We start from the raw sequence: 111352 nt of genomic DNA on the forward strand, positions 1-111352 counted from the left end.
ACGGACACCCCCCGGCGCGGCCCCGCCCCCCACCCGGCGTCAGGCAACACAACGACAACGGCCCACCTGCTCTATCGCAGGTGGGCCGCCGATCCAGGTGGGCGATACTGGGTTCGAACCAGTGACCTCTTCGGTGTGAACGAAGCGCTCTCCCACTGAGCTAATCGCCCGGACGCAGGAAGAACATTACCCCATGTCAGGGGGTGCCTGTGACCAGCGCGAGGCCGGCACCGGCACCCCCGCGCGACTCACTGGTCCTTGATCTTCCACGGCATGACTATGCCGAACTTCCACAGGTAGATACCGACCAGTACGGCCACGATCACCAGCCCGACGGTCGTCAGGATGATGTTCCGGCGCCGCACTTTGGGGTCGAGGGCGCGCTGCGCCGCCTCGGTGACCTTCCGCTTGGTCCAGCGGAGCACCAGCTGGGCCCACACGAACTCGGTCGCCCAGATCGCCATACCGCCGAAGATCACGACCCATCCCGGCCCGGGCAGGGGCAGCATGATGATGCCGGCCACCACGACCGCGAGCCCGATGATGAAAACCCCGACCTGCCAGCTCACGTGCAGCGCCCGGCGCGCTTTGATGAATTCCGGTGCCCGCGAGCCAAGCCCCCGCTCTTGCTCGCTGTGCACCTCGTCCGTCCCCGTCTCGTCCGACGCCACGGCCACCTCGCCCGGCTCGTTACTCCCCGTATTCATACGGCCAAACACTACCCGAGCGAAACCAGTCACCGGAATGGACGCACGACGCGAACGATCTCTCGGCCGGAAGAGTTACGTAAAGGCACGCAAAACACTCAGAGGGGTTTACAACGGCACCGTAGGTGGCATGTCGATTTCGCCGACGTGCGAATCCCCGAGCGCACACTGAGCGAAAGGCCCTGGCGCTTATGAACACCACGGTCAGCTGCGAGCTGCACCTGCGCCTCGTTGTGTCGAGCGAGTCCTCCCTGCCTGTCCCCGCAGGCCTGCGGTACGACACGGCCGACCCCTACGCCGTGCACGCCACCTTCCACACCGGAGCCGAGGAGACCGTCGAGTGGGTGTTCGCCCGCGACCTCCTCGCCGAGGGGCTTCACCGCCCTACCGGCACCGGCGACGTCCGCGTCTGGCCGTCGCGCAGTCACGGCCAGGGCGTCGTGTGCATCGCCCTGAGCTCACCGGAGGGCGAGGCCCTGCTCGAGGCCCCGGCACGGGCCCTGGAGTCCTTCCTGAAGCGGACCGACGCCGCCGTGCCGCCCGGCACGGAGCACCGGCACTTCGACCTCGATCAGGAGCTCTCGCACATCCTGGCGGAAAGCTAGGGCGAGGCCCTCACAAAGCCGCCCGGCGCCGTCGACTCGGGGAGACGGCTCGGGCTTGGACAACCGCATACGGGATACACCGGCGTCGGCACCGCGGATCACGCGGAGCCGGCGCCGGTCCATGTGTGCCGGCGGGGAGATCGGGGAGGCGACGGGGACGGTCGTTGTCACTGTCGGTAAGCGGGAACCATGACGGGCCCGGCGGCGTTCTATTCGAAGCCATGTGCGGGCATGAGGGCCGTCCGGTGGATGCGGAGCCATTACCATCGGCCAGCATCGGCGGGCGCCTGCCCGACCCTCAGGCCAGGGAGCGAATCGTGCTGATCACCCACGACACCCGGTGCGCCCTCGACACCGTGGTCGATCTGGTGAACACCGCACCGGAGGACGACACGGCAGCGGACGGGCTGGCGGACGTGGCGACACTCACGGACTTCGTGGGCAACCACGAGATCAGCGACGTCGGCGTGCTCTCGGACTTCGACCTCTCCGCGGTGCGGAAGATCCGCGGGCGGTTCGCCGCCGTCTTCGCCGCCCCCGACGCCAGGGCCGCCGCCGGAGTGATCAACGAGCTGGTCGCGGCCGCCGGCACCACCCCCCGGCTCACGGACCACGACGGCTACGACTGGCATGTGCACTACTTCGCACCGGGCGCCTCCGTCGCCGACCACCTGGCGGCCGACTGCGGGATGGCGCTGGCGTTCTTCGTGGTCGCCGGCGAGCAGGAGCGGCTGCGGCGGTGCGAGGCGCCCGACTGCCGCCGTGCCTTCGTCGATCTCTCCCGGAACCGCTCCCGCCGCTACTGCGACAGCCGCACCTGCGGCAACCGCCTGCACGTGGCCGCGTACCGGGCGCGCCGCAGGGAGGCGGCGGGCTGACAGCCGCCCCGGGAGGACGCGGGGCTCAGAAGACTCATCGATGCCGACGCGGCCCCGGCGGGTGACGCCGGGTACCGCGGGTACGGCTCACAGCCACAGCAGATCGTGCAACGAGGCCATGAGCAGCAGACACCCGATCACCGCAAGGAAGATCATCAGCGGTGGCTGGGAAAGGGCGAAGAGACAACCACGTGGCTCGTCCTGCGGCGGCGCGGGGTCGCTCTGTCTCGTCGTGTCCAGCATCTCGCGGTGATGATGGCGCAGCCGCCCCGCCAGGCGCGATCAGCGCCCTCGTTCCGTGCGGGAGTGCGCTGATTCCGTGAGGTCCGGTTCAGGTTGTGATCATTTCCGCGCGTCCACAGACCCACTGTGACGATTCAGTCCGGCACGAGGCCGGCCTCATATGCCGTGCTTCTTGAGGATGGCCTCGATGTCGCTGAAGTCGTCCTCTCCCCGGGACGCCGCCGCGGGCCGGGAGGCAGGACGGGAGCCCTGCCCGCCCTGCCCCAGGGAGGGCGCCGATGCCGCCGGGGCCACCGCCTCGGGCTGCGCCGCCGCCCGGGCCGCCCTGCGCTCCTTGCGGGTGCCGCCGCGGCGGCGCTCCACGACGCGGGTGGTCGCGAACAGCGCCCACGCGAGGCCCAGCACCCCGAAGCCCGCCCAGGCGGTCGGGCTGAACGCGGTGTCGGCCAGCCATTCGACGACTCCCGTCATCACCAGGCCGATCGGCACGAGCGAGTACGCCGCGATACGGGCCGCGGCGAGGAAACGCTTGCGATACGCCGTGATGGCCGCAATGCCCAGGCCTGCCGCGGACACGGCGGAGCAGACGGTCTCGGCAATCATCCGGTCCTCCAGGCGTGGCGCGGTCGGGCAGGGGCACTTCGTCCCTTCCATCCTGCACCCGCCGCACCCCGGCGGGCCATGCCTCGCCCCTACATCAGGGAGATCTCCGGGTCGCCTCCTCCGCAGGTGCCGGTGCAGGTGCACGGGCTGGAAGACTGTCGGCATGAGCGACTCCTCCCCTGCCCCGTCCACCGCCCCCGTCCTCGAGATCTGGTGCGACCTCCAGTGCCCGGACTGCCGCACCGCACTGGACGACCTCCAATCGCTGCGCGCCCGCTACGGCGACCGTCTGGAGGTGCGGCTGCGGCACTTCCCCCTGGAGAAGCACAAGCACGCCTTCGCCGCCGCCCAGGCCGCCGAGGAGGCATGGGAGCAGGGCCGGGGATGGCCGTACGCCGAGGCCCTGCTGGGACGGGTGGAGGAGCTGGCCCGTAAGGGGGAACCCTTCCTGGTCGAGGTGGCCAGCGAACTGGGCCTGGACGCCGAGGAGTTCGACACCGCGCTGATCGACGGCCGGCACATCCTGATCGTGGACGCCGACCAGGCCGAGGGCAAGGCGATCGGCGTGACCGGCACCCCGACCTACGTCATCGACGGCCGGCGACTCGACGGCGGCAAGAGCCAGGAGGGGCTGCGCGAGCGGATCGAGGAGATCGCGGACCGACTGCTGGCCGGGCAGGAGCAGGGCTGACCCGGCCCCCGCCCGGCCGTTACACCAGCGGCTTGTACATGGCGTACTGCTGATTCTCGTAGCCGAGGGACGCGTAGAGCCGTTCGGCCGGGGTGTTGCCGGCGAAGACGTTGAGGCCGATGGTCCGTCTGCCCTCGGCGATCGTCTGGGCCTCGGCCAGGAGCATCAGGGTGCGGCCGTGCCCCTTCCCCCGGTGGGCGGACTCGGTCTCGACGTCGAAGACGAACGCGTTGTCCTGGCGCACCCCGAGCCACAGTGTGCCCACCCGTATCCCCTGGTGTTCCAGGACGCTCACGGGCATGCCGGGAGTGGCGAGGCCGCCGGGCAGCAGGGCGGCGTGGTCCCGCTCCGACTTGGCCCAGGCCTCGGCCTCCGGCACACCCCGCTCGATCCAGCTCCGCGCGTAGTCCTCCTTGCCCTTCTCCAGCCACGGGCCGAACTCCGCCTCCGTCATGGGCCGGGCCCGGCTGCCGTGCGGCAGTTCCGGCGGGGTGTCACCGAGCGGCTTCTCCATGACGCGGTTGCGCACGACGTAGCCGAGCGCCGTGGCGAGCCGGAACGCCGGCTCGGCCTCGGCGGGCACTATCGCCTCGATGCGCCGGCACCCCCAGCCGCGCGCCACCTCCTCGGCGGCGAGCGCGGCCACCGTGCCCCGGCCGCGTCTGCGGTCCGGTTCCTCGATGCGCAGCTTCATGATCCGGGCCACCGTGTCCCCGAACACGGGATGCGTGCCGAGGTGTATCGCTCCTACGGGACGGCTGTTCACACACACCTGGAAGCGGCGTGAGCGCGTCCCGTCGGGGTTCTCCTGAAGCGGCTCGGTCGGCCGCAGGGTCGTGGTCATCAGGGGTGTTCTACCCGCAACCAGGCCCCGGTTCAGCCGAATAAGCGGGGGCTGTCAGGGATCGAGGTCGTGCCCGGAGCGCTCGTCGAAGATCCGCATGGCCTTGGCGGTCACCGGGCCGGGCGCGCCCGGCAGCTCACGGTCGTCGACGCGGTGCACGGCCTGCACGTCCCGCAGCGTGGATGTCAGGAAGACCTCGTCGGCTCGTTCCAGCACGTCCAGCGGCAGATCGGTCTCCCGGGCGCCGGTCCATGCGATCGCCAGCGCGCGCGTGATGCCCGCGAGACAGCCCGACGCGACCGGCGGGGTGTGGATCTCGCCGTCGAGGACGACGAAGACGTTGGACCCGGTGCCCTCGCAGAGCTGTCCCGCCGTGTTGCCGAACAGGGCCTCGGACGCGCCCTGTTCGCGGGCACGGGCGAGGGCCACGACGTTCTCGGCATACGAGGTGGTCTTCAGACCGGTGAGCGCGCCGCGCTCGTTGCGGGTCCAGGGGACCGTGATCACGGCGGTGGAGTCGGGGCGCCGGTGGGTCGCGCCGAGGGCGACGACGAGGGTCGGGCCGTGCTCGCCGCGGTCGGAACCGAGCGGGCCGTAGCCGCCGGTGTAGGTGATCCGCAGGCGGCCGAGCGGCGCGGGGTCGGCCCCGAGGACGGCGGCACAGGCGCGGCGCACCTCCTCGTGGTCCGGGTCGGGCAGGCCGAGGCCGCGCGCCGACCGGGTCAGCCGGTCGAGGTGCCGGGTGAGCGCGAACGGTCTGCCGTCCACGGACTTCACCGTCTCGAAGACGCCGTCGCCCACGGTCAGTCCGTGATCGAAGACGGAGACGCGGGCGGACTCGCTGTCCTGCAGCCTGCCGTCGAGCCAGATCTTCACGTCAGGTCCTCTCCCTTCACCTCGTACCCTCCCGACGCTATCGCGAGCAGCCGGGCGGCCTTCAGCTCGGTCTCCCGCCACTCCCCCTCGGGATCCGAGCCCCAGGTGATGCCGGCACCGGTGCCGAAGCGCAACACGCCGTCCTCCCGGTCGATCCAGAACGTACGGATCCCGACGGCCAGCTCTCCGACCTGCCGGTCGGCGTCGACCCACCCGATCCCCCCGCAGTACGGCCCTCTGGGCACCGTCTCCAGCGCCTCGATGATCCGCAGGGCGCTCGACTTGGGCGCGCCGGTGACTGATCCGGGGGGAAAGGCCGCCCCGAGCAGCTCGGCCCAGCCGGCCCCCTCCCCCAGCTCACCGCGGACGGTCGACACGAGATGGACCAGCCCCGGATGCTTCTCGACGGCACACAGATCGGGCACCGTCACACTGCCGGTGGCGCAGACCCGCCCGATGTCGTTGCGGACCAGGTCCACGATCATCACGTTCTCGGCGTAGTCCTTCTCCAGCAGGTCCGCCTCGGTGCGGCCGGTGCCCTTGATGGGTCCGGACTCGACGACCCGCCCGTCACGCCGCAGAAACAGTTCGGGTGACGCGGTGGCGATCTCCACTCCGTGCCCGGGCAGGCGAATCGTTCCCGCATACGGCGCCGGGTTGCCGCGGGCCAGCAGCGCGGCGAGGGCGTCCACGTCGGCGCCCGGCGCGACGGGCGCGGACAGTACCCGGCACAGATTCGCCTGGTAGACCTCGCCGGCCGCGATGTGCTCGCGGATCCGCCGTACGGCCGCCGTGTACGCGGCGTGGTCGAGCGAGGACGTCCAGTCGTCCGCCGCCGGTGCGCGCCATGCGCCGGGTACGGGGGCGGGCACGGGCCGCTCCCGCACCTCCCTGAAGCGGGCGCAGGTCAGACGGCCCTCGAAGTCGGCGCAGACGGCCCAGAAACCGCTGGATTCCAGGGCTTCGGGATCATCGGTGACGTCGAGGAGCCCGGTGGCGACGCGGTCGCCGAAGCGGGTCAGAGGAGGGAGCTCGGACACGCAGTCGAGTCTATGGCGGTGTCCTGGGGGTGACCGGAGGATGTCCCTTCCGGAGGCTCCGCGGCATCCCTGAGCAGGGGAAGCGCAGCACGCTGCACAAACGCGTTTTTGTGCTGGCCCCGGAATCCGCTAGAGTTCAACACGTCGCCGGGCCGCGAGAGCGGGCCGGAAACGACAAGCGGACGTAGCTCAGTTGGTAGAGCGCAACCTTGCCAAGGTTGAGGTCGCCAGTTCGAACCTGGTCGTCCGCTCGCAGGAACAGGGGGCTCCCGGCCCCCTACACTCCTGGTGGAGTGGCCGAGAGGCGAGGCAACGGCCTGCAAAGCCGTCTACACGGGTTCAAATCCCGTCTCCACCTCCAAGGACGATTAGCTCAGCGGGAGAGCGCTTCCCTGACACGGAAGAGGTCACTGGTTCAATCCCAGTATCGTCCACTGGATCTGCTCGAAGATCCGAACCCGCGCGATTAGCTCAGCGGGAGAGCGCTTCCCTGACACGGAAGAGGTCACTGGTTCAATCCCAGTATCGCGCACGCAGTGCCCATGATCCGCCGCAGCGAGTGGTCATGGTCCCGAGGACGATTAGCTCAGCGGGAGAGCGCTTCCCTGACACGGAAGAGGTCACTGGTTCAATCCCAGTATCGTCCACACCACACCGGAGCCCCCGGCCGTTCGCGGCCGGGGGCTCTTGTCGTGCCGTGACGCGCGTGTCGCGACGCGGGTCACGACACCCGTGTCACGACGAGAACAGCATGTGCCCGAAGCCCTTGTTGCGGTGGTGACCGTGGTGGCCGTGGCCGCCGTGATGACCGTGGCCGCCGTGCGGGGCGCCCCAGGCGGGGGCCGGCGGCGCGGGGTAGGCCTGCGGGGCGGGCGGGGGCGGCGGCGCGCCCTGGGACCACTGGGACTCCAGGCGGGTCAGCGACTCCAGCTCGCCGTAGTCGAGAAAGATCCCGCGGCAGCCGCTGCACTGCTCGATCTGGACACCGTTGCGGTTGTACGTGTGCATGGGCGCACGGCACTTTGGACACTGCATGGTGGTTCAACTCCTCGCCGGTCGGTCCTGCTTCGCGTCTCGCCAGGACAGACTCTGTCCCGCCATGGTCGGTTGCACCCTACTTCGCGTGCTCCTGTGCCAACTGCGGCGGGAGGGCAGCCATTCGGTCACAGGCGTCCACGACGGACTGCTCGACCTCGTCCAGAGCGCGGCCGGCCGCGGCCGCCTTGACGACGGCCCGGGCCGCTGTCTGCACGGTGAGGGCGCGGGCGGGGACGTCGAGAGCGGGCCAGGGATCACCGTCGGCGGGTACGGCCGGGCCGCCGGCCTCCCGGTAGGCGGCGAGGAACCGGGCCCATTCCTCGGGCAGGAGCAGTCCGCAGGCGTACCAGGCCGCAGGGCGGGCGAGATCCCAGGCCGGGACGCCGACACCGAGGTCGTCGACGTCTATCAGCAGCCAGGGGCCGTCGGAGGCGGGGTGGCGTATGAGCTGGCCGAGGTGGAGGTCGCCGTGGCAGAGGGTGCGGGTGTCCGGCATCGGGGCCTCGGCACGGGCCCAGGCGGGGAGGGTATCCCAGGCTCGCAGCACGGGGGCGGCGGCAGGGTGCGGGCCGGCGTTCCGGAGCTTGCCGACGGCCCGGGCCGCCTTGGCGGGGCCTCGCATGGTGGGGAGGCCGTCGGGGGCTGGCGTGCGGTGAAGCCGGGCGAGGAGTGTGGCGGCCGCTTCCCAGGGAGCGGCGTCCGGGTCGTCCGGGTCCACGGGAGTTCCGTACGGCCAGCACGTCACGAGTCTGCCGTGCAGGTCGGCCGGGGTGGGAGTGAGCGGAGCCAGGAGGATCTCGGGGTGGCGAGTGGCCACCTCGAGGCGGCTGGTCAGTTCGGTGGGGCCGGACTCCGGGGGGTGGGCCTTCGCGACGATTCCGGCGTGGCGGACGACCGTCGCGTCGTGGCCGTCCGCGAGGGTGGCCGCGCCGCAGGGGCAGGTCGTCGAGCGGGCGTGGGCGGTTGCTCGGGCCTTGGCGGTGAGGTCGGCCAGGAGGGGGGCGGGGGTCACGACGGTGAGGGTACGTGGAGGTGAGGCAGGGCCGTAGGGGATGGTCGGCTTCAGGTGCTCGGCGTTGGTGCCGGTGCCGGGTGGGTCCGCAGCCCGGCGTAGCGGGGTGCCTCCCCCACTCTCGGCTTCGCTCGAGCGGGGGGGACCCCCACCGCCCACTCGTGCCGCCCCTGGCCGCACGCATGCCCGCGGCTGAGAAGGTGGGGCGGCTGGGAAAAGCAATGCCGGCGCAGCTCCCCAGCTGCGCCGGCATTTTTGCCGTCCGCCGCACCCCCGTCCCCACGGGGTTTCATGGGTGGATGTCCCCGCCCGGACCGCTCTTCCGGGCCTGGGGTCGCCGCTCAGCGCCCCAGCATCTCTCCCACGGACGACGCCTGTGTGGCCACTGTCTCCCACCCGTCGAAGACGAGGAGGAGCAGGACCGCCAGGGGAAGGGCCATCAGCGTCGCCACCAGGGGGTGGCGGCGGCCCGTACTGCGCTCCCGCGTGCGGACCAGCGTCCGCGGTGCCGTGTGGGCCATGGTCCCTCTCCTGACCGTTCTCAGTTGTCGTTGGCAGCGGCGGGCGTCTGACCTCGGGGGACGAGTGCTACACCCGCCGCTTGACCTCAAATCTAGGTGTCCGGCCCTCCTCGGGCGTCATGCCCTCGTATCGATTGCCGGGCCTCCCGGAGGATGAGCCGCCACCTGCGATGTACTCCCCTGGGTGGAGACGCCGAGCCGGGTCTCAGGGTCTTCCCCGACGGGACGCCTGGATCACCCCGCTTTGTCCGAGCTCTCCTCCCTCGGAATCGGCTGTTCCACCAGCGCGAGCACCCGGTTCGCCATGAAGCGGGCCGTACGCACGACTGTCCCGCTTCGCGTGACTTCGCTCACTTCCACGACACCTCGACGAACCGCCGTCTCCACCCTGCGGCCCGCCCTGCTCGCTATGACCTCGTACGTGCGCGTCGTGTCCCCCGCGTCCACGACTATCTCCACACGATCACCCTTCACAGGACCAATCCCCCTTCTGCGACGGGCGGTTGGGATCACTCGCCACGCGAAGTCCGCCTCTTCGCGCCCTCCCTGACCACCTTTCAAGTCTCCCACCCACCACTGACAATCCATCACTGTGAGAGGGCGCGGCCTCTGCGCGTGGGCGGCCGTGGAAACGTAAGCTGTGGCTCGTCACAGGACCGGGCAGCGGGGATGAACATGGCGATGATGCGCCTGAGGCGCGAGGACCCGCGCGTCGTCGGCTCGTTCAGGCTTCACAGACGGCTCGGCGCGGGCGGGATGGGCGTGGTCTACCTGGGCTCCGACAAGAAGGGGCAACGGGTCGCGCTCAAGGTCATCCGCCCCGACCTGGCGGAGGATCAGGAGTTCCGCTCGCGCTTCGCGCGTGAGGTCTCGGCGGCGCGGCGGATCCGCGGCGGCTGCACGGCCCGGCTCGTGGCCGCGGACCTGGATGCGGACCGGCCCTGGTTCGCCACACAGTACGTACCGGGCCCCTCCCTGCACGACAAGATCGCCGCCGAGGGACCGCTCGGCGCCGCCGATGTCGCGGCTGTCGGGGCCGCCCTCTCGGAGGGCCTGGTCGCCGTGCACGAGGCCGGGGTGGTGCACCGGGACCTGAAGCCGTCCAACATCCTGCTGTCCCCGAAGGGACCGCGGATCATCGACTTCGGCATCGCCTGGGCCACCGGCGCCTCGACGCTCACCCACGTCGGCACCGCGGTCGGCTCGCCGGGCTTCCTCGCCCCGGAGCAGGTGCGCGGGGCGGCCGTCACTCCTGCCACGGACGTGTTCTCGCTGGGGGCCACGCTCGCGTACTCCTCGATGGGCGACTCACCGTTCGGGCACGGCAGTTCCGAGGTGATGCTGTACCGCGTCGTGCACGAGGAGGCGCAGCTCCACGGCGTGCCCGACGCGCTGGCTCCGCTCGTCCGGGCGTGTCTGGCGAAGGACCCCGAGGAGCGGCCCAGCACGCTCCAACTGTCGCTGCGGCTCAAGGAGATCGCGGCCCGGGAGGCACAGGACCTCGCCGGGGTACGGCCGCCCGCGCCACGCGGCGCCGAGACCGATCGGCCCGTCGACACCTACCCCGAGCGGGCCCGGCGTCCGCAGGGACAGCAGGGCTCGGCGGGGGCCGGCGCGCAGCGGGGCCGGGGCACTCCCCCACCGCGGGGTTCCTCCCAGTCCCGGGACGGGGTTCCGGCCGCGGACGGTTCGGCTTCCCAGGGCGGAGCCGGCGCCCGGGGCGGAGCGCGGCCCGCGGGAAGCGGGAACGGGAACCGGCAGGCGGGTGGCGCCAACCGCGGCAGGACTCCGGCGCGCGGCCGCGGCGCGTCGGCGCGGTCCGGGGCGCGGCCGACGCCCACCGGGCGCAACGGGACCCGGTCGGGCAGCGGCAGCCGCCCCGCCCCGCACAGCGGTACCGGGCGTCCGTCCAGAACGGGGACCGGGCTGCGGCCCGCCAACCCACGGTTGCTGCGTCAGCGGCTGTTCGTGTTCGTCGTGGTCACGCTGCTGGTGGCGATCGGCATCGCCCTGGTGCAGGGCTGTCAGGGCCCCGCGAGGGGACTCGGCGGCGACGGAGGCGGCGTACGGGAGCAGCAGGTCCATCGGTCGCAGCCGGTGGGCGACGTCCCCGCGCGGCCGGACGGTACTACGCGCGGCTGACGCGCCTCGGCGACCTCGCCCGGCTCGGCCTCGGCGTTGTCCCCAGGGCCTGTCGTCTGGCTGGGGTCGCAGGGAATCGGCGGCAGCTTGTCAGCCCCGCTCACCGGCGTGGTCCGAACGACAGGCCCTATGCCTGGGGACGTCCGGTGGCCACGGCGTAGAAGGCGACGGCCGCCGCCGCGCCGACGTTGAGGGAGTCGACGCCGTGGGACATGGGGATGCGGACCCACTCGTCGGCGGCGACCAGGGCCTGGGTGGACAGGCCGTCGCCCTCGGCGCCGAGCATCAGGGCCACGCGGTCCATGGTGTGCGGGGCGGCCTCGTCGAGAGGCCGGGCCTTCTCGTCGGGGGTGAGGGCGATTAGCGTGAAGCCGGCCTCGCGGACCGACTCCAGGCCCTTGGGCCACGTGTCCAGACGGGCGTACGGAACGGAGAAGACCGCGCCCATGGAGACCTTCACGCTGCGGCGGTAGAGGGGGTCGGCGCAGTCCGGGGAGAGCAGGACCGCGTCCATACCGAGGGCCGCCGCCGAGCGGAAGATCGCGCCGATGTTGGTGTGGTCGTTGACCGACTCCATGATGACGACACGGCGGGTGGTCCTCAGGAGGTCGGCCGCCGTGGGCAGGGGCTTGCGCTGCATGGAGGCGAGCGCGCCCCGGTGCACATGGTAGCCGGTGACCTGTTCGGCCAGCTCCGGGCTGACCGCGTAGACCGGGGCCGGGAGCTCGTCGATGACGTCGCGCATGACGTCGACCCACTTGGCCGAGAGCAGCATGGACCGCATCTCGTAGCCCGCTTCCTTGGCCCTTCTGATGACCTTCTCGCCCTCGGCGATGAACAGGCCCTCGGCGGGTTCGCGCTTGCGGCGCAGCTCCACGTCGGTCAGGCCGGTGTAGTCGGAGAGGCGCGGGTCGTCGGGATCCTCGACGGTGATGAGATCGGCCACAGGGTGATACTGCCTTGTCCTGGGTGCGGTGCCAACGGCTCGGTACGGTTTGTGTTACCCGGGGTTACTCGCGGGGCGCGGCGGCCGTGGGGCCGACCTTCACGACCTCGCCGATGACGATGACCGCCGGGGGCTTCACGTCCTCGGTACGGACCGTTTCCCCGACCGTCGCGAGGGTCGCGTCGACCCGGCGCTGGGCGGCCGTCGTGCCCTCCTGGACCAGGGCGACAGGGGTGTCGGCCGGCTTTCCGTGGGCGACGAGCGTCTCGGCGATCTTTCCGATCTTGTCGACGCCCATCAGGATCACCAGCGTGCCGGTCAGCCTGGCCAGGGACGGCCAGTCGACCAGGGAGCGCTCGTCGTCGGGTGCGACATGGCCGCTGACCACGGTGAACTCATGGGCGACGCCGCGGTGGGTGACGGGGATACCGGCCGCGCTCGGGACCGAGATGGAGCTGGAGATGCCGGGGACGACGGTGCAGGGGATGCCGACCTCGGCGAGGGCCTGGAGCTCCTCCATGCCGCGGCCGAACACGTACGGGTCGCCGCCCTTGAGGCGGACGACCGACTTGCCCTGCTTCGCGTGCTCGATCAGCGCGCTGTTGATGGCCTCCTGGGCCATGAAGCGACCGTAGGGGATCTTCGCCGCGTCGATCACCTCGACATGGGGCGGGAGTTCGGCGAGGAGGTCGCGCGGGCCGAGGCGGTCCGCGATGACGACGTCCGCCTCGGCGAGCAGACGGCGGCCGCGGACCGTGATCAGGTCCGGGTCGCCGGGGCCGCCGCCGACCAGGGCGACTCCGGGTGTGCGGGTGCGGTGGTGCGGGGCGACGAGTGTGCCGTCGCGCAGTCCCTCCACGACCGCGTCGCGGATGGCGGCGGTGTGGCGGGGGTCGCGCCCCTTGGCGTCCGTGGTGAGGACGGCGACCGTGACGCCCTCGCTGTGGCCGGTGGCGGGGGTCCAGGCCGTCGCCTCGTCGGCGTCGTCGGAGCGGACGCACCAGACGCGGCGGCGCTCCGCCTCGGCGGACGCCCGGGTGTTCGCCTCCGTGTCACCGGTGGCGATGAGGGCGTACCAGGCGTTCTCGAGGTCGCCTTCCTCATAGCGGCGCCGCTGCCAGGTGATCTCGCCGGCGTCCGCCATGGCTTCGACGGAGGGGGTGGCCGAGGGGGACACCAGGAAGACGTCCGCGCCTGCTGCGATCAGCGCCGGGAGGCGGCGCTGGGCGACCTGGCCGCCGCCGAGAACGACCACGCGGCGGCCGGTGAGGCGGAGGCCTACGGGGTAGGCGGGGTGTTCGGCCATGGGGGTGCGGCTCCTGTTGACGGCGGTGCGGTAGCCCTGACGTGCGGATTTTAATGGGCGGGACTCTGGACGGCTCCGGTGGTCCAGTGGCTGGGCACCGGAGCCGGCCCTCGGCACCTACTTCTCAGTGACTCCCGCCGAGTCGAACGTCGCCACCTCGTGCATCGCCCGGGCCGTGCTCTGCACCAGCGGCAGGGCCAGGAGGGCGCCCGTGCCCTCGCCCAGTCGGAGGTCGAGGTCGACCAGGGGGCGCAGGCCCAGCTTGTTGAGGGCCGCGACATGGCCCGGCTCGGCGCTGCGGTGCCCGGCGATGCAGGCGGCCAGGACCTCGGGGGCGATGGCGCGGGCCACCAGGGCGGCGGCACCGGCGCTGACGCCGTCCAGGATCACCGGCGTACGCAGGGAGGCGCCGCCGAGGAGGAGGCCGACGATGGCGGCGTGTTCGAAACCGCCGATCGCGGCGAGCACGCCGATCGGGTCGGCCGGGTCCGGCTGGTGGAGTTCCAGCGCGCGGCGGACGACCTCGGTCTTGCGGGCGAGGGTCTCGTCGTTGATGCCGGTGCCCCGGCCCGTGACCTCGGCCGGGTCGGCACCCGTGAAGACGGAGATCAGGGCGGCGGACGCGGTGGTGTTGGCGATGCCCATCTCGCCGGTGAGCAGGGCCTTGTTACCGGCGGCGACCAGGTCGCGGGCGGTCTCGATGCCGACCTCGATGGCCTGCTTGGCCTCCTCGCGGGTCATCGCGGGCCCGGTGGTCAGGTCGGACGTACCGGCCCGGACCTTGCGGGGCAGCAGCCCGGGGGTGGCCGGGAGGTCGGCGGCGACACCCACGTCGACGATGCAGACCTCGGCGCCCACCTGGGTGGCGAAGGCGTTGCAGACGGCTCCGCCACCGAGGAAGTTGGCCACCATCTGGGCCGTGACCTCCTGGGGCCAGGGGGTCACCCCCTGCGCGTGCACGCCGTGGTCGCCGGCGAAGATCGCGACGGCCGCGGGCTCCGGGATGGGCGGCGGGCACTGGCGGGACAGGCCGGACAGCTGCGCGGAGATGATCTCCAGCATGCCCAGCGCACCGGCCGGCTTGGTCATACGCTTCTGGCGCTCCCACGCCTCGCCGAGCGCCTTGGCGTCCAGCGGGCGGATCTGCGCGACGGTCTCGGCGAGCAGGTCGTGCGGTTCCTCTCCGGGCAGTGCGCGGCGGCCGTACGTCTCCTCGTGCACGACCCAGGAGAGCGGGCGGCGCTTGGACCAGCCCGCCTGCAACAGCTCGGGCTCGTCAGGGAACTCGTCGACGTAACCGACGCACAGGTAGGCGATGACTTCGAGGTGCTCGGGCAGGCCGAGGGCGCGCACCATCTCGCGCTCGTCGAAGAAGCTGACCCAGCCGACGCCGAGGCCTTCGGCGCGGGCGGCGAGCCAGAGGTTCTCCACGGCCAGGGCCGCCGAGTACGGCGCCATCTGGGGCTGGGTGTGACGGCCGAGGGTGTGGCGGCCGCCACGGGTCGGGTCCGCGGTGACGACGATGTTCACCGGGGTGTCGAGGATGGCCTCGATCTTCAGTTCCTTGAACTGCTTCGCCCGGCCCTTGGGGAGGGACTTGGCGTACGCGTCGCGCTGACGCATTGCCAGTTCGTGCATCGCGCGCCGGGTGTCGGCGGAGCGGATGACGACGAAGTCCCAGGGCTGCGAGTGGCCGACGGAGGGCGCGTGGTGGGCGGCCTCCAGGACACGGAGCAGCACCTCGTGCGGGATCGGGTCGCTGCGGAAGCCGTTGCGGATGTCGCGGCGTTCGCGCATGACCTTCAGTACGGCCTCGCGCTCGGCGGCGTCGTACGCGGGGGCGGCGGGGCCGGTGGACTGTCGTGGTTCTGCCACTGCGGCCCCGCTCTCCTCGTCCTGGCGGGTCTGGTCCGCCAGATCTTCCTGTTCGGCGGCCCGGGTGTCCAGGTCGTCGGCGTTCTGTACGAGTTCGGCGTCGCCGTCGCGGGGTGCGGGGACGGTGGCAAGAGGGGCTGGCGCCTCCGGCTGGGCGGGCTCGGGCTGTGCCGGCTCGGGGGCGGCGGGCGGCTGGGACTGCTGCGGGCCCTGGACGGGCTGCATGACCGGCTCGTCCGTCTGCTCTTCTGCCTGCCCGGCCGGCTTCTCGTCCCTCTCGTCCCTCTCCTCCGCGATCGGCTCGGGGAGTACGACGGTGACGTCCTCGGCCGATGCCGGAGGGACGTCCGTGGTCTCGGGCGTGGGGGTCACCGGCTGCGGGGCGGGCTCGGGAGCGGCCTCCTCGGCCACGGGGGCGGGCTCGGCTGCCTCGGGTGCGTGGAGCGGTGCGAGAGCCTCGGCGGGCGCCTCGGGCACGGGGGTCCCGGGCACGGGGATCTCGGGTACGGGCGTCTCGGTGACCTGGGCATGGACCGGTGCCTCAAGGGGCTGAGGCGGTGCGGCCGCTGTCTCCGGTGCGTCGGCGAGGGCCCCGGCCTCGGGTGCGTCGGCGACCGGTGCCGGGGGCACCGGAGCCGGCGCTTCAGGAGTGGGGGTGGCGTTCTGTGGAGCGATCGGCTCGGCGGCGGGGGCGGCTGCCTCGGTATCAGTCGGCTGAGAGGCGGGCGCGGCCTGCGGTGCGATCGGCTCGGCCACCGGCGCGGGGACCTCGGCGCCGAGGGCGTCCGGCTCCTGCGCGACGGCCTCGGAACCGGCAACCTCCGCGGGCGCCTGCGCAACGGCCTCGGGAGCGACTGCCTCGGGCGCCTCTGCGGGCGCCTCGGGAACACCGGCCGCCTCCACGACACCGGCCTCGGGCCCACTGGCGGCCTCCGGGAACGGAACCGCTTCAGGGGCCGCTTCGGCCTCAGCGACAGGAGCGGAGACCACGTCCTGCTCCGCGGCGGCCACCGGAATCTCTTGGCCCGCGTCGGCGTAGTCCCCGATGGCAGCCGGCTCGGAAGCCTCGGGAGCACCACCGGCAAGCCCCGGCTCACCGTCCTGCCCAGAACCGTCCTGGCCAGAACCGGTCTGCCCGGAACCGTCCACGAACGGCACCTCCCCCGGAACCGGCTCGAGCGCGGAGACGGCCCCCGCCTCGGCCTCAGCCACCTGCGCGGGGACGTCCTGCTCCGGGACGGCCTGCGCGGGCTGCTCGGCGGGGACGGGCTGCTCGGCGGGGACAGCCTGCTCGGGCCCGGCCGCCGGCATCGCCTGGGCCATCGGCGTCGCCTGGGCCGCTGGCGTCGCCAGCTCCGTCTCCGTCGCCACACTGGCCGCGACGGCCGCCGGCACCGGCTGCGCTTCCGGAACAACCGTTTCCGCAGGGGCCGCCCCGGCGCCCACCGGGGCCTGGTGGGTGACCTGCGCGTCCCAGGGCGCCGCCGGGGGCGAGTGCGTCTCCGGGGCGCGCGGGGCGTCGAGGTACTCGGGTCCTGCCGACTGCGGCGCGGGCTGTCGCAGCGGAGCGTCCGCCGGGCCGCGGTCGGCGAGCGAGCGGACCGGGCTGGCGGAGCTGTCGGGCAGCGGCGGGCCGAGGTGCAGCGGGCGGCGCGGGGTGACGGGCGGGATCGGCGGAGGGTCGGGCAGCCGGACGCCGCCGAGGTCGACCGAGCCGCTGTCCCGGCCGGAGATCTCGTGCGGACCCGGCTCGTGCACGGTCTCGGCGACCGGCTCCGGCGCGGGCGGGGCGACCTCGTTGCCCCAGGCGCCCTGGGCACCGGGCAACAGCAGCAGGTCGTCGTCCTCGGCGGTGGTCTCGGGCTCGGAGAGGTAGGTGTACGAACCGTGCGCGGGGGCGCCCGGCTGCTCCACCATGCCTGCGTTCTCCGGCAGTCCCTCGCCCGGGACCTGGCCGGTGTCGGTCATGCGTACCCCTCGCCCATCGATTAGTGCTCCTACGACCAGCTCGCCCGGAACGGCGCACCGACCGCCCGCAGTGAAGAACGAGCGTGCGTCCCCAGCGGCACGAGCGGCCCGCCCCAAAAAGGCGACAAAGCCATTCACTGGCATTGTCGCGGCCGTACCACCCTCGCGGCAGCTTGATCCGCGACGGTTCCGCTGTGGACTGCGCCACGTTGCGCGTCCTCAGGTTCTGCCGTACCACACACACCCCAAAACGGGCGGGTTTTCCGGACATTGACCGACGAAGCGCCGGGCGTCCGCGTGCGGTGCAACGATCGGCCAGCCTACCGCGCGCGGTACGACAACCCGATCACGGGGACGGCGGCGGGATCAGGTGCTGCGCCGCGGCAGCACGCCGCTGAGCAGGAACGCGACGCTCCGTTCCTTCTCCGTCCAGGCCCGGGTGTCGAGTTCGACGGACTGCAGCAAGGCGCACTCGACGCCGTAGCCGTGCTCGGTCAGGTCGCGGCCGATGAGTTCGGCGGCGTCGCGGGTGCCGGCGTGCGTGACGATGCGCTGCGGGCGACGGTCGGCGACCGCCGAGACGACCGCCGCTCCCCCGGCGCCGACGCGGACGACGTCCGGTTCGGGGAGGTTCTCCAGGATGTGCGGGGCGGTGCCGTGCACGATCTGGAGCTGGACACCGAGGCGGCGTGCGGTGGCGTCGGTGCGGGCACAGGCGGCCCGGTCGCTGTCGACGGCGATGACGGCTGCGCCGGCGCGCGCGGCCTCGACGGCGAACGCGCCGCTGCCGCAGCCGATGTCCCACACGAGGTCGCCTACGCGCGGTCCGAGGCGGGCGAGTTGGGAGGCGCGCAGCGGCTGGGTCTCGCCCTCGCCGAGGGGGGCGCCGTAGGTCTCGGGCGGCAGGGACCAGCCACGGGGCCCGGCGGACGGGTCACGGCCGGCGATCCAGCCGCCGGCCTCCCCCGCGGTGCCGGGTCCGGCCGGGCCGCCGAGGACGATGACGACGTTGGGGTCGCGCCAGGCGTGGTCGGCGGCCTTGTCGGAGGTGACGATCGTGACGCGCTCACGTTCGGTGCCGAGTTCCTCGCAGATGACGAAGGAGCGGTGGACCCCTTCGAGGAGCAGCCCCAGTTCGGCCGGGCCGGCGCCGGGTGAGGTGAGGACGGCCACCTTGGTGTGGGCTCGGCATACGTTCACCGCGCGGCGCAGGGTGCGGCGGTGTGCGACGACCACCTGTGCGTCGTCCCAGGGCATTCCGGCGCGGGCGAAGGCGGCGGCGACGGAGGAGACGGCGGGGACGACCTCGACCTCGAGGCCGAACTCGGGGGCGCGCAGGGTCCGTACGACGCCGAAGTAGCCGGGGTCGCCGTCGGCCAGTACGACGGCCGTGCCGCGGTGGCCGGCGATGCGGCGGGCGGCGAGGGCGACGCTGCCGAGGCGGATGCGCTCGGCGCCGGCGGGTACCTCGGGGAGCGCCAGGTGATGGGCGGCACCCGCCACGAGCGTGGCGGCACCCAGGGCGGCGCGTGCCGCGTCGGTCAGCGGCGAACCGTCCCAGCCGATCACCGTGACCCGGTCGGCCATCGTCGTCAGTCTCCAGAGGATCTCGCAGGTCGTCTGCGTGTCGTGTCGCGAGCGGCCCGTGGGCGGGCTTGGTGAGAGTACCCGGTGGAGCCGGCGGAGGGGACGGCGGTGCGGTCGCGCACGGTGGCCGTTCCGGTCAGTTCCAGTCGCCGAAGGACGTGAAACCGCCGGGCAGCCGGCCGCCGACGCCCTCCAGGTCCTCGGGGAGCAGGCTCCAGACGATGAAGTCGGTGCGTACGTCGGTCCACGTGCCGTCCTCGGCACGGCTGCGGGCTATACAGGCGTTGCGCAGCACGCCCTCGCTGATACAGCCGATCTTCTGGGCGACCTGCTGGGAGGCGGTGTTGTCGGCCGCCGTGCGCAGTTCGACGCGTTCGAACTTCTGGTCCGAGAAGAGCCACCGGGCGGTGACGAGGGCGGCCTCCGAGGCGTAGCCCTCGCCCCGGGCCCAGGGGGCGATGATGTACGACAGCTCGGTGGAGCGTACGCGCCAGTTGGTCTTGCCGAGCTGGATGACGCCGACCAGGCGCTGGGTGAGGAACTCGGTGACCGCGAAGTCGAGGCCGCGTCCCTCGGTGCGCTCGGCGGGGGCGTACTCGGTGATCCAGGTGCGGGCGCCGTCCTCCGTGAAGGGCTGCGGGACGGAGGTCCAGGCCGCCACCTGTTCGTCGTTCATCATCGCGGCCAGGGCGGCGACGTCGTCTTCGTCAAGGGGACGCAGCACCAACCGCTCCGTGCTGATGGAGACGTTGGGAAAGGTGCTCGTCATGCGCCGCTCCGTAACCTTCGGTGAACCTTCGGCCTGCTCAACTGCCCAGCATGCAGCATGAAAGCACTGCTCCGCACCACGGGGTCCTCCCCCACCCGGTGAGGGAGGACCCCGTGCGGCGCGGGTGCCGGGCGGGGCTCAGAAGGAGGCGAGCACGGCGCCGTCGTACTTGTCCTGAATGAACTTCTTCACCTCGGGCGAGGTGAGGAGCTTCGCGAGCTTCTTCACCCGCGGGTCCTTCTCCTCGCCCTTCTTCACGGCGAGGAAGTTGCCGTACGGGTTGTCCTTCGGGGACTCCAGGACGAGGGCGTCCTTCGCCGGCTTCAGGTCGGACTCGAGGGCGTAGTTGCCGTTGACGACGGCGGCGTCCACGTCGTCGAGGGAGCGCGGGGTCTGAGCCGCCTCCAGCTCCTTGAACTTGAGGTTCTTCGGGTTCTTGGTGATGTCCGAAGGGGTCGCCTCGTTGCCCACGCCCGCCTTGAGGGTGATGAGCCCGTTGGCGGCGAGGAGCTTGAGGGCGCGGGCCTCGTTGACGGTGTCGTTGGGGATGGCGACCGTCGCACCGCTCTTCAGTGCGTCGGCCTTCTTGACCTTGTGGGAGTAGAGGCCGAGCGGCTCCAGGTGGACCGTGACGACGGGCACGATGTCGGTGCCGTTCTTCTTGTTGAAGTCGTCGAGGTACGGCTGGTTCTGGAAGTAGTTGGCGCCCACGGAGCCGTCCTGCGTCGCCGTGTTCGGCGTGACGTAGTCGGTGAACTCCTTGACCTGCAGGTCGAGGCCCTCCTTCTTCGCCAGGTTGTCCTTGACGTAGGTGAGGATCTCGGCGTGCGGGGTGGGGCTGGCGGCGACGATCAGCGGTCCGTCGGAGCCGGAGTCGCCCGCGCCGCAGGCGCTGAGCCCGAGGGTGAGGGCTCCGGCGGCGAGGACGGCGGTGGTGATCTTGGCGGTGTTACGCACGAAAAGTGCCTTTCCTTATGGCCTTGCGGGTGGTGCGGCCCCTGGAATCAGGGGTGGCGGCGCGAAGCGCCGTCGTTGAGGGGTGGTGGTCGGGCGACGGGTGGGCGAACGGGGAGTCTCAGGAGGCGGCCTTCAGCAGCCGCAGCTTCGGGGCGGGGCCGGAGTGGGCGCCGCGGCGGTGCAGGGAGCGGGCCGCGTAGTCGCCGGCGAACTGGATGACCGAGATGACGACGGCGAGGATCGCGACGGTGATCCACATCAGCTGCGTCTCGAAGCGCTGGTAGCCGTAGCGAATGGCGATGTCGCCGAGGCCGCCGGCGCCGACCGTGCCCGCCATGGCCGAGTAGCCGATCAGGGCGACGATCGTGGTGGTGGTGCTGGAGATCAGCGACGGCAGGGACTCGGGGACGAGCACCTTGCGGACGATGGTCCAAGTGTTGCCGCCCATGGACTGCACTGCCTCGACGAGCCCGTGGTCCACTTCGCGGACGGCCGTCTCGACCAGGCGCGCGAAGAACGGGATGGCGCCGACGGCGAGCGGCACGATGGCCGCCTCGACGCCGATGGTCGTCCCGGTGATGGAGCGGGTGAAGCCCATCAGCGCGACCATCAGGATGATGAACGGCAGGGAGCGGGCGATGTTCACGATCTGCCCGATGACCTTGTTGGCGGCGAGGTTCTGGAGCAGGCCGCCGCGGTCGGTCAGGACCAGCAGGATCCCCAGCGGCAGCCCGCCGACCACGGCGATGACCGTGGACCAGCCGACCATGTAGAGCGTGTCCCAACACGCCTGTTCCAGCAGTGGCTGCATCTCGGACCAGGTCACTTGACACCCTCCTTCACCAGTTCGGACTCGTGGCCCAGGACGTCGATCTGCAGGCCCTGCTCGCGCAGGAACCCGATCGGTACGACGTTGTCCTCGTAGCGTCCGGGCAGCTCGATGCGCATCCGGCCGACCTGGAGGCCGCCGACGGTGTCGATGGCGGCGCCGAGGATCGATATGTCGATGTTGTAGGTGCGGGCGAGCTGCGAGATGACCGGCTGGGTCGCGCTCTCGCCCTGGAAGGTGACGTCGACGACGGTGCGGTCGTCGCCGGAGGCCTCGCCGCCGAGCGGGAACAGCGCGGAGGCCAGTTCGGAGCCGGGGGTCGCGAGCAGTTCGCTGACCGTGCCCGACTCGACGACGCGGCCGTTCTCCATGAGCGCGGCGGAGTCGCAGACCGACTTCACGACGTCCATCTCGTGCGTGATGAGCAGGACGGTCAGGCCGAGCTGCCGGTTCAGATCGCGCAGCAGCGCCAGGATGGACCGGGTCGTCTCCGGGTCGAGGGCGCTGGTGGCCTCGTCGGACAGCAGCACCTTGGGGTCGCCGGCCAGGGCGCGGGCGATGCCGACGCGCTGCTTCTGGCCGCCGGAGAGCTGCGCCGGGTAGGCACCCGCCTTGTCGGCGAGGCCGACCAGGTCGAGCAGCTCCAGCGCCTTGCGGGAGCGCTCCTTGCCGGACTTGCCGAGGATCTCCAGCGGCAGTTCGACGTTGTCCTGGACGGTCCGGGAGGACAGCAGGTTGAAGTGCTGGAAGACCATGCCGATCCGGCTGCGTGCCTCACGCAGTTCCTTTCCGGCTCGCGGGCCGCGGCCGGCCAGGGCGGTGAGGTCCTGTCCGGCGACGGTCACGGTGCCGGAGGTGGGGCGTTCCAGCAGGTTGACGCAGCGGATGAGCGAGGACTTGCCGGCGCCGGACTGGCCGATGACGCCGTACACCTCGCCTTCGCGGACATGCAGGTCGACGCCGTCCAGGGCGGTGACCTCGCGGCCGCGTGAACGGTAGACCTTGGTCAGGTCCGTTGTGGTGATCACGTGGGTTTCCGTCACTGTCGAGTGCGCGGGCGTGGGTGTGCCCGGGCACAGAGGCATTCGTTCAGGGACGCGACACGGTTCTCGCTGAGGCGGGGAACCGGGGAGAACATGCGCGCGGGGCGGCGTGGCGTCTCGCACCGCTCAGGGCGTGCGGACCTGCCGCTGTCTCGCTTCGGGGCGCGAGCTCAGGGGGTGGTGCGGGGGCCCTCTAGAAGGCGCACATTCGACACATACAACGAGCACCGGGCGTCATGGTCGCCTCGGTCGCGGGGATGCGGTCGCTCGTCGTGGTCATGTCGCCAGTAAAACACGCGTACGGTCATGACAGTCACGCCGCTGTCCGGATGCTGGACAGCGGTGGACGGGGGCGGGGACGCGTCAGCCGCGGAGGGAGATTTCCACCCCCTGCTCGGTGACCAGTGCGGACAGGGCCGACAGGTTCTCGACGACCAGGTCGGCGTCGAGCTCGTGGGCCCGGTGGGTTGTGGTCAACGCCACGGTGGTCATGCCGGCGGCGCGGCCGGACGTCAGGCCCGCAGGGGCGTCCTCGAAAACGACGCAGTGGGCCGGGTCGACGCCGAGGGTGCGGGCGGCGAGCAGATAGGGCTCCGGGTCGGGCTTGCCGCGGGTGATGTCGTCGGCGGCGACGAGCGTCTTGGGGAGGATGCCGACGGCGTCGAGCCGCGCCTCGGCCAGCCGCCGGGTGGCGGAGGTGACGACGGCCCAGCGCTCGGCGGGCAGGGAGTCGAGGAACGCGCGGGTGCCGGGCAGGAGGTGCACACCGCCGTTGGGTACGTCCTCCACCTCCAGGTCCTCGATCCGCGCGAGGGCCCCCGGCACGATCTCGGCGGGCAGCAGGTCGGCGGCTATCTCGACGGCCGGCCGGCCGTGCAGTTCGACCCGCGCGAACTCCTCGGCCGTGATCCCGTACTCCGCGGCCCACCGCGTCCAGCAGCGGTCCACCGAGTCGAGGGAGGAGACCAGGGTTCCGTCGTTGTCGAACAGCAGGGCTTGCGCGTGGATCTTCATGGCCCCGACCCTACGGTGCGGGCCAGGGCCGGAAGCATCGGGCCTTTTCGGCCGTAATAAGGTCGCAGCATGCTTGCTGCTCTGACGCTGGTGACCGGCGTCGCCGCGCTGCTGCTCGCCGCCTGGTGCGGCCTCGCGGCCTACCGTGACCAGCCGACGAAGGACTGGCACTTCATCGGGATGGCCGTGGTCACCCTGCTGTCGCTGGTCCAGCTGGTGGTGGGGATCGTGCTGCTGGCGCAGGGCGAGAAGCCGGAGCAGGGCACGACGATCTTCGTGGCGTATCTGCTGGGGGCGTTCGCGTGTGTCCCGGCGGCGGGGTTCATGTCGCTGGCCGAGCGCACCCGGTGGGGCTCGGTGACGGTTGCCGCCGGCGGTGTGGTGCTGGCGGTGCTGGAGGTGCGGCTCTATGACATCTGGGGAGGCTGAGGTGGGCCGGCGGCGGCTGATCAGCGGGCCGGGCACGCTGCTGGTGTGGCTGTACGGCGTGATGGTCGTCGGGGCGGTGTCGCGGTCGGCGTATCAGATCGCGACGGAGTTCGACCGGGCGCCGCTGGCGTACTCGCTGTCGGCGGTGGCCGGTGTCGTGTACGGGTTCATCACGTACTCGTTGGTGCGGGGTGGGGAGACCGCCCGGCGGGTGGCGCTGGTGTGTTGTGTCGCGGAGCTGGTGGGTGTGCTGACGGTGGGGACCTGGACGTTGGTCGAGCCGTCGGCGTTCCCGGACGCGACCGTGTGGTCGGACTTCGGAATGGGGTATCTGTTCATCCCCGTGTTGTTGCCGCTGTCCGCCATCTACTGGCTGCGGCGGTCACGTACGCGGTAGAGAGAGGGCGGCTCGGGGGCGTCGGCGAGTGCGGGTTGTGTGTGGTTGTTCGCGCAGTTCCCCGCGCCCCTGAGAGGGCGGAATCAAGCCGTTGCCGCGTATGCGCCCGCCGGCTTCTCCAGGACGATCATGGGGATGCCGTCCGCGCCCTGGGACGTGCCCACCGTTTCGTAGCCCACCTTGCGGTAGAGGCGGAGGTTGCCCTCGTTGCGGTGGCCGGTGTGGAGGCGGAAGCGCTTGGCGCCGTGCTGGCCGGCGAGGGCCGATTCGGCCGCCCGGAGGAGGCGGGCTCCGATGCCGTGGCCCTGGAGGCGCGGGTGGACGCAGAGCTTGCCGATCGCGGCGGCGCCGTCCTCGGTGACCGAGCCGCGGACCGAGCCGACGACCTCCTCGCCCAGCCGGGCCACGAAGACGCAGTCCCGGGTGACCTCCTCGCGGACCGAGTCGAGGGTTTGGACGAGCGGGTCGATGCGGTAGTTCCCGTACAGCGCCGCCTCCCGCTGGAAGCACAGGTACTGCAGCCTGAAGATCTGCTCCGCGTCCTGCCCGGTCGCCGCAGAGATGGTCACGCTCATGCCCATGTGCGCACGCCTCCCGCTCATCTGATCACCTGTCGTTCCTCACTCCTATCCCCGTCCTCAACGGGCCGCAACCTCCGGCGTCAGCAATCTGCGCAGACATCCCAGGCATCTGGAACGTTCCGGGCCAAGACTCCCCTGTGAGATACCCAACTCCCCTGCGATTTCCCGGTATGTCAGGTCCTGCGGGGAGAGCAGGGCCTCCATCAGCCGGGGGCAGCGGCCCGGGAGGCGGCGTACGGCCTCGCGCAGGGCACGGCCGCGGGCCGCGGCGAGGGCGAGCTGTTCGGGGTCGCGGTCGCCGTCGTCGACCGGTTCGCCGGCGTACGGCCGTTCGAGGCGGCTCGTACGGCGGGTGCGGCGGGCCTCCGAGCGGACGGCGCGGCGGAGCCATCCCTGGGGGTCGAGCGGCGGGTCGTCGGCGTCGAGGCGCTCCAGCAGGCGGAGCCAGACCGCCTGTTCCAGGTCACCGGGCTCGGTTCCCGCGGCATATGCCTCCGCAGAGGCCTCGGCGGTGAGCAGCGGGCTCAGGGCGGTGACCAGGTCGGGTGTCATATGCGGAGCGACGCGGCCGCCCGGGTGGCGGGTTGCCCGGGCGGCCGAAGCTCACTCGACCGGGTGGTGTGAGATCAGCCGTTGACGAAGGCCTCGCGAGCCAGCAGGCCCGTGTCGGGCTGGTCGGTGAAGACGCCGTCGATGCCGGTCGCGAAGTACGCCTCGTACGCGCCGAAGACGTCACCGTAGGCGTCCGCGTCCGTGCCCTTGCGGAAGTTCGCGGGGAGGAAGGGGTTCTCGTTGCGCAGGGTCCACGGGTGCAGGATCAGCCCCACCTTGTGCGCGTCCGCGACGAGCGTCGTCGGCTGCGTGAGGTTGCCCTTGGCGTCGCGCGGGATGACCAGGTCGAGGGTCGGGCCGATGCCCTGCGCGTAGGAGGCGATCTCCCTGAGGCCGGCCGGCTTGACCAGGTCGGCGACGGTGCGCGGGTCGCCGGTCTCGACGAAGTCCCAGGGGCGGGTGTCCGCCGAGGACAGCAGGACGACCAGGGGGTTGTCGACGAGCTTGTTGAGGCGCTCGATGCTGGTCGGCTCGAAGGACTGGATGATGACCGGGGAGGTCCGCCTGTCCTTGCGGTACTTGCGCAGCACCTTGGCGACCCGCTCCTCCAGCGGCAGGCCCTGCTTGCGGAAGTAGGTGGGGTGCTTGAGCTCGGGGTAGATCCAGACCTGCTTGCCGCGCTTGCGGGTCTGCTCGTCCTGCCACCGCAGGACCTCTTCGAAGGTGGGGATCTCCCAGCGGCCGTTGTAGAGGGTGTTGTGCGGGCGGTTGGCCGGGATGCGCTCGATCGCGCGCAGCGTCTTCAGCTCGGCGAGCGTGAAGTCCTCGGTGAACCAGCCGGTGGTGGAGACACCGTCGAGGAGCTTGGTCTTCTTGCGGCCGGCGAACTCGGGGTGGTCGGCGACGTTCGTGGTGCCGCCGATCTCCGGCTCGTGCCGGCAGACCAGGTGCCCGTCCTTCGTCGGCACCAGATCGCCCGCCTCGACGATGTCGGCGCCCAGGTCGAGGGCCAGCTGGTACGAGCCCAGGGTGTGCTCCGGGCGGTAGCCGCTGGCCCCGCGGTGGCCGACGATCGTCGGCTTGGGCAGGCTCTTGAATCCGCCGTGCCCGCCGCCGTGCCGGGAGCCGTCCGCCCGCGCCGTGCCGGTCATGCCGAGGACCGCTCCGCCCGCGGTCAGCATCGCCGCGCCGAGCAGGGCCCGCCGTCCGGTCCCGCTCGTTTCTTCGTTCGACTCCTGCGTTCCCATTGAGCGCCCTCCCTGCCGTCGACTCGTCAGTGCTGGCCGATCGTACGGGCGCGTACATGACGGGTGTGAGACCCCGGGCGGAACAGGCGGGTGACTCCGGATGTCGTAGTGGCTGGTGGGGACGGTGAACTGACGATTCGTCGTATCCCGTTCGATTCGGTGCGGCGGTTCTGGGAACGCGTCCGGTGCGATCCGAGGCGATGTCCGTCACATCATGGCGGCCGGGTTACACACCGTCGACGACACGCCACCGCAGGTAAACACGCGTCAACAGTGCGTAAGGCCCTGGTTAAGTCGCCGTGCCCGATGTGCGCGATCCCGGGGGCCACGAGTATCGTCCTCACCTGCACATACTCATACAGATTCCCTTGACACCGGAGGGTCCGTTGTCCCGCTTCGCGCTCATCAAGGCAGTGCTCGGTCCGGTCATGCGCCTGATGTTCCGCCCACAGGTGGAAGGTGCGGAGCACATTCCCGGCGACGGCCCGGTCATCCTGGCCGGCAACCACCTGACGTTCATCGACTCGATGATCCTGCCGCTGGTCTGCGACCGGCAGGTCTTCTTCATCGGCAAGGACGAGTACGTGACCGGGAAGGGCTTCAAGGGCCGGCTGATGGCCTGGTTCTTCACCGGCGTCGGCATGATCCCGGTCGACCGCGACGGCGGCCGGGGCGGGGTCGCCGCGCTGATGACCGGACGCCGGGTGCTGGAGGAGGGCCAGGTCTTCGGGATCTACCCGGAGGGCACGCGCTCGCCCGACGGCCGGCTGTACCGGGGGCGTACCGGTATCGCCCGGCTCACGCTGATGACGGGGGCGCCGGTGGTGCCGTTCGCGATGATCGGCACCGACCGGCTTCAGCCGGGCGGGGCCGGTCTCCCCCGGCCGGGCAAGGTCACCGTGCGATTCGGTGAGGCGATGGAGTTCTCCCGGTACGAGGGGATGGACCGGGACCGCTACGTGCTGCGGGCCGTGACGGACTCGGTGATGAGCGAGGTCATGCGGCTGTCCGGGCAGGAGTACGTGGACATGTACGCGAGCAAGGCCAAGGAAGCCGCTTAGTTCTCGGGTGCGGGTGGGTGGGGGCTGTTCGCGCAGTTCCCCGCGCCCCCACCGCCGCACGACTACGCGTGGTCCGTCCCGCCGCTCTCCAGCCGCTGCCCCCGCAGCAGGAACCACGCCGCCACCGCCGCCGCCAGCAGGACCGCCGCGCCGACGCCCGCCGCGAGGGCCAGGCCGTCGACGAAGGACGTACGGGCCGCGTCCAGCATCACCGCCGAGGTGTGTGCGGGCATGCTCGCGGCCGCCTCGACGGCGCCGCCGAGTGACTCGTGGGCCGCGGCCGGGGTGCCCGCCGGGCCGGTGAAGTCGCGGTAGACGCCGGTCACGATGGAGCCGAGCACGGCGATGCCGAGGGCCGCGCCGAGTTCGTACGCCGTCTCGGACACCGCGGAGGCGGAGCCCGCCTGCTCCTTGGGCACGCTGGAGAGGATCACGTCGGCGGTCACGGTGAAGGAGAAGCCGGCGCCGACACCGACGACCAGCAGCGCGGTCCCGAGCAGCGGATAGCCGGTGGACTGGTCGATCACCGTGAGCGCGGCCAGCGCCAGGCCGATCGCCGCGAGGCCCCCGGAGACGACGGCCCGTACCGAGAAGCGGCGGGCCGCACGCCCCGCGGCCAGACCGGCCACCACCGCGCCGATCGCGGCGGGCAGCTCGGCGAGGCCCGCCTCGAACGGGCGCCTGCCCTGGACGAGTTGCAGGTACTGGGAGAGGAAGAAGACCAGACCGGACAGGCCGAGGATGGTCAGCAGGTCCGCCAGCACGGCCCCGCTGAAGCCTCGGTGGCGGAACAGCCGCATGTCCAGCAGCGGGGCGGGGAGCGTGAGCTGACGGCGCACGAACCCGTACAGGCCGGCCGCGCCCAGCAGACCTGCGGCCAGGGTGGCCCAGGCGAAGCCGTGGGTGGCCGCCTCCTTGATCGCGTACACGACACCGACCATGCCGACCAGCGACAGCACGACACTGGCCAGGTCCCAGGGCCCGGCGTTCGCGGTCCGCGACTCGGGCAGCAGCTTGATCCCGACGAGGACCAGGACCGCCATCACCGGCAGGTTGATCAGGAAGACCGAGCCCCACCAGAAGTGCTCCAGCAGGAAGCCGCCGACGATCGGGCCCACGGCCGTACCGGCGGAGGCGGTGGCACCCCAGATGCCGACGGCCAGACTGCGTTCGCGCGGGTCGTGGAAGAGGTTGCGGATCAGCGCGAGCGTGGCCGGCATCAGGGTGGCGCCGGCGACGCCCAGCAGGGCCCGCGCGACGATCATCATCTCGGGGGTGGTGGCATAGGCGTTGAACACGGATATCGCGCCGAACGCCGTGGCGCCGATCAGCAGGATCCGCTTGCGGCCGATGCGGTCGCCGAGGCTGCCCATGGAGACGAGCAGACCGGCGATGACGAACGAGTAGACGTCGCCGATCCACAGCAGCTGCGTGCCGGAGGGGTTCAGGTCCTCGCTGATGTAGGGGGTCGCGAGACCGAGCACGGTCGCGTCGACGGCCACCAGCAGCACGGCGAGCACGAGGACGCCGAGTGCGAGCCAGCGGCCCGGGCGCTTCACCGCCTCGGTCGCTTCAGCCGTCTGCAAGGTGCTGGTCATGATTCCTCTCTCCGTAGTGCGCCGCCGAGCAGCAGCTCGACGATCATGTGCTGGAAGTCCTTGGGGGCGCCCTTGCCGCTGTGCACCATCCAGGCGCCGGAGGCCATCAGGCCGTAGAGCGCCTCGGTGAGCCAGGCAGGGGTGAGGTCGATACGGAACTCGCCGCCGAGCTGGCCGCGCCGGAACAGGGCGGAGATCCGGTCGTCGATCAGGGCCCAGCCCGCGTTCTGCTCCTCGCCCTCGAACAGCTGGTTCTCGGTGTAGAGGAAGGCGAGCAGTCCGGCGGCGGGCTCGATGGCCCCGACCAGCCGGCGTACGGCATCGCTCGCAGTGCCCTCGTCGAGCCTGGCCGCGTCCAGTGCGGCCTCGCACTCCGCGATGCCCAGCGACTCCAGCGCGCGGACGAGGGCGTCACGCCCGGCGAAGTGGCGGTGCAGCGTGGCCCGGCTGATCCCGGCGGCCTTGGCGACCTCGTCCATGGTCGCGGTGGCTTTGCGGCTCAGCAGGGCCGCGGCGGTGCGCAGCACGTGATCAGGATCGACAGCCATGAGACGAGCATAGCCCAGATGAGACACTGATGTCTCACGCTGGGCATGCGTGGCTCACGGCTGGCGGTTTACGGAGAGGTGTTACTCAGCGCTCAGCGCTCAGTTCTCAGTTCTCAGTTCTCAGTTCTCAGTGCCAGGGCAGCTGTCCGCGCCGCTCCCAGTACGTCCGCGGTTCCTCGACCAGCCCGGCGAGGCGGGTCAGCTGGTCGTCGTCGAGGTCGACGACGGCGGCGTGCAGGTTCGAGGCGAGCTGATTGGTGGTGGCCGCGCCGGAGAGAACCACACCGGCCCAGGGCTGTCGCAGGATCGCGGCGAGAGCGACGGCGTCGCAGCCCAGGTCCGCTTCCTCGGCGATCTCCTTCAGGACGGCCGGGGCGTGCGGACCCGCGAGCCGGCCGTTGGCCATGCCCTCCTTGACGATCACGGTGAGCCCGGCGTCGTGCGCCTCGGCGAGAGCGGGCGCGGCGGAGGTCTCCAGCGCGTTGTACGTGGACTGGACGGTACGGAAGAGGGGTTCGCCGTCGACCGTGACGGCGAGGGCGGCGCGGATCGCGTCCGCCTGGGCCGGACCGCTGGTGGAGAACCCGATGGTGAGGCCCTGGGCGGCGGCCTCCGCGAGCTTCGCGTGCAGCTCCTTGTCGGTGAGGGCCGGGCTGTCCGGGGTCACCGAGTGGATCTGGTAGAGGTCCATCCGGTCGCCGAGCAGGGCGTCGCTCTCCGCGCGCTGCCGTTCGTAGGTGGGCAGGGTGTGGTCCTTCACCTCGTGCCGGTCGGCGTCGGTGGACCAGTCGGCGGTGTAGGTGTAGCCCCACTTGCTGCCGACGACGATGTCGTCGAAGGCGGGCCTCGCCTTGAGCCAGTCGGCGAGGAACTCCTCCGAGCGGCCGTAGGAGCGGGCCGCGTCGAAGTAGCGGACGCCCTGGGCGTAGGCGGCGTCGAGGAGATCGTGGGTGCGGGTGCGCAGCGTCTCGACGCTGCGGTCTTCTCCGAGGTCTTCGTCTCGGCCGAGGTTGATGTAGCCCGGGCGTCCGACGGCGGCGAGGCCGAGGCCGATGTGGCAGGTGGGGGTGGTTGCTGTGGCCAGGCGGGCGAAGGGCATCGGGGGCTCCGTTCGGTCGGCTCCGGTTCGGCTTCGACCAACGTATCCCGCGATGACCTTCGCCTCGGAGCTGGGATCTTGCGGTGTTTCGGCGGGTGCGGGTTGTGAGTGGCTTGTCGCGCAGTTCCCCGCGCCCCTGAGTGCGTTCCCCTCAGGCCTGCTTCTTGGCCACTGCCCATTCGTGCTGGGCCGACACGTCTGCCTTCACCTCTGCCAATTGGACGCCGACCGCGCTCGGGGCCGTGCCGCCCCTGCCGTTGCGGGAGGCCAGGGCGCCGGGGACGTTGAGGACCGTGCGGACCTCGGGGGTCAGGTGGGCGGAGATCTTGGCGAACTGGTCGTCCGTCAGATCGTCCAGTTCCTTGCCCTCCGCCTCGGCGACCTTCACGCACTCGCCGGCGACCTCGTGGGCGACTCGGAACGGGACACCCTGCTTGACCAGCCACTCGGCGATGTCCGTGGCGAGGGAGAAGCCGGCCGGGGCCAGTTCCGCCATGCGCTCGCGGTGGACCGTGAGGGTGGCCATCATGCCGGTGAAGGCCGGCAGCAGGACCTCCAGCTGGTCGATGGAGTCGAAGACCGGCTCCTTGTCCTCCTGGAGGTCGCGGTTGTACGCGAGGGGGAGGGCCTTGAGCGTGGCCAGCAGGCCCGTCAGGTTGCCGATCAGACGGCCGGACTTGCCGCGGGCCAGCTCCGCGATGTCGGGGTTCTTCTTCTGCGGCATGATCGACGAGCCCGTGGAGAACGCGTCGTGCAGGGTCACGAAGGAGAACTCCTTCGTGTTCCAGATGATGACCTCCTCGGCGATCCGGGAGAGGTTGACCCCGATCATCGCCGTGATGAAGGCGAACTCGGCGACGAAGTCACGGGAGGCCGTGCCGTCGATGGAGTTGCCCGCGGAGCCGTGCTCAAAGCCGAGGTCCTTCGCCACCGCCTCCGGGTCCAGGCCGAGTGAGGAGCCCGCCAGGGCGCCCGAGCCGTAGGGCGACACGGCCGTGCGCGCGTCCCACTGGCGCAGCCGCTCCGCGTCCCGGGAGAGGGACTGGACGTGGGCCAGGACGTGGTGCGCGAACAGGACCGGCTGGGCGTGCTGGAGATGCGTGCGGCCGGGCATCGCCACGTCGGGGTGCGCCTCGGCGAGGCCGATCAGGGCGTCCTGGAGCTCCGCGATCAGGCCGCCGACGACCCGGGCGTGGTCGCGCAGATACATCCGGAAGAGGGTCGCGACCTGGTCGTTGCGGGAGCGGCCCGCGCGCAGCTTGCCGCCGAGGTCGGGGCCGAGCCGCTCCAGCAGGCCGCGCTCCAGCGCGGTGTGCACGTCCTCGTCGGCGATGGTGCCGACGAAGGAGCCGTCGGCGACGTCCGCCTCGAGCCGGTCGAGGCCTTCGAGCATCCTCGTCAGCTCGTCGTCCGTGAGCAGCCCGGCCTTGTGCAGCACGCGCGCGTGCGCACGCGAACCGGCGATGTCGTACGGCGCGAGCCGCCAGTCGAAGTGGACGGACGCGGACAGCTTCGCCAGGGCCTCGGCGGGACCGTCGGCGAAACGGCCGCCCCAGAGCCGGACGTCACCGCTGTTGCTGCTCACTTGCGTTGCTCCTAGAGGGTGTGGATGTGACGCAGACCTTTATATGCCCAGAGCCCGGCTGACAGGGCCTAGGCCAGGTCCCGCCGGGCCGCGATCTTCGACGACAGGCTGTAGATGTCGATGAAGCCCTTGGCCGCGGACTGGTCGAAGGTGTCGCCCGTGTCGTAGGTCGCGAGGTTGAAGTCGTACAGCGACTGCTGGGAACGCCGGCCGGTGACGACCGCGCGGCCGCCGTGCAGGGTCATCCGGACGTCCCCGGTGACGTGCTGGTTCGCCTCGTCGACGAAGCCGTCCAGGGCGCGCTTGAGCGGGGAGAACCACTGGCCGTCGTAGACCAGCTCGCTCCAGCGCTGCTCGACGCCGCGCTTGTAGCGGGCGAGTTCGCGCTCGACGGTGACGCTCTCCAGTTCCTGGTGGGCGGTGATCAGGGCGATCGCGCCCGGAGCCTCGTACACCTCGCGCGACTTGATGCCGACGAGCCGGTCCTCGACCATGTCGATCCGGCCGATGCCCTGGGCGCCGGCGCGCTCGTTGAGCTGCTGGATCGCCTGGAGGACGGTGACGGGCCTGCCGTCGATCGCGACCGGGACACCCTCCTTGAAGGAGATGACCACCTCGTCCGGCTCACGGGTGAGAGCCGGGTTCTCGGTGTACTCGTAGATGTCCTCGATCGGCGCGTTCCAGATGTCCTCGAGGAAACCGGTCTCGATGGCGCGGCCGAAGACGTTCTGGTCGATGGAGTACGGCGACTTCTTGGAGGTCGCGATCGGCAGGCCCTTGGCCTCGCAGAAGGCGATGGCCTTGTCGCGGGTCATGGCGTAGTCACGGACCGGGGCGACGCACTTCAGGTCGGGGGCGAGGGCGACGATGCCGGCCTCGAAGCGGACCTGGTCGTTGCCCTTGCCGGTGCAGCCGTGGGCGACGGTGGTGGCACCGTGCTTCCGGGCGGCGGCCACGAGGTGCTTGACGATCGTCGGGCGGGACAGGGCGGAGACCAGCGGGTAGCGGTCCATGTAGAGGGCGTTGGCCTTGATCGCCGGGAGGCAGTACTCCTCGGCGAACTCGTCCCTGGCGTCCGCCACCTCGGCCTCGACGGCACCGCAGGCGAGCGCGCGCTTGCGGATGACGTCCAGGTCCTCGCCGCCCTGGCCGACGTCGACCGCGACCGCGATGACCTCGGCGCCCGTCTCCTCGGCGATCCAGCCGATGGCGACGGAGGTGTCAAGACCGCCGGAGTAGGCGAGTACGACGCGCTCGGTCACGGGTTCTTCTCCTCCGTACTGCAATCACTGTCCTGCATGAGTATGCAGACCACTGCATGATTCGTCAATCCGGCTCGGGGCGGGCAGCGGTTTCTGGTCAGGCCGAGAAGAATTTGAAGATCCTTTGAACGCGGGAAACCGCTTACTCGTACCTTTCGCCGAACGCAGGCGCCGCGTTTCAGCACACCGAGGACACCCCCGTCCCCCGACCCCTAGTGAGGCATCCGCATGTCCAGGGCTCTTCCGAAGTACAACAAGCGTCGCGTCGCGTTCATCGGCGGCGCCGCCGCGGTGGCACTGTCCGGCACGGTGATCGCCGGCTTCGCCCTCGCCGGGGAGGAGACGCCCGCGAGCGGTGGGACGAACGCCCGGACGCTGGCGGGCCCCGGCACCATCTCGTGCCCGGACGTCACCGGGCAGCTGCCCGCGGTGCCCGCTTCGGCGCAGGCGGAGGTCGACAACAACCTCGCCCAGCTGAACACCCAGATCCAGGAGGCCAACAAGCGCCTGGTGGACACGGTCGGCCAGGGCGGACCCAACTTCGTCCAGAACGCCATCCTCGGCCCGCTGGAGGACAAGCGCACCGCCGCCCTCAACCGCATCGAGACCGCCATCGGCCGCGCCGCCGAGAAGCCCGAAGGCCTCGAGGCCTTCGCCGCCGGCTGCAAGGTCAACGCCGACGGCGGCGCCGGGGCGGGCGAGGCCGCGGGAGGCGAGGCGGGTGCCGGCGAGGAGGCCGGTGCCGAGGCCGGTGCGGGTGCCGAGGCCGGGGCCGAAGCGGGTGCCGAGGCCGGGGCCGGCGCGGAAGCGGGTGCGGGCGCCGAGGCCGGTGCGGGTGCCGGAGAGGACGCGGGTGCGGGTGCGGGTGCGGGCGAGGCGGGGAACGCCGGGGCCGGCGCGATCAGCTGCCCGGACGTCACCGGCGAGCTGCCCGCGATCCCGGCCTCGGCCCAGGCGGAGGTCGACCGCAACCTGGCGCAGCTGGACACCCAGGTCGCGGAGGCCAACAAGCGCCTCGTCGACACGGTCGGCCAGGGCGGACCCAACTTCGTCCAGAACGCCATCCTCGGCCCGCTGGAGGACAAGCGCACCGCCGCCCTCAACCGCATCGAGACCGCCATCGGCCGCGCCGCCGAGAAGCCCGAAGGCCTCGAGGCCTTCGCCGCCTGCCAGCTCAACCAGTGAGGTGACAGACACCGTGGCCGCCCCGAGTGAGCGCCGGCCGGGGCGGCCACGGGCGGGCGTCCGAGCGTGGGATCCGGCAGAGGTGACCGGATCCCGCGACCTCTCGGGCCGTCGCCCATAATTCCTTAGACAGTCGAAAGACCTGCGCCCATAATCGTTTGACATGGGAAAGACTCATGAGCGCATAGAAGGCCGGCTCCGCTCGTTCATCGAGGCGCAGCCGGTCTTCTTCACCGCCACCGCTCCCCTGTCCGCCGACGGCACGGTCAACCTCTCCCCCAAGGGCCTCAAGGGCTCCTTCGTGGTGCTCGACGAGCTCACCGTGGCCTATCTCGACTTCGCCGGTTCCAACGCCGAGACCATCGCCCATCTGCGGGAGAACGGGCGGATCACCCTGATGTGGTGCGCCTTCCAGGGACCGCCGAACATCGTCCGCGTGCACGGGCGGGGCGAGCCGGTCTTCCGTGACGACCCGCGCTTCCGGGAACTCCTCGCCCGCTTCCCGGACATCGACCCGGCACAGCACGGCCCGCGCGCGATCATCGTCGTGACGGCCGAACTCGTCCGCGACACCTGCGGCTACGCGGTGCCCTTCATGGCGTACGAGGCGGAGCGCGACCTGCACGGCAAGCGTTTCGCGCGCGAGGACGACGCCTCGCTCGACGCCTACTTCACCAAGAAGGAGCACATCGCGACCAGCCTGGACGGACTACCCGGGCTGCCGTTGCCGCTGCCTCCCTCTACGGTCTGAGACATGCGCCCAGGTGCCGTCGCCCTCACCGTCTCCTCCCTCCTGGTGCTCGGCGCCGGGCAGCCCGTCCGGGCGGCGCCCCTGCCGGACCGGATGGCGAACACCGGCGGCGGCACCCAGCTGATCACCGCGGTGGCCCCGAAGCGGGCCTCCACCACGGGCACGCTCACCTGGTGGGACCTCAGGGGCGGGCGGTGGGTGAGGACCGGCTCCGCGCCCGCGCACTTCGGAGCGAACGGACTCGTCGAGGGCACCGCCCGCAAGCAGGGCACGGACACGACACCCACGGGCCTGTACGGAATGCCGTACGCCTTCGGCATCAAGGCGGCGCCGCGCGGGACGGCGTACGCCTACCGCCGGGTGCACCGGGACTCCTGGTGGTGCCAGGACAACGACTCCCGCTCCTACAACCGCTGGACCGAGCCCCGCGCGGCCGACTGCCGGGCCGGGGAGTCCGAGCAGCTGATCACCTACCGGGCGCAGTACGCGCACGCGCTCGTCATCGACTTCAACTACGAGCGTCCCGTCCGGGGGCGTGGCGCGGGCATCTTCCTGCACGTCAACGGGCGGGGAGCGACCGCCGGCTGTGTCTCCGTGCCGAAGGACGCGATGCGGCGGATCCTCACCTGGGCCGACCCGGCGAAGCGTCCCCACATCGCCGTCGGGACGAAGAGCGGGACCACCGCCGTCACCCGCTACTGAGGCGGGGACAGCGCGGGGGCACGCGCCCTCGGGGCGGGGCCGCCACGCGGGCACGCATGCCTGTTACCGCTGGTCACTCCCGTCCGCACATGACTCGGCACGCGGCTGAACACTCCCGCGTCCCGGCACGTATCTGTGGGCCAAGGGTCAAGTCCCCACGGAGGAACCGTGACCACCACGCTCGCAGGCGGCCGTGCCGCCCGTCGTCAGACGATGCGCCGCATCCGCCCGCGCCGCTCCCCGGCCGTCCCGCTGCTGATCGCCCTGTGGGCGGGAGCGGCGGCCGTGCTGTGGCTGTGGTGGGACAACACTCCGTCCCTCGCGGACCAGTCGAGCAAGATCCTGGCCGCCGGCCGGATCACCGGCCTGCTCGCCGGCTACCTCATGGCGCTGGTGGTGCTCCAGATGGCCCGGGTGCCCGCGCTGGAGCGCCGGGTGGGCACCGACCGGGTCGCGCGCTGGCACGCCATGACCGGCCGCTACACGCTCTGCCTGGTCCTCGCCCATGTCTTCCTCACCATGTGGGGCTACGCCCTGCAGGCGGGCAAGGGACTCGGTGACATCGTCCAGCAGACGACCGACTCCATCAACCAACTGCCTGACATGGGCAAGGCCGCCATCGGCACGGGCCTGCTGTTCGTCATCGGGATCCTCTCGATCGGCGGGGTCCGCCGACTGATCGGGTACGACACCTGGTACCACGTGCACCTGCTCACCTACGCGTCGGTGTACATGACGTTCTGGCACCAGATCACGACCGGCAACGAGTTCGCCGTCGAGCCGGCCGCGAAGACCTTCTGGTACGGGCTGTACGGCGTGGTGACCGCGCTGGTCGTCTGGTACCGGATCATCACCCCGGTCCGGCTGAACCTGCGCCACCGCATGCGCGTCGCGGCGGTCATCGAGGAGACTCCGGGCATCGTGTCGGTGCTGATCAGCGGACGCAAGCTGCACCGGATGGGAGCGGAGGCCGGGCACTTCTTCCGCTGGCGCTTCAAGGCGCCGGGCATGCGCTTCAGTTCGCATCCCTACTCCCTGTCGGCGGCGCCCCGCCCGGACATGCTGCGGATCACCGTCAAGGCGATCGGCGACCACACCTCCCGGCTGCGTGATCTCGAGCCCGGCACCAAGGTGTGGGCCGAGGGCCCGTACGGCGCGATGACCGCGCAGCGCCGCAGCCGCGGCAAGGTGCTGCTGGTCGCGGGGGGTGTCGGCATCACCCCGATGCGGGCCCTGTTCGAGACGCTGCCGGGTGCCTCCGGCGACATCACGCTCCTCTACCGGGCCAACACCACCCAGGACCTGGCCCTGTGGGGCGAGCTGGCCAAGATCGCCGACGAGCGCGGCGCGCGGCTGATGTACGCCGTCAACAGCCCCGACGGGGAGCGCCCCGACATCTCCGCGGAGTCCCTCCAGCGGAAGATCCCCGACATCGACGACCACGACGTCTTCATGTGCGGGCCGCCCGGCTTCGCGCAGTCGGTCTACGAAGCACTGCGCGGCGCGGGAGTCCCCGCCCGCCGTATCCATCACGAGTCGTTCGAGATGTGAGCGACGGGACATCAACGGCCCTTCAGGAGTTTGGGAAACGATGAGGAAGAGTCACCCCGTCCGGCGTGCCGTGCTCGCCGGCGCAGCCACCGTCTCCGGGATCGTGCTGCTGCTGTCCATGAAGCCGGCCTCCGACCCGGGTTCCGCCCAGGCTGCCGGGCAGGCTCCTCCGGCGGCGGCCGGGCAGGCACCGCAGGGCGGCGTGAACGGCGCCGTCACCGGTGACGCGCAGCAGACGGAGTACGGCCCGGTCCAGGTCCGTCTGACCATGAGCGGCGGAAAGATCACTCAGGCCGAGGCGGTCCAGGCCCCCAAGGGCGGACGCAGCGACCAGATCACCGCCAGCTCGGTGCCCCGCCTCAACCAGGCGGCCGTCGCCGCGCAGAGCGCGCAGATCGACGCCGTCTCCGGAGCCACCTACACCAGCGCCGGCTACAAGAAGTCCCTCCAGTCGGCCCTGGACAAGGCCAAGGCCGCGGGCGGCGCCGCACAGGGCTCGGGCAACGCCCAGGCCCTCACGGGCGATGCCGTGCAGACGCAGTACGGCCCGGTCCAGGTGCGGGTCACCGTGGCGGGCGGGAAGATCACCAAGGCCGAGGCCCTCCAGACGCCCAAGGGCGGACGCAGCGACCAGATCACCGCCAGCTCGGTACCCCGCCTCAACCAGGCGGCCGTCGCGGCCGGGAACGCGCAGATCGACGCGGTCTCGGGTGCCACGTACACGAGCGCCGGCTACAAGAAGTCGCTTCAGTCCGCGCTGGACAAGGCTCCGGCAGGGGGAGGCGGCGGCGCCGCGCAGGACTCCGGGCAGGGCGCCGGGGCAGGCTCCGGGGCGGGTGCCGGGGCGGGCGGTGCCCAGGCCAAGACGGTCACGGGCACGGCAGCGCAGACGCAGTACGGTCCCGTCCAGGTCCGTATCACCGTCGCGGGTGGGAAGATCACCAAGGCCGAGGCCGTCCAGGCCCCCAAGGGCGGACGCAGCGACCAGATCACCTCCTCCTCCGTGCCCCGCCTCAACCAGGCCGCCGTGGCGGCCGGGAACGCGCAGATCGACGCCGTCTCCGGAGCCACCTACACCAGCGCGGGCTACAAGCAGTCCCTCCAGTCGGCGCTGGACCAGGCCGGTGGCTGACACGGTGGCCGACCCCGCACAGGCTCCCGCCGCGGCACGTCATGTGGAAGAGACGATGGGGACCGTCTTCTCCCTCGACGTCCGCGGCGGGGAACCGGCCGCCGTGCGCGCAGCCCTGGACGAGGCCGTCGCCGGACTGCACCGCGTCGACGAGGTGTTCAGCACCTACCGCGAGGACAGCCAGATCGCCCGGCTGCAACGCGGTGAGCTGACCGTCGCGGAGTGCGATCCCGAGGTCGCCGAGGTCCTGGAGCTGGCGGCCGAGGCGGAGCGGCTGAGCGACGGCTGGTTCAGCACGTCGTACCAGGGCCGTCTCGACCCGACCGGCATCGTCAAGGGCTGGGCGGTCGAGCGGGCCGCCCGGCGGCTGTCGGCGGTGCCGGGGGTGTGCGGGGTGAGCGTCAACGGCGGCGGCGATGTGCAGCTGCTCGGGGCGCCGGGGGCGCAGCGGCCGTGGCGCGTGGGTGTGTCGGATCCGTTGCGGCCGGGGGGTCTCGCGGCCGTCATCTCGGCGGCGGGGGTGGACGAGTTGTCCGTGGCCACGTCCGGTACGGCGGAGCGGGGCGCGCATATTCTCGACCCGCGTACGGGGCATTCGGCCGTGACCGACCTCGTCGCCGTGACGGTGGTCGGGCCGCGGCTGACCTGGGCGGACTGCTGGGCCACGGCGGCGTTCGCGATGGGGTCGCGGGAGGGCTTGGCGTGGCTGGAGTCCCTGCCGGGTGTCGAGGCGCTGTTGATCACGGCTGGTGATGAGGTGCGCTGCACCGGGGGTTTGGCTGGGCGGCTGGGGTGAGTGGGGGCCGGGGGCAGGGCGTTGCGCAGCCCGGCGGAGCGGGGTGCCGCTGCGCCCACCCGTGCCGCCCCCAGCGGCACGCATGCCCGCAGCTAAGGCGGCACGCATGCCCGCAGCTAGAAGCGGCACTCATGCCCGCAGCGGGGCCAACCTAGGGGCGCGGGGAACTGCGCGACCGGCCACGACGGCGCCACGGACGAACGACAACCCTCAGTGCCCGTTCTGCGCCAGCCTCAGCAAATGCTCCGCCAGCGCCTGCCCCCCGTCCGGCTCCCGACTGATCAGCATCAGCGTGTCGTCACCGGCGATCGTCCCCAGGATGTCGTGCAGCTCCGCCTGGTCGATCGCCGACGCCAGGAACTGCGCGGCCCCCGGCGGCGTACGCAACACCACGAGATTCGCCGAAGCCTCCGCGGAGATGAGCAGTTCCTGCGACAACCGCCGCATCCGCTCCTCCTTCGCCGACCCGCCCAGCGGCGCCCGGGGCGTACGGAAGCCCCCCTCGCTGGGCACCGCGTAGATCAGGTCGCCGTCGGTGTTGCGGATCTTCACCGCGTTCAGCTCGTCCAGGTCCCGGCTGAGCGTCGCCTGCGTGACGCTCAGCCCGTCGTCGGCGAGCAGCTTCGCCAGCTGGCTCTGCGACCGCACCGGCTGCCGGTTGAGGATGTCCACGATCCGGCGGTGGCGTGCGGTGCGGGTCTGCGGCACGGCGGGCCCGTTCGCCCCCTGCTCGTGGTCCTGCGCCTGGCTCATCGTCGTCTCATTCTCCGGATCGTCCGTCCCCGCTCACTGCCTGGAGGATGCCGGGCAGCGCCCCGAGGAAGGCGTCCACCTCGTCGTCGCCGAGGTTCAGCGGCGGCATCAGCCTGACGACGTCCGGGGCGGGCACGTTCACCAGGAATCCGGCCTCCTGAGCCGCCTGGCGCACCTGGGGCGCGAGAGGCTCGGTGAGCACGATACCCAGGAGTAGGCCCGAGCCCCGGACAAAATCGATCAACTCGTGGCCGAGGCCTTCGATCCCGTCCCGCAATGCCGCGCTCTGCCGCTTGACGTTCTCCAGCAGCCCCTCGTTCTCGATGGTGTCGAGGACGGCGAGCCCGGCCGCGCAGGCGACGGGGTTCCCGCCGAACGTCGTGCCGTGGTGCCCGGGCTGGAGCAGCTCCGCGGCCCGCCCGAAGGCGACGGTCGCGCCCAGCGGCAGCCCGCCGCCGAGCTGCTTGGCGAGGGTGACGATGTCGGGCAGGACACCCTCGTGGGCCTGGTACTCGAACCAGTGCCCGGTCCGGCCGACGCCGGTCTGCACCTCGTCGAGGACGAGGAGCGCCCCGGTCGAGGCGGTGATGGCACGGGCGGCCTTGAGGTAGCCGGCGGGCGGGACGACGACGCCGAGTTCGCCCTGGATCGGCTCGATGATGACGAGCGCGGTCTCCTCGGTCACCGCGGCGGCCAGTGCCTGCGCGTCGCCGAAGGGGACGTGGGTGACGTCGCCGGGCAGCGGCAGGAACGGCTCCCGCTTGCCGGGCTGGCCGGTCATCGCCAGGGCGCCCATGGTCCGCCCGTGGAAGGCGCCCTCGGTGGCCACCACATGGGTCCGCCCGGTCAGCCGGCCGATCTTGAAGGCGGCCTCGTTGGCCTCGGCGCCGGAGTTGCAGAAGAAGACCCTGCCGTCCCGGCCGAAGAGCCTGAGCAGCCGCTCGGCGAGGGCGACGGTGGGCTCTGCCATGAAGAAGTTGGAGACGTGGCCGAGGGAGCCGATCTGCCGGCTCACGGCCTCGACGATCGCCGGGTGGGCGTGGCCGAGGGCATTGGTCGCGATGCCGCCGACGAAGTCGAGGTAGGAGTTGCCGTCGGCATCCCGGACCCGGCTTCCCTCGCCGCTCACCAGGGGCAGCAGCGGGGTGCCGTAGTTGTTCATGAGGGCGCCCTGCCACCGCGTGGTCAGTTCCTCATTGCTCATGACTCCCCCTGTTCGCCCGGTCCCCCGGGCTTCTCGTCGGGCACGACCATCGTGCCGATGCCCTCATCGGTGAAGATCTCCAGCAGGATCGAGTGCTGGACCCGGCCGTCGATGACGCGGGCGGTGGTCACGCCGCCCCGTACGGCGTGCAGACAGCCCTCCATCTTGGGCACCATGCCGGAGGACAGGTCCGGCAGGAGGCGCTCCAGTTCGGAGGCGGTGAGGCGGCTGATCACCTCGTCGCTGTTCGGCCAGTCCTCGTAGAGTCCCTCGACGTCCGTGAGGACCATGAGGGTTTCGGCGCCCAGAGCAGCAGCGAGTGCCGCAGCCGCCGTATCAGCATTGACGTTGTAGACATGCCCGTCGTCCTGTGAGCGGGCGATCGAGGAGACGACCGGGATCCGGCCGTCGGCGAGCAGGGCCTCGATGGCGCCCGTGTCGATCGCGGTGATCTCGCCGACCCGGCCGATGTCGACGAGTTCGCCGTCGATCTCGGGCTGGTGCTTGGTGGCGGAGATGGTGTGGGCGTCCTCGCCGGTGAGGCCGACGGCCAGCGGGCCGTGCTGGTTGAGCAGCCCGACCAGCTCGCGCTGGACCTGACCGGCCAGCACCATGCGGACGACGTCCATGGCGTCCTCGGTGGTCACCCTGAGGCCGGCCTTGAACTCGCTGACGATGCCGTGCTGGTCGAGGGCCGCGCTGATCTGCGGGCCGCCGCCGTGCACGACGACCGGCTTGAGGCCGGCGTGGTGCAGGAACACCACGTCCTGGGCGAAGGCGGCCTTCAGGTCCTCGTCGACCATGGCGTTGCCGCCGAACTTGATGACGACGGTCTTGCCGTTGTGCCGGACCAGCCAGGGCAGCGCCTCGATGAGGATCTGCGCCTTGGGCAGGGCGGTGTGCTTACGCGTGACGCTCATGAGGAGTAGGCGCTGTTCTCGTGGACGTAGTCGGCCGTGAGGTCGTTGGTCCAGATGGTGGCGGTCTCGGTCCCGGCGGCCAGGTCGGCGACGATGTGGACCTCGCGGTAGCGCATGTCGACCTTGTCGCGGTCCTCGCCGACGCCGCCGTTCTTGCACACCCAGACGCCGTTGATGGCGACGTTCAGCTGGTCCGGCTCGAAGGCGGCGGAGGTCGTGCCGATCGCGGAGAGCACGCGGCCCCAGTTGGGGTCCTCGCCGTGGATGGCGCACTTGAGGAGGTTGTTGCGGGCGATGGAGCGGCCCACCTCGACGGCGTCGTCCTCGGTCGCGGCGTTGACCACCTCGACCTTGATGTCCTTGCTGGCGCCCTCGGCGTCCCGGATGAGCTGCTGGCCGAGGTCGTCGCAGACCTGCCGTACGGCCTCGGCGAACTCCTCGTACCCGGGGGTGACTTCGGCGGCGCCGGAGGCGAGCAGCAGCACGGTGTCGTTGGTGGACATGCAGCCGTCGGAGTCGACCCGGTCGAAGGTCGTCCGGGTGGCCGCACGCAGGGCCTTGTCCAGGACGTCGTTCTCCAGGTCCGCGTCGGTGGTGAGGACGACGAGCATGGTGGCGAGGCCGGGGGCGAGCATGCCCGCGCCCTTGGCCATGCCGCCGACGGTCCAGCCGTCCTTGGTGACGACGGACGTCTTGTGGACGGTGTCGGTGGTCTTGATGGCGATCGCGGCCTTCTCACCGCCGTGCTCGGAGAGCTGGGCGGCGGCCGTCTCGACGCCCGGGAGCAGCTTGTCCATCGGCAGGAGGAGGCCGATGAGGCCGGTCGAGCAGACGGCGACCTCGACGGCGCCCCGGCCGAGCACCTCGGCCACCTTCTCGGCGGTGGCGTGCGCGTCCTGGAAGCCCTTGGGGCCCGTACAGGCGTTGGCGCCGCCGGAGTTGAGGACGACGGCGGACACCTGGCCGCTCTTCAGCACCTGCTCGGACCACAGGACCGGCGCGGCCTTCACACGGTTGGCGGTGAAGACGCCGGCGGCGGCGCGGCGGGGACCGGTGTTGACCACGAGGGCCAGGTCGGGGTTGCCGTTCTCCTTGATCCCGGCGGCGATCCCGGCCGCCGTGAATCCCTGTGCTGCCGTCACACTCACGGCGCGACTCCGATCGTCGTCAGTCCCGTGGTCTCGTCGAGACCGAGGGCGATGTTCATGCTCTGGACGGCACCGCCCGCGGTGCCCTTGGTCAGATTGTCGATGGCGCTGATCACGATGATCCGTCCGGCGGCCGCGTCGTACGCGACCTGCACCTGAACGGCGTTCGAACCGTAGACGGACGCCGTGGCGGGCCACTGCCCCTCGGGGAGCAGGTGCACGAAGGGCTCGTCGGCGTAGGCCTTCTCGTAGGCGGCGCGCACGGACTCGGCCGTGACGCCGTCCTTCGCGGCGGCGCTGCACGTGGCGAGGATGCCGCGCGGCATCGGCGCCAGGGTGGGCGTGAACGACACGGAGACCGGCTCGCCGGCGGCCGCGCTGAGGTTCTGGGTGATCTCGGGCGTGTGCCGGTGCCCGCCGCCGACGCCGTACGGGGTCATCGACCCCATGACCTCGCTGCCCAGCAGGTGGGGCTTGGGCGCCTTGCCCGCGCCGGAGGTGCCGGAGGCGGCGACGATCACGGCCTCGTTCCCGGCGAGTCCGGCGGCGTACGCCGGGAAGAGGGCCAGGGAGACGGCGGTCGGGTAGCAACCGGGCACCGCGATGCGCTTGGACCCCGTAAGCCGAGCGCGGGCACCCGGCAGTTCGGGAAGGCCGTAGGGCCAGGTTCCGGCGTGCGGCGAGCCGTAGAACTTCTCCCAGGCGGCGGCGTCCGTGAGCCGGAAGTCCGCGCCCATGTCGACCACCAGCACGTCCGGGCCGAGCCGCTCGGCGACGGCGGCGGACTGCCCGTGCGGCAGCGCGAGGAAGACGACGTCGTGACCGGCGAGGACCTCGGGGGTGGTCTCCTGGAGTACTCGCCCGGCCAGGGGCAGCAGGTGCGGCTGGAGCGCACCGAGCTTCTGACCCGCGTTGGAGTTGCCGGTGAGGGCGCCGATCTCTACCTCGGGGTGGGCCAGCAGCAGACGCAGCAGTTCCCCGCCCGCGTATCCACTCGCTCCGGCCACTGCCGCACGTACCGCCATGGAACCTCCTCCTTAGAGAGCATGACTATACGTTGCGCTGCACGTTTATGCAATCCCGGCTTTGTCCCGTGCATGACCGCGGCCACGGGGAGATCATGGCAGGCGAGCAAAGGTGCGGGCAGGGTTCGGTGGCTGGAACGAAGCGTATGGGGCCGTACCCGGCGTGGGTATGTTGTGAAGGCCCCCGCGACACGCGTGACACCCGCCGACCATGGGTGGCAAGGCGCCGGGGGGCAACCACGGGGGATGCCCGCGGTGTCCACGGGGATGGCTCGCATGGCCCTGCGCATTCACTTCACCGACGACGACCTCACCCGCATCAGGTTCGCCCAGGCGCCCGACCCGATGTGGGAAGCCCTGCAGAGCATGCACATGCTCCAGACCCGGGACGGCTGGGCGGTCTTCGGCCGCTGGCGGACCCGGGTCCGCCCGGCCCTCGGCGCACCGGAACGCCAGCTGCTGCGCCTGGCCCCGCCGGTCGGCTACTCGCCGGACTTCCTCACGCCCGCCGCCGGCGAGGCAGGTCTGGAGCCGGGGATCGACGCCCTGCTGTCCACACCCCGCGCGCGATTACGCCACGATCTGCTCGAGCTCTCGGCCGACGGGCGCAGGCTTCCGCCGTGGGGCCGGGCCCTGGCGGACGGCGACGGGGCGGCCGTCCACCATCTGGGGCGGACCCTGCGGACCTACGTCAGGGCGAGTCTGGCGCCCTACTGGGATCATGTCCGCGCCCGCTTCGAGGCCGAACGCGCGCTGCGCACCCGGAACGCGGGCGCCGGCCCCGGGAGCCTGCTCGGCGCGCTGCACCCCGAACTCCACTGGCGGCCCCCGGTGCTGACGGTGGGCGGACTGCGCGTGGAGCGGGACGTGCATCTGCGCGGGCGCGGACTGCTGGTGCTGCCGTCCTATTTCTGCTGGCGCTTTCCGACCGTGCTGAAGGATGCCGCGCTGCCTCCGGTCGTCGTCTATCCCATGACGCACCAGGGCGCCCTGAACCCGGCCGACCCCGCGGCGGCTGACACCCGGGCACCGTCGCGGTCGCTGGTCGCGCTCCTGGGGCGGACCCGGGCGGAGATCCTCCGGCACGCCTCGGAGAACGGCGCCACGACCACGGAGCTGGCCCACGGCACCGGTGTCTCCGCCGCCACCGCCAGCTACCACGCCTCCGTACTGCGGGACGCGGGCCTGCTCAGCACCCACCGGCTGGGCAACGCGGTCCTGCACACCACCACCCCGCTCGGGGCCGCCCTGCTCGAAGGGCGCCACGGCTCGGCCGTTTGACGCCCGCCGGGACGAGGGCCTTTCGAAGGCGCTCTAAAGGCGGTGCGCCGGGTCCGCCCCGCTGCCCAGACTCTGCCTCAGCGATGCCGACCGCCGGGCGGACAAAGGGGATGCTGCCATGGAGAAACCGGAACCGCGCTGGGTGCTCGCCTTCGACGGGTCGTGCGCGACCTGCCGCAAGATCTCCAGCGCCGTCTCCCACGCCTGCGACGGCAAGCTCGAGGTGCTGCCACTGGACGACACCCGGGTGAGGGACTGGCGCGAGCGGGCCTACGGCCCGGACGCCCCCTGGGCGCCGACCCTGCTGCGTGCGGGCACCGGCCGGGTGCGGGCCTGGACCGGAGCGGCGATGACGCCGCCGCTCCTGCGGCGGCTCGGCCCGCGCTCCACGCTGCGTGTTCTGCGCGCCCTGGGCGACCTGCGCCGGGCGGACGCCCAGCACACCGCCGACCGTCCGGTCACGGGGCGGACCCTGCGGCGGGCTCAGTTCCTGCGGGCCGGGGCCGGTCTGGTGGTGGCGGCCGGTGTGATCATGCGCGGCAGCACTCCCGCCTTCGCCGAGAACGAGCACGAGGCGGCCCGTCGCTGGGTGCTCGCCCACCGCGGCGCACTGCCCACCACCTACGACGACGTGGTGGCGCAGCCGCTCAGCCACCGGCGCGCGATCCACGAGGCGCTGCCGCCGAAGGCCCGCAGCGGACTGTGGGCCGAGCATCTGCGGCGCTTCGGCGCCGACCGCCCGGAGCTGAGCCCGGCGCAGCGGCGGATCCTGGACCGGGCCCTGGCCGTCGCTTCCGACCCTGCGACCTTCGAGGGCGAGCCGCCCGCCGAGGTCGCGGAGCTCGGCCGGGCGGCCCGCGAGGCCTTCGGCCCGGACGGGGCGCGGGCGATGCTGGCGGTGCTGGGCCCGGCGTCGGAGGCGGCGGTGCCCGCGCCCAACTGCGAGTGCAACCGGATCGACGTGTACTGCGGCTGGGACGGCAAGTGCATCGACAACGGCTGCCGCCACACGAGCGCGGGCTGCGGAAGTCTCTACATCTATCCGTGCAACGGACTCTGCTTCAACTGACCACGGCGACCGCGTCGCCGTGCGGCGGCGCGGAGGACGGGAGTGTTCTCCATGCGTGATTCCGGGGTGCGCTGGATGCTGGCCTTCGACAGCTCGTGCGGGGCCTGTCGCACCATCTCGTCGATCGTGTACGAGGCGTGCGACGGCAAGCTGGAAGTGGTGCCGCTGGGGCGTCAGGACGTACGAGACCTGCGCGAGCGGGCGCTGGGCCCGGACGCGCCCTGGGTGCCCACGCTGCTGGCCGTGCGCGGGGGCGAGGGTGCCGGACCGGACGCCCGGGTGCGGGCCTGGACGGGTGCCGCGCTCGCCGTGCCGCTGGCCCGGCGGCTGGGACCGCGTTCCTCGGTGCAGGTGCTGCGCGCCCTGGGCCAGGCGCGGGCCGAGAGCGCGACGGGCCGGGGCAGGCTGGGGCGCGCCGAGTTCCTGCGCCTGGGCGGAGGCCTCGCGGTCGCCGCGGCCGTCCTGGTGAAGGGCACGACCCCGGCCTTCGCGCGGGACAAGGACGAGGCGGCCGCCCAGGAGTGGGTACGGGCACACGCCGACCGGCTGCCGACCCGCTACGACGACGTGGCCGCCCTGCCGGTCACCCACCGGCGGGCGGTGTTCCAGTCGCTGCCCGCCGAGGCACGCAGCGCGCTCTGGGTCGAGCACATCGACCGGTGGCGGTCCGCCCACCCCGGCCTGACGCCCGCTCAGGCCAGGGTGGTGGACCGGGCCCGGGCCGCGGCGGCGGACGTGTCGACGTTCCGGTTCGAGCGGGGCCGCCGGGGCACCGAGGAGATGCTCCGGATCGACGCCGACGCCCGTGCCGCCTTCGAGCCGGCCGCGTCGAACGCGCTGCTGGCCACCCTGGGACCGGTCGAGGCCGCCGCCCTGCCGGACTGCGAGTGCAACATCTACAGCGACAAGTGCTGGAGCAGCTCCTGCATCTCGGTGCAGAACTCGTGTGTGCGCTCCGACAGCGGATGCGGAACGCTGTGGACGTGGTCCTGCAACGGGCTCTGCTACGCATGACGGCCGGGGGGGGGGGGGGGGGGGGGGGGGCGCGCCGCCCCCCCCCCGCCCGCGCCGGGGGGGGGGGGGGGGGGCGGGCGGCGGGCGACCGCCGGGGGCGCGGAGGGCGGGGACCACGCGCCNNNNGGGGGGCGGGGGGGGGGGGGGGGGGGGGGGGGGGGGGGGCCCGGGGGGGGGGCGCGGGGGGGGGGGGGGGGGGGGCGCGGGCGGGGGGCCCCCCCCCCCCCCGCCGGCGGGTGCTACCTCTGCTTGATCCTCAGGAACGTGACGGAGTCCGCCGGGAAGGTGTACGTGAACTTCCCGGAGACGCCCCTGAAGGTGGACGTCACCGGCGTCACCGGCGTGTCCGTCTCGGTGTTCACCGCGTCCGGCTCGGCGGCCAGCGTGGTGACACGGGCGGTGGAGGCGACCTTGGCGCCGCCCAGGTCGACAACCGTGCGGGCCTCGGTGGACTGGGCGTTGACGACCTTGACGATCAGGTCACCGGTCTTGGCGTCCTTGGTCACGACCTGGCGGAAGGGCTCGGCCGGCTTGTCGTCCTTGAAGCTGCCCCATTCCTTGCCGTCCAGGAACAGGGTGACCTGGCGGCCGCGCACCTTGATGTCGATGTCGTAGGCACGTCCGGTCTCGATCGAGCCCGCCTTCGTCATCAGCGTGCCCTTGCCGCCGTCCACGGCCTGCTCGATCGCGCCCTGGGTGTTGTTCCAGCCGCCCAGGTTCCACCAGTAGTAGTTGCCGGTGTCCTTGACGCCGAAGGCGACGAGGAAGCCCTCCTTGCCGGACTTCTTGGTGGCCTTCACATGCAGGTCGTAGTCCTTCCAGGCCGGGTCGCCCGCCGTGACCATGGTGTTCTCGGTCGCGGCGTCGGTCTGGACGTACTGCCCGTCCTGGATGCTCCAGCTGCCGCGGCCGCTGGTCTTCCACTTCGAGGCGTCACCCGAGAAGTCGTCGCTCAGCAGGGTCGAGCCGTCCGCGGAGGTGACCTTCACGTCGTCGTACGCGGCGCTGGTCGCCCAGGTGGACAAGCCGACGGCACCCGTGATCGGGCCGCTGACGTTCGGCGTGGTGGTGGCCTTCGACGGGACGACCCGGTCGCCGACGTTGGTCATGAACAGCTTCTGGACCTCGTAGTTGGCCGAGTTCCAGGAGGCCCGGTTGTTGAACCAGATCATGTCGGGCCGCCACTGGACGTAGTCCTCGTTGGCGAGCAGCGGGGCGTACGAGGCGAGCTTGACGATGTCCGCGTTGCGCTCCAGGCCGGTCATGAACGCGGCTTCGGAGAGGCCGTTCTTCCAGGCGTTGCCCTGGGAGGCGTACTCGCCGAGGAAGACCTTGGGGCCCTTGCGGTCGTAGGAGTCGTAGCGGTCGTTGTTCTGCAGGAACCAGTTCGGGCTGTTGTAGTAGTGCTCGTCGACCATGTCGACCTTGCCGTCGCGGTTGAGCTGCCAGGCGGTGTCGAAGGTCGTGCCGGCGTCGTCCGGACCCGAGTTGGAGATGACGGTGATGTCCGGGTACTTCGCCTTGATGGCGGCCCGGAACTGCTCGAAGCGGGCGAAGAACTCCTTGGGGAGGTTCTCCTCGTTGCCGACCCCGATGTGGGTCAGGTGGAACGGCTTGGGGTGGCCCATCTTCGCGCGCACCTTGCCCCACGTGGAGGTCGCCGGTCCGTTGGCGAACTCGATGAGGTCCAGGGTGTCCTGGATGTGCCGCTTGAGCAGGGCGTCGTCGTCGGTCGCCTTGTTCTGGCCGCAGCCCGTGACCAGCGCGGGGACGACGGGCAGCGGCATGGCGCCGATGTCCTCGGAGAGCCGGAAGTACTCGTAGTAGCCGAGGCCGTAGCTCTGGTTGTAGCCCCAGAAGTTGGCGTTGGTGGCGCGCTCCTCGACCGGGCCGATGGTGTCCTTCCACTGGTAGCTGCGCTTGCGCTGCCAGTTCGAGGCCTCGCTGTAGTCCTCCATGGAGCCGGTGTTGACCAGGCAGCCGCCGGGGAAGCGCACGAAGCCCGGCTTGAGGGCGGCGATCTTCTCGGCGAGGTCCTTGCGCAGACCGTTCGGCTGGTTCTTGTACGTCTCGCGCGGGAACAGCGACACCTCGTCGAGCGCCGCGGCGTTCGTCGAGGCGACGGCGAGGCGGCCCCGGTTGCTGGTGCGGGTCGCGGTGAACGTGGCCTTGTACTTGGCCCAGCCGCCCTTCACGGCGACCTGGCGTGCGGTGGCCAGCGTGCCCGCGGTGTCCTTGAGCGAGACCGTGAGCGTGGTGCCGCTCTCGGCACGAGCCCACACGGAGAAGTCGTACCGTTTGCCCTTGTCGACCCGGATACCGGTGTTGTAGCCGGCGTTCGTGACGGACGAGCCGGCGCCGAGGGAGACGTAGTTGCGGTTGCGCTCGTTGAGCCTGCCGGAGTCGTTCACGACCTGGGCGGTGCCGCCGACCGCCCAGGAGGTCAGGGGCGTGTAGGAACCGTTGTCGGCGGTGGAGTACTCGAAGGATCGGTTCTGCACGAGCTCGGCGTACAGACCGCCGTCGGCGGCCCGGTTGATGTCCTCGAAGAAGACGCCGTACATCGTGTCGTCGATCGCCGCGCCCTTGGCGGACGGGTCGACGGTGATCGCGTAGTCGGTGACGTCCTCGGCGTGCGCGGGGGCCGGTACGAGGGCTGCTGCCGTCAGGAGGGCGGTGGTCGTGAGACCGAGTCTCCATCGGGTGCGGGCGGTGCGTGGCATGGATACTCCGCGGCTCTCTGGTAGAGGAGTGTTCGAAATATCAGACATTGATCAGCACTTCGAACGGCAAGATAGGGAGGGGGATCAAGCGCGTCAATGGGTCGCGCAGCAACGGCTGGGACGGAGAGCGGGGCGGAATGGGCGAGTTCTGGCCAGTGCCGGACGTACTGGCGTACCTGGCCGGACGCTGGGGCGTGACGCGGTCGGTGCGGGATCTCGCGGGCGGCGAGCAGGGGGAGTTCTCCGGAACCACCGATTTCCGGACGGAAGAGGGCGGCAGCCTGCTGCACCACGAGTCCGGCACCTTCGTCTGGCAGGGCACCGCCCGGCCCGCCGAGCGGACGCTGCGGTTCCTGCCGGGCCCGGGCGGCACCGCGGACGTGCGGTTCGCGGACGGCCGGCCGTTCCACGACCTGGACCTGACGTCCGGGCGGCATGTCGCCGACCACCCCTGCTCGGCGGACCTCTACCGCGGCGAGTTCACGGTCCGGGACGCGGACCACTGGCGGACGGTGTGGCGCGTCCGTGGCCCGGCCAAGGACCTGGTGCTGCGCACCGACTACGCGCGCGAAGTCTGAAGCGGGCTCCCCCGCTACGTACGCGAGGGCTGAGCGGACACCCCGTCGAAGCGCAGGTTCCAGCGCCCGCCCCGGCCTGTCACGGAGGTCGTCGACAGCGGGCGGACGTCGATGTTCCAGTACGTCGAGGGCGGCGCCTTCAGGGCGTAGACCAGGGCGGCGCGGATCACGGACGGCTCGGCCACCGCCACGACACGGCAGCCGTCGTCGACGGGCCGGGTGTCGAGCCAGCCGCCGACCCGGGTGATGAAGTCCATCAGGGACTCACCGCCGTGCGGTGTGGCACGCGGGTCGGCGAGCCAGGCGTCCACGGCCTCCGGCTCCCGGGCCATCGCCTCGCCCAGGGTCAGCCCGCGCCAGCGGCCCATGTCGCAGTCCCGCAGGGCGAGCTGCACGAGCGGCGCGTACCCGAGCCCCTCCCCCGTCGCACGGCTGCGCGGGGTCGGCGAGCAGTAGCGCAGCTCGGCCGCGGCGAGCGGCAGCAGCTCCTGGGCGGCATGCTCCACCTCACCCCAGCCGGCCTGGTCCAGCGGCCGGTCGTCCGCGAATCGTTCGGCGAGCAGCGGGGAGCTGCGGGCGGCGGCGACGAACGTGACCCGAAGTGGCATGCGGCGATCGTGGGCGCCGCAAGTGCGCAGGTCAAGAGGTGTTACCTGGGAGTTACCCACGGTGTGTCGGCCTTTACCGGCCGAAGATGAGCGCCATCCAGTGTTCGGGGTGCTCCAACTCCGCGAAGCCGAGCCGCTCGTAGACACCGTGCGCGTCGTGCGTGGCGAGCAGGACGCGCCGCACACCGTACGACCGCAGTTCGTCCCGTACGGCCGCCAGGAACGCGGTGCCGATCCCCTTGCCGCGCACCGACCGGTCCACGTACACGTCGCAGAGCCACGCGAAAGTCGCCCGGTCCGTGATGACCCGGGCATACGCCACCTGCTCCCCCGAAACCGTCTCGAACACGCCGAAGTTGAGTGATCCCTCGATCGCCCGGTCCTGTTTCTCGCGGGTACGGCCCAGCGCCCAGTACGCGTCGGTGGACAGCCAGCGGTGGACGCGCTCGGGGTCGATACGAGCGGGGTCGGCGGAAATCTCGTAGCCCTCGGGCAGGGGCGGCGTCTCGGTCATGACGGGATGCTCGCAGGCACCCGCCCACGCGTCGAACGCTTATCCCAGCACCTCGTCGCAGGCCGTACGCAGCCGCCGTACGCCCTCCGCGATCTCCCCGGTCCCCGCGACCGCCGCGAAGCTCAGCCTGATGTGCGCGGCAGGCGGCTCGGCGCTGAAGTAGGGGCGGCCGGAGGTGATCGCGACACCCGCGCGCAGGGCGGCACTGGTCAGGGCTGACTCCGCCACGCCGTCCGGCAGCCGCGGCCACAGGTGGTAGCCGCCGGAGGGGACGTGCGGCAGCGCGAACTCCGGCAGACGCAGCTTGAGCGCGGTGGTCATCGCGTCCCTGCGCACCTTCAACTCGGCGGATACGGACCGCAGATGACGCGGCCAGGCGGGCGAGCCGACGAGTTCCAGCGCGGCCTCCTGAAGGGGCCGGGGCACGAAGAAGGTGTCGACGACCTGGATGGCGCGCAGCCGCTCCAGGACCGGCCCGCGCGCTGCCAGAGCGCTCACCCGGAAGCTCGGCGAGGTCGCCTTGGTCAGCGAGCAGACGTGGACGACGACGCCGTCGGGGTCGTCGGCGGCCAGCGGGCGCGGCAGTGGCCCGGCGTCCTCGTGGACCAGCCGCCGTACGAAGTCGTCCTCGACGACGAACGCGCCCGCCTCGCGCGCGATGCGCAGCACCTCGGCGCGGCGCTCGGGCGCGAGCACCGCGCCGGTGGGGTTCTGGAAGAGCGGCTGGCAGACGAAGGCCGGGGCACCGGTGGCCCGGAATGCGTCGGCGAGCAGCGCCGGTTTCACTCCGCCGGCGTCCACCGGGACGGGCACCGGGCGCAGGCCCGCGGCACGGGCGATGGCGAGCATGCCGGGGTAGGTCGGCGACTCGACCAGGACGGGGGCGCCGGGCGGGGCGAGGGCGCGCAGGGCGGTGGTGAGCGCGGACTGTCCGCCCGCGGTGACCAGCACCTCGGCGGCGGTGAAGGACCCGCCGATGCCACGCGCGAACCACTCGCGCAGCTCCGGCAGCCCCTCCATGGGCGGGCGCCCCCAGGCTCCGGGACGCCGCCCGGCACGCGACAGGGCGGCGGCCATCGCCCGCTCCGGCTGCAGCGACGGGTGCAGATAGCCACCGTTGAACTCGATCACACCCGGTGGCGGGGTGGCCAGCGTCGCCAGTACCCCGGAGGCGTCCACCGAGCGCGGCACGAGGTCGGCGGCGCCGTCCGCGCTGAGCGCGACCTCCTGCCAGGAGGTGTCCCCGGCGGGTGCCGGTGCCGTCCGGGCCTGTGCGCGGAACGCGCCCGCGCCGGGCCGGGTGATCACCAGCCCCTCGGCGGCGAGCTGCGCCAGTGCCCGGGACACGGTCACGGGGCTCACCCGGAACCGCTCGACGAGGGCCCGACTCGACGGAAGCTTTCCACCCACCGAGTAGCGGTCGAGCTCCCTTCGGAGCTGTTCCGCCAGTTCAGCGACACTGCTACGCTCTTGCATGAGAGCACAGAGTAGCGCTACTACCGCACCTCGGATAGCAGTCGCCACGGATTCGGACCGCCCCGGCCTCGGCACCCTCCAGGCCGCCCTCGGCGTCATCGCCTTCTCCCTCACGTTCCCCGCGACCGCCTGGGGCCTTGAGGGCTTCGGGCCCTGGTCGCTGGTCGCCGTCCGGAGTGTCCTGGCCGCGGTGATCGCCGGTGGCTGTCTGCTCGCCCTGCGTGTGCCCCTGCCCGACCGGCGGCACTGGCCGGGCCTCGCGGTCGTCGGGGGCGGGGTGGTGCTCGGCTTCCCGCTGCTGACCACACTGGCGCTGCAGACCTCGACCACCGCGCACGCCGCCGTCGTGGTGGGCCTGCTCCCCCTCACCACGGCCCTCTGCTCCGCCCTGCGCGTCGGCACCCGGCCCTCGCGCACCTTCTGGACGGCGGCTCTCGTGGGCGCGGCGGCGGTGCTGGCCTTCACGGTGCAGCAGAGCGGCGGCGCCCTGAGCACGGCCGACCTGTACCTCTTCGCGGCGCTGCTGGTGTGCGCGGCCGGCTACACCGAGGGCGGCCGGCTGGCCCGGGTCATGCCGGGCTGGCAGGTCATCGGCTGGGCGCTGGTGCTGTGCCTGCCGCTGACCGTGCCCGTCGCGGCGCTCGCACTGGCGCAGGAACCCGTGCGGCTGACCGCGCACAGCGTCACGGGGCTGCTGTGGGTCGCGGTGGGCTCGCAGTTCGTCGGCCTGGTCGTCTGGTACCGGGGCATGGCGGCCATCGGCATCCCGAAGGCCAGCCAGTTGCAGCTCGCCCAGCCGCTGCTCACACTGGTGTGGTCGGTGCTGCTGCTGGGCGAGCACCTGCCGGTGGCCGCCCCGCTGACGGCAGCGGCGGTGCTGGTCTGCATCGCCGTCACACAGCGGTCGCGCGGCTGAGCCGGGCGCGCCCAGCCCCCTGCCAAGTAACGTCCCCCGCCGTAGACTCGAGGCCACGGACCGCTGCTCCGCACCTCGTTCGAGGAGGCCCCAGATGCGCGCAACCGTGGGCGACCAGCTTGTCCAGCACGGCAGGGTGGTCGGTCAGCACGACAAGGTCGGCGAGATCGTCGAAGTGCTCGGCCAGGAGGGCAACCCCCCGTACCGCGTCCGGTTCGAGGACGGGCACGAGGGAGTGTGCTCACCGGGGCCCGACACCGAGATCCGGCACCGGGAGACCACCACCGGGCCGTGACGCGGCCCGGGGCGGCCCCTACCCGTAGTCGTCGAACCACTCGTGCCGGCGACTACTCGTAGTGGTCGGAGACCACCTTCGCCATCGCCCCGATCCGGTCGGTCGCCACGTCCTTGGCGGCGAAGAAGACGTGCCCGCGCACCTGTGCGTAGTCCTCCGCCAGCGCCAGGTGCCGGGACAGCTCGGCCGGGTTCTGCCAGGCGGCGGGCTGTGCGGGGTCACCGGCCTTGTACAGCGCCTCCCCCACGTAGAGCTGCGTCGAGGTGCCGCGCGCGACCTCCGCCCACCAGGGCACCAGCTTCGCGTAGTCGGCGGCGGCGAAGCCGATGTTCCAGTACAGCTGCGGGACGATGTAGTCGATCCAGCTCTCGCGCACCCACTTGCGGGTGTCCGCGTACAGGTCGTCGTACGTCTGCACGCCGGCCCGGGTGTCCGAGCCGCGCTTGTCCGTGGCGGCGTTGCGCCAGACGCCGAAGGGGCTGATGCCGAAGCGGGCGCCGGGCCTGACCTTCTTGATGCGGGCCGCCGTCTCCCGCACCAGCTTGTCGATGTTGTCCCGCCGCCAGGCGGCCCGGCTCGGGAAGCCGCCACCGTGCTTCTCGTAGGCCGCGTCGTCGTCGAAGCGCTGGCCCGCCACCGGGTACGGGTAGAAGTAGTCGTCGAAGTGGACGCCGTCCACGGCGTACTTCCGCACCGCGTCGAGCATCGCGTCCTGTACGAAGGCACGGACCTCGGGCAGCCCCGGGTTGTAGTAGAGCTTCCCGCCGTACGTCACCACCCAGTCCGGGTTCCGGCGCGCCGGGTGGGAGGCGGCGAGCCGAGACGGGTCGGCGTGCGTCGCGACCCGGTACGGGTTGAACCAGGCGTGCAGCTGCAGTCCGCGGGCGTGGGCCTCCTTGACGGCCGTGCCCAGCGGGTCCCAGCCCGGGTCCTTGCCCTGGGTACCGGTGAGGTACTGCGACCACGGCTCGTACGGTGACGGCCACAGGGCGTCCGCCGTCGGCCTGACCTGGAAGAACACTGTGTTGAGCCGCCTGCGGACGGCTGTGTCGAGGTGCCCCCGCAGCTCGGCGCGCTGCTTCGACGCGCTCAGCCCCGTCTTGGACGGCCAGTCGCGGTTGGCCACGGTCGCCAGCCATACGCCCCGCATCGCGGAGGCCGCCCTGTCACCTCCCTTGCCGTCCCACTCGACGTCCCCTTTGGGTGCGGCCGACGCCGGAGGCACCATCGTGAAAGCCGACAGCGCCGCCACCGCGAACGCCCTGCGTGACACTCGTCCCATCCGCATGCCCCAAAATGCCGCGGATCCGCCCGGTCGCGGATCGCTCCGGGCCCAGAATGCCCGACTCTGGGCCGACCCCCGCGATCGATCATCGATACTTGGGAGTAACGTGCTCGAACGGAGCAGGCACCGGACCACGGAGCACCTGCCCGGACGTGGATCAGCAGCGAAAGGGACGATGTGACGGACATCCCAGCGGGAGACATTGCACGCGTCGGAGTCGTGGGCTGCGGTCAGATGGGCGCGGGGATCGCCGAGGTGTGCGCCCGGGTCGGTCTGGACGTCATGGTCGCCGAGACCACCGGCGAGGCCCTGGAGATCGGCCGGACCCGGCTGTTCAACTCCCTGGCCAAGGCCGCGGAGCGCGGCAAGATCACCGAGGAGGAGCACGAGGCGGCGCAGGCCCGGCTGAGCTTCACCACGGACCTCGGCGAGTTCGCCGACCGTGACCTGGTGATCGAGGCCGTCGTCGAGAACGAGCACGTCAAGACCGAGATCTTCCAGGTCCTCGACCAGGTCGTGACCCGGCCGGACGCCATCCTGGCCTCCAACACCTCCTCCATCCCGCTGGTGAAGCTGGCGGTGGCGACCTCGCGCCCCGACCGGGTCATCGGCATCCACTTCTTCAACCCGGCCCCGGTGCAGAAGCTCGTCGAGCTGATCCCGGCGCTCACCACGTCCGAGGACACCATCGGCCGGGCCGAGCAGTTCACCGAGAAGCTCCTGGGCAAGCACGCGATCCGCGCCCAGGACCGCTCCGGCTTCGTGGTCAACGCGCTGCTGATCCCGTACCTGCTCTCCGCGATCCGCATGTTCGAGACGGGCATCGCGAGCCGCGAGGACATCGACAACGGCATGGAGATGGGCTGCGCCCACCCGATGGGCCCGCTGAAGCTCTCCGACCTCATCGGCCTGGACACGGTCGCGTCGGTGGCCCAGTCGATGTACGAGGAGTACAAGGAGCCCCTGTACGCCGCTCCCCCGCTGCTCCAGCGCATGGTGGACGCGGGCCGCCTGGGCCGCAAGACGGGCTCGGGCTTCTACACGTACGACTGACCGGCCGGCCGCTGTCATACGCCCCGGGTACCCCCGAGGCCGATTACGGACCGTCAGATTTCGGCCATCCTGTGGGCCCGGCACCAGCATTGGTGCCGGGCCCACAGCATTCACACACCGTGTGCGCGCCGGGCACGCATATGCCCCTCGCACACGCTCCCCAGGCGCCCACCAGGCGAGTTGACTCCACATGCGCATACCAGGGATGTGAAACGACTACGGAAAGGAGCGGACTCGTGGCCGCCGATCCCGAGCATCCCGCCGTATCTGGAGAACTCGCAGAGTTACGACGCCGCCTCGACGTGGCCTACGCCCGCGTCGAGGGCGGGCTGGCTCTGCTAAGCCACCGCACCGAGGAGACCGCCAAGGAGATCGACGAGCTCAACACCCGGATCCACACGCTCGAACACACGCGCTGGCCGCTGCCCGCGGTCGCCGCCCTCACCGCCGTGGGTGCCCTCGTCCTGGCGATCTGGCAGGCGCTGGGACGCTAGCCCCTGCCCGACCTAGGGCAACGCGTCCTGTCCGAGCCTGAGATGGTGCAGCAGAAGTAACGCGGCCGCCATGTTGGCGGCCGGGACCTCGCCGCGGGCGACCATGTCGGGGACGAGCTTGAGGGGAACCCATTCCCGGCGGTCCGACTCGAAGTCGTCCACGGGGTGCCCGACGTATTCGCCCTCGTCGGCCCAGTACACATGGTGCCGGGCGTCGGTGAGCCCGTTGGACGGCTCCACGCTCATGAGGTGGTGCAGGGGTCCCGGCCGCCAGCCGGTCTCCTCCTCCAGTTCCCTGGCGGCCGCGCGGGCGATGTCCTCGCCGTCCTCGACGACACCCGCCGCGAGTTCCCACCCCCAGCTGTCCGTGATGAAACGGTGCCGCCACAGCAGCAGCACCTCGTTGGCCTCGTTCACCACCGTGGCCACCGCGACAGGCCGCAGCCGTATGAGGAAGTGGTCGAGGTGCCGGCCGTCCGGTAGTTCGACATCCGCGAGATTGACGCTGAACCAGCGGTTTGAGTACACAGTTTGTTCGTTGTGTTTCGTCCACTGCACGGTTCTGCCACCTTCCGTCGAGTAAGTGGCAATATCGCAGCAGGGACGTACTGACAGCAGGCGCACAGGAAGTCGCTCGGGATGACGCGGACGCCGCTGCCCCGGTTCTACAACGGTACGCGCAGCGCCCCGTCGATGAGTTCGGCGGCCTCGGCCGTGCCCGCGCCACCGCTGCGCACCAGATGCTCGCGCACCGCGCGCAGCCGGTCCCGCAGCCGCTGGGACTCCATGCCACGGGCCTGCTCGGCCATCTGCACCGCGATGACCACCGCCTTGTCGGCGTTGCCCTGCCGCAGTTCGATGGTGCTCAGCATGGCCAGCCGGTGCACCCGGCCGCGGTCGTGCGCCGGGTTGTCGACGGCGGCCGCGGCATGCTCCCCGGCGGCCGCGATCTCCCCGAGACTGAGCAGCGCCTCCGCCACCTGGACGTTGACGAGCCCCGGCTGGACATAGCCGGTCTCGTCGGGCTCGTAACCGCGCCGGATGCGCTCGGCGGACTGCTCGGCCCGCCGGATGCAGGACAGGGCGCTGGTGCCGTCGCCGAGATGCGCGTACGCCTTGGCCTGCATCGCGTACAGGTCGGAGGCGAGCGCCGGGGTGATCTGCTTGCCCGCGGCCCGCAGCGCGGCCTCCGCGAAGGCGACGGACTGCCGGTACTCCCGCATGAACAGCGACTGGTTGACGAGCAGGGCGATCACATACGCCCCGAGTCCCCGGTCCCCACTGGCCTTCGCGAGCCGCAGCGCCTGGTGGAAGTAGCGCTGGGCGAGGCCGTGGGCGTCGGAGTCGTAGGCACAGATCCCGGCGACGGCCACCAACCCGCCCGTCGCCCGGTGGAGTTGCCGGCCGGTCTCGTCGGTGTAGCTGCCGCGCAGCAGCGGGGCGGCCTCGGCGTTGAGGAAACCGACGATGCGGGCCCGCGTCGCGATGCCCCCGGCCTTGCGGTACATCTGCTCGTAGTGGGCCCGGGCCGACCGCAGCATCTCCAGGTCGCCCGCGGTGACCCGGTGTCTGCCGCCACGGGAGACGTCCACGTCCTCCGGCGGGTTCTCCCACTCCCACACGGGCATGACGGCGGGCGTACCGGTGAGCGCGGGCGCGCCCAGGATGTGCGGGCGCTGCTGCTGGTCGGAGCGCCACAGGGCGGTGGCCCGCTCGACGAACCCGGACAGGGAACCGGTGTGCGGGGCGGCCGGCTCGCCGGGCAGGCCGAGGCCGATGTCGTCGAGGGTGACGTGCCGTTGGAGCCGGGCGGCGAGCACCTCGCAGATCAGGTCGGGCACCTGGCCCCTGGGGCGCTGCCCCTTCAGCCACCGGGCGACGGCGGTGTGTTCGTACCTCAGGGACAGGCTCCGTGCCCGTCCCGCCTGATTGACGTGTGCGGCCAGCCCCGCGTGCGAGATCCCGGCTTCGTCCAGGATCGCGTCGAGCAGAGTGTTGGGCTGCATGTGGGCCCCCCGGTGGCTCGGTGCGGCCAGATTAGTGGTTCCGCCTTCACACGGGGTGTGAACGGAGTGCTCGAATCCGCGCTGTGTGCGCGCTGTCGCGCAGAGTCGCCGACCGGTTGACTGAAATGCCTCGAAAGAGGCCGGCCGGGCCGCCGGCTCCCCCTCGTACAGTGCGGCGGCCCGCTTCCGCCGTCCGCCCAGCCGCCTGCCCGACACTCCGTGGCGGGGCGGACGGCATCGCCGGCCGGTCAAAGGCTCGTTGTCGGCAGCGGGTGCGCGGTGCCCGGTCGCGCAGTTCCCCGCGCCCCTGAGGGAATGCACCCGTCGTTCCTCAGGAGCAACAGGGCGATGTCGTCGGCCGGGGTGCCGTTGGTGTGATCGACCAGCGCGCTCTGGACATCGCGGAGAATCGCCTGCGGTGCGAGCGCCGCCTCCCGTACGACGCTCGCCAGCACTGCCGACAGGGGGAAGAACCGGCCACGAGCATCCCTCGCGTCCTGGACTCCGTCCGTGTAGAGGAACAGCGCGTCGCCGGGCGGGAGATGCCCCAGACCGACGGTCGACAGCACGTCCGGCAAGGGAAACACTCCCAGAGGCGGGTACGGGTCGGCCGGGGCGAGCAGTTCGACTCGGGTGCCGTTCAGCCGGTACGGCCACGGGTGACCGCAGTTCAGGGCGACCATCTCGCCGTCGGCGCGGATCTCCACCAGCAGCAGGGTCACGAACTCCTCGGCGACGCTCGCCGGATGCTCCTGGCGCAGCTGCCGGTCCAGGGCGCGCTCCAGCCGGCGCAGCACCCCGCCGAGGTCCGCCTCGTCGTACGCGGCCTCGCGGAAGCAGCCGAGCACGGCGGCGACGGTCCCGAACGCGCCGATCCCGTGCCCACGCACATCACCCATCACGGCCCGTACGCCCTGCTCGGTGGCGACGACCTCGTACAGGTCACCACCGATCGCGGCTCCCGGCTCGGCCGACATCTGAACGGCGCCGACGTCCAGCCCGCCGATACGCGACGGCAGCGGCCGCAGCACCGCGTTCTGCGCGGCGGTGGCGACCCGGCGCAACTGCCGCAGCTCACGCACCAGCGTCCGCCGCACATGAAGGATCACCCCGGTACCGACCGCGAAGAGGACTGCACCGGGCAGACCGAGGCTGCGCACCCGACCCCTGAACCGGATCATGCCGATGGCCCCCCAATTAGGCCCTGACACACAGAATCGGACCGGCCCAAGAAGGCCGGTCCGATTCTGTCGACAGCGCGCCGGAAAAGGCAGGATCATCCACCTTTACCACTCAATCGAGTGAGGCAACCCGGCCTTCGTCATGGGGGCGCGGGGAACTGCGCGACAAGCCACGACGAGCCCGCAGCCGGCAGCAACGCGCAGCCCCCACGGCGCTAGCTCCGCAATTCAGCCCCTACACGCTCACCCGCGAGCGCGACCGCCGCGTCCCGAGCGGCCGAGGCCTCGTCCACGGTCAGGGTCCGGTCACCGGCGCGGAACCGCAACGCGTACGCCAGCGACTTCCGCCCCTCACCCAACTGCTCGACGTTCTCGTACACATCGAACAGCCGGATCGACTCCAGCAGCTCCCCGGCCCCGGCGCGCAGGGCCTGCTCGACCTCCGCCGCCGGAACCACCGCGTCGACGACCAGGGCGACATCCTGCGTGGCCACCGGGAAAGCGGAGATCCGCGGCGCCGTCAGCGTGGCGTCGCCGGCCTTCTCCACCGCGTCCAGGTCGATCTCCATCGCGCAGGTGCGCGCGGGCAGCCCCAGCGCCTTGACGACGCGCGGGTGCAACTCCCCCGCGTGCCCGACGACCCGCTCGGCCCCGTCCACGGTGATCGCCAGCTCGGCGCACCGGCCCGGGTGCCACGGCCCGTACTGCCCCTTGCGGATGATCAGCTCGGCGCCCGCCTCACGGGCGACGCTCCGCGCCGACTCCACCGCGTCGGCCCAGTCGGCCGGGCGGCCCTTGCCCCACCAGCCGGACTGCTCGCGGGCACCGGCGAGGACGACGGCGGCGTGCCGCGGCTGCTCGGGCAGCGCGGCGTTCAGCTCGGCGATCTCCTCGTCGGTCGGGCGGCGGTCGATGGTCAGCACGGCGGCGGCCGGCTGCTCCTCGCGCGGCTGGAAGACCAGGCCCGTCTCGAACAGTGCGAGATCGTGCGAGCCCCGGCCGTCGTTGCGCCGCAGCGCACCCAGCAGGCCCGGCAGCAGCGAGGTGCGCAGCGCGGGCTCCTCGTCGCTCAGCGGGTTGCTGAGCCTCACGACACGGCGGGCCGGGTCGTCGGACTCCAGGCCGAGCTGGTCGAAGACCTGCTCGCTGACGAACGGGTAGTTCGGCGCCTCGACGTACCCGGCACCGGCCAGGGCCCGGCCGACGCGGCGGTGCAGCCGCTGCCGGTGGGTCAGGCCACGGCCGGCCGGCGGCCTGGGCAGCGTGGAGGGCAGGTTCTCGTAGCCCTCCAGCCGGATGACCTCTTCGGCCAGGTCGTTCGGGTCGGTGAGGTCGGGCCGCCAGGACGGCACGGTGACGATCAGCTCGTCCTGGCCGTACACGTCACAGCCGACCTGCTGGAGGCGGCGGACGACGGTCTCGCGGCCGTACACGACGCCCGCGACCTTGTCCGGGTGGTCGGCCGGGAGGGTGATGGTGTGCGGTGCGGTCGGGGCGAGGACCTCGGTGACACCGGCCTCGGCGGTGCCGCCCGCGAGCAGGACCAGCAGGTCGACGGTGCGCTGCGCGGCAGCGGCCGCGGCCTGCGGGTCGACGCCGCGCTCGAAGCGCCGGGACGCCTCGGAGGACAGCTTGTGCCGGCGGGCCGTACGCGCGATCGACACCGCGTCGAAGTGCGCGGCCTCGATGACGACGTCGGCCGTGGCGTTCTCCACGTCGTCGTGGTCGGCGATCTCCGTGTTGGCGCCGCCCATGACGCCGGCGAGCCCGATCGGGCCGCGGTCGTCGGTGATCACCAGGTCCTCGGCGCCCAGCGTGCGCTCGACGCCGTCGAGGGTGGTGAGCTTCTCGCCCTGCTCGGCCCGGCGCACGCCGATGGTGCCCTGGACCAGTCCGCGGTCGTAGGCGTGCAGCGGCTGGCCGAGCTCCATCATCACGTAGTTGGTGACGTCGACGGCGAGCGAGATCGGGCGCATGCCGACCTTCTGCAGCCGGCGCCGCAGCCAGATCGGGGAACGGGCCTCCGCGCTCAGACCGGCCACCGTGCGGGCCGTGAAGCGGTCGCAGCCGATGGGGTCGGAGATCCGCACCGGGTAGCCGTACGCGTTCGGGCCGGGCACGTCGAGCAGGGCCGGGTCGCGCAACGGCAGGCCGTAGGCGATGGCGGTCTCGCGGGCGACGCCGCGGATGGACAGGCAGTCGCCGCGGTTGGCGGTGACGGCGATGTCCAGGACCTCGTCGACCAGCTCCAGCAGCTCGACGGCGTCCTTGCCGACCTCGGTCTCCGGGGGCAGCACGATGATGCCCTTGGTGCCGTCGTCGCCCATGTTCAGCTCGTCGCTGGAGCAGATCATGCCGCGCGACATCTTGCCGTAGGTCTTGCGCTCGGCGATCTGGAAGTCACCGGGCAGGACGGCACCGGGCAGCGCGACGACGACCTTGTCGCCGACGGCGAAGTTGCGGGCGCCGCAGACGATCTCCTGGAGCTCGCCCGTGCCGTTGGCCTGGCCGACGTCGACGGTGCAGAAGCGGATCGGCTTCTTGAACTCCGTCAGCTCCTCGATGGTCGCCACCCGGCCCACGGCCAGGGGACCCTTGAGGTCGGCGCCGAGCTGCTCGACGGTCTCGACCTCCAGACCGGCCGAAATCAGCTTGGCCTGCACGTCACGACCGGTCTCCGTCTCCGGCAGGTCGACGTACTCCCGCAGCCAAGAAAGCGGGACCCGCATCAGATCTCCATCCCGAACGGCCGGGTGAACCGGACGTCACCCTCGACCATGTCTCGCATGTCTTCGACGTTGTGGCGGAACATCAGCATCCGTTCGATGCCGAACCCGAAGGCGAAGCCGCTGTACTTCTCCGGGTCGACACCGCAGGCCCGCAGCACGCGCGGGTTGACCATGCCGCAGCCGCCCAGCTCGATCCAGCCCTCGGACGAGCAGGTACGGCAGGGGCGGTCGGGATTGCCGACGGAGGCGCCGCGGCAGACGTAGCAGACCATGTCCATCTCGGCGGACGGCTCGGTGAAGGGGAAGAAGTTCGGCCGCAGCCGGGTCTTCATGCCCTCGCCGAACAGCGACTGGACCATGTGGTCCAGGGTGCCCTTGAGGTCGGCCATGGTGAGGCCCTCGTCGACCGCGAGCAGTTCGACCTGGCGGAAGACGGGCGTGTGCGTGGCGTCCAGCTCGTCGGTGCGGTAGACGACACCCGGGCAGATCACGTAGACCGGCAGCTCACGGTCGAGCAGCGAGCGGATCTGCACGGGCGAGGTGTGGGTGCGCAGCACGACGCCGGACTCGGTGCCGCCCTGCGGGCCCTTGACGAAGAAGGTGTCCTGCTCGCCGCGGGCCGGGTGGTCCGGGCCGATGTTGAGGGCGTCGAAGTTGAACCACTCGGCCTCGACCTCGGGCCCCTCGGCGACCTCGTAGCCCATGGCCACGAAGATGTCCTCGATGCGCTCCGACAGCGTGGTGAGCGGGTGCCGGGCGCCGGACGGGACTCGGTCGTGGGGCAGCGTGACGTCCACGGCCTCCTCGACGAGCACGCGGGTGTCCCGCTCGGCCTCGAGCTCGGCCTGGCGGGCGGCGAGGCCCTTGTTCACGGCGCCGCGGGCCTGGCCGACGCGCTTGCCGGCCTCCGCCTTGGCGTGCGGGGGCAGGGCGCCGATCTCGCGGTTGGCGAGGGCCAGCGGGGAGGTGCCGCCGGTGTGGGCGACCTTGGCCTCCTGGAGCGCGTCGAGGGAGTCCGCGGCGGCGAAGGCGGCGAGCGCCTCGTCCCGCATGCGCTCGATCTCTTCCGGTTTCAAGGTCTCGACCTCGACAGGGTCGTACGACTTATTCGGTGCCGACATCTCTTCCCGTGCTTCCGATTGGCTGGCTGAAGGTCCCCGTCACCGACTCGGACGGCTGTCTGAAGGGACACAAAGGTGCCAATGGCCGAGTCTAACGGGGTGGAGGTAGACGAATGCGCCCGCGGGGCTCAGGCGAGATAGGCCGGAGCGCTCACGGGCAAAGTAAATCGGAACTCGGCGCCGGCGCCGGGCGCGCGGCCGACCGTGATGGTGCCGCCGTGGGCCTCGACGATGCCCTTGACGATGTAGAGCCCGAGGCCGGTGCCACCGCGCTTGCTGCCCCGCCAGAAGCGGGTGAAGACGCGGTTCATGGACTCCTCCGGGATACCGGGCCCCTCGTCGCTCACCGTGACCGACGTACCGGTGTCCTCGCCCTCTCGGGGGGACGCCGTGGCCGTGACGTCGATCGTGACAGTTCCCTCGCCGTGGCGCACGGCATTTTCCAGGAGATTGCTGAGCACCTGGTCGATCTTGTCGGGGTCGGCCCACAGGTCGGGCAGCGGCTGCTGGACGCGCAGCAGGAACCGGTCGGCCTCCTGCCCGGCGGCGACGTAGGCCTGGATGTGCCGTCCGACGGCCGCGCCGATGTCGACGGGCTGCCTGCGCACCTCCAGCCGGCCGGAGTCGATCCGCGAGATGTCGAGCAGCTCGGCGATGAGCCGGGTGACCCGGTCGGCGTCGGCGTCGACGGTCTCCAGCATCAGCCGTTTCTGGTCGTCGGTGAAGCGTTCCCACTTGGCGAGCAGCGTGGCGGTGAAGCCCTTGACCGAGGTGAGCGGGGAGCGCAGTTCATGGGCGACGGTGGCGATCAGCTCGGCGTGGCTGCGCTCGGTGCGGCGCCGGGCCTCGGTGTCGCGCAGGGTGACGACGAGGCGCCGGACGGGCCCGGTGGGCCGGCCGCGGACGTAGCGCGCGGAGACCAGCACTTCACGGCCGCCGGGGAGCAGGAGGTTGCGCTCGGGCTGTCCGACACGGATGGCGAGGCCGCCGTACGGGTCGGTCAGCTGCCACCAGCGGCGCCCCTCCAGGTCCTCTAACGGCAGGGCCTTCTCCAGCCGCTGCCCGAGGGCGTCCCGCGCGCTGACGGCGGTGATGCGCTGGGCGGCGGCGTTGAAGCAGATGACGCGGCCCTGCTCGTCGGCGACGACGAGTCCGTCGGGCAGCTGGTCGGGGTCGATGCCGAGGCCGGCGAGATCACCGGGCGGCCGGAACGCGGCGGGCGGGTGCCCGGCGTCCTGGGCTCCCGGTGCGCTGCTCGTGCCGACGCTCATCCCCGTTCCCCACCTCTCAGGTTCCATGGGGGTCCCCCCTGCTCGAGCGCAGCCGACAGCTTGGGGGAGGGTCCCTGAGCTGGTCACCCTACTAGTTCCCGGTGACGGAACGGCACCCTCCGGCGGCGCGCTGTGCACGCGCGGACGCATAGAGACATACGGCGGCGGCGGTGGCGAGGTTCAGGCTCTCGGCCTTCCCGTGGATCGGGACGCGCACGACGGCGTCGGTGAGGGCGCGGGTCTCCTCCGGGAGGCCCCAGGCCTCGTTCCCGAAGACCCAGGCGGTCGGCCCGCCCATGGTGCCCTTGTCGAGCTCGTCGTCGAGGTCGCGGTCGCCCGCCCCGTCGGCGGCGAGGACCCGGACACCGGCGGCCCGCAGCCTGTCGACCGCCTGCTCCACGGGGACGCCGACGGCGACGGGCAGGTGGAACAGGGAACCGACGGAGGCGCGGACGGCCTTGGGGTTGTACACGTCGACGGAGGCGTCGGTCAGGACGACGGCCTCGGCACCGGCGGCGTCGGCGCAGCGCAGCACGGTCCCGGCGTTGCCGGGGTCGCGGACGTTGGCGAGCAGGGCGACGAGCCGGGGTCGCGCCTCGAGGACCTCCGCGAAGGACGTGTCCAGGAACCGGCAGACGCCGACGAGTCCCTGCGGGGTGACGGTGGTGGAGATGTCGGCGATGACCTGCTCGGAGGCGAGGTGCACCCGGGCGCCGGCGTCCCGTACGGCCCCCACGATGTCGGCGTACCGCTCGGCGGCCTCCGGCGTCGCGAACAGTTCCACGAGCGTGGCCGTGTCCCCGGCCCGGTGCCCGGCAGCCTCGCGCACAGCCTGCGGCCCCTCCGCGAGGAACAGCCGCTCCTTCCCCCGGAAGTTCCGCTTGGCCAGCCGCCGCGCGGCCAGGACGCGGGGCGAGCGGAGGGAGATGAGCTCGGGCGTGGCGGGGGGCATCCTGTTCACTTTCTCGTAGCTGCACAGCAGGACCCGCAGGCCGTTCGGCCTGCGGGTCCTTGAATCACGTCGGCTTGCGGCCGGCGCGGCGTCACGCAGCCTTGGGCGCGTTGACGTCGCTCGGCAGCGCCTTCTGAGCGACCTCGACGAGCGCGGCGAACGCACCGGCGTCGTTGACGGCCAGCTCGGCCAGGATCTTGCGGTCGACCTCGACGTTCGCGGCCTTCAGACCCTGGATGAAGCGGTTGTACGTGATGCCGTTGGCGCGGGCAGCGGCGTTGATGCGCTGGATCCACAGCTGACGGAAGTCACCCTTGCGCTTCTTGCGGTCGTTGTAGTTGTAGACCAGCGAGTGGGTGACCTGCTCCTTGGCCTTGCGGTACAGGCGCGAACGCTGACCGCGGTAGCCGGAAGCCTGCTCGAGGATCGCCCGGCGCTTCTTGTGGGCGTTCACTGCCCGCTTGACGCGTGCCACTTTTTAACTCCTTGTAGCGGGGCCGCGGTTGTACTCACACGGCCCGATTGGGTCCCGGTCCTGACGTACGGCGCTCACGCGCCGAGGCGTCACTTGCCGAGAAGCTTCTTGATCTTCTTGGCGTCGCCCGGGGCCATCTCGGCGTTGCCGGTGAGGCGACGCGTCACACGGGACGACTTGTGCTCGAGCAGGTGGCGCTTGCCGGCACGCTCACGGAGCACCTTGCCGGAGCCGGTGACCTTGAAGCGCTTGCTGGACCCGCTGTGCGACTTGTTCTTCGGCATAGCGCCGTACTCTCCTCGTCGGTGGCGCTCCGGTGCCCGGTCGTGAAACCGGGCACGGTGGAGCGTCGTCTTGTTTCGGTTGCTTCCTCGGGACTCGCGTCCCCAGGGGTCACGCCTCGGCGGGCTCCTCGGCCGGCGCCTCGACGTCCGCGTCGGCTTCCGCGGCGTTCTGCGAGCGGCCGGGGTTGGCCTTCGCGTCCGCCTTGCGGGCCTCCTGCGCCTGGCGAGCCTCGGCCATCGCCTCGGTCTTCTTCTTGTGCGGACCGAGGACCATGATCATGTTTCGGCCGTCCTGCTTCGGGTTCGACTCCACGAATCCGAGGTCCTGGACGTCCTCCGCGAGACGCTGCAGCAGTCGGTAGCCCAGCTCGGGCCGGGACTGCTCGCGACCACGGAACATGATCGTGATCTTGACCTTGTCGCCCTGCTTGAGGAACCGGACGACGTGACCCTTCTTGGTGTCATAGTCGTGCGGGTCGATCTTCGGCCGGAGCTTCATCTCCTTGATGACCGTGTGCGCCTGGTTCTTGCGCGCCTCACGGGCCTTCATGGCCGACTCGTACTTGAACTTCCCGTAGTCCATGAGCTTGCACACGGGCGGACGGGCATTCGCCGCGACCTCGACCAGGTCCAGGTCGTACTCCTGCGCAAGCTCCAGTGCCTTGGCCAGGGGGACGATGCCCACCTGCTCGCCACTGGGACCGACAAGTCGCACCTCGGGAACGCGAATCCGGTCGTTGATGCGGGGCTCGGCGCTGATGGATCCTCCTCGGTAGCACCACGCGACGGTCTGGCGGACGGCCGCGTAACGTCTCTATTCGATAGACCTAACCGCGCCGAAGCAGAAAAAATGCCCCGGACGATCCCAGGCGGGGCTCCTCGAACTACCGGAGCACCGCCGCGGTGACCGCGGGGCGCGCTTTCGGACGGATCGCCGCCACTGGGACGGGATCGTCTGACCGGTGACCCGCCGCCCTGGGGGCGGTCAGGTGGGAGTTCGAAAGCCTCCACTTGTGGGTCGGGCTCGCGGGCCGTGAGGCATACGGGTCCGACCGGTCGTTACACGAGGTTACCAGCAATGGCCAGGAACGGCTAATTGGGACGCCGTGGGGCCTGGTGCGGCACGGGCCCGTCCTGCGCCTATCGTGTGGGGCATGAGTGAGACCCCTCCTGAGTCCCCCGACTTCGACGCCATGGCCCGCGACATCGCCGAGGTCCCGGCGGTCGAGGTGATCGTGACGGTCGCCGTCAACCTGATGAGCGCCGCCGCGGTGAAGCTCGGCCTGACCGAGGAGGGCGACAAGCACAAGGACCTGGACGAGGCCCGCAAGCTGGTGCACGCGCTGGCCGGTCTGCTGGACGCCTCCGCGACCGAGATCAGCTCCTTCCACGCGTCGCCGCTGCGCGACGGTCTGAAGTCGCTGCAGCTGGCGTTCCGCGAGGCGTCGCTGAGCCCGGACGAGCCGGGCCAGGGGCCGGGCGAGAAGTACACGGGCCCCGTCTACGGCTAGTTCATCCGCGTACGTACAAGGGCTCGCCCGGTGGCGTCGCCCCGGCCGGCAGGACTGCCAGGTCGAGGCCGCGCACCAGGCGGGCCCTCAGTGTCTCGTCGGCGGCGATGCGGCGTGCGACCGCGTGGACGCCGGCGTCGTGCGGCACGGCCGGCTCGAAGACCAGGGCGAGGGTGCCGTCGGCCCGGCCGGGGCCGAGGTAGGCACGCACCACCGCGCGCACGTCGGCGACCACGGCGCGCACCGCGGCCACGACCGCCGGGTCGGCGAGCGGGTCCGTGGTGGTCCGGCCCTCGGCGAGCGACAGCAGGGCGGATCCCGTCAGCTCGAAGGGCACGGGCCCTGCCATGTCCAGTACGACCGTGTCGGCCTTCTCGTGCGCGGCGGCCTGGAGGGCCTGGTGCAGGGGTACGGCGACGGGGCGGGCCGCCGGGTCCCAGCGGGCGAGGGAGTCCGTGGACGTGAAGGCGGGCAGGGCGGTGCGGTTTCCGGCCTTCAGGGTCGGTACGGCCATGTCGCTGGTCTTCTCGTGGCGCAGTCCCCGCTCGTCCTCCTCGACCTCGCCGAGCACGGCCACGACGGGGACGAGCAGCCGGGCGCCCTTGAGGGCGTCGAGGACCGGGCCCACCGCGCCGCGGTCCTCGGACCAGGCGGCGAGTGCCGCGCTCAGCCGGGGGTCGGCGGAGCCGTCGTCGTCGGAGAAGCCGGAGTCGGGGATGTTCTTGTTCGCCACGGTCACCGACCCTATCGGCCGGGTGCCGCCGCTTCGGCAGCGGTTCTGACGGCGGGCCGCTAGAAGTCGTCGCGGTGCGTGCGGCGGCCGCGCCACAGGACCACGGCCGCCACCAGCAGGACGCCGCCGGCGCTGCCCGCGAGCGGTGCGGCCCAGTCCGCGGTGTCGTCGCCGGAGGCCGCGTCGTCCGGGCCGCTGCCGAAGTACTTCTCGCCGTGCGACGCCGAGCGCAGGCCCTCCGGCTCGAGCCCGTCGGCGGCCTTGATGGCGGCGGCCGGGTCGATGAAGCCGAAGCCCCGGGAGTCGTCGCGGCCCCCGACGGGCGCGTTGCGGGCGGTGTCCTCGAGGAGCGACTTGATCTGGGCCGGGGTCAGGTCCGGGTGGGCGGCCTTGACCAGGGCGGCGGCGCCGGAGACGAAGGCGGCGGCGGCACTGGTGCCCCAGCCCTCGTAGTACTTGTGGTCGGGGTCGGCGATGACGACGTCGACGCCGGGGGCACTGACGGTGGCGTACCAGCGGCGGGTGGAGAAGGATGCGCGGGTTCCGGAGCGGTCGACGGCGGTGGCCGCGATGACCCCCGGATAGGCGGCCGGGTAGGAGATGTGGTCGCCCTTCTCACCGCCGTTGCCCGAGGAGGCGACGACGACCACGCCCTTCTTCAGGGCGTACTGGATGGCCGAGTCCTCGGTGGGTTCGGGGTGCGCGGAGGCCGAGTCGTCGCCGAGGGAGAGGTTGATGACGTCGGCGCCGTGGTCGGCGGCCCAGCGGATGCCCTCGGCGAGGGCGTTGCCGCGGGTGCTGCGGGCCTTGGCGCGGGAGGGGTCGCCGTCCTCCAGGATCACGCGGACGGGGAGGATCTTCGCCTCGGGGGCGATGCCGAGGACGCCGTCGGCGTTGCCCGGGCCGTGTCCGTGGCCGGCGATGATGCCGGCCATGGCGGTGCCGTGCCGGGCCCAGGCGCGTTCGCCCGGCTCGGCTCCGAAGCCGACCAGGTCCTTGCCGGTGAGGACGTTGCCGACCAGGTCGGGGTGGTCGGCCTCGACGCCGGTGTCCAGGACGGCGACGGTGACGCCGTCGCCCTTGGTGGTCTGCCAGGCCTCCTGGGTGTGCATGGCCTCCAGGGCCCACTGCTGGGCGCGGATGCTGTCGGCGTGGGCGGCGGGAGCGGGGAGCAGGACGAGGCCGGCGGCGAGCAGGACGCCGAGAGCTCCGGCCCGCCGGGGCACGACAGCCCGCCGGGGCACGAAGGCCCGCCGGGGCACGAAGGCCCGCCGGGGCACGAAGGCTCGCCGGAGCACGGGGGCTCGCCCGGCCGGGCGGCTTGCGGCTGTCACGACGGCTGCTCCGTGGCCGAGCGGACGTTCTTGCGGAGGCCGCGTTCGACGCGGTCGGCGAGGCCCTGGGCCTCGTTGCCGAGGCCGGCCTGGGCCGGGGCGGTGGTGGCGTTCGGCTCCATGGCGTCCTCGGCGGGCTGCGGGTCGTCGACGGTGCGGCCGTCGGCCCAGCCGGAGACGGCGTAGACGACGACCGGGGCCTCGGTGAGCACGGAGACGGTCCAGGAGGCGCGCTGCCCTGTGCCGAAGTGGGCGGCGGGGGTGTCCTTCGCGGCATACGGCAGGGGCATCAGGTCGTTGCGGCGGTCCAGGCGCTCCTTGCGGAAACGGTTCGCGAGGGAGGTCATGCCCCGAGCGTCGGCGGTGGTGAAGAGCAGGCCGACGGTGGTCACATAGCTCTGGGTGGCGTCGGTGTAGGTGGCGCGCAGGAGCCGTTCGCAGCCGACGGGGGCGAGGGCCTTGCGCAGCAGGGGGTCGAAGGCGTCCTTGCAGCCGCTGTCCGGGGCGACCGCGATCCGGGTCCAGGTGCGGTCGGCTCCGCCGGGGCCCGCGCCCCGGCCCTGCACGGTGGGCGGGAACAGCTGGTCGACGGGGACGCTGTGCCAGAGGCTTCCGGCCGTGGCGAAGGTGCCGCGCGAGCCCTCCTCGCCGGAGTCCCCCACCAGCCAGCTGCCGGTGACCGCGCCCGAGATGAGTCCCAGCCCGAGCACGAGGCAGGCGGCGGCCGCGGCGGCCTGCGACGCGCCGCGCCGGCCGAGCGGGCGGGGCCGTGCGTCACCGTCGTAGCCCTCGGGCTCTCCGAACGACACGACGGGCCGCGCGCCGGTGAGGGTCCCGCCGGGAGTCAGGGGGGCGCTCCAGGAGAAGGCCGGGTCGGGGGAGACGGCGGGGGCGGTGTCCGGGGGCGGAGGGGCCGGGGTGGCGGGGCGAGGCCGCTGGGTGGGCGCGGGCGGCACTCGCGTCCCGGTGCCGGCACCGGTTCCGGAGCCGCCACCGGCTCCCGCGAGCAGGCCCGCACCGGCCTGCGGCGCACGGGCGGGGCGCGGCGGGGTGCCGGGGCGTACGGGACCGGGACGGCCGGTGGTCTCGGCGGTCCCGGAGACCGGCCGGCCGGAGGTCTCGGCGGTCTCGGAGGCCGGCCGGCCGGACAGCTCGGCGGGTGTCGGGTCCGCGGGGATCGGCCGCAGGCGCCGGGTCGTCTCCGCCGCGTTCTCGGCGGGTGCGCCGGTACGGCGTGGCATGGGGAGCGGCCCGGGACGGACGGAGGAGCCCGGAAGGTGACGCGGCCGCGGAGGGGTGTCAGGCGGTGTGGACGGCCTGTTCGACGCGGGCCGGGTCTCGGGGCGGACGCCGGGCGGCGTGTCCGGGAAGCGGGCGGAGGCGAGCGGCGGGGGCGGTGCCGCGGGCTCAGTGCGCTCGGTGCGCTCGGGCGCGGCGGCGCCGAGGCTCGGGAAGCGAGGGCGCCCGTTCGCAGCGCCGCGGGTGCCGGAGGACACCGGACCGGCCGAGGCGCCGCCCCGAGCCGCTGTTCCGGACCCGGTGCCGTCCCCTTCCGACGGGCCACCCGCGCCGGAACGCCCACGGGACGAGCCCCGGTCCTCGGCGGCAGATCCGGCCGAGCCCGCCTCGCGCGCCGAGGAGGGACCCTGCGCATCTGTGGTCAGGCCACCGGCGCCGAAGAACCCACGCCGGTCCGACACACCACGCGCCCCGGCGACGGAAGACCCGGGCTGGTCGGTGTCCCGCCCCGAGGACGGCCGCAGCGGCCCCACCGCCGAGCCACCGGCACCGGAGCGCCCGCGCCCGTCCGTGTCCGCCGGAACCGACGCACGCGGCCCCGAAACACCGTCCCCGTCGGCCGGACCACGCCTCCAGGCGGCAGCGGACCCGGTCCGTTCGATGTCCCGCTCGGGAGATGCCGGCAAGCCTCCGGCGCCGGCGTCGCCCGACGACACACGCTCGCTGGCAGACCCGATCTGGTCGGTGTTCCGTGCCGGGGACGGGGGCGGTGAACCCGCCGTCGAGCCCTCGTGCCACGTCGTACTGGACCGGCCGGTGTCAGCGGACTCCCGACTGTCCGCACCCTGCGGGGTGTCGTCGTCGGACGGATCGGCTGGCGTGTTCTCCGGGGGGTGCGGGGGACACGGTGGGCTGCTGGGGCGTGGGGGGAAGGGGGCACGCCGCGCTTCCGTGCTCATGCACCCCCCGTTTCCTCGTGCCCGGGCCGCTGCGTTCCGCGCGGGCCGGTGGCGCCCTGCCCGAGGCCCGGCACGGAATCGTCCCGGGCACACATACCCGTACGGACGGAGCGTCATCCCGGCGCGGATCCCCGGCCGGCTCGTTCCGCCGTACGTGCGCGTCACTCTACGGCTTGTCGCCGCACGAACGGGAACCAGTCCACGACCCCGGGGCATCTGCCCGGAACGTCCCCCTACCCTGCGGTAATCCAGTCTGGCAGGCTGCGTTCATGACTGCGCGCGCCGCCGACCGGGCCCGTTACGACCGGGCCACAGCCCATCTCGACGCCCCTCTAGCGATCGTGGACCTGGAGGCCTTCGACGCCAACGCCGCCGATCTGGTCCGTCGCGCCGGGGGCAAGCCCGTCCGGGTCGCCAGCAAGTCCGTGCGGTGCCGGGCGCTGCTGGAACGCGTCCTGGCCCGGGACGGCTTCGCCGGGATCATGTCCTTCACGCTCGCCGAGTCGCTGTGGCTGGCCCGGTCGGGGTTCGAGGACGTCCTGCTCGCCTACCCGTCGGCCGACCGCGCCGCGTTCGCCGAGCTCGCCGGTGACCCCAAGCTCGCGGCCGCCGTCACCGTCATGGTCGACGACGTGGCCCAGCTCGATCTGATCGACGCCTCGCGGGGCGGCGGTCGTGAAGTGGTGCGCGTCTGCCTGGAGTTGGACACGTCCCTGAGGCTGCTCGGCGGGCGTGTGCGCGTCGGGGCCCGGCGCTCGCCGCTGCACTCCCCCGCGCAGGTCGCGGACGTGGCCCGGTCGGTGGCCCGGCGGCCCGGTTTCGAGGTCGTGGGGATCATGGCGTACGAGGGACATGTCGCCGGAGTCGGGGACGCGGTGGCGGGGCGTCCGCTGCGGTCCCGTGCCGTGCGGCTGATGCAGGCCGCCGCCAAGCGTGAACTCGCCGAGCGGCGTGCGGAGGTGGTGCGCGCGGTGCGGGCCGTCGTGCCGGGTCTGGAGTTCGTCAACGGCGGTGGCACCGGTTCGGTGCAGCACACGGCGGCCGAGGACTCGGTGACCGAGATCGCCGCCGGGTCGGGGCTGTACCAGCCACGGCTGTTCGACAACTACACGTCGTTCAGCGGCCGCCCGGCCGCCCTCTTCGCCCAGCCCGTCGTACGGCGGCCGGGGGTGGGCGTGGTGACCGTGCTCGGTGGCGGATACCCGGCTTCCGGGGCCGCCGGGGCCGACCGCTCGCCCGTGCCGTATCTGCCCGAGGGGCTGCGCTACGACCCTCAGGAGGGGGCCGGTGAGGTGCAGACGCCGCTGCTCGGCTCGCCCGCCGACGATCTGCTGATCGGTGACAAGGTCTGGTTCCGGCACGCGAAGGCCGGTGAGCTGTGCGAGCGGTTCGAGGCGCTGCGGCTGATCGAGGGCGACGCGGTGACGGCGACCGTGCCGACCTACCGCGGCGAGGGTCACACGTTCCTGTAACAGCGTCAGTCCGAGGGGCCGATGCTGCTGCCGACGCCGCCGCCCGTGTCCGCGTCGCCGACCGGGCGGATGCCCTTGGTGACGCGGTCCATGTCGGCGAGGGGTGGTCCGTCCTCGCCGGAGTCGAAGACGTAGCGGACGAGGACGGGTGACTCGGTGCCGACGCTGGAGGGGAAGACGAGCGACTGGACGTAGCCGCCCGGCCCCTTGGCGGTGTGCACCCGCCAGCGCACGAGGTACCCGGCGCGGCCCGCCACCGCGACCGGCCCCGACTTGACGACCTCGTGGGATTCCATGCCCCCGTGGGGCTTGCGGCCGATCCGGTCGCGGTCGTAGGCCTCTTCGGCCGCCTCGGAGATGTCCGCCTTGGCGAGGGCCTCGGGGGACTTCTCGTCGTTCGCGGTGACCGTGCGGGAGAAGACGAGGCCATGGCGGCAGACGGTGCCGTCGCCGGGGCAGTCGTAGGTGCCGTCCGTCGTCATGACGACGTCGCGCTCGGCGACGTGCTGCGGGCGGACCCAGCCGTCGAGCAGCGGGAAGGTGACGCCGTTGAGCTGGTCCTCGACGACGGCGGGGTCGTCGGCGGACGGCTCGGAGGCGGACGCCGCGGGAGTCGGCTCGGAGGCTTCCGAGGCCTCCGGCGTGCTGGGGCCGGAGGGCGTCGGAATCGTCCTCGTCTCCGCGCCGCTGTCGTCGCCGCTGGTGAGCACCACGGCTCCGGTGACGATCGCCGCGACCAGGACCGCCCCGGCGGCGACGAGGGCGATCACCTTCGCGCGCCCGGTGCCGCCGCCCGGGGGCGGGGGCACCGGGCCCGCCGTGGCCCCGGGCGCGCGGCGGTGCTCGGTCCAGGCCGTGCCGTCCCACCAGCGTTCCAGATGGGGGCCGTGCGGGTCGGGATACCAGCCGGGCGGAGGCGTCATGCTCATCCCGGCACTCTAGAGCCAGGGGCCTACAGGGGGGTGACGTACGCCCCCGCGATCCCGCCGTCGACCAGGAAGTCGGTGGCGTTCACGAAGGAGGAGTCGTCGCTGGCCAGGAAGGCGACGGCGGCGGCGATCTCCTCGGCCTCGGCGAACCGGCCGACCGGGACGTGCACCAGGCGGCGCGCGGCGCGCTCCGGGTCCTTGGCGAACAGTTCCTGGAGGAGGGGGGTGTTGACCGGGCCCGGGCAGAGGGCGTTCACGCGGATGCCCTCGCGGGCGAACTGCACGCCCAGTTCACGGGACATGGCGAGGACGCCGCCCTTGGAAGCCGTGTACGAGATCTGGCTGGTGGCTGCGCCCATCCTGGCCACGAAGGACGCCGTGTTGATGATCGAGCCCCGGCCCTGGCGTCGCATGTAGGGGATGGCGGCCTTGCAGCAGAGGTAGACGGAGGTGAGGTTGACCTCCTGGACGCGCTTCCAGGCCTCCAGGCCGGTCTCCAGGATGGAGTCGTCGTCGGGCGGCGAGATGCCGGCGTTGTTGAAGGCGATGTCGACACTGCCGTAGGTGTCGTGGGCGGCCTTGAAGAGGGCCTCGACCTGCTCGGGGTCGGTGACGTCGACCTTGACGAAGGTGCCGCCGGTCTCTTCGGCGGCGGCCTTGCCGCGTACCTCGTCGACGTCGCCGCAGACGACGTGCGCGCCCTCGGAGGCGAGACGGCGCGCGGCGGCGAGGCCGATGCCGCTGCCGGCTCCGGTGACGACGGCGGTACGGCCGACCAGACGGCGGCAGATGGTGTCCTGGGCAGTCACTGTGCGGGGCCCTCCGTGCTGATGAAGACGTTCTTGGTTTCGGTGAAGGCGGCCAGGGCCTCGGGGCCGAGCTCGCGGCCGACGCCCGACTGCTTGTAGCCGCCGAACGGGGTCCAGTAGCGGACGCTGGCATGGGAGTTGACGGACAGGTTGCCGGCGCGCACGGCCTGGGATACGCGCAGGGCACGGCCGACGTCCCGGGTCCAGATGGAGCCGGAGAGGCCGTAGGGGGTGTCGTTGGCCAGGCGGATGGCGTCCGCCTCGTCGGTGAACGGCAGCAGGACGGCGACGGGGCCGAAGATCTCCTCGCGGGCCGCCGCCGAGTCGGGGCTCTCGCCGGTGAGGACGGTCGGCGGGAACCAGAAGCCGGGCCCCCCGGGTGCGCTGCCGCGCAGGGCCTGGGCGTCGTCGGGCACGTAACCCCGGACACGGTCGAGCTGCTGCCGGGAGATCAAGGGGCCCATCTGTGTCTTCTCGTCGGCCGGGTCGCCCACCACCACGGCGGCCAGGGCGTCGGCGAGCAGCTGGCGGACCTCGTCGTAGACCGGCTCCTGGACCAGGACGCGGGTGCGGGCGCAGCAGTCCTGGCCGGAGTTGTCCAGGAAGGAGAAGGGGTCGACGGCGGTCTTGAGGTCGGCGTCGGCGAAGACGATGTTGGGGCTCTTGCCACCGAGTTCGAGGGTGACCGGCTTGACCTGCTCGGCGCCGAGCGCGGCGACGCGCGTCCCGGTGCGGGTGGAGCCGGTGAAGACGACCTTGGCGACACCGGGGTGACGTACCAGTGCTTCGCCCGCGACGGCGCCGTGCCCCGGCAGGACCTGGAAGAGGTGCTCCGGGAGCCCGGCCTCCAGGGCGAGTTCGGCGAGGCGCAGGGCGGTGAGGGGCGTGGTCTCGGCGGGCTTGAGGATGACCGCGTTGCCTGCCGCGAGGGCGGGGGCGGTGCCCCAGGCGGCGATCGGCATGGGGAAGTTCCAGGGCGCGATCACACCGACGACGCCGAGCGGTTCGAGGATCGTGACGTTCAGGCCGCCGGGCACCGGGATCTGCCGGCCGGTGAGCCGCTCCACTCCCCCGGCCGCGTAGTCCAGCAGGTCACGGACGTTGCCGGCCTCCCAGCGGGCGTTGCCGATGAGGTGGCCGGCCTCGCGGACCTCAAGGCGGGCCAGTTCCTCCAGGTGTTCGTCGACGATGGCCGCGAAGCGGCGCAGCAGCCGGGCGCGGTCGCCGGGGGCGAGGGCGGCCCAGACCGTCTGGGCCCGGGTGGCCAGGGTGACCGCCGCGTCGACGTCGGCCGGGCCGGCCGCAGCGATGGCGGCGACGACCTCCTCGGTCGCGGGGTTCAGTACTTCCAGGAGGGGCTCGGAAGACATGAGGGGCCTCACATACGTTCGAAGGAGCGGCGCAGCTCCCAGTCGGTCACCGCGGCGTCGAAGGCGTCAAGTTCGACCCGGGCCATATTGCGGTAGTGCGCGACGACCTCGTCCCCGAAGGCGGCCTTGGCAATGGGGCTGTTCTCCCAGAGCTCGGCGGCCTCGCGCAGGGTGGTGGGGACGTGGGCGAAGTCGGCGGTGTAGGCGTTGCCGGGGCAGGGCTCGGGCAGCTCCAGCTTCTGCTCGATGCCGTGCAGCCCGGCCGCCACGAGTCCGGCGACGGCGAGGTAGGGGTTGACGTCGCCGCCGGGCAGCCGGTTCTCGAAGCGCAGGGAGCGGCCGTGGCCGACCACGCGCAGCGCGCAGGTGCGGTTGTCGTGGCCCCAGGCGACGGCGGTCGGGGCGAAGGAGCCGGGCTGGAACCGCTTGTAGGAGTTGATGTGGGGGGCGTAGAGCAGGGAGAAGTCGCGCAGGGCGGCGAGCTGCCCGGCGAGGAAGTGGCGCATGAGGTCCGACATGCCGCCCTCGCCGTCACCGGCCATGGCGTTGCCGCCGTGCGCGTCCGCGAGCGAGAGGTGGATGTGGCAGGAGTTGCCCTCGCGCCCGTTGTACTTGGCCATGAAGGTGATCGACATGCCCTCCTGGGCGGCGATCTCCTTGGCGCCGGTCTTGTAGACGGAGTGCTGGTCGCAGGTGACCAGGGCCTCGTCGTAGCGGAAGGCGATCTCGTGCTGGCCGGGGTTGCACTCGCCCTTGGCGGACTCGACGGTGAGGCCGGCCGCCGCCATCTCGTTGCGGATCCGGCGCAGCAGGGGCTCGATGCGGCCGGTGCCGAGGACCGAGTAGTCGATGTTGTACTGGTTGGCCGGGGTCAGGTCTCTGTAGCCGGCGTCCCAGGCCTGTTCGTAGGTGTCCTTGAAGACGATGAACTCCAGCTCGGTGCCGACCTGGGCGGTGTAGCCGAGTTCGGCCAGGCGCTCCAGCTGGCGGCGCAGTATCTGGCGGGGCGCGGCGACGACCGGGGAGCCGTCGCTCCAGGCGAGGTCGGCGTGGAGCATGGCCGTGCCCTCGTTCCAGGGGACGCGGCGCAGCGTGCTCAGGTCCGGGTGCATCGCGAAGTCGCCGTAGCCGCGGTCCCAGGAGGACATCGCGTATCCGTCGACGGTGTTCATCTCGGTGTCGACGGCGAGCAGGTAGTTGCAGCCCTCGGTGCCGTGCTGGAGCACCTCGTCGAGGAAGAAGCGGGCGGCGAACCGCTTGCCCTGGAGCCGCCCTTGCATGTCGGGGAAGGCCAGGACGACAGTGTCGATCTCACCGCCCGCGACGAGGGCGTGCAGCTCCTCGACGCTCAGCGGGGCTGTGCGGTCTGCCACGGGAAGGCCTCCTAGGCTCCTTGGATCCGCTGCCTGGATCCGCCGGGAGCCATAAGGTATTGCGGAGAACCATTGCTTGGGAAGGGGGTACGGCCACATGCCGGAGGAAGCTGGGGGCGAGGTGCGGGACGGACTGACGCCGGTGCTGCGGCCGGTGCGCGCGGGCAACGGCTTCGAGGAGGCGCTGGAGCAGATCCTTCAGGTCGTACGGCTGGGTCTGGTGGCCGGGGGCGAGCGGCTGCCGGCCGAGCGGGAGCTGGCGGAGCGGCTGGGGATCAGCCGGGTGACGCTGCGCGAGGTGCTGAAGGTGCTCCAGGACCAGGGCCTCGTGGAGTCACGGCGCGGCCGGTACGGCGGGACGTTCGTACGGTCCCGCACGGACGCCGGCGGCGAGGACGAACTGCGGCGCCGGGTCGCCGAGGTCGACATAGAGGACGTCCTGCGCTTCCGGGAGGTGCTGGAGGTGGGAGCCGCGGGGCTGTGCGCGGCACACGGACTGGACGAGAAGCAGGCCGGACAGCTCCGCGAGGCCCTGGCCCGCACGCACGACGCCCCGCTCGCCGAGTACCGCCGTCTGGACACGCTGCTGCACCTCACGCTCGCCGAGCTGTCCGGCTCCCCCACGCTCACGGCCCAGTACGCGGCCGTGCGCGCGAGCGTCAACGACCTGCTCGACTGCATCCCGCTCCTGGTGCGCAACCTGGAGCACTCCCAGCGGCAGCACACCGCCCTGGTGGAGGCCGTGATCGAGGGCGACGCGGATCAGGCGCGGGAGATCATGCGCGAGCACTGCGGGGGGACGGCGGCACTGCTGCGCGGGTTCCTGGGCTGAGCCGGGCCGTGTTCCGGGCCGGTGAGGATTTACGGGCGATTGACGCACGGGTCTTGCCTTCCCTCGGTCGGCACCGCAAAGGTATGGCCTCATTCCATTGAGTCGAAGCCCGCTCGACGCCCTGACCGCCGCCCCGTGGGGAGTCTGCCCATGTCCCAGGAACCCGCCACCCCTCCCGCCGCCCCGGAGGGCGACGACTATCTGGAGCGCAGAGCGCTCCGCCGCGGCAGTGCCGGCTGGGTGCTGCTGACCGGCCTCGGCGTCGCCTACGTCGTCTCCGGCGACTACTCGGGCTGGAACTTCGGCCTGGCCGAGGGCGGCTTCGGGGGTCTGGCGATCGCCATGGTGCTCATGGGCGCGATGTACGCCTGCATGGTGTTCGCCCTCGCCGAGCTGTCCTCGATCCTGCCGACGGCGGGCGGCGGCTACGGCTTCGCCCGGCGGGCGCTGGGCCCCTGGGGCGGCTTCCTGACGGGTACGGCGATCCTCATCGAGTACGTCCTCGCGCCCGCGGCGATCGTCATCTTCATCGGGGACTACGTCGAGTCGCTCGGCCTGTTCGGCCTGGAGTCCGGCTGGCCGATGTACCTGGTCTGCTTCGCGATCTTCCTCGGCATCCATCTGTGGGGCGTGGGCGAGGCGCTGCGGTTCAGCTTCGTCGTCACCGGCATCGCGGTCGCCGCCCTGATCGTGTTCGCGCTGGCGGCACTGCCGGACTTCTCCTTCGCGGCGCTGGACGACATCCCGGTCGACGCCTCGGCGGCGGGCTCGAACTCCTGGCTGCCGTTCGGTCTGCTCGGGATCTGGGCGGCGTTCCCGTTCGGCATGTGGTTCTTCCTCGGCGTCGAAGGCGTGCCGCTGGCGGCGGAGGAGACCAAGGACCCCGCCCGTACCCTGCCGAAGGCAATCCGCTGGTCGATGGGCATCCTGGTGGTGCTGGCGGTGATCACGTTCTTCGCGGCGGCCGGAGCACGCGGTTCCGCCGCGATCCAGGAGGCGGGCAACCCGCTGGTGGAGGCGCTGCAGCCGGGCGGCGAGGCGACGACACTGAGCCGGATCGTGAACTACGCGGGTCTCGCCGGCCTGGTGGCCTCGTTCTTCTCCCTGATCTACGCGGGCTCGCGCCAGCTCTTCGCCCTGTCCCGGGCGGGATACCTGCCCCGCTTCCTGTCCCTCACCAGCCGCCGCAAGGCGCCCTACCTGGGCCTGCTGGTGCCCGGCACGATCGGCTTCCTGCTGGCGGCGCTATCGGGCAACGGCGCCCGCATGCTGAACATCGCCGTCTTCGGCGCGACCATCTCCTACGCCCTGATGTCCCTGTCGCACATCGTGCTGCGCCGCCGCGAGCCGGAGCTGCCGCGGCCGTACCGGACGCCGGGCGGGGTGCTGACCTCCTCGGTCGCCCTGGTGCTGGCCTGTGCCGCGCTGGTGGCCACGTTCCTGGTGGATGTGACGGCCGCTGTCATCGCCCTCGTGGTGTACGTCGTGGCCATCGGGTACTTCGGCCTGTACAGCCGCAAGCGGCTGGTGGCGAAGGCGCCGGAGGAGGAGTTCGCGGCACTGGCGGCGGCCGAGGCAGAGTTGTCACGGGACTGAGGTGGAGCGAGGCGTCGACTGTGAGGGAGTTTCCGTGTCCAGGCCGTTGATCGGGGTCAGCACGTATCTGGAGTCCGGTGCGCGCTGGGGTGTGTGGGAGCTGGACGCGGCGTTGCTGCCGGCCGGCTACCCGCGGCTGGTGCGTCAGGCGGGCGGCCTGGCCGCGATGGTTCCGCCGGACGACCCGCTGCACGCGGCCGATGTGGTGGCCCGGCTGGACGGGGTGGTCATCGCGGGCGGGCCGGATGTCGAGCCGGTCCGCTACGGCGCGGAGCGCGAGCCGCGGACCGGGCCGCCGGCGCGGGAGCGGGACGCGTGGGAGCTGGCCCTGATCGACGCGGCGCTGGCGGCGGAGGTGCCGTTGCTGGGCATCTGCCGGGGTATGCAGCTGCTGAACGTCGCGCTCGGCGGGACGCTGGTGCAGCACATCGACGGGCACGCGGAGCAGGTGGGCGTCTTCGGCGGCCACACCGTCAAGCCGGTGCCGGGGAGTCTGTACGGCGGTGTCGTGCCGGAGGAGACGTTCGTACCGACGTATCACCACCAGGCCGTGGACCGGCTGGGTGAGGGCCTGGTCCCGTCGGCGTACGCGGCGGACGGGACGATCGAGGCGCTGGAACTGCCGAGCCACCCGGGGTGGGTGCTGGGGGTGCAGTGGCACCCGGAGATGGGGGATGACGTGCGGGTGATGCGGGCGTTGGTGGAGGCGGCGTCAGCGAGCTGACCCAGTGCGCGCCCGACCCCAGGGGGCTCCGCCCCCTGGACCCCCGGCCTCTGCCCACCCACCACCCGAATCGCTCGGACAAGAAGCCGGGCTCGCCCCCTCCCCAGCCCATCAGGCGCCCACGAACGAGCCCACTCAGCCCCACCCAGCCCGTCCGCCGTTTGAAGACGACACCGCTCAGCCCCACCCCGTCCGTCCGCCGTTTGAAGACGACACCGCTCAGCCCCACCCCGTCCGTCCGGCGCTTGAAGACGACACCGCTCAGCCCCACCCCGTCCGTCCGGCGCTTGAGGACGAGGCCGTTCAGGCCGAACGGGGGTTCAGGGGGCGGAGCCCCCTGGGGATGGGACGGGTAAGGGCGGCGGGGGCGAGAAACCTACCCCCGCGTCAGCGACAGCAGGTCCCGCGCCGGGCCGGTAGGCCGATGCCCGGTCGGCCACACCGCCCTCAGCTCCCGCGCCAGCGCCACCCCCTCCACCGGCACACTCACCAGCCGCCGCATCGCCAGCTCCTCCCCCACCGCCAGTTCGCTCAGCACCGACGGCCCCGCCCCACTCACCGCCGCCGCCTTGACCGCCGTCGTCGAGGACAACTCGATCAGCGGCCGGGCCAGCCCCCCGAGCGCCGCGTCCAGCACCTGCCGCGTCCCGGACCCCTTCTCCCGCAGGATCAGCGGCGTAGACGCCAACTCCCCCGCCGCCAGCGGCCGTCGACGGCGTGCCCAGGGATGCCCCGGTGCCGTGACCACTATCAGCCGGTCATGGGCGATGACCACCGAGTCCAGCCCCGTCGGAACCGACAGCCCCTCCACGAACCCCAGATCCGCCTCGTCCGACAGCAGCCGTTCCGCCACCACCGTCGAGTTGCCGGCGTGCAGCGACACCGCGGTGTCGGGCCGCTGGGCGCGCAGCGCGAGCAGCCAGCCAGGCAGCAGATACTCGGCGATCGTCATGCTCGCCGCCACCCGCAACCGCGAGTCACGGCGGTCGCGCAGCGCCTGCGCCCCCACGTCGAACGCCTCCGCCGCCTCGACGATCCGCCGCGCCCAGTCCGTCACCAGCGCACCGGCGTCCGTCAGCCGTGACCCGCGGGGCGAGCGGTCGACCAGCGCCACACCGAGCTGCCGCTCCATCGAGCGGATCCGGCTGCTCGCCGCGGGCTGGGTGATGCCGAGTTCCCGCGCGGCCCCGCCGAGGCTGCCGAGCCGCGCCACCGCCAACAGCAGCTCCAGCGCGCCGAGATCCGGCACCCGGTGCGCCAGAGAACCGGCGATCGACGGACCGTCCTGCTCATCCGTGTTGCTCATAAACCCAGCTTATGTCGCCATAGAGGCATACTCCCTGGTGGTACGGCCCCGGGGGCACGACCGTGGGGTCATGGTCACCGCAGCCCAGCCCCTCGCGTACCCACTGTCGGTCCGTCATCTCGGGCCCAACTGGTACGCCACCGTCATGGGCACCTCCGTCGTGGCCACCGCCGGAGCCGCCCTGCCCTCGCACCTCCCCGGGCTGCGCCCCGTGCTCGCCGGTGTCTGGGTCCTCGCGTCCGTCCTGCTCCTGACCCTGCTCGGGGCCCGGGCCCTGCACTGGGCCCACCACCGGGACCAGGCCCGCGCCCATCTCCTCGACCCGGCGACGGCCCCCTTCTACGGCTGTCTCGCCATGGCCCTGCTCGCCGTGGGCGGCGGTGCCCTCACCGTGGGCCGGGACGTGATCGGCGTCCGGGCGGCCGTCGCGCTCGACGCCGTGCTGTTCGGTGCCGGTACGGCTCTCGGGCTTGCCGCCGCCGTCGCCGTGCCGTATCTGATGGCCGTACGGCACCGGGTCGAGCCGGGCCAGGCAACCCCCGTCTGGCTGCTGCCGCTGGTCGCGCCCATGGTGTCGGCCGCCGTCGGGCCGCTGCTGGTTCCCCATCTGCCTCCCGGGCAGGCCCGGGAGACGCTGCTGCTGGGCTGCTTCGCGCTGTTCGGGCTCAGTCTGCTCGCGACGCTCGTGATGCTGCCGCTGGTCTTCGGGCGGCTGCTCACCGGCGGGCCGCTGCCTCTCGCCCTCACCCCCACGCTGTTCCTGGTGCTGGGGCCGCTCGGGCAGTCGACGACCGCCGTCGGCGCGTTCGCGGACAGCGCCCCCGGAGTCGTGCCGGCGCCGTACAGCCAGGGCTTCGGTGTGTTCGCCGTGCTCTACGGCGTGCCCGTGATGGGGTTCGCGCTGCTGTGGTTCTGCCTGGCCACGGTCCATGTGCTGCGCGCCCGGCGGCAGGGGATGCGGTTCGCGATGACGTGGTGGTCGTTCACCTTCCCGGTCGGCACCTGTGTCACGGGCGCCGAGGCCCTGGGCCGGCACACCGGGCTCCTGGCCTACGAAGGGCCGGCGGTCGTGCTGTACGCGGTGCTGGTCGTCGCGTGGGGCACCGCCGCCGCGGGCACCGTACGCGGGCTGCTCAGGGGCGAGCTGCTCGCAGAGCCCGGTCCAGCACCCGTGGCGCCTCGGCCAGCGACGGTCCGTACCAGGTGAGATGCCGTCCGCTGACGAGCGCGCAGGGCAGGCCGGGAAAGGCCTCGGGGCCGTCGTCGGCGGTGAAGCGGTAGGGCTCGTCCGGGAGGATCACCACGTCCGGCGCCGCCGCGCGCAACTCCTCCAGCGGGATGCGGGGGTAGCGCTCGGGGTGCGCCGCGTGCACGTGGTCGACGCCGAGGCGGGCCAGCACGTCGCCGGCGAAGGTGTCACGGCCCAGGACCATCCACGGGCGGCGCCAGATCGGCACGACCGCCGTCAGGCGCGTCTCCGGCCGCGGCAGGGACGACCAGGTCTCCTCCGCCTCGTCCAGCCAGCGCGGGCGCGCCGCCACCCCGCAGGCGTCCAGGACCCGGGTCAGCTCCCGGAAGGCCCCCGGCACGTCGCGGATCTCCGTGACGAGGACCTCGGCGCCCGCCGCGCGCAGGGCCGCGAGGTCGGGCTCGCGGTTCTCCTCCTCGTTGGCGATCACCAGGTCGGGGGCGAGGGAGACGATCCGGTCGGGCTTCGGGTTCTTCGTGCCACCGACGCGTACGACGTCCAGGCCCGGCGGGTGGGTGCACCAGTCGGTGGCGCCGACCAGGGCGCCGGGCGCGGACCGCGCGACGGCCTCGGTCAGCGAGGGGACCAGCGAGACGACCCTCATCGAAGCGCTCACCGGCGTGGCCGGTCCCGGACCGCCTCGATGTGCTCCGCCACGGCGACGACGATCACGCGGGTGTCCGACTCCGTGGCCCGCCAGCGGTGCCGTACGCCGCCGGTGAGGTACAGCGTGTCGCCGCGACCGAGCCGGTAGGCGCGGCCCTCGGCCTCGATCTCCACCGCGCCGTCGGCGACGTACATCAACTGGTCGTTGCGGTACTGGAATTCACGGCCCGCGTCATGGTCGCCGAGGAACTCGGAGGCGTGCATCTGGTGGTGGCCGCGCACCAGCGAACGGGTCCGGGGCCGGGGCAGCGGTTCGATGTCCTCGGCGCGGACGACGTCCACGCTGCACGCCGGGTCGGCCGCGGCGAGGAGCTCCACCGCGGTGGTGCGCAGGGCGTCGGCGACCTTCTCCAGGGAGCTTCGGCTGGGGCGCGCCCGGTCGTTCTCGATCTGGCTCAGGAACGGGACCGACAGGCCGCTGCGCTCGGCCACGGCGGCGAGGGTGAGGTCCAGCGCGCGGCGCCTGCGGCGCACGGCCGCGCCCACCCGAAGGGACTGTTCTTTGTGGTCGCCCATCGCTCCGGCTCCCTCCTTCGCCCGTCGATCCGGTCCCCGTGCGCCGTTGTCCCGGCGCACTGCTTCTGTTGAGTTGTCTGCACCCTACGCATGTTCGGCAAACCGTTTCATGCGCCCGTCACATCGCCGTCATACAGGGCGATGCGCGACCTGTCACTTCGCGCCAGGGGATCCGCCACCCCCGAGGGCGGCGTGCGGATTCCTCCTACGGGAGGAACAGGGAGTCAGGAGGGGCTCGGGGGGTGACGTCGCGCTCTGTGGTTGTCCGGATCCCGCTCGTGGACACGTGTGCGGGGCGGGACGCGTCGTGTTCGCGTCCCGCCCCGCATCCGGCCTCACCGCGGCGTCACTGCGGCGTCATGCGCTCCGCCATGTCGGGGTGCTCCTTCAGCCACGCGGCGACGGCCTCTTCCTCATGGCCCTGACCGCGGTTCTTGATCTCGCTCTCCAGGGTGCCGAGCTCGTCCTCGGTCATCTTGAAGTTCTTGATCCACTTCGTGAGCTGCGGGTACTCCTCGGGGAACTTCTCGTTGGAGATGGTGCGGATCGTGTTGCCCTCGCCGAAGGCCTTCTTCGGGTCCTTCAGCTTGGTCAGCTCGTAGTCGCTGTACGCCCAGTGCGGCGACCAGAGCGTGACGGCGATCGGCTCCTTCTTGGCGTACGCGCGCTTCAGCTCCGCCAGCATCGCGGGCGTGGAGCCGTCGACGACCTCGTACTCCTTGTCCAGGCCGTAGGCGGGCAGGACCTTGTTCTTCGCCAGGTCCATCTCGCCGGTGCCCGGCTCGATGCCGATGATCTTCCCGTTGAAGGTGCCGGACTTGCCCTTGAGGTCCTCCAGGGAGTCGACGCCCTTCACATAGGACGGTACGGCGATCTCCAGGGAGGTCGGTTCGTACCAGGTGCCAAGGTCCTTGAGCCGGTCCTTGTTCTTGTCCCAGTAGTTCTTCTGGGCGTAGGGCAGCCAGGCGTCGAAGTTGAGGTCGAGGTCGCCCGAGGCCAGGCCCGTGTAGACCGGGCCGACGTCCATCTGCTTCAGGTTCAGCTGGTAGCCGCGCCGCTCCAGGACGTTCTTCCACAGGTAGGTGACGGCGATGTCCTCGTCCCAGGGGAACCACGCCACGTCCAGGGGCTGCTTGGCCTCGGCCGGTGTGCTGCCGCCGGCGTTCTCCACCGGGGCCATCTTGTCGGCGAAGCCGGGGTTCTGCTTCAGCCAGGCGCGCACGGCCTCCTGCTGGTTGCCCTTGCCCGCCTTGTTGATCTCGGCTTCGAGGCTGGTGAGCTGCTTCTCGTTCATCGTGAAGTTCTTCAGCCACTTGGCGACCGTCGGGTCGTCGTCCGCGAAGCCCTTGCGGGACAGGGTGTGCACGCCGTCGCCCTCACCCCAGGCGCCCTTGGGGTCCTTGAGCTTCTTGAGGTCGTAGTCGTTGTACGCCCAGTGCGGCGACCAGAGCGTCGTGACGATCGGCTTCTTCTGGGCGTAGGCGCGCTTCAGCTCGGCCAGCATCGCGGGCGTGGAGCTGTCGACGACCTCGTACTCCTTGTCCAGGCCGTACTCCTTGAGGACCTTGCTCTTGAGCAGGGCCATCTCGCCGGCGCTGGACTCGATGCCGGTGATCTTGCCGCCGAACTCGGAGGCCTTGCCCTTGAGGTCCGCCAGGGAGTCGATGCCCTTCATGTAGGCGGGCACGGTGAGCTCCAGCGACGTCTTGTCGTACCAGGAGCCGAGGTCGTCGAGCTGCTTGCCGTACTTCTTCCAGTACTGGGCGTGCGTGGTGGGCAGCCAGGAGTCGGTCTGGAAGTCGATGTCGCCCTGGGCGAGGGAGGTGTACAGCGGGCCCGCGTCGAACTGCTTGGCCTCGACCTCGTAGCCGCGCTGCTCCAGGACCTCCTTCCACAGGAAGGTGGAGGCGACGCCCTCGTCCCAGGGGATGTAGCCGATGCTGATCTTCTTGCCCTGGCCCACGTCCTTGCCGCCCGCCACGGCGGTGGAGTCGGCGCCCTTGCCGAAGACACCCATACCACCGGCGGCGAGCGCGAGGACGACGACGCCGATCACGGCGACGACCGGGCGGGGCCGGTAGGACCAGATCCTCAGACCCTGGGCGGCACGCAGCTTGGCGGCGGCGCGGCGGCCGAGCGGGGAGACCTGGGTGCCCAGGGCGCTGGTCATGCGGTCCAGGTAGATCGCGAGGATCACGATGGCCACGCCGGCCTCGGAGCCCAGGCCCACGTTGAGCTGACCGATGGCCTCGTTGACGTCGCCGCCGAGGCCGCCGGTGCCGACCATGCCGGCGATCGCGGCCATGGACAGTCCGAGCATGATGACCTGGTTGACGCCGGCCATGACGGTGGGCAGGGCGAGCGGGAGCTGGACGCGCAGCAGGGTGTTGCGGGGCGTGGTGCCGAACGCGTCGGCGGCCTCGACCAGTTCCTTGTCGACCTGCCGGATGCCCAGCTCGGTCATGCGTACGCCCGGTGCGAGCGCGAAGATCAGCGTGGCGACGATGCCCGCGGGAGCGCCGGTGCCGAAGAACAGGATCGCCGGGATGAGGTAGATCATCGCGGGCAGCGTCTGCATGAAGTCCAGAACGGGCCGGACCAGACCGCTGACGCGGTCCGAGCGGGCCGCCCAGATGCCGACGGGTATGGAGATCACGAGCGCGATGACGGTCGCCACGAGGACGAGCGCCAGGGTGATCATCGCGTTCTCCCACAGTTCGAGGGAGTCGATGAACGCGAATCCGGCGAACGTGAGCACACCGGCGAGCGTGCCGCGCAGCCAGAAGGCGATCACGGCGAAGATGCCCGCGAGGAGCAGTGGTTCGGGGGCCTGGAGGACGGCGTTGATGCCGTCGTAGAGGCCGAGGAAGACGGTCTTGCAGAAGTCGAACAGCCACGCCATGTGGGTGGTGAGCCAGTCGACCGCGTCGTTGACCCAGCTGCCGAGCTCGATCCTAGGCACGGGCGGTCACCTTCTCTCCGCCCTTGTCCCGCGGGGAGTCGCAGGGCCCCGGGGTGGCGTCCTGCTCGTCGCCGAGGAACCCGATCAGGCGCTGCCGGGGGACGACGCCGATCTGCTTGTTGTCCTCGTCCACGACCGAGACGGGGTGGGAGAGCCGGGCGCTGATCGCGCACAGCTCGGTGAAGGGGGTGTCGGCCGTGGCGGTCCGGCAGTGGCAGCCGGGGTCGTCGGCGGTGACCGAGGGGTCCATGAGCTCGCCCGCGGTCAGGACGCGGGAGCGGTCGACGTCCTGGGTGAAGGAGGCGACGTAGTCGTTCTCCGGCCGTAGCAGGATGTCCTGGGCGGTGCCGATCTGGACGATCTCGCCGTCGCGCATGACGGCGATGCGGTCGCCCAGGCGCATGGCCTCGTTCAGGTCGTGGGTGATGAAGACGATCGTCTTCTTGAGCTTCTGCTGGAGCTCCAGCAGCTGGTCCTGCATGTCGCGGCGGATCAGCGGGTCCAGGGCGCTGAAGGACTCGTCCATCAGCAGCAGGTCGGCGTCGGTGGCGAGCGCGCGGGCGAGTCCGACGCGCTGCTGCATGCCGCCGGACAGCTCGTCGGGCCAGGACTTCTCCCAGCCGGCCAGGCCGCACAGGGCGAGCGCCTCGTCGGCGCGGCGTACGCGCTCGGCGCGGGGCACGCCCTGCACTTCCAGACCGTAGGCGGCGTTCTCGCGCACGCTGCGGTGCGGGAAGAGCGCGAAGTGCTGGAACACCATGCTGATCTTCCGGGAGCGGACCTTGCGCAGCTCCCGGTCGCCGAGCGTGGTCAGGTCCTGGCCGTCGAAGCGGACGTGCCCGGCGGTCGGCTCGAGCAGGCCGTTCAGCATGCGCAGCAGGGTGGACTTGCCGGATCCGGACAGACCCATGACGACGAAGATCTGGCCGGGCTCCACGGTGAAGGACGCGTCGATCACGGCGGCGGTCGTGCCCTCGGCGCGCAGTTCCTCCCGGTCGGCTCCGTCACGGAGCCGCTCGACCGCTCGGTCCGGTCTTCTGCCGAACACTTTGTACAGGCTCTCTGCCTGAAGCCTCGCTGACACGTGCACCTCAATCTCGACGGCAATAGAACAGAGCGAGGACAGGGCCGCAAACAGTTGAAATGCGCAACCAGCCTCGCTCTGGGCGCGCGCCTTCCCTCGATCAGGAAAAGCAATCGCGAAAGTGGGAGGCTTCACACAAGACGCACCCACCGCAACGCGTTGCGCAGTGGCGAGTCGCTGTCAGTGGCGTACGGCATGATGCGTGGCGTGACCGGACGACTGATGCTCCTCGACACCGCCTCCCTGTACTTCCGCGCCTACTTCGGCGTCCCGGACTCGGTCCGGGCCCCGGACGGCACACCGGTGAACGCCGTGCGCGGGCTGCTCGACTTCATCGACCGCCTGGTCAAGGACCACCGGCCCGACCAGCTGGTGGCCTGCATGGACGCCGACTGGCGCCCGCACTGGCGGGTGGAGCTGATCCCCTCGTACAAGGCGCACCGCGTCGCCGAGGAGCGCGCGGCCGGGCCGGACGAGGAGGAAGTGCCCGACACGCTGTCGCCGCAGGTGCCGGTCATCGAGGCGGTGCTGGACGCGGTGGGCATCGCGCGCGTGGGCGTCGCGGGGTACGAGGCGGACGACGTGATCGGCACGTTCACCGCGCGGGCCGAGGGCCCGGTCGACATCGTCACGGGCGACCGGGACCTGTACCAGCTGGTGGACGACGCGCGCGGGGTGCGCGTGCTGTACCCGCTGAAGGGCGTGGGCACGCTGCAGCTCACCGATGAGACATGGCTCCGTGGGAAGTATGGGGTGGACGGGAGCGGGTACGCGGATCTGGCCCTGCTGCGCGGTGACCCCAGCGACGGCCTGCCGGGCGTGCCGGGCGTCGGAGAGAAGACGGCCGCCAAGCTGCTGGCCGAGTACGGGGACCTGGCCGGGATCATGGCGGCGGTCGAGGACCGGCGGTCGAAGCTCACGCCGACGCAGCGCAGGCGGCTGGACGAGTCGCGCCCCTATCTCGCGGTCGCGCCGAAGGTGGTCCGGGTCGCGGACGACGCACCTCTGCCCGATGTCACCACGGCGCTGCCCCGCTCCCCGCACGACCCGGTGGAGCTTCAAGCGCTGGCGACCCGCTGGGGACTGGGCGGCTCATTGGAGCGTCTGCTGACCACACTGGCGGTGTGAGGAGGCGGGCCCACGGCCTTCCGGAGGCCGGAGATGTTCATGAAACTCTTACTCGAGAGGTGTTAAGTGGGGGCGAGGTGCTAACTTAGGTAACCCTAACTATGCGAGACAGGGAGGTCCTCATGGCAGAGCGACCCGGACGCCAGCCGCGTAAGCCGCACTCCGCTCAGGTCGTCCGCACCGAGCGGCTGACTCCGCACATGCAGCGTGTGGTGCTCGGCGGCGAGGGCCTCGCCGACTTCGCGGCGGGCACGTGCACCGACCACTATGTGAAGCTGCTGTTCCCGCCGGAGGGCGTGAGCTACCCGGAACCCTTCGACGTGCAGCGCATCCGCGACGAGTTCCCCCGGGAACAGTGGCCGGTGACCCGGACGTACACGGTGCGCCAGTGGGACGCCGAGCACCGCGAGCTGACCCTGGACTTCGTCATCCACGGCGACGAGGGTCTGGCCGGCCCGTGGGCGATGCGCGTCCAGCCGGGCGAGACCGTGCGGTTCATGGGCCCCGGCGGGGCGTACGCGCCCGACACCGACGCCGACTGGCATCTGCTCATCGGTGACGAGAGCGCGCTGCCGGCGATCGCCTGCGCCCTGGAGGCCCTGCCGCGCGGCGCCAAGGCCTACGCCTTCGTGGAGATCTCCGGCCCAGAGGAAGAGCAGAAGATCGACTCGGACGTGGACGTCGTCTGGCTGCACCGCGGCGACCGGCCCCTCGGCGAGGCGCTGGTCGAGGCGGTACGGAGCCTGGAGTTCCCCGAGGGCCGGGTGCACGCCTTCGTCCACGGCGAAGCGCACTTCGTCAAGGAGCTGCGCCAGCTGCTCCGGGTCGAGCGCGACATCGCGCGCGAGGATCTGTCGATCTCCGGCTACTGGCGGCGCGGCCACAACGAGGACGGCTGGCAGGCCTCGAAGCGGGACTGGAACGCGCGCATCGAGGCCGAGCAGGAGAACACCCCCGCCGCCTGAGCGACGCGAGCGCGACGCCTGCGGCGACGCCCCTTCAGTCACCCCGCACGCGCGCGTGCAGATGGGTGTCGTGCCAACCGTCCGGCTGCAGGATGGCGCTGCGCTTGGTGCCCTCGAGGAGGAAGCCGGTCCTGGTGGCGACGCGGCAGGACGCCTCGTTGCGCACGGCGTGCAGCAGTTCCAGGCGGTGGAAGCCGGTCTCGTCGAGGGCCCAGCGGGTCAGCGCGGTCGTGGCACGCGCGGCGATGCCACGACCCCGTACAGCCGGGACGGTCCAGTAGGCCACCTCCGCCACACCGTCGTCGAGCCGTATCTCGCGCAGCGCGACCCGCCCCAGCAGGGAGGCGGAGTCCGCGTCGATGACGGCCCACTGCGCCTCCCGCTCCTCCTCCCACGCCCGGTGCCAGTCACCGATCCAGCCGGTGACCTCCTCCTCGGAGTCGGCGGCCCGGGCGTGCCACTGGTGCATCACGGGATCCTGGAAGACCTCGTACACAGCGGGCGCGTCCGAGACCCGCCAGGGGCGCAGGAGGAGTCCGTCGCCGGTGGCGAAGGTGGGCTGCGGGCGGCGGGCGAGAGTCCCGGCGGTCAGGACCGGGCTGGTGAGGAAGGGCATGCCCCGCATCCTGGCAGGACGCGAGGGGCGGCCCCAGTGATTTTCCGCCCGGCGCACCGGGCCTCGTACGCTGGGCCGCGATGAGACGCAAGCCCCGTATCCCGCCCTCTCCCCTGCCGCAGCGCCACGGCGTGGATCCGGTACGGGTACGGCTGCCCGTCGCGGGGTCGTGGGCCACGGTGCGCGAGCACCTGGTGGAGCGCCTCAGCGGCGCGGGTGCCGGTGTCGTAGACGGAATGTTCGACGCGGGGCGGATCGTCGGGGCGGACGGACGGGCCGTGGCGGCGGACGCGCCGTACGTACCGGGGATGTTCGTGTGGTTCCACCGGGAGCTGCCCGAGGAGGTGCAGGTGCCCTTCCCGCTGGAGGTCGTGCACCGGGACGAGCGCATCGTCGTCGTCGACAAACCCCACTTCCTCGCCACCACCCCGCGCGGCGGCCATGTCACCGAGACCGCGCTGGCCAGGCTGCGCCGGGAGCTGGATATCCCCGCGCTCGGCGCCGCACACCGCCTGGACCGGCTCACCGCGGGGCTCGTGCTGTTCACCGTGCGCCCCGAGGAACGCGGCGCGTACCAGACCCTGTTCAGTGAACGCCGGGTCCACAAGGAGTACGAGGCCGTCGCACCGTACGACCCCGCCCTCGCCCTGCCCCGGACCGTACGCAGCCGGATCGTGAAGGAGCGTGGGGTGCTCCAGGCCCGGGAGGTGGCGGGCGAGCCGAACGCCGTGAGCCGAGTCGAACTCGTCGGGCATCGCCCGGAGGGAGCCGGCGGCCCGGAGGGAGCCGGCGAACTCGCCCGGTACCGGCTGGTGCCCGGCACCGGGCAGACACACCAGCTGCGGGTGCACATGACCGCGCTGGGAGTGCCGATCCTCGGTGACCCGCTCTACCCGGAGGTGACCGACCCCGTACCGGCCGGTGACTTCCGGCGCCCGCTCCAACTGCTGGCACGGGCCCTGGAGTTCACCGATCCGGTCACGGGTGAGGAGCACCGGTTCCGCAGCGGCCGGGCGCTTTCGGCGTGGGCGTCGTACGACCGGTGGGCCGCCGGGACGTACGACGGCCCGTCAGCCGGTCAGTAGCCGCGCCACCAGCTCAGGAAGCGCTGCCAGGCGCCCTTGCGGCGGGCCGGTTCCTGAGCGGTCGGCCGCACCTGCGGGTGCACAGGGGCCGGCTGGGGCTGTGCCGGGGCCGGCTGCGGCTGAGCGGCGGCCGGTGCGGCCTGCGGCTGCGGGCTGCCGATCTGCCAGTCGGAGCGCTGCGCGGGGACCTGCTTGTGGTTCGGCGGCTCCGTCACGTCCTGCGGCGGCTTGGGCGAGAACTGCACCGGCATCTCCACCAGGTGCCGGGAGGCGATGGACGCCGTCCAGCGCAGCTCCTCCTCGTCGCAGTCGAGTTCGACGTCGGGCAGCCGCATCAGCAGCGCGTCGACGCCGACATCGGCGATGGAGCGGCCGACGTCCTGGCCGGGGCACTCGTGCGGGCCGCCGCCGAACGCGAGGTGCGAGCGGTTGCCCTGCATGCTGGCGGACAGGTCGGGCCGTACCCGCGGGTCGACGTTGGCCGGGGCCGGGGCGAAGAGCAGTCCGTCGCCCCGGCGGATGCGCTGACCGCCCAGCTCGGTCTCCTGCTTGGCGAAGTAGGCGAAGACCGTACTGAACGGCGGCTCGTTCCACAGGGACTGCTCCACCGCCTCCGGCACCGTCATCTGGCCGCCGTTGAGCTGGGCCCGGAAGCGCGGGTCGATCAGCACCGTGAGCAGCACGTTGGACAGCAGGTTGGTGGTGGCCTCGTAGGCGGCGAAGAGCACCAGGCGCAGGTGCTCCCTGACCTCGTCGTCGGTCAGCCGGGCCGGGTGGGTGATCAGGTAGCTGGCGAAGTCCTCCTCCGGCTGGGCGCGGCGCCGTGCGGTGAGCCGGCTCAGGGCGTCCATGACGTAGGAGTGGCTGGCGATCGCGGTCTCGGTGCCCTTGAGCGCGTCGCGGGCGGCCTCGACGAGACGGTCGTTGTACTCGTCGGCCATACCGAGGATCTCGCACATCACGGCCATCGGCAGGTGCTCGGCGAACTGGCCGACGAGGTCGGCCTCGCCCTGCTCGCAGAAGCGGTTGACGATGGCCTGCGTGCTGCGGTTGATGTAGCGGCGCAGGCTGCGGAAGTCGATGGTCGAGATGGCGCCCATGACCGCGCCGCGCAGCCGTTTGTGCTCGTCGCCCTCGGCGTGCGAGGCGATGGGCTGCCAGGCGATGTGCGGCATCAGCGGGTGGTCGGGCTTGACCAGGCCGTCCTTGAGCGGGGTCCAGATGCGGCTGTCCCGGCAGAACTGCGAGGGCGAGCGCACCATGTGCAGGTTCTCGGCATGTCCGAGGACGACCCAGATCGGTACGTCGTCGTGGAGCAGCACGGGCGCCACGGGGCCGTGGTCCTTCCGCAGCTGCTCGTAGAGCGCTCCCAGATCCTCCGACTCGTGCAGCCGGTGCAGTCCACCGGGGCCGAGGCCGTGTGCGGGGCAGCCGGGGGGTGGGTCGAGCCGGGGGGCATCCGTACCGGTCGGGGCGTGGGATTCAGGCGTCACAGTGGTCGCTCCGAAACTGAAGTGAATCCAGGTGTCTGGTGGGGGAATGTGGGGGTGGAGTGGGGCGGGTACGGGATCAGGCCCGCGAGCCCGTCATGGCCAGCGAGTGCAGGAAGCGCATGAGCGTCATCAGGACGTCACGGCTGGAGGCCCGGCGGCGTACGTCGCACTCCATGATCGGGATGTCCGGGGCGAGGTCGAGGGCCGTGCGGAGCTCCTCGATGGCGTAACGCGGTGCGTCCGGGAAGGAGTTGACCGCCACCACGAACGGCACACCGCGCTCCTCCAGGCGCCCCATGACGTCGAAGCTGACCTCCAGCCGACGGGTGTCGACCAGCACCACCGCGCCGAGCGCGCCCTCGAACAGGCCGTTCCACAGAAACCAGAAGCGCTGCTGGCCGGGTGTGCCGAAGAGGTACAGCACGAGCTGGTCGGTGATGCTGATGCGGCCGAAGTCCATGGCGACCGTGGTGGCCGTCTTGGACGCGGAGCCGAAGTTGTCGTCGACACCGATGCCGGCCTGCGTCATGGTCTCCTCGGTGGTCAGCGGTGTGATCTCGCTGACCGAGCCGACCATGGTCGTCTTGCCGACGCCGAACCCACCCACGATCACGATCTTGGCCGCGGACTGTGCCGTGTGGGGCAGCTGGTCCTCGGCCCGGGGGCCCGGGATGGTGTCAGAGCCTTTGAAGTCCATTCATCACCGCTTCGAGAAGGGAACGGTCGGTGCGTGACTGGCGGACGATCGGGGCGCGCGCCTGCACCAGTTCCGCCGTCAGCAGCTCGGTGAGCAGCACGCCCATCGCGCTGAACGGCAGGTGGAGGTAGGCCGAGAGCTCGGCCACGGACAGGGGGGCGGCGCAGAGCCGGAGCAGCGCCGCCTGCTCGGGGGAGGCGGAAGGCGGCGGGTCTTCGGCACGCGCCACGATTAACGTGACCAGGTCGAGCTCGGCCCGTTCACCGTCAGGGCCGGCCACCACGTACATCCGCTCCGGGTTTCTGACCTTGCCCTCGCCCTCCTCGGGCGGGGGCGATTCCGGGGTGGGGTCGCGCCGCTGGCGTTGCGGAGGCGTCATACGATCTGCCCGTTGCGCCGGGGCGGAGTGGTCAGATGGCCGCCGATCCGGACGATGAGGTCACGCATCATCGCGCTCATCCGGCCGGGTTCGCACCGCACGTCGGAGAGCACCGCGAGGAAGGCATTGGCGCCGGCGTTCATCAGATAGAAGTAGCCGCGGTCGATCTCGATCATGACGAGCTTCATCTCGCCGTCGCCCACGGTGAGTTCCTGGCAGATGCTGCCCGCGAGGGACTGCAGGCCCGCGCAGGCCGCGGCGACCCGGTCGGCCGCGTCGGGCTCACCGCCGTAGCGGGCGATGCGCAGACCGTCGGCCGAGAGCACCACGATCATCTCGATGCCCGGCACGCCGTTGGCGAGCTCCTTGAGCATCCAGTCGAAGTTGCCTCGCTGCTGGATCACTTGAGGTCCCCCTCGTCATCGGCCTCGGTGCGGGCCGGGTCGTTGATCAGGTGCAGATACTTGGTCGGGTTCCGCAGGAAGTCCGTGGGGTGCGTGCCGGGTTCGATGCCCTGCTTGAGTCCCTCCCAGAAGGCCTCGAGACCCTTGCCGGGGGCGTCCGGCGCCGACATGTCGCGCAGCGGCTTGGACTCGGGCTCGGCTGTCGCCGCCCAGGGGTTGTACTCGCCCCGCTCCTCGGCCTCCCGGTCGGCCTTCTCGTTGGCGGCCTGCTGGGCGAGTCGCTCGGAGAGCGGCATCTTCACCCGGCTGCGGCGCTGCGGCAGACCGTTCGCCGTCCACTCGGTGACCTCGGGGACGTCGTCGTCCTCCATGGAGACCGTCTCGGGGATGCGCGGGCTGGTGGGGCGGCGCCTCTTGGGCGCGCGCTTGGGGCCCTCGGGAATGCCGACCGTCATGGGGGCGCCGGTGGCACCGATGCCGTGGGCGAGTCCGACGCCGGGCTCGTGGGTGACCATCTCGCTCGGCACGATGAGGATGGCGCGGACGCCGCCGTAGGCGGAGGCACGCAGCGACACCTGCATGTTGTACGCCGTGCAGAGGCGGCCGACGACGGCCAGGCCCAGACGCGGGTGCTCACCGATGTCCTGGAGGTCGACGCCTGCCTTGGCGGCCTCCAGCATGCCCTCGATCCGGGCCCGCGCCTCCTCGTTGAGGTTGACACCGCCGTCCTCGATCTCGATGCAGACGCCGGTCTGCACCTCGGTGGCGGTGACATGCACCTTGGTCTGCGGCGGCGAGTAGCGCGTGGCGTTGTCGAGGAGTTCGGCGGCGGCATGGATGACCGGCTCGACGTAGATGCCCTTGACGCTGATCTTGGCGATGGAGGACAGCTGGATGCGCCGGTACTCCAGGATGCGGGACATGGCGCCGCGCAGCGTGCTGTACAGGGACACCGGCTCGGGCCACTGCCGTCCCGGGCGGCCGCCGCCGAGGACGGAGACGGAGTCGGCGAGGCGGCCGATCAGGGCGTTGCCGTGGTCGATGCGCAGCAGGTCGTCGAAGACCTCGGGGTTGCGGCCGTGGTCCTCCTCCATCTCCCGGAGTTCCTCGGCCTGCTGGTGGGCGATCGCCTGGACGCGGCGGGCGACCGTGACGAAGGAGCGAGCGGCGGCGTCACGCATGGTCACTTCGTTGTCGACGATCCTGAGCACCGTCAGGAGCGTCTCGACCTCCGGCTCGGGCAGGTCGCGGTATGCGGGGTTGGCGAGGCCGAGCTTGCGAATCACCTCCCTGGGGGATTCTCCGGTGCGCAGCAGGTCGAGGGCGGCGGGGACGACCTCCCTCGAGAAGCGGACCAACTCGTGCTCGTGGCCGGCGATCCGCTGTTCCAGATACGCGCTGTGACGAGCGTGCTCGGCACGCTGGTTGCGCAGGGCACGGCCGCGGCGGACCGCCTCGGCCGCCGTCGCGATCACCAGCGCGGTGGCGATACCGCCGCACCAGCCGACGGCGAGCCGGGCCGACTCCGTCACCAGGGCGACGGCGGCTCCGGACGCCGCGGCCATCGCTATGGCCGGCAGCAACAGCACGCGCGCGTAGGGAAGTTCACGGCGAACGGGAGGGGATTGAACACTCACCATGTAGGCCTTCTGACAGGAGTCGGCTGGGGTTCCACACATTGGGGAACAAGCGCACGAATTCATCTCAAGCCGGTGCGCTGCGGGCGAGCTTAGTCCGACCGGATCATCGCTGTGTCATATTCAGCATCCACCGGAAACCGGACGCGAAGGGATAGTACGCTCGGTCGTTTACACGCTGCGACACCGTTCGAATGCACAACGTAACGACGAACGGACATGCGAAAGCCCGCTCACCGTGACGGGTGAACGGGCCTCAGAACAACCCTGTTTCAGGGGCGCGGGGAACTGCGCGAGCAACCACACACAACCGGCACCCGCGCAGCGACGATCACCCCACCGACGAGTAGGCGACAACTCCCCGCAGCAACAGATCAACAGCCTTACGCGCGTTCTTCACCACGGAAGACCCCTGCGGCGCCGCCGCCGCGATCTGCCCCAGCACGTCGATGACCTGCTTGCACCACCGCACGAAGTCCCCCGCCGGCATCTCCGCCTCGCGCAGCACCTCGTCGAGCCCCGACCCGGAGGCCCACATGTACGCGGCCCAGGCGAACCCCAGGTCCGGCTCACGCTGTCCGACACCCTCGGTCTGGGTGATCCGGAACTCCTCCTCCAGCGCGTCCAGCCGCCCCCAGATCCGCACCATCTCGCCCAGCGCGGCCTTGGCCTTCCCCGACGGCAGCTTCGGCGCCATCGCGTCGTCCGCCGCGCGCGCCTCGTACACCAACGCCGAGACACAGCCCGCCAGTTCGGCCGGGCCGAGCCCCTCCCAGACGCCCTCGCGCAGGCACTCGCTGGCGAGCAGGTCCAGCTCGCCGTAGAGCCGCGCGAGCCGCTTGCCGTGCTCGGTGACCTCGTCGGCGCGCAGATAGTCGAGCTCGGTCAGCAGCGCGACGATGCGGTCGAAAGTCCGTGCGATCGTGTTCGTACGGCCCTCGATCCGCCGCTCCAGCTGTGAGGTGTCCCGCAGCAGCCGGTGGTAGCGCTCGGCCCAACGGGCGTGGTCCTCACGGTCGTCGCACCCGTGGCAGGGATGTGCGCGCAGCTCGGTCCGCAGCCGGGCGATCTCGCGGTCGTCGGCCGCCTGGGAGCGCCGCTTGCGGTGCCGGTCTGCCGGGATGTGCCCGGCCTTGGTGCGCAGCGCGGACGCGAGGTCCCGACGGGACTGCGGGGAGCGCGGGTTGAAGGACTTCGGGATCCGCATCCGCTCCAACGGCTCGACCGGCACCGGGAAGTCCATGGACGCCAGCCGCTTCACCTGCCGCTCGGCGGTCAGCACCAGCGGGCGCGGCCCGTCGTGGTGCTCGAAACCCCGGTGGCCGTTCGAACGGCCCGCGGGCAGGCCCGGGTCCAGCACCAGCGCCAGCCCCGCGTACTTGCCGGTGGGCACGTGGATGACGTCTCCGGGCTTGAGCTTCTCCAGCGCGACGGCGGCCTCGGCGCGCCGCTGTGCCGCGCCCTGCCGGGCCAGGTCGTTCTCACGGTCCTTCAGCTCGCGGCGCAGCCTCGCGTACTCCTCGAAGTCCCCGAGGTGGCAGGTCATGGAGGCCTTGTAGCCCTCGAGGCCCTCCTCGTTGCGCTGTACCTGGCGGGAGATACCGACGACCGACTTGTCCGCCTGGAACTGCGCGAAGGACGTCTCCAGCAGCTCGCGCGAACGGTGCCGGCCGAACTGCTCGACCAGGTTGACCGCCATGTTGTACGACGGCCTGAAGCTGGAGCGCAGCGGATACGTGCGGGTGCCGGCCAGGCCCGCCAGGTGCTCGGGGCTGGAGCCGCGCTGCCAGAGCACCACGGCGTGGCCCTCGACATCGATGCCGCGCCGCCCCGCACGCCCCGTCAACTGCGTGTACTCGCCCGGGGTGATGTCCGCGTGCTGCTCGCCGTTCCACTTGACGAGCTTCTCCAGCACCACCGAGCGGGCGGGCATGTTGATGCCCAGGGCGAGGGTCTCGGTCGCGAAGACGGCCTTGACCAGGCCGCGTACGAACAGTTCCTCGACGACCTCCTTGAAGGTCGGCAGCATGCCCGCGTGGTGGGCGGCGATGCCGCGCTCCAGGCCCTCCAGCCACTCGTAGTAGCCGAGGACGTGCAGGTCCTCGGTCGGGATGGACGCCGTGCGCTCCTCGACCAGCGCGCGTACCCGCTGGCGCGCCTCGTCGTCGTTGAGCCGGAGGCCCGCGTACAGGCACTGCTGGACGGCGGCCTCGCAGGCGGCGCGGCTGAAGATGAAGGTGATGGCGGGCAGCAGCCCCTCGGCGTCGAGCCGTTCGATGACCTCGGGCCGGCTCGGTGTCCACACCCGGGAGCGCTGTCTGCGGTCGCGCTCGCGGTCGGCCTCGCGCATGGACCGCCCGCGCCGGCGGTCCTGGTACGACGGCCGGCTCGCCTCCATGCGCGCCATGCGCGTGAGGTCGGGGTTGACGGCCTTCTTGTGGCCCTCGCCCTCCTCGAACAGGTCGTACATCCGCCGCCCGGCGAGCACGTGCTGGAACAGCGGCACGGGCCGGTGCTCGGAGACGATCACCTCGGTGTCACCGCGGACGGTGTCGAGCCAGTCGCCGAACTCCTCGGCGTTCGACACGGTCGCCGACAGCGACACGAGCGTGACCGACTCGGGAAGGTGGATGATCACTTCTTCCCACACGGCGCCCCGGAACCGGTCGGAGAGGTAGTGCACCTCGTCCATGACCACGTGGCCGAGGCCCAGGAGGGTCTGCGAACCGGCGTACAGCATGTTCCGCAGCACCTCGGTGGTCATCACGACCACCGGGGCGTCGGAGTTGACGCTGTTGTCGCCGGTGAGCAGGCCCACCTTGTCCGTGCCGTAGCGGCGGCACAGGTCGGCGTACTTCTGGTTCGACAGCGCCTTGATGGGTGTCGTGTAGAAGCACTTCTTGCCCTGCTGGAGAGCGAGGTGGACGGCGAACTCGCCCACGATCGTCTTGCCCGAGCCGGTGGGTGCGGCGACCAGGACGCCCTTCCCCGCCTCGAGCGCCTGGCAGGCCTCGATCTGGAAGGGATCGAGGCCGAAGTCGTACATCTCGCGGAAGGAGGCGAGCGCGGTGGCCTGCTCGACAGCACGCTTGCGGGCTGCCGCGTACCGCTCGGCCGGTGAGAGGTCCTCTGTCATCGTGCTTTCGAGCGTACCGGGCCGCACTGACAACAGGACGATCATTATCCGGATCCGTTCCTGTGAAACCGGGGATCGGCGCAGTTCAGGGGCAGCGCGGCTCAGGGGCCGACGACGCGCACGCCCCCGCGCACGCAGCGCGCGCTCAGCGGCAGCGGGCCGAGCGGTTCCCCGTCCGCGTACCCGGTGATCCCGTCGGCGGCGATCTCGACCCGGGCCGCCCGCAGCACGGTCACGGCCGGATGCTCGGCGTGGGTCCCCCGGTACACCCTCGGGAACACCCGCAGCAACGTCGTACGGCTGCAGTCCCCGACCACCGTGATGTCGAACAGCCCGTCGGTGAGGTCGGCGCCGGGGCAGATCCGCATACCGCCGCCGTAGGACGAGCCGTTGCCGACGGCCACCAGGGTCGCCTCGACCTCACGGACCTCGCCGTCGTCGAGCCGGATCCGGTACGGGACGGGCCGGAACGCGGCGAGTTCGGTGATCATCGCCAGGTCGTACTTGAAGCGGCCGACGGGCCACCGCATGCGGTTGCCGCGGTCGTTGACGCGGGAGTCGAAGCCGGAGGCGAGGACCGTGCCGAACCAGCGGTCCCCCACCTGACCGAGGTCGACGTCGTGGATGCGGCCGCACTTGAGGGCGTCGGCGATCATGCGGCCCGCGGCGGCCGGCTCGCGCACGGGCAGGCCGAGGGCACGGGCGAAGTCGTTGCCGGTGCCGACGGCGACCAGACCGAGCGGAACGCCGGTGCCCGCGACCACCTGCAGCGCCAGGTTGGCCATGCCGTCACCGCCGACGGCTATCAGCGCTCCGGTACCGCCCTCGACGGCGGCACGGGCACGGGTGAGGGCGTCCGCGGCATCCTCCCCGAGCACCGTACGCACCGAGAAACCGGCCACCCGCAAAGCGGAAGCGGCCGGCTGCGCCGCGCGGGCGCCCCGGCCGCGGCCCGCGGTGGGGTTGACGAAGAGGGTGATCTCGCTGGTCACGCGACCGACCCTATGAGCTGCCCGGCGATCTTCAGGTCACGTCGTCATAACCGTTGACCCGGTCCGAGCGGTCCGAACTCGCCTGCTCGGGCAGCGCGGCCCGGCCGGTGGTCACGGGTTCGATCTCGCCGATGTCGTCGGGCGTGAGGTCCAGCTCGGAGGCCTCGTCGTCGTCGGGGCCCAGGGCCTCGCGACGGCTGCGACGGCGGTCGTTGAGCAGGGAGAAGCCGACGGCCGCGAAGTACAGGATCCAGATCGGCCCGGCGAGCATCAGCATGGTCAGCGGGTCGGTGCTGGGAGTGGCGATGGCCGCGAAGACCGTGATGCCCATGATCATGCCGCGCCACCAGCCGAGCATGCGCTTGCCGGTGAGTGCTCCGGTGAGATTGAGCATGACCAGCAGCAGGGGCAGCTCGAACGAGAGGCCGAAGACGAGCACCATCCGCATGACCAGGTCGAGCAGGTCGTCCAGCGGAAGGAGGTTGGACGTACCGCCCGGGGTGAACTCGAGGAGCACCTTCGCCGTGGTGGGAAGCACCGTGTAGGCGAAGTAGGCGCCGATGATGAACAGCGGGGCACCCGTGGCCACGAAGGCGTACGCGTACTTCCTCTCGTGCCGGTGCAGGCCCGGCGCGACGAAGGCCCACAGCTGGTAGAGCCAGACCGGCGAGGCCAGTACGACACCGGCCATCAGGGACACCTTCAGCGCCAGCGTGAAGGGGGTGATCAGACCGTTGATGGTGATCTGCGCACACGGCTTGGAGGACGCCCGCGACGCGGCCAGTTCCTCGAAGGTCTTGTCACAGCCGACCGAGTCGAGGATCGGCTTGGTGATCAAGTTGATGATGTCGTTGTAGAAGAAGGCGGCGGCGACCGTGATGACGACGATCGCCAGCATCGCCTTGGCGAGCCGGTTGCGGAGCTCGCGAAGGTGCTCCGCGAGGGGCATCCGCCCCTCGGGATCCTTCTCCTGCTTGCGGGCAGACTTCAGCAACCCACGTTCCCATCTCGTGCGGCGGGCCGGAGGTCACCGGCCCGGCTTCAGCGCTTGGTCGTGTCCGTGGGCTCGTTGACCGGACGCGAGCTGGTCACATCACCGGGAGAAGCCTGGATGGTGCGCTGCGAGGGCTGCTCGTCGTTGTTGGGCGGGCCGGCCGGGGTCGTGGACGACTTGCTCTCGTCCTTCATCGCCTTGGCCTCGCTCTTGAGGATGCGGGCGGACTTGCCGAGCGACCGAGCCATGTCCGGAAGCTTCTTCGCGCCGAACAGCAGGATGATGACGACGAGGATGAGAATGATCTCGGGGGCTCCGAGCCTTCCGAACATAAGTCTTTACCTTCTCACCGAGGCGGCTGGGGTGCGGTGCTGTCCGACCGGTCGGACATATGTCCGAACGATCGTGTTGACAGCGATCGTAACGCTCAGGGGTAAACGCGGGGCAATCCCTCTGCATCTCCTGTGCGTACTCCCGTCCGCGGCCAGTGCCTCGTTAACCGGGCCGCGACCAGCAGAGTACCTGTCCGAACCGCGGAGATGACAGGGCGAAGTGCCCCAAAGCGCGACTCACAGCCGCCTGCCGAACGACTCACAGGGCGTCCACGGACCGGGCCGCGCTCCCCGCGGCCCGCTCCAGGTCCTCGGCGGCCCGGTTGATACGGCGCGCGGAGTCCGTGACCTGCCTGCCCAGGCGCTGTGCCTCCACGAAGACCCGGACGGCGAGCACCCCGAGCACGGCGAGACCCACGAACCCCACGGCAACCGCGAACATCGGCCAGAACATGCCGTCGAGCCTAGACCCTCCAGGAGGGGCGGACGCCCAGACCCTCAGTGGGTCGGAGCGAGCCGCAGGGTCCGCACGCCACCGCCGGTGAGCAGCTCCACGATCCGCTCCCCCGCGGGCTTGCGGACGGACGCGCCGCACTCCGGGCAGGTGAAGGAGTAGAAGGTGGTGCGGCTGGTGGCGCCGATGGCGAGGCGCAGGGCCCCGGCGGTGAGTTCGAAGCGCTCCCGGCAGTCCGGGCAGCCCGCCCTGAAGACCACCGGGGACACGCTCGTCATCCCGGCGAACGCGGACTCCACCGTCATACCGCGCGCACCGGGCGTCGCCGACTCGCTCACAGGCCTGGCTCCTCATTCTGGGGTCGTTCCCCTGCCGGGGCGGCAGGACCGGATACGGCCGGTCTCGCGGCCCGGTCCGCCCCTGCTCGAGGCGAAGCCGCCCGGTCCGGGGGTGTGCCCGTTCCCGGCCGGGCCGAGGCGGCGCCGACGTGGCACACCGGGAGCCCGTGTCCGAGCGCCCGGCGGTACCGCAGGCCGCGACGGCTCACGCGCGTCCGCCGTCCGGCCCGTCCGGTGCCGTGGGCGCCGCGGACACCGGCTGCGGCCCGGGCGCCTCGGCGGAGTCGGAGTCCGCCGCGCCTCCCGCCTCGACCGCCTCGATCCCGTCGTAGGCGGCCAGTGCCTCGCGCGCAGCCTGCCGGGCGCTGGCGGCCAGCTCCGGCGGCGACACGATCCGGCCCTCCCGCCCGAGCCGCAGCGCCAGGCGCCTCAGCGACGCGGGGTCGGGGGTCCGCAGAGTGATCCGCAGCCCGCCGTCCGCGAGCTCCTCCGCACTGTCGTGCGGGTAGTACTCGGCGACCCAGCGGCCGCCGGGTCCGACCTCGACCACGACCTCCGGGTCCTCGGCCGCGGGCTGCACCAGGGCCTCCGACAGGTCCCGCAGCTCGATCTCCGGCGGCGCCGAGGGCTCGTCCAGGATCTTGATCTCGGCGACCCGGTCGAGCCGGAACGTGCGGCGCGCCTCGGAGCGCCGGCACCAGGCCTCGACATAGGTGTGCCCGACGCTGACCAGGCGGATGGGGTCGATCTCCCGCTCGGTGACCTCGTCGCGCGCGGGCGAGTAGTAGCGGATCCACAGGCGGCGGCGCTCCGCGATCGCGCGGTCGACGTCCGCGAAGACGCCGCCCTCGGACTCGAAGGTCACCGACAGGCGTGAGCTGGCGCCCGCCGTCTCGCCGGCCGCGGTCTCCACCTTGGCCGTCGCCCGCAGCAGCGCCTGGCGGTCGCTCTCCCGCAGTCCGGGCAGCGTGGCCACGGCCCGGGCGGCGACGAGCAGGGCGGTGGCCTCGTCGGCGGCGAGCCTGAGCGGCTCGGCGGCTTCTGCTGCCAGGGCGGCTGGGTTGTGCCACCAGATGCGCTCGCCGTCGGTGTCGATGTCGAGCAGATCGCCGCCGCGGAAGCTGGTGCCGCACATGGGCAGCACGTCGAGGTCGGAGACCAGCTCGTCCTCGGTGATGCCGAAGGCGCGCGCGACGTCCTCGACCCGGGCGCCGGGGCGCTCCTTGAGGTACGTCACCAGCGAGAGCATCCGCCGGGTCTGGTCGATGGCGTTCACGGGCCTGACCGGTTTACCTGCCACTGTCTCGTCCGCTCCCCCTCAGCCCTTGGCCACGGCCCGCAGCCGGTCCACCACGTCTGCCCGCAGCTCGGCGGGCTCCAGGACGACCACGTCCGGCCCGAACTCCACCAGCCAGGCGTCCAGCCCGTGACCGTACGGAATCTCCAACTCGTCCCAGCCGTCGCCGAGTTCCCGTACGGCGGTGGCCTTCGCCCTAAGGGGGTACCCCGCGCCGGAGCGCAGCCGGATCCGGGCGGAGCGGTCGGCGATCTCCCCCGCCCAGCCCGCGACGGTCTCACGGACGGTGACGACATCCGGCACGTCAGCGGTGTACCGGCCGCCGCGCGAGCGGACCTTGCCGGTGATCCGGGAGAGCCGGAAGACCCGCTCGGCGCCCCGGTCTCGGTCCCAGCCCGCGAGGTACCAGTGGCCCCGCCAGCACTCGAGCGCCCATGGCTCCACGTGCCGCTGCTCGGGGTGGGCGGCGGTGGCCTTGCGGTAGTCGAAGACGACAGGGCGGCGGTCACGGCAGGCGAGCATCAGCGGCTCGAACGCCGCCTCGTGCACGGGGATCCGCGGCTCCAGAGCGCCGTGCGGCCCGTAGGGGTCGACGTCCTCGGGGAGGCCCGCCGCGCGCAGCTTCTGCAGGGCACCGCTCGCCGCGCCGGCGAGCCGGGCCTGCTGCCACACCTTGGCGGCGACCCCGAGGGCCGCGGCCTCCTCGGCGTCCAGGGTGATGGGCGGGAGGCGGTTGCTGTCACGCCGGGCAAGATAGCCGATCTCGCCCTCGAGACTCTCGACGGTCTCGATGACGAGTCCGAGTTCGCGCAGGTCGTCCTTGTCGCGCTCGAACATGCGGTTGAAGGAGTCGTCGGAGCCGGTGGCGCCGTTCCCCGGTCCGAAGGCCTCGACGTACGCCTCGATGGAGTCGCGCAGCTCACGCTTGCTGAGCGGCCGGCGTGTCCCGAGCAGACACAGCGCCAGATTCATCAGCCGCTCGGCCTTGGCAATGGCCATCGACGCCCTTCGCCTCCCTATGGTGCTTACGAGCGATGACCGTACCGCCACACGGTGGTACGGCAAAAGCCGAGGGCCCATGCCCGAACAGGCATGGGCCCCACGTGATCGAGTCTGTCCGATCCTTGCTCAGACCCCGAGCAGGTCGACCACGAAGATCAGCGTCTCGCCCGGCTTGATCAGCGGGGACGGGCTCTGGTTGCCGTAGGCGAGGTGCGCGGGGATGGTCAGCTGGCGTCGGCCGCCGACCTTCATGCCCTGGACGCCCTGGTCCCAGCCCTGGATGACCCGGCCGCCGCCCAGCGGGAAGCGGAACGGGGCGCCGCGGTTCCAGCTGGCGTCGAACTCCTCACCCGTGCTGAAGGAGACGCCCACGTAGTGCACGGTGACGGTCTGGCCGGCCTGCGCGACCGGGCCGTCGCCCTCCCAGATGTCCTTGATCTCGAGGTCCGCCGGGGGCTCGCCGCCCGGGAAGTCGATCTCGGGCTTGTCGATGCTCACGTCTCTGGCTCCTGCTTGTCTGCGAAATGGCGAACACGCACAGTCTTACATCCCCCGCACGTCAGAGCTTCGCGAGGATGTCCACCGAAAAGACCAGCGTGGAGTCCTTCTTGATGCCGCTGCCCTGCGGCGGGTTGTCGCCGTAGCCCAGCTTCGGCGGGATGACGATGAGGACCCGGCTGCCGACCTTCTTGCCGGTCAGACCCTGTGCCCAGCCCTTGACGACCTGCTGGAGCGAGAACGACACCAGCTGCTTGTTGGCGTACGAGGAGTCGAACTCCTTGCCGCCGTCCCACAGCACGCCCTTGTACTGCACGAGGACGCTGTCGTCGGCGGCGACCTTGTCGCCGTCGCCCTCCAGGACGTACTCCGCGACGAGCTTCGTCGGGGCGGTCGCCTTGGGCACCTCGATGGAGGGCGCCTTGCCGTCGGTGTTGGTGCCGACCTTGGGCAGGTCCGCGTCGTCCTGGGCGACCTTCTCGCCGTCGGCAGAGCTCTTGGAGTTGAACGTGTCCAGCACGTCGACGACGAAGACCAGCGTGTCGGTGCCCTTGATGCCCGCCTGCGGGTTGCCCTGCGAGCCGTAGCCCCAGGTGGGCGGGACGGCCATCTCGACACGGCTGCCGGCCTTCTTGCCGGCCAGCGCGTACCGCCAGCCGTCGATGATCTGGCCCTGGGCGAGCTGGATGGCCAGGCGGGTCTTGCGGTCGTAGGAGTTGTCGAAGACCTTGGCGGTGCTCCAGACCTGGCCCAGGTAGTTCGCGACGACGAAGTCGTTCTCCGCGACGGTCTTGCCGCTGCCCGTGATCAGCGTCTTCACCGCGAGCTGCTTCGACGGCTCTCCGCTGCCCTTGGCGATCGTCGGCTTCTCGTCGAACTTCGTGCCCGCGGTGACCGCCGGCAGCGGGCCGTCCACGATCTTCGGCGGCGGCGCCGAGGACGGGGCCGATGCCGAGGGTGAGGGCGAAGGGCTGTCGCTGGCCTTGCTCGAATCCGACTTGTCGTCGCCGCATGCGGCGAGTGTGGCCAGTCCTGCGGGTACAGAGATGAGAAGTGAGCGTCGGCGCACTGTGGGGGCCTCGTAATCGATCGATCTCGTTGATGGCGTGCGCGCAACTCTACGGCGTGAGCAGGGCGCCGTACTTGTAACGTACGGCGCCCGTGTGGCGTTCCGGCTATTTCCCCGCCGGCGCAATTCCTCACATTCCGGCGATCAGCTTCTCCACCCGGTCGTCCACCGAACGGAACGGGTCCTTGCACAAGACGGTGCGCTGAGCCTGGTCGTTGAGCTTGAGGTGAACCCAGTCGACCGTGAAGTCACGGCGCTGTTCCTGGGCGCGCCGGATGAAGTCGCCGCGCAGCCGGGCCCGAGTGGTCTGCGGGGGAACCGACTTGCCCTCGAAGATCTTCAAGTCGTTGCAGATCCGTGCCGCCTGACCCTTCTTCTCGAGCAGGTAGTACAGGCCACGACGGCGGTGGATGTCGTGGTAGGCGAGGTCTATCTGCGCGACCCGCGGGTGCGACATGGTCATGTTGTTCTTGGCCCGGTACCGCTCGATGAGCTTGTACTTCATGACCCAGTCGATCTCGGTGCCGATACGGTCGAGGTCCTCGGCCTCGATCGCGTCCAGCGTGCGGCCCCACAACTCCAGGACCTGCTCGACGGTGCCGGTGCGGATGCCGCGGCGCTCGCAGAAGTCCACGGCCTTCTCGTAGTACTCGCGCTGCACCTCCAGGGCGGAGGCCTCGCGGCCACTGGCCAGGCGCACCTTGCGCCGGCCGGTGATGTCGTGGCTGACCTCGCGGATGGCCCGGATCGGGTTCTCCAGGGTCAGGTCGCGCATCACGGTGCCCGCCTCGATCATGCGCAGCACCAGGTCGGTGGCGCCGACCTTGAGCAGCATGGTCGTCTCGGACATGTTGGAGTCGCCCACGATGACGTGCAGGCGGCGGTAGCGCTCGGCGTCCGCGTGCGGCTCGTCGCGCGTGTTGATGATCGGCCGGGAGCGGGTCGTCGCCGAGGAGACGCCCTCCCAGATGTGCTCGGCCCGCTGGCTGACGCAGTAGACGGCCCCGCGCGGCGTCTGCAGCACCTTGCCTGCACCGCACAACAGCTGCCTCGTCACCAGAAACGGAATGAGAATGTCCGCGAGCCGGGAGAACTCCCCGTGCCGGGCGACCAGATAGTTCTCGTGGCAGCCGTAGGAGTTGCCCGCCGAATCGGTGTTGTTCTTGAAGAGGTAGACGTCGCCCGCGATTCCCTCCTCGTGCAGGCGTCGTTCGGCGTCCACCAGGAGTCCCTCGAGAATGCGCTCGCCCGCTTTGTCGTGGGTGACCAGTTCGGTCACGTTGTCACATTCCGGTGTGGCGTATTCCGGATGTGAGCCCACGTCGAGATAGAGGCGGGCGCCGTTTCGCAGAAAGACATTGCTGCTGCGGCCCCATGACACGACACGGCGGAAGAGGTACCGCGCCACCTCGTCAGGAGACAGGCGGCGCTGTCCCCTGAACGTGCACGTGACGCCGTACTCGTTCTCCAGCCCGAAAATGCGGCGGTCCATGAGGGAACATTACGCCCGATCCCCTGAACTGAAACGGGGTTCGGGGGCACGGTTTGGATCATTTTCCGAACCGGACACAACAACCGCTCCCCCGCCGGGAGCTGCGAGTACCCGCCCTGTGGCGGCCAAAACCAGCAGGGACACGCCACCCGCGGCACCCGGCACGGCGAAGCCCCACAGGGCCCCGCCCGCCTCCACGACGGGCCCCGCCGCGCCCGCTCCGACCGAGTGGCCCACGGTGAACGTCGTCACCAGCCAGGAGAACGCCTCGGTGACCGTGCCGCGCGGGGCATGACGGTCGACCAGGACGAACGCGCAGGCGATGGCGGGCGCCA

General features: G+C 71.5%; 107 protein-coding genes and 6 tRNA genes (1 of these 113 only partly in view). 35 read left to right on the forward strand and 78 right to left on the reverse strand.

Annotation, left to right across the window (positions count from 1 at the left end):
- Positions 1-98: 98 nt before the first annotated feature.
- Positions 99-170: transfer RNA gene (locus ACIBK5_RS19100), tRNA-Val, on the reverse strand.
- Between the two features lie 78 nt (positions 171-248).
- The gene (locus ACIBK5_RS19105; protein WP_399021036.1) at positions 249-707 is read right to left on the reverse strand and encodes a TIGR02611 family protein; all 459 of its coding nucleotides are present in this window, start codon (positions 705-707) and stop codon (positions 249-251) included.
- A 191-nt stretch (positions 708-898) separates the two neighbouring features.
- Between ACIBK5_RS19105 and ACIBK5_RS19110 the strand changes: the two genes are divergently transcribed.
- Together ACIBK5_RS19110 and ACIBK5_RS19115 are read left to right on the forward strand one after the other, a co-directional pair.
- Entirely contained in the window at positions 899-1312 is a 414-nt protein-coding gene (locus tag ACIBK5_RS19110; RefSeq protein WP_004002642.1) for an SsgA family sporulation/cell division regulator, read from the forward strand.
- A 317-nt stretch (positions 1313-1629) separates the two neighbouring features.
- Entirely contained in the window at positions 1630-2190 is a 561-nt protein-coding gene (locus ACIBK5_RS19115; protein WP_399021037.1) for a CGNR zinc finger domain-containing protein, read from the forward strand.
- An 87-nt stretch (positions 2191-2277) separates the two neighbouring features.
- Here the strand turns inward: ACIBK5_RS19115 and ACIBK5_RS19120 are convergent, their stop codons facing one another.
- Complete coding sequence (locus ACIBK5_RS19120; protein WP_382497674.1) at positions 2278-2433, reverse strand: hypothetical protein; 156 nt, start codon at positions 2431-2433, stop codon at positions 2278-2280.
- A 156-nt stretch (positions 2434-2589) separates the two neighbouring features.
- Complete coding sequence (locus ACIBK5_RS19125; RefSeq protein ID WP_399021038.1) at positions 2590-3036, reverse strand: hypothetical protein; 447 nt, start codon at positions 3034-3036, stop codon at positions 2590-2592.
- A gap of 163 nt (positions 3037-3199) precedes the next feature.
- Here ACIBK5_RS19125 and ACIBK5_RS19130 point away from each other — a divergent pair, with 163 nt between their 5' ends.
- Complete coding sequence (locus ACIBK5_RS19130) at positions 3200-3727, forward strand: DsbA family protein (protein WP_399021039.1); 528 nt, start codon at positions 3200-3202, stop codon at positions 3725-3727.
- Between the two features lie 19 nt (positions 3728-3746).
- On the opposite strand, the gene ACIBK5_RS19135 is transcribed toward ACIBK5_RS19130, so the two are convergent.
- From ACIBK5_RS19135 to ACIBK5_RS19145, 3 genes are read right to left on the reverse strand one after another with little or no spacing between them, the layout of a single operon-like run.
- Positions 3747-4571, reverse strand: coding sequence for a GNAT family N-acetyltransferase (locus tag ACIBK5_RS19135; RefSeq protein WP_399021040.1), 825 nt, complete (start codon positions 4569-4571; stop codon positions 3747-3749).
- Between the two features lie 54 nt (positions 4572-4625).
- Positions 4626-5447, reverse strand: a complete 822-nt coding sequence (locus ACIBK5_RS19140) for an aminotransferase class IV (protein WP_399021041.1) — start codon at positions 5445-5447, stop codon at positions 4626-4628.
- Positions 5444-6487, reverse strand: coding sequence for a chorismate-binding protein (locus ACIBK5_RS19145; protein ID WP_399021042.1), 1044 nt, complete (start codon positions 6485-6487; stop codon positions 5444-5446). Before ACIBK5_RS19145 ends, ACIBK5_RS19140 begins: the two co-directional genes overlap by 4 nt.
- 178 nt (positions 6488-6665) lie before the next feature.
- Between ACIBK5_RS19145 and ACIBK5_RS19150 the strand changes: the two genes are divergently transcribed.
- The 5 genes from ACIBK5_RS19150 to ACIBK5_RS19170 all read left to right on the forward strand — a co-directional run bounded on the left by ACIBK5_RS19150 (position 6666) and on the right by ACIBK5_RS19170 (position 7134).
- Positions 6666-6738, forward strand: a tRNA-Gly gene (locus tag ACIBK5_RS19150).
- Between the two features lie 36 nt (positions 6739-6774).
- Positions 6775-6848 (forward strand) — tRNA-Cys (locus ACIBK5_RS19155).
- 1 nt (position 6849) lies between these two features.
- Positions 6850-6921, forward strand: a tRNA-Val gene (locus tag ACIBK5_RS19160).
- A 26-nt stretch (positions 6922-6947) separates the two neighbouring features.
- A tRNA-Val gene (locus tag ACIBK5_RS19165) sits at positions 6948-7019 on the forward strand.
- Positions 7020-7062: 43 nt separating this feature from the next.
- A tRNA-Val gene (locus ACIBK5_RS19170) sits at positions 7063-7134 on the forward strand.
- Between the two features lie 88 nt (positions 7135-7222).
- On the opposite strand, the gene ACIBK5_RS19175 is transcribed toward ACIBK5_RS19170, so the two are convergent.
- From ACIBK5_RS19175 to ACIBK5_RS19190, 4 genes are all read right to left on the reverse strand, one after another.
- The gene (locus ACIBK5_RS19175) at positions 7223-7522 is read right to left on the reverse strand and encodes a zf-TFIIB domain-containing protein (protein WP_193480248.1); all 300 of its coding nucleotides are present in this window, start codon (positions 7520-7522) and stop codon (positions 7223-7225) included.
- A 79-nt stretch (positions 7523-7601) separates the two neighbouring features.
- Positions 7602-8537 carry a phosphotransferase family protein gene (locus tag ACIBK5_RS19180; RefSeq protein WP_399021043.1) on the reverse strand — a complete coding sequence of 312 codons (936 nt, stop codon included), beginning with the start codon at positions 8535-8537 and terminating at the stop codon, positions 7602-7604.
- Between the two features lie 341 nt (positions 8538-8878).
- Positions 8879-9058, reverse strand: a complete 180-nt coding sequence (locus tag ACIBK5_RS19185) for a hypothetical protein (RefSeq protein WP_382837771.1) — start codon at positions 9056-9058, stop codon at positions 8879-8881.
- 234 nt (positions 9059-9292) lie between these two features.
- Positions 9293-9532, reverse strand: a complete 240-nt coding sequence (locus ACIBK5_RS19190; protein WP_399021044.1) for a hypothetical protein — start codon at positions 9530-9532, stop codon at positions 9293-9295.
- A gap of 195 nt (positions 9533-9727) precedes the next feature.
- Here ACIBK5_RS19190 and ACIBK5_RS19195 point away from each other — a divergent pair, with 195 nt between their 5' ends.
- A complete protein-coding gene (locus ACIBK5_RS19195; RefSeq protein ID WP_399021045.1) occupies positions 9728-11200 on the forward strand; it encodes a protein kinase in 1473 nt (490 codons plus the stop codon).
- Between the two features lie 127 nt (positions 11201-11327).
- On the opposite strand, the gene ACIBK5_RS19200 is transcribed toward ACIBK5_RS19195, so the two are convergent.
- The 9 genes from ACIBK5_RS19200 to ACIBK5_RS19240 all read right to left on the reverse strand — a co-directional run bounded on the left by ACIBK5_RS19200 (position 11328) and on the right by ACIBK5_RS19240 (position 23494).
- A complete protein-coding gene (locus tag ACIBK5_RS19200; RefSeq protein ID WP_399021046.1) occupies positions 11328-12146 on the reverse strand; it encodes a TrmH family RNA methyltransferase in 819 nt (272 codons plus the stop codon).
- A gap of 64 nt (positions 12147-12210) precedes the next feature.
- Positions 12211-13452, reverse strand: a complete 1242-nt coding sequence (cobA, locus tag ACIBK5_RS19205) for a uroporphyrinogen-III C-methyltransferase (RefSeq protein ID WP_399021047.1) — start codon at positions 13450-13452, stop codon at positions 12211-12213.
- A 117-nt stretch (positions 13453-13569) separates the two neighbouring features.
- Positions 13570-17295, reverse strand: a complete 3726-nt coding sequence (gene cobT / locus ACIBK5_RS19210; protein WP_399021048.1) for a nicotinate-nucleotide--dimethylbenzimidazole phosphoribosyltransferase — start codon at positions 17293-17295, stop codon at positions 13570-13572.
- A 366-nt stretch (positions 17296-17661) separates the two neighbouring features.
- Positions 17662-18882, reverse strand: coding sequence for a precorrin-6y C5,15-methyltransferase (decarboxylating) subunit CbiE (gene cbiE, locus ACIBK5_RS19215; RefSeq protein WP_399021049.1), 1221 nt, complete (start codon positions 18880-18882; stop codon positions 17662-17664).
- Positions 18883-19018: 136 nt separating this feature from the next.
- Entirely contained in the window at positions 19019-19651 is a 633-nt protein-coding gene (locus ACIBK5_RS19220; protein ID WP_399021050.1) for a GNAT family N-acetyltransferase, read from the reverse strand.
- 138 nt (positions 19652-19789) lie between these two features.
- Entirely contained in the window at positions 19790-20608 is an 819-nt protein-coding gene (locus ACIBK5_RS19225; RefSeq protein ID WP_399021051.1) for a MetQ/NlpA family ABC transporter substrate-binding protein, read from the reverse strand.
- 118 nt (positions 20609-20726) lie between these two features.
- Positions 20727-21434 carry a methionine ABC transporter permease gene (locus ACIBK5_RS19230; RefSeq protein WP_382497702.1) on the reverse strand — a complete coding sequence of 236 codons (708 nt, stop codon included), beginning with the start codon at positions 21432-21434 and terminating at the stop codon, positions 20727-20729.
- A complete protein-coding gene (locus tag ACIBK5_RS19235; protein ID WP_399021052.1) occupies positions 21431-22465 on the reverse strand; it encodes a methionine ABC transporter ATP-binding protein in 1035 nt (344 codons plus the stop codon). The genes ACIBK5_RS19230 and ACIBK5_RS19235 overlap by 4 nt, the downstream gene beginning before the upstream one ends.
- Positions 22466-22843: 378 nt before the next feature.
- Positions 22844-23494 (reverse strand): HAD family hydrolase, encoded by a 651-nt coding sequence (locus ACIBK5_RS19240; protein WP_399021053.1) that lies wholly within the window; start codon positions 23492-23494, stop codon positions 22844-22846.
- A gap of 69 nt (positions 23495-23563) precedes the next feature.
- On the opposite strand from ACIBK5_RS19240, the gene ACIBK5_RS19245 reads away from it, so the two are divergent.
- Together ACIBK5_RS19245 and ACIBK5_RS19250 are read left to right on the forward strand one after the other, a co-directional pair.
- Entirely contained in the window at positions 23564-23923 is a 360-nt protein-coding gene (locus tag ACIBK5_RS19245; protein ID WP_215122567.1) for a hypothetical protein, read from the forward strand.
- A complete protein-coding gene (locus tag ACIBK5_RS19250; protein ID WP_399021054.1) occupies positions 23904-24320 on the forward strand; it encodes a hypothetical protein in 417 nt (138 codons plus the stop codon). Before ACIBK5_RS19245 ends, ACIBK5_RS19250 begins: the two co-directional genes overlap by 20 nt.
- 83 nt (positions 24321-24403) lie before the next feature.
- Here the strand turns inward: ACIBK5_RS19250 and ACIBK5_RS19255 are convergent, their stop codons facing one another.
- From ACIBK5_RS19255 to ACIBK5_RS19265, 3 genes are all read right to left on the reverse strand, one after another.
- Complete coding sequence (locus ACIBK5_RS19255) at positions 24404-24901, reverse strand: GNAT family N-acetyltransferase (protein ID WP_399021286.1); 498 nt, start codon at positions 24899-24901, stop codon at positions 24404-24406.
- A 57-nt stretch (positions 24902-24958) separates the two neighbouring features.
- On the reverse strand, positions 24959-25453 hold the full coding sequence (locus tag ACIBK5_RS19260) for an RNA polymerase sigma factor (protein ID WP_399021055.1): 495 nt from the start codon (positions 25451-25453) through the stop codon (positions 24959-24961).
- A gap of 74 nt (positions 25454-25527) precedes the next feature.
- Positions 25528-26700, reverse strand: a complete 1173-nt coding sequence (locus tag ACIBK5_RS19265; RefSeq protein ID WP_399021056.1) for a glycerophosphodiester phosphodiesterase — start codon at positions 26698-26700, stop codon at positions 25528-25530.
- Between the two features lie 386 nt (positions 26701-27086).
- Here ACIBK5_RS19265 and ACIBK5_RS19270 point away from each other — a divergent pair, with 386 nt between their 5' ends.
- Positions 27087-27761 carry a 1-acyl-sn-glycerol-3-phosphate acyltransferase gene (locus tag ACIBK5_RS19270; protein ID WP_189726505.1) on the forward strand — a complete coding sequence of 225 codons (675 nt, stop codon included), beginning with the start codon at positions 27087-27089 and terminating at the stop codon, positions 27759-27761.
- Positions 27762-27823: 62 nt separating this feature from the next.
- On the opposite strand, the gene ACIBK5_RS19275 is transcribed toward ACIBK5_RS19270, so the two are convergent.
- The 5 genes from ACIBK5_RS19275 to ACIBK5_RS19295 form a co-directional block, all read right to left on the reverse strand.
- A complete protein-coding gene (locus tag ACIBK5_RS19275; protein WP_399021057.1) occupies positions 27824-29359 on the reverse strand; it encodes an MFS transporter in 1536 nt (511 codons plus the stop codon).
- Entirely contained in the window at positions 29356-29907 is a 552-nt protein-coding gene (locus ACIBK5_RS19280) for a TetR/AcrR family transcriptional regulator (protein ID WP_399021058.1), read from the reverse strand. Before ACIBK5_RS19280 ends, ACIBK5_RS19275 begins: the two co-directional genes overlap by 4 nt.
- Positions 29908-30034: 127 nt before the next feature.
- A complete protein-coding gene (locus ACIBK5_RS19285) occupies positions 30035-31006 on the reverse strand; it encodes an aldo/keto reductase (protein WP_399021059.1) in 972 nt (323 codons plus the stop codon).
- A 151-nt stretch (positions 31007-31157) separates the two neighbouring features.
- Positions 31158-32591, reverse strand: coding sequence for an argininosuccinate lyase (gene argH / locus ACIBK5_RS19290; RefSeq protein WP_399021060.1), 1434 nt, complete (start codon positions 32589-32591; stop codon positions 31158-31160).
- 68 nt (positions 32592-32659) lie between these two features.
- Positions 32660-33853 carry an argininosuccinate synthase gene (locus tag ACIBK5_RS19295; protein ID WP_399021061.1) on the reverse strand — a complete coding sequence of 398 codons (1194 nt, stop codon included), beginning with the start codon at positions 33851-33853 and terminating at the stop codon, positions 32660-32662.
- Between the two features lie 228 nt (positions 33854-34081).
- Here ACIBK5_RS19295 and ACIBK5_RS19300 point away from each other — a divergent pair, with 228 nt between their 5' ends.
- The 6 genes from ACIBK5_RS19300 (at position 34082) to ACIBK5_RS19325 (ending at position 39970) form a co-directional block, all read left to right on the forward strand.
- Complete coding sequence (locus ACIBK5_RS19300) at positions 34082-35038, forward strand: hypothetical protein (RefSeq protein ID WP_399021062.1); 957 nt, start codon at positions 34082-34084, stop codon at positions 35036-35038.
- Between the two features lie 163 nt (positions 35039-35201).
- Positions 35202-35789, forward strand: coding sequence for a pyridoxamine 5'-phosphate oxidase family protein (locus ACIBK5_RS19305; RefSeq protein WP_399021063.1), 588 nt, complete (start codon positions 35202-35204; stop codon positions 35787-35789).
- Positions 35790-35792: 3 nt separating this feature from the next.
- Positions 35793-36491, forward strand: a complete 699-nt coding sequence (locus ACIBK5_RS19310; protein WP_399021064.1) for a L,D-transpeptidase — start codon at positions 35793-35795, stop codon at positions 36489-36491.
- Between the two features lie 168 nt (positions 36492-36659).
- On the forward strand, positions 36660-38042 hold the full coding sequence (locus ACIBK5_RS19315) for a ferric reductase-like transmembrane domain-containing protein (protein WP_399021065.1): 1383 nt from the start codon (positions 36660-36662) through the stop codon (positions 38040-38042).
- A 40-nt stretch (positions 38043-38082) separates the two neighbouring features.
- Positions 38083-39174 carry an FMN-binding protein gene (locus ACIBK5_RS19320; RefSeq protein WP_399021066.1) on the forward strand — a complete coding sequence of 364 codons (1092 nt, stop codon included), beginning with the start codon at positions 38083-38085 and terminating at the stop codon, positions 39172-39174.
- 55 nt (positions 39175-39229) lie between these two features.
- On the forward strand, positions 39230-39970 hold the full coding sequence (locus tag ACIBK5_RS19325; RefSeq protein ID WP_399021287.1) for an FAD:protein FMN transferase: 741 nt from the start codon (positions 39230-39232) through the stop codon (positions 39968-39970).
- A gap of 210 nt (positions 39971-40180) precedes the next feature.
- Here ACIBK5_RS19325 and ACIBK5_RS19330 read toward each other — a convergent pair whose 3' ends face one another.
- From ACIBK5_RS19330 to argC, 5 genes are read right to left on the reverse strand one after another with little or no spacing between them, the layout of a single operon-like run.
- A complete protein-coding gene (locus tag ACIBK5_RS19330; protein WP_399021067.1) occupies positions 40181-40723 on the reverse strand; it encodes an arginine repressor in 543 nt (180 codons plus the stop codon).
- A 7-nt stretch (positions 40724-40730) separates the two neighbouring features.
- The gene (locus tag ACIBK5_RS19335; RefSeq protein ID WP_399021068.1) at positions 40731-41927 is read right to left on the reverse strand and encodes an acetylornithine transaminase; all 1197 of its coding nucleotides are present in this window, start codon (positions 41925-41927) and stop codon (positions 40731-40733) included.
- Complete coding sequence (argB, locus tag ACIBK5_RS19340; protein WP_382497742.1) at positions 41924-42847, reverse strand: acetylglutamate kinase; 924 nt, start codon at positions 42845-42847, stop codon at positions 41924-41926. Before argB ends, ACIBK5_RS19335 begins: the two co-directional genes overlap by 4 nt.
- The gene (gene argJ, locus ACIBK5_RS19345; RefSeq protein WP_399021069.1) at positions 42844-43995 is read right to left on the reverse strand and encodes a bifunctional glutamate N-acetyltransferase/amino-acid acetyltransferase ArgJ; all 1152 of its coding nucleotides are present in this window, start codon (positions 43993-43995) and stop codon (positions 42844-42846) included. Before argJ ends, argB begins: the two co-directional genes overlap by 4 nt.
- Entirely contained in the window at positions 43992-45020 is a 1029-nt protein-coding gene (gene argC / locus ACIBK5_RS19350) for an N-acetyl-gamma-glutamyl-phosphate reductase (RefSeq protein WP_399021070.1), read from the reverse strand. The genes argJ and argC overlap by 4 nt, the downstream gene beginning before the upstream one ends.
- 276 nt (positions 45021-45296) lie before the next feature.
- Between argC and ACIBK5_RS19355 the strand changes: the two genes are divergently transcribed.
- The 3 genes from ACIBK5_RS19355 to ACIBK5_RS19365 all read left to right on the forward strand — a co-directional run bounded on the left by ACIBK5_RS19355 (position 45297) and on the right by ACIBK5_RS19365 (position 48384).
- Positions 45297-46301: a helix-turn-helix domain-containing protein gene (locus ACIBK5_RS19355; protein WP_399021071.1), complete on the forward strand. Its 1005-nt coding sequence runs from the start codon at positions 45297-45299 to the stop codon at positions 46299-46301.
- Positions 46302-46419: 118 nt separating this feature from the next.
- Positions 46420-47370, forward strand: a complete 951-nt coding sequence (locus tag ACIBK5_RS19360) for a bacteriocin fulvocin C-related protein (RefSeq protein WP_399021072.1) — start codon at positions 46420-46422, stop codon at positions 47368-47370.
- Positions 47371-47421: 51 nt separating this feature from the next.
- A complete protein-coding gene (locus ACIBK5_RS19365; RefSeq protein WP_399021073.1) occupies positions 47422-48384 on the forward strand; it encodes a bacteriocin fulvocin C-related protein in 963 nt (320 codons plus the stop codon).
- Positions 48385-48623: 239 nt separating this feature from the next.
- Here the strand turns inward: ACIBK5_RS19365 and ACIBK5_RS19370 are convergent, their stop codons facing one another.
- Positions 48624-51107, reverse strand: coding sequence for an alpha-L-arabinofuranosidase C-terminal domain-containing protein (locus tag ACIBK5_RS19370; protein ID WP_399021074.1), 2484 nt, complete (start codon positions 51105-51107; stop codon positions 48624-48626).
- A gap of 137 nt (positions 51108-51244) precedes the next feature.
- Between ACIBK5_RS19370 and ACIBK5_RS19375 the strand changes: the two genes are divergently transcribed.
- Positions 51245-51685, forward strand: coding sequence for a DUF6314 family protein (locus ACIBK5_RS19375; protein WP_399021075.1), 441 nt, complete (start codon positions 51245-51247; stop codon positions 51683-51685).
- Between the two features lie 14 nt (positions 51686-51699).
- On the opposite strand, the gene ACIBK5_RS19380 is transcribed toward ACIBK5_RS19375, so the two are convergent.
- From ACIBK5_RS19380 to ACIBK5_RS19390, 3 genes are all read right to left on the reverse strand, one after another.
- A complete protein-coding gene (locus ACIBK5_RS19380; RefSeq protein WP_399021076.1) occupies positions 51700-52293 on the reverse strand; it encodes a histidine phosphatase family protein in 594 nt (197 codons plus the stop codon).
- A 73-nt stretch (positions 52294-52366) separates the two neighbouring features.
- A complete protein-coding gene (locus tag ACIBK5_RS19385) occupies positions 52367-52807 on the reverse strand; it encodes a GNAT family N-acetyltransferase (RefSeq protein ID WP_399021077.1) in 441 nt (146 codons plus the stop codon).
- A gap of 39 nt (positions 52808-52846) precedes the next feature.
- Complete coding sequence (locus ACIBK5_RS19390; protein WP_399021078.1) at positions 52847-54283, reverse strand: PLP-dependent aminotransferase family protein; 1437 nt, start codon at positions 54281-54283, stop codon at positions 52847-52849.
- On the opposite strand from ACIBK5_RS19390, the gene ACIBK5_RS19395 reads away from it, so the two are divergent.
- Both ACIBK5_RS19395 and ACIBK5_RS19400 read left to right on the forward strand, forming a co-directional pair.
- Complete coding sequence (locus ACIBK5_RS19395; RefSeq protein WP_399021079.1) at positions 54282-55199, forward strand: DMT family transporter; 918 nt, start codon at positions 54282-54284, stop codon at positions 55197-55199. The genes ACIBK5_RS19390 and ACIBK5_RS19395 overlap by 2 nt on opposite strands.
- Positions 55200-55293: 94 nt before the next feature.
- Positions 55294-55494: a DUF1918 domain-containing protein gene (locus ACIBK5_RS19400; protein WP_010045242.1), complete on the forward strand. Its 201-nt coding sequence runs from the start codon at positions 55294-55296 to the stop codon at positions 55492-55494.
- A 52-nt stretch (positions 55495-55546) separates the two neighbouring features.
- On the opposite strand, the gene ACIBK5_RS19405 is transcribed toward ACIBK5_RS19400, so the two are convergent.
- On the reverse strand, positions 55547-56776 hold the full coding sequence (locus ACIBK5_RS19405; protein ID WP_399021080.1) for a glycoside hydrolase family 10 protein: 1230 nt from the start codon (positions 56774-56776) through the stop codon (positions 55547-55549).
- Between the two features lie 180 nt (positions 56777-56956).
- On the opposite strand from ACIBK5_RS19405, the gene ACIBK5_RS19410 reads away from it, so the two are divergent.
- Both ACIBK5_RS19410 and ACIBK5_RS19415 read left to right on the forward strand, forming a co-directional pair.
- A complete protein-coding gene (locus ACIBK5_RS19410; protein ID WP_184597343.1) occupies positions 56957-57832 on the forward strand; it encodes a 3-hydroxybutyryl-CoA dehydrogenase in 876 nt (291 codons plus the stop codon).
- A gap of 236 nt (positions 57833-58068) precedes the next feature.
- Positions 58069-58326 (forward strand): hypothetical protein, encoded by a 258-nt coding sequence (locus tag ACIBK5_RS19415; protein WP_399021081.1) that lies wholly within the window; start codon positions 58069-58071, stop codon positions 58324-58326.
- Positions 58327-58338: 12 nt separating this feature from the next.
- Here the strand turns inward: ACIBK5_RS19415 and ACIBK5_RS19420 are convergent, their stop codons facing one another.
- The 10 genes from ACIBK5_RS19420 to infC form a co-directional block, all read right to left on the reverse strand.
- Positions 58339-58884, reverse strand: coding sequence for an NUDIX hydrolase (locus ACIBK5_RS19420; protein ID WP_189726532.1), 546 nt, complete (start codon positions 58882-58884; stop codon positions 58339-58341).
- A 107-nt stretch (positions 58885-58991) separates the two neighbouring features.
- Positions 58992-60332: a transcriptional regulator gene (locus ACIBK5_RS19425; RefSeq protein ID WP_399021082.1), complete on the reverse strand. Its 1341-nt coding sequence runs from the start codon at positions 60330-60332 to the stop codon at positions 58992-58994.
- Between the two features lie 248 nt (positions 60333-60580).
- Entirely contained in the window at positions 60581-61513 is a 933-nt protein-coding gene (locus ACIBK5_RS19430; RefSeq protein ID WP_399021083.1) for a PP2C family protein-serine/threonine phosphatase, read from the reverse strand.
- Positions 61514-61728: 215 nt separating this feature from the next.
- Complete coding sequence (gene pheT / locus ACIBK5_RS19435) at positions 61729-64242, reverse strand: phenylalanine--tRNA ligase subunit beta (protein WP_399021084.1); 2514 nt, start codon at positions 64240-64242, stop codon at positions 61729-61731.
- Positions 64242-65363, reverse strand: a complete 1122-nt coding sequence (pheS, locus tag ACIBK5_RS19440; RefSeq protein WP_399021085.1) for a phenylalanine--tRNA ligase subunit alpha — start codon at positions 65361-65363, stop codon at positions 64242-64244. The genes pheT and pheS overlap by 1 nt, the downstream gene beginning before the upstream one ends.
- 128 nt (positions 65364-65491) lie before the next feature.
- The gene (locus ACIBK5_RS19445) at positions 65492-66634 is read right to left on the reverse strand and encodes an ATP-binding protein (RefSeq protein WP_399021086.1); all 1143 of its coding nucleotides are present in this window, start codon (positions 66632-66634) and stop codon (positions 65492-65494) included.
- Positions 66635-66725: 91 nt separating this feature from the next.
- The gene (locus tag ACIBK5_RS19450) at positions 66726-67586 is read right to left on the reverse strand and encodes a TrmH family RNA methyltransferase (RefSeq protein WP_399021087.1); all 861 of its coding nucleotides are present in this window, start codon (positions 67584-67586) and stop codon (positions 66726-66728) included.
- A 91-nt stretch (positions 67587-67677) separates the two neighbouring features.
- Complete coding sequence (rplT, locus tag ACIBK5_RS19455; protein ID WP_004002577.1) at positions 67678-68061, reverse strand: 50S ribosomal protein L20; 384 nt, start codon at positions 68059-68061, stop codon at positions 67678-67680.
- A gap of 89 nt (positions 68062-68150) precedes the next feature.
- Positions 68151-68345 carry a 50S ribosomal protein L35 gene (gene rpmI / locus ACIBK5_RS19460; protein ID WP_003989075.1) on the reverse strand — a complete coding sequence of 65 codons (195 nt, stop codon included), beginning with the start codon at positions 68343-68345 and terminating at the stop codon, positions 68151-68153.
- Between the two features lie 109 nt (positions 68346-68454).
- Positions 68455-69105 (reverse strand): translation initiation factor IF-3, encoded by a 651-nt coding sequence (gene infC / locus ACIBK5_RS19465; RefSeq protein ID WP_399021288.1) that lies wholly within the window; start codon positions 69103-69105, stop codon positions 68455-68457.
- Positions 69106-69499: 394 nt separating this feature from the next.
- Between infC and ACIBK5_RS19470 the strand changes: the two genes are divergently transcribed.
- A complete protein-coding gene (locus ACIBK5_RS19470) occupies positions 69500-69856 on the forward strand; it encodes a DUF1844 domain-containing protein (RefSeq protein ID WP_215122530.1) in 357 nt (118 codons plus the stop codon).
- Between the two features lies 1 nt (position 69857).
- Here the strand turns inward: ACIBK5_RS19470 and ACIBK5_RS19475 are convergent, their stop codons facing one another.
- The 3 genes from ACIBK5_RS19475 to ACIBK5_RS19485 all read right to left on the reverse strand — a co-directional run bounded on the left by ACIBK5_RS19475 (position 69858) and on the right by ACIBK5_RS19485 (position 73164).
- Complete coding sequence (locus ACIBK5_RS19475; RefSeq protein WP_399021088.1) at positions 69858-70589, reverse strand: SseB family protein; 732 nt, start codon at positions 70587-70589, stop codon at positions 69858-69860.
- 59 nt (positions 70590-70648) lie between these two features.
- A complete protein-coding gene (gene mycP / locus ACIBK5_RS19480; protein WP_399021289.1) occupies positions 70649-71833 on the reverse strand; it encodes a type VII secretion-associated serine protease mycosin in 1185 nt (394 codons plus the stop codon).
- Positions 71834-71919: 86 nt separating this feature from the next.
- Positions 71920-73164, reverse strand: coding sequence for a hypothetical protein (locus ACIBK5_RS19485; RefSeq protein ID WP_399021089.1), 1245 nt, complete (start codon positions 73162-73164; stop codon positions 71920-71922).
- A 1226-nt stretch (positions 73165-74390) separates the two neighbouring features.
- Here ACIBK5_RS19485 and ACIBK5_RS19490 point away from each other — a divergent pair.
- Positions 74391-75593, forward strand: a complete 1203-nt coding sequence (locus ACIBK5_RS19490) for an amino acid deaminase/aldolase (RefSeq protein ID WP_399021090.1) — start codon at positions 74391-74393, stop codon at positions 75591-75593.
- 5 nt (positions 75594-75598) lie between these two features.
- Here the strand turns inward: ACIBK5_RS19490 and ACIBK5_RS19495 are convergent, their stop codons facing one another.
- The 4 genes from ACIBK5_RS19495 to ACIBK5_RS19510 are packed head-to-tail and all read right to left on the reverse strand — an operon-like array spanning position 75599 to position 80074.
- Entirely contained in the window at positions 75599-76516 is a 918-nt protein-coding gene (locus ACIBK5_RS19495; protein WP_399021290.1) for a DUF2510 domain-containing protein, read from the reverse strand.
- A 29-nt stretch (positions 76517-76545) separates the two neighbouring features.
- Positions 76546-77331, reverse strand: coding sequence for a 3-oxoacyl-ACP reductase (locus tag ACIBK5_RS19500; protein ID WP_399021091.1), 786 nt, complete (start codon positions 77329-77331; stop codon positions 76546-76548).
- Positions 77328-78701 (reverse strand): aldehyde dehydrogenase family protein, encoded by a 1374-nt coding sequence (locus tag ACIBK5_RS19505; protein ID WP_399021092.1) that lies wholly within the window; start codon positions 78699-78701, stop codon positions 77328-77330. Before ACIBK5_RS19505 ends, ACIBK5_RS19500 begins: the two co-directional genes overlap by 4 nt.
- An 8-nt stretch (positions 78702-78709) precedes the next feature.
- Complete coding sequence (locus ACIBK5_RS19510) at positions 78710-80074, reverse strand: glutamine synthetase family protein (RefSeq protein WP_399021093.1); 1365 nt, start codon at positions 80072-80074, stop codon at positions 78710-78712.
- Between the two features lie 97 nt (positions 80075-80171).
- Here ACIBK5_RS19510 and ACIBK5_RS19515 point away from each other — a divergent pair, with 97 nt between their 5' ends.
- The 3 genes from ACIBK5_RS19515 (at position 80172) to ACIBK5_RS19525 (ending at position 83226) form a co-directional block, all read left to right on the forward strand.
- Complete coding sequence (locus ACIBK5_RS19515; RefSeq protein ID WP_399021094.1) at positions 80172-80906, forward strand: FadR/GntR family transcriptional regulator; 735 nt, start codon at positions 80172-80174, stop codon at positions 80904-80906.
- Positions 80907-81056: 150 nt separating this feature from the next.
- A complete protein-coding gene (gene eat / locus ACIBK5_RS19520; RefSeq protein WP_399021095.1) occupies positions 81057-82502 on the forward strand; it encodes an ethanolamine permease in 1446 nt (481 codons plus the stop codon).
- A gap of 46 nt (positions 82503-82548) precedes the next feature.
- Positions 82549-83226: a gamma-glutamyl-gamma-aminobutyrate hydrolase family protein gene (locus ACIBK5_RS19525; RefSeq protein WP_399021291.1), complete on the forward strand. Its 678-nt coding sequence runs from the start codon at positions 82549-82551 to the stop codon at positions 83224-83226.
- A gap of 376 nt (positions 83227-83602) precedes the next feature.
- On the opposite strand, the gene ACIBK5_RS19530 is transcribed toward ACIBK5_RS19525, so the two are convergent.
- Entirely contained in the window at positions 83603-84532 is a 930-nt protein-coding gene (locus tag ACIBK5_RS19530; protein ID WP_399021097.1) for a LysR family transcriptional regulator, read from the reverse strand.
- Between the two features lie 70 nt (positions 84533-84602).
- Here ACIBK5_RS19530 and ACIBK5_RS19535 point away from each other — a divergent pair, with 70 nt between their 5' ends.
- The gene (locus tag ACIBK5_RS19535) at positions 84603-85739 is read left to right on the forward strand and encodes a TDT family transporter (protein ID WP_399021098.1); all 1137 of its coding nucleotides are present in this window, start codon (positions 84603-84605) and stop codon (positions 85737-85739) included.
- On the opposite strand, the gene ACIBK5_RS19540 is transcribed toward ACIBK5_RS19535, so the two are convergent.
- The 4 genes from ACIBK5_RS19540 to ACIBK5_RS19555 form a co-directional block, all read right to left on the reverse strand.
- On the reverse strand, positions 85666-86385 hold the full coding sequence (locus ACIBK5_RS19540; RefSeq protein WP_399021099.1) for a helical backbone metal receptor: 720 nt from the start codon (positions 86383-86385) through the stop codon (positions 85666-85668). The two genes, ACIBK5_RS19535 and ACIBK5_RS19540, sit on opposite strands and share 74 nt — an antisense overlap.
- 8 nt (positions 86386-86393) lie before the next feature.
- The gene (locus ACIBK5_RS19545; RefSeq protein WP_399021100.1) at positions 86394-86963 is read right to left on the reverse strand and encodes a helix-turn-helix domain-containing protein; all 570 of its coding nucleotides are present in this window, start codon (positions 86961-86963) and stop codon (positions 86394-86396) included.
- A gap of 346 nt (positions 86964-87309) precedes the next feature.
- The gene (locus tag ACIBK5_RS19550; RefSeq protein ID WP_399021101.1) at positions 87310-89925 is read right to left on the reverse strand and encodes an ABC transporter permease/substrate binding protein; all 2616 of its coding nucleotides are present in this window, start codon (positions 89923-89925) and stop codon (positions 87310-87312) included.
- Positions 89918-91009: a glycine betaine/L-proline ABC transporter ATP-binding protein gene (locus tag ACIBK5_RS19555; RefSeq protein WP_399021102.1), complete on the reverse strand. Its 1092-nt coding sequence runs from the start codon at positions 91007-91009 to the stop codon at positions 89918-89920. Before ACIBK5_RS19555 ends, ACIBK5_RS19550 begins: the two co-directional genes overlap by 8 nt.
- Before the next feature lie 198 nt (positions 91010-91207).
- On the opposite strand from ACIBK5_RS19555, the gene ACIBK5_RS19560 reads away from it, so the two are divergent.
- Positions 91208-92137, forward strand: coding sequence for a 5'-3' exonuclease H3TH domain-containing protein (locus ACIBK5_RS19560; protein WP_399021292.1), 930 nt, complete (start codon positions 91208-91210; stop codon positions 92135-92137).
- 122 nt (positions 92138-92259) lie between these two features.
- Complete coding sequence (locus ACIBK5_RS19565; RefSeq protein ID WP_399021103.1) at positions 92260-93102, forward strand: siderophore-interacting protein; 843 nt, start codon at positions 92260-92262, stop codon at positions 93100-93102.
- Between the two features lie 34 nt (positions 93103-93136).
- Here the strand turns inward: ACIBK5_RS19565 and ACIBK5_RS19570 are convergent, their stop codons facing one another.
- Positions 93137-93718 carry a GNAT family N-acetyltransferase gene (locus tag ACIBK5_RS19570; protein ID WP_399021104.1) on the reverse strand — a complete coding sequence of 194 codons (582 nt, stop codon included), beginning with the start codon at positions 93716-93718 and terminating at the stop codon, positions 93137-93139.
- A gap of 80 nt (positions 93719-93798) precedes the next feature.
- On the opposite strand from ACIBK5_RS19570, the gene ACIBK5_RS19575 reads away from it, so the two are divergent.
- On the forward strand, positions 93799-94803 hold the full coding sequence (locus ACIBK5_RS19575; RefSeq protein WP_399021105.1) for an RluA family pseudouridine synthase: 1005 nt from the start codon (positions 93799-93801) through the stop codon (positions 94801-94803).
- Here the strand turns inward: ACIBK5_RS19575 and ACIBK5_RS19580 are convergent.
- From ACIBK5_RS19580 to ACIBK5_RS19660, 17 genes are all read right to left on the reverse strand, one after another.
- Entirely contained in the window at positions 94797-96296 is a 1500-nt protein-coding gene (locus ACIBK5_RS19580; RefSeq protein WP_399021106.1) for a cytochrome P450, read from the reverse strand. The two genes, ACIBK5_RS19575 and ACIBK5_RS19580, sit on opposite strands and share 7 nt — an antisense overlap.
- Positions 96297-96372: 76 nt before the next feature.
- A complete protein-coding gene (locus ACIBK5_RS19585; protein WP_399021107.1) occupies positions 96373-96993 on the reverse strand; it encodes a GTP-binding protein in 621 nt (206 codons plus the stop codon).
- Entirely contained in the window at positions 96974-97372 is a 399-nt protein-coding gene (locus ACIBK5_RS19590; RefSeq protein ID WP_399021108.1) for a DUF742 domain-containing protein, read from the reverse strand. The genes ACIBK5_RS19585 and ACIBK5_RS19590 overlap by 20 nt, the downstream gene beginning before the upstream one ends.
- Positions 97369-97776: a roadblock/LC7 domain-containing protein gene (locus tag ACIBK5_RS19595; protein WP_399021109.1), complete on the reverse strand. Its 408-nt coding sequence runs from the start codon at positions 97774-97776 to the stop codon at positions 97369-97371. Before ACIBK5_RS19595 ends, ACIBK5_RS19590 begins: the two co-directional genes overlap by 4 nt.
- The gene (locus ACIBK5_RS19600; protein ID WP_399021110.1) at positions 97773-99416 is read right to left on the reverse strand and encodes a sensor histidine kinase; all 1644 of its coding nucleotides are present in this window, start codon (positions 99414-99416) and stop codon (positions 97773-97775) included. Before ACIBK5_RS19600 ends, ACIBK5_RS19595 begins: the two co-directional genes overlap by 4 nt.
- 328 nt (positions 99417-99744) lie before the next feature.
- Positions 99745-102594 carry a DEAD/DEAH box helicase gene (locus ACIBK5_RS19605; RefSeq protein WP_399021111.1) on the reverse strand — a complete coding sequence of 950 codons (2850 nt, stop codon included), beginning with the start codon at positions 102592-102594 and terminating at the stop codon, positions 99745-99747.
- 56 nt (positions 102595-102650) lie between these two features.
- A complete protein-coding gene (locus tag ACIBK5_RS19610; protein WP_399021112.1) occupies positions 102651-103541 on the reverse strand; it encodes a diacylglycerol kinase in 891 nt (296 codons plus the stop codon).
- A gap of 31 nt (positions 103542-103572) precedes the next feature.
- A complete protein-coding gene (gene tatC, locus ACIBK5_RS19615; RefSeq protein ID WP_399021113.1) occupies positions 103573-104535 on the reverse strand; it encodes a twin-arginine translocase subunit TatC in 963 nt (320 codons plus the stop codon).
- A 47-nt stretch (positions 104536-104582) separates the two neighbouring features.
- Positions 104583-104867: a Sec-independent protein translocase subunit TatA gene (gene tatA / locus ACIBK5_RS19620; RefSeq protein ID WP_399021114.1), complete on the reverse strand. Its 285-nt coding sequence runs from the start codon at positions 104865-104867 to the stop codon at positions 104583-104585.
- A 259-nt stretch (positions 104868-105126) separates the two neighbouring features.
- Positions 105127-105321, reverse strand: a complete 195-nt coding sequence (locus tag ACIBK5_RS19625; RefSeq protein ID WP_184597413.1) for a hypothetical protein — start codon at positions 105319-105321, stop codon at positions 105127-105129.
- A gap of 44 nt (positions 105322-105365) precedes the next feature.
- The gene (locus ACIBK5_RS19630; RefSeq protein WP_399021115.1) at positions 105366-105659 is read right to left on the reverse strand and encodes a hypothetical protein; all 294 of its coding nucleotides are present in this window, start codon (positions 105657-105659) and stop codon (positions 105366-105368) included.
- A 205-nt stretch (positions 105660-105864) separates the two neighbouring features.
- Positions 105865-106959 carry a helix-turn-helix transcriptional regulator gene (locus ACIBK5_RS19635; RefSeq protein WP_399021116.1) on the reverse strand — a complete coding sequence of 365 codons (1095 nt, stop codon included), beginning with the start codon at positions 106957-106959 and terminating at the stop codon, positions 105865-105867.
- 18 nt (positions 106960-106977) lie between these two features.
- The gene (locus tag ACIBK5_RS19640; RefSeq protein WP_399021117.1) at positions 106978-107955 is read right to left on the reverse strand and encodes a helix-turn-helix transcriptional regulator; all 978 of its coding nucleotides are present in this window, start codon (positions 107953-107955) and stop codon (positions 106978-106980) included.
- 129 nt (positions 107956-108084) lie between these two features.
- Entirely contained in the window at positions 108085-108456 is a 372-nt protein-coding gene (locus tag ACIBK5_RS19645; protein WP_399021118.1) for an FKBP-type peptidyl-prolyl cis-trans isomerase, read from the reverse strand.
- A gap of 61 nt (positions 108457-108517) precedes the next feature.
- Positions 108518-109525, reverse strand: a complete 1008-nt coding sequence (locus ACIBK5_RS19650; protein WP_399021119.1) for an FKBP-type peptidyl-prolyl cis-trans isomerase — start codon at positions 109523-109525, stop codon at positions 108518-108520.
- Between the two features lie 130 nt (positions 109526-109655).
- The gene (gene pafA / locus ACIBK5_RS19655; RefSeq protein WP_391106859.1) at positions 109656-111017 is read right to left on the reverse strand and encodes a Pup--protein ligase; all 1362 of its coding nucleotides are present in this window, start codon (positions 111015-111017) and stop codon (positions 109656-109658) included.
- 9 nt (positions 111018-111026) lie between these two features.
- Positions 111027-111352 carry the 3' portion of an MFS transporter gene (locus tag ACIBK5_RS19660; RefSeq protein WP_399021120.1) on the reverse strand. It continues 934 nt past the right edge of the window, so the window shows 326 of its 1260 coding nt (coding positions 935-1260); its start codon lies beyond the right edge, outside the window; the stop codon is at positions 111027-111029.

The organism is Streptomyces sp. NPDC050546, from assembly GCF_044457425.1.
Taxonomy (GTDB): Bacteria; Actinomycetota; Actinomycetes; order Streptomycetales; family Streptomycetaceae; genus Streptomyces.

Excerpts from the sequence above, each read along its gene's own strand:
- ACIBK5_RS19300 (WP_399021062.1), top strand. The coding sequence starts at position 34,082 with ATGTCCAGGGCTCTTCCGAAGTACAACAAGCGTCGCGTCGCGTTCATC.
- argC (WP_399021070.1), bottom strand. The coding sequence starts at position 45,020 with ATGGCGGTACGTGCGGCAGTGGCCGGAGCGAGTGGATACGCGGGCGGG.
- ACIBK5_RS19570 (WP_399021104.1), bottom strand. The coding sequence starts at position 93,718 with ATGCCCTTCCTCACCAGCCCGGTCCTGACCGCCGGGACTCTCGCCCGC.
- ACIBK5_RS19175 (WP_193480248.1), bottom strand. The coding sequence starts at position 7,522 with ATGCAGTGTCCAAAGTGCCGTGCGCCCATGCACACGTACAACCGCAAC.
- ACIBK5_RS19545 (WP_399021100.1), bottom strand. The coding sequence starts at position 86,963 with ATGGGCGACCACAAAGAACAGTCCCTTCGGGTGGGCGCGGCCGTGCGC.
- ACIBK5_RS19130 (WP_399021039.1), top strand. The coding sequence starts at position 3,200 with ATGAGCGACTCCTCCCCTGCCCCGTCCACCGCCCCCGTCCTCGAGATC.
- argB (WP_382497742.1), bottom strand. The coding sequence starts at position 42,847 with ATGAGCGTCACGCGTAAGCACACCGCCCTGCCCAAGGCGCAGATCCTC.
- ACIBK5_RS19490 (WP_399021090.1), top strand. The coding sequence starts at position 74,391 with ATGACTGCGCGCGCCGCCGACCGGGCCCGTTACGACCGGGCCACAGCC.
- ACIBK5_RS19360 (WP_399021072.1), top strand. The coding sequence starts at position 46,420 with ATGGAGAAACCGGAACCGCGCTGGGTGCTCGCCTTCGACGGGTCGTGC.
- ACIBK5_RS19305 (WP_399021063.1), top strand. The coding sequence starts at position 35,202 with ATGGGAAAGACTCATGAGCGCATAGAAGGCCGGCTCCGCTCGTTCATC.
- ACIBK5_RS19530 (WP_399021097.1), bottom strand. The coding sequence starts at position 84,532 with ATGAGCAACACGGATGAGCAGGACGGTCCGTCGATCGCCGGTTCTCTG.
- ACIBK5_RS19640 (WP_399021117.1), bottom strand. The coding sequence starts at position 107,955 with ATGGCCATTGCCAAGGCCGAGCGGCTGATGAATCTGGCGCTGTGTCTG.
- pheS (WP_399021085.1), bottom strand. The coding sequence starts at position 65,363 with ATGTCGGCACCGAATAAGTCGTACGACCCTGTCGAGGTCGAGACCTTG.
- ACIBK5_RS19505 (WP_399021092.1), bottom strand. The coding sequence starts at position 78,701 with ATGTCTTCCGAGCCCCTCCTGGAAGTACTGAACCCCGCGACCGAGGAG.
- ACIBK5_RS19195 (WP_399021045.1), top strand. The coding sequence starts at position 9,728 with ATGAACATGGCGATGATGCGCCTGAGGCGCGAGGACCCGCGCGTCGTC.
- ACIBK5_RS19260 (WP_399021055.1), bottom strand. The coding sequence starts at position 25,453 with ATGACACCCGACCTGGTCACCGCCCTGAGCCCGCTGCTCACCGCCGAG.
- ACIBK5_RS19515 (WP_399021094.1), top strand. The coding sequence starts at position 80,172 with ATGCCGGAGGAAGCTGGGGGCGAGGTGCGGGACGGACTGACGCCGGTG.
- ACIBK5_RS19365 (WP_399021073.1), top strand. The coding sequence starts at position 47,422 with ATGCGTGATTCCGGGGTGCGCTGGATGCTGGCCTTCGACAGCTCGTGC.
- ACIBK5_RS19575 (WP_399021105.1), top strand. The coding sequence starts at position 93,799 with ATGAGACGCAAGCCCCGTATCCCGCCCTCTCCCCTGCCGCAGCGCCAC.
- cbiE (WP_399021049.1), bottom strand. The coding sequence starts at position 18,882 with ATGGCCGACCGGGTCACGGTGATCGGCTGGGACGGTTCGCCGCTGACC.
- ACIBK5_RS19625 (WP_184597413.1), bottom strand. The coding sequence starts at position 105,321 with ATGTTCTGGCCGATGTTCGCGGTTGCCGTGGGGTTCGTGGGTCTCGCC.
- pheT (WP_399021084.1), bottom strand. The coding sequence starts at position 64,242 with ATGCGGGTCCCGCTTTCTTGGCTGCGGGAGTACGTCGACCTGCCGGAG.
- cobA (WP_399021047.1), bottom strand. The coding sequence starts at position 13,452 with ATGGCCGAACACCCCGCCTACCCCGTAGGCCTCCGCCTCACCGGCCGC.
- ACIBK5_RS19585 (WP_399021107.1), bottom strand. The coding sequence starts at position 96,993 with ATGGACTTCAAAGGCTCTGACACCATCCCGGGCCCCCGGGCCGAGGAC.
- ACIBK5_RS19375 (WP_399021075.1), top strand. The coding sequence starts at position 51,245 with ATGGGCGAGTTCTGGCCAGTGCCGGACGTACTGGCGTACCTGGCCGGA.
- ACIBK5_RS19250 (WP_399021054.1), top strand. The coding sequence starts at position 23,904 with ATGACATCTGGGGAGGCTGAGGTGGGCCGGCGGCGGCTGATCAGCGGG.
- ACIBK5_RS19450 (WP_399021087.1), bottom strand. The coding sequence starts at position 67,586 with ATGCCCCCCGCCACGCCCGAGCTCATCTCCCTCCGCTCGCCCCGCGTC.
- ACIBK5_RS19485 (WP_399021089.1), bottom strand. The coding sequence starts at position 73,164 with ATGCCACGCCGTACCGGCGCACCCGCCGAGAACGCGGCGGAGACGACC.
- ACIBK5_RS19275 (WP_399021057.1), bottom strand. The coding sequence starts at position 29,359 with ATGACCAGCACCTTGCAGACGGCTGAAGCGACCGAGGCGGTGAAGCGC.
- ACIBK5_RS19280 (WP_399021058.1), bottom strand. The coding sequence starts at position 29,907 with ATGGCTGTCGATCCTGATCACGTGCTGCGCACCGCCGCGGCCCTGCTG.
- ACIBK5_RS19400 (WP_010045242.1), top strand. The coding sequence starts at position 55,294 with ATGCGCGCAACCGTGGGCGACCAGCTTGTCCAGCACGGCAGGGTGGTC.
- pafA (WP_391106859.1), bottom strand. The coding sequence starts at position 111,017 with ATGGACCGCCGCATTTTCGGGCTGGAGAACGAGTACGGCGTCACGTGC.
- eat (WP_399021095.1), top strand. The coding sequence starts at position 81,057 with ATGTCCCAGGAACCCGCCACCCCTCCCGCCGCCCCGGAGGGCGACGAC.
- ACIBK5_RS19110 (WP_004002642.1), top strand. The coding sequence starts at position 899 with ATGAACACCACGGTCAGCTGCGAGCTGCACCTGCGCCTCGTTGTGTCG.
- ACIBK5_RS19445 (WP_399021086.1), bottom strand. The coding sequence starts at position 66,634 with ATGAGCGTCGGCACGAGCAGCGCACCGGGAGCCCAGGACGCCGGGCAC.
- ACIBK5_RS19605 (WP_399021111.1), bottom strand. The coding sequence starts at position 102,594 with ATGATCGTCCTGTTGTCAGTGCGGCCCGGTACGCTCGAAAGCACGATG.
- ACIBK5_RS19425 (WP_399021082.1), bottom strand. The coding sequence starts at position 60,332 with ATGCAGCCCAACACTCTGCTCGACGCGATCCTGGACGAAGCCGGGATC.
- ACIBK5_RS19105 (WP_399021036.1), bottom strand. The coding sequence starts at position 707 with ATGAATACGGGGAGTAACGAGCCGGGCGAGGTGGCCGTGGCGTCGGAC.
- ACIBK5_RS19600 (WP_399021110.1), bottom strand. The coding sequence starts at position 99,416 with ATGGTGAGTGTTCAATCCCCTCCCGTTCGCCGTGAACTTCCCTACGCG.
- ACIBK5_RS19535 (WP_399021098.1), top strand. The coding sequence starts at position 84,603 with ATGGTCACCGCAGCCCAGCCCCTCGCGTACCCACTGTCGGTCCGTCAT.
- ACIBK5_RS19125 (WP_399021038.1), bottom strand. The coding sequence starts at position 3,036 with ATGATTGCCGAGACCGTCTGCTCCGCCGTGTCCGCGGCAGGCCTGGGC.
- ACIBK5_RS19320 (WP_399021066.1), top strand. The coding sequence starts at position 38,083 with ATGAGGAAGAGTCACCCCGTCCGGCGTGCCGTGCTCGCCGGCGCAGCC.
- ACIBK5_RS19495 (WP_399021290.1), bottom strand. The coding sequence starts at position 76,516 with ATGACGCCTCCGCCCGGCTGGTATCCCGACCCGCACGGCCCCCATCTG.
- ACIBK5_RS19405 (WP_399021080.1), bottom strand. The coding sequence starts at position 56,776 with ATGGGACGAGTGTCACGCAGGGCGTTCGCGGTGGCGGCGCTGTCGGCT.
- ACIBK5_RS19285 (WP_399021059.1), bottom strand. The coding sequence starts at position 31,006 with ATGCCCTTCGCCCGCCTGGCCACAGCAACCACCCCCACCTGCCACATC.
- ACIBK5_RS19565 (WP_399021103.1), top strand. The coding sequence starts at position 92,260 with ATGGCAGAGCGACCCGGACGCCAGCCGCGTAAGCCGCACTCCGCTCAG.
- ACIBK5_RS19355 (WP_399021071.1), top strand. The coding sequence starts at position 45,297 with ATGGCCCTGCGCATTCACTTCACCGACGACGACCTCACCCGCATCAGG.
- ACIBK5_RS19310 (WP_399021064.1), top strand. The coding sequence starts at position 35,793 with ATGCGCCCAGGTGCCGTCGCCCTCACCGTCTCCTCCCTCCTGGTGCTC.
- ACIBK5_RS19385 (WP_399021077.1), bottom strand. The coding sequence starts at position 52,807 with ATGACCGAGACGCCGCCCCTGCCCGAGGGCTACGAGATTTCCGCCGAC.
- ACIBK5_RS19470 (WP_215122530.1), top strand. The coding sequence starts at position 69,500 with ATGAGTGAGACCCCTCCTGAGTCCCCCGACTTCGACGCCATGGCCCGC.
- ACIBK5_RS19120 (WP_382497674.1), bottom strand. The coding sequence starts at position 2,433 with ATGCTGGACACGACGAGACAGAGCGACCCCGCGCCGCCGCAGGACGAG.
- ACIBK5_RS19430 (WP_399021083.1), bottom strand. The coding sequence starts at position 61,513 with ATGATCCGGTTCAGGGGTCGGGTGCGCAGCCTCGGTCTGCCCGGTGCA.
- ACIBK5_RS19540 (WP_399021099.1), bottom strand. The coding sequence starts at position 86,385 with ATGAGGGTCGTCTCGCTGGTCCCCTCGCTGACCGAGGCCGTCGCGCGG.
- ACIBK5_RS19390 (WP_399021078.1), bottom strand. The coding sequence starts at position 54,283 with ATGCAAGAGCGTAGCAGTGTCGCTGAACTGGCGGAACAGCTCCGAAGG.
- ACIBK5_RS19255 (WP_399021286.1), bottom strand. The coding sequence starts at position 24,901 with ATGGGCATGAGCGTGACCATCTCTGCGGCGACCGGGCAGGACGCGGAG.
- ACIBK5_RS19245 (WP_215122567.1), top strand. The coding sequence starts at position 23,564 with ATGCTTGCTGCTCTGACGCTGGTGACCGGCGTCGCCGCGCTGCTGCTC.
- rpmI (WP_003989075.1), bottom strand. The coding sequence starts at position 68,345 with ATGCCGAAGAACAAGTCGCACAGCGGGTCCAGCAAGCGCTTCAAGGTC.
- ACIBK5_RS19590 (WP_399021108.1), bottom strand. The coding sequence starts at position 97,372 with ATGACGCCTCCGCAACGCCAGCGGCGCGACCCCACCCCGGAATCGCCC.
- ACIBK5_RS19135 (WP_399021040.1), bottom strand. The coding sequence starts at position 4,571 with ATGACCACGACCCTGCGGCCGACCGAGCCGCTTCAGGAGAACCCCGAC.
- ACIBK5_RS19380 (WP_399021076.1), bottom strand. The coding sequence starts at position 52,293 with ATGCCACTTCGGGTCACGTTCGTCGCCGCCGCCCGCAGCTCCCCGCTG.
- ACIBK5_RS19560 (WP_399021292.1), top strand. The coding sequence starts at position 91,208 with ATGCGTGGCGTGACCGGACGACTGATGCTCCTCGACACCGCCTCCCTG.
- ACIBK5_RS19395 (WP_399021079.1), top strand. The coding sequence starts at position 54,282 with ATGAGAGCACAGAGTAGCGCTACTACCGCACCTCGGATAGCAGTCGCC.
- cobT (WP_399021048.1), bottom strand. The coding sequence starts at position 17,295 with ATGACCGACACCGGCCAGGTCCCGGGCGAGGGACTGCCGGAGAACGCA.
- ACIBK5_RS19220 (WP_399021050.1), bottom strand. The coding sequence starts at position 19,651 with ATGACGAGCACCTTTCCCAACGTCTCCATCAGCACGGAGCGGTTGGTG.
- ACIBK5_RS19330 (WP_399021067.1), bottom strand. The coding sequence starts at position 40,723 with ATGAGCCAGGCGCAGGACCACGAGCAGGGGGCGAACGGGCCCGCCGTG.
- ACIBK5_RS19325 (WP_399021287.1), top strand. The coding sequence starts at position 39,230 with ATGGGGACCGTCTTCTCCCTCGACGTCCGCGGCGGGGAACCGGCCGCC.
- ACIBK5_RS19265 (WP_399021056.1), bottom strand. The coding sequence starts at position 26,700 with ATGGGAACGCAGGAGTCGAACGAAGAAACGAGCGGGACCGGACGGCGG.
- ACIBK5_RS19370 (WP_399021074.1), bottom strand. The coding sequence starts at position 51,107 with ATGCCACGCACCGCCCGCACCCGATGGAGACTCGGTCTCACGACCACC.
- ACIBK5_RS19335 (WP_399021068.1), bottom strand. The coding sequence starts at position 41,927 with ATGAGCAATGAGGAACTGACCACGCGGTGGCAGGGCGCCCTCATGAAC.
- ACIBK5_RS19240 (WP_399021053.1), bottom strand. The coding sequence starts at position 23,494 with ATGAAGATCCACGCGCAAGCCCTGCTGTTCGACAACGACGGAACCCTG.
- ACIBK5_RS19185 (WP_382837771.1), bottom strand. The coding sequence starts at position 9,058 with ATGGCCCACACGGCACCGCGGACGCTGGTCCGCACGCGGGAGCGCAGT.
- tatA (WP_399021114.1), bottom strand. The coding sequence starts at position 104,867 with ATGTTCGGAAGGCTCGGAGCCCCCGAGATCATTCTCATCCTCGTCGTC.